General features: G+C 37.7%; 90 protein-coding genes, 1 tRNA gene, 3 rRNA genes and 3 pseudogenes (2 of these 97 running past the window's edge). 61 read left to right on the forward strand and 36 right to left on the reverse strand.

The genetic code is table 11. The features are described from left to right. Nucleotides 1–106 carry the beginning of a copper amine oxidase N-terminal domain-containing protein gene (locus tag CLO1100_RS21030; protein WP_041700196.1) on the reverse strand. 239 nt of this gene lie to the left of the window's left edge, so 106 of the gene's 345 nt are visible here — the first part of the coding sequence; it begins with the start codon at nt 104–106; the stop codon falls past the left edge of the window. Nucleotides 107–795: 689 nt separating this feature from the next. Between CLO1100_RS21030 and CLO1100_RS08960 the strand changes: the two genes are divergently transcribed. From CLO1100_RS08960 to CLO1100_RS08975, 4 genes are all read left to right on the forward strand, one after another. Beyond that, a 16S ribosomal RNA gene (locus CLO1100_RS08960) occupies nt 796–2,448 on the forward strand. Nucleotides 2,449–3,118: 670 nt separating this feature from the next. Then, nucleotides 3,119–6,171 (forward strand): 23S ribosomal RNA (locus CLO1100_RS08965). A 175-nt stretch (nt 6,172–6,346) separates the two neighbouring features. After that, nucleotides 6,347–6,463 (forward strand): 5S ribosomal RNA (rrf, locus tag CLO1100_RS08970). The 16S, 23S and 5S rRNA genes sit together here, the layout of an rRNA operon. A gap of 422 nt (nt 6,464–6,885) precedes the next feature. Next, complete coding sequence (locus tag CLO1100_RS08975; protein ID WP_014313441.1) at nt 6,886–7,578, forward strand: single-stranded DNA-binding protein; 693 nt, start codon at nt 6,886–6,888, stop codon at nt 7,576–7,578. Nucleotides 7,579–7,654: 76 nt separating this feature from the next. On the opposite strand, the gene CLO1100_RS08980 is transcribed toward CLO1100_RS08975, so the two are convergent. Then, on the reverse strand, nt 7,655–9,409 hold the full coding sequence (locus CLO1100_RS08980) for an NAD(P)/FAD-dependent oxidoreductase (protein ID WP_014313442.1): 1,755 nt from the start codon (nt 9,407–9,409) through the stop codon (nt 7,655–7,657). 122 nt (nt 9,410–9,531) lie between these two features. Between CLO1100_RS08980 and CLO1100_RS08985 the strand changes: the two genes are divergently transcribed. From CLO1100_RS08985 to CLO1100_RS21040, 34 genes are all read left to right on the forward strand, one after another. After that, complete coding sequence (locus CLO1100_RS08985; RefSeq protein WP_242836710.1) at nt 9,532–10,593, forward strand: FAD:protein FMN transferase; 1,062 nt, start codon at nt 9,532–9,534, stop codon at nt 10,591–10,593. Next, complete coding sequence (locus CLO1100_RS08990) at nt 10,577–10,984, forward strand: NusG domain II-containing protein (RefSeq protein WP_014313444.1); 408 nt, start codon at nt 10,577–10,579, stop codon at nt 10,982–10,984. The genes CLO1100_RS08985 and CLO1100_RS08990 overlap by 17 nt, the downstream gene beginning before the upstream one ends. Further along, nucleotides 10,981–11,517, forward strand: coding sequence for a Gx transporter family protein (locus CLO1100_RS08995; RefSeq protein WP_014313445.1), 537 nt, complete (start codon nt 10,981–10,983; stop codon nt 11,515–11,517). The genes CLO1100_RS08990 and CLO1100_RS08995 overlap by 4 nt, the downstream gene beginning before the upstream one ends. A gap of 9 nt (nt 11,518–11,526) precedes the next feature. Then, on the forward strand, nt 11,527–12,483 hold the full coding sequence (locus CLO1100_RS09000; protein WP_014313446.1) for a polyprenyl synthetase family protein: 957 nt from the start codon (nt 11,527–11,529) through the stop codon (nt 12,481–12,483). Between the two features lie 45 nt (nt 12,484–12,528). Beyond that, the gene (priA, locus tag CLO1100_RS09005; protein WP_014313447.1) at nt 12,529–14,985 is read left to right on the forward strand and encodes a primosomal protein N'; all 2,457 of its coding nucleotides are present in this window, start codon (nt 12,529–12,531) and stop codon (nt 14,983–14,985) included. Between the two features lie 31 nt (nt 14,986–15,016). Then, on the forward strand, nt 15,017–15,496 hold the full coding sequence (gene def, locus CLO1100_RS09010; RefSeq protein WP_014313448.1) for a peptide deformylase: 480 nt from the start codon (nt 15,017–15,019) through the stop codon (nt 15,494–15,496). 40 nt (nt 15,497–15,536) lie between these two features. Then, nucleotides 15,537–16,475: a methionyl-tRNA formyltransferase gene (fmt, locus tag CLO1100_RS09015; protein ID WP_014313449.1), complete on the forward strand. Its 939-nt coding sequence runs from the start codon at nt 15,537–15,539 to the stop codon at nt 16,473–16,475. Then, entirely contained in the window at nt 16,456–17,220 is a 765-nt protein-coding gene (locus CLO1100_RS09020) for a DUF116 domain-containing protein (protein ID WP_242836711.1), read from the forward strand. Before fmt ends, CLO1100_RS09020 begins: the two co-directional genes overlap by 20 nt. Nucleotides 17,221–17,249: 29 nt before the next feature. Beyond that, nucleotides 17,250–17,948, forward strand: coding sequence for a zinc metallopeptidase (locus tag CLO1100_RS09025; protein WP_014313451.1), 699 nt, complete (start codon nt 17,250–17,252; stop codon nt 17,946–17,948). Nucleotides 17,949–18,000: 52 nt separating this feature from the next. Then, nucleotides 18,001–19,350 (forward strand): 16S rRNA (cytosine(967)-C(5))-methyltransferase RsmB, encoded by a 1,350-nt coding sequence (rsmB, locus tag CLO1100_RS09030; protein ID WP_014313452.1) that lies wholly within the window; start codon nt 18,001–18,003, stop codon nt 19,348–19,350. Between the two features lie 10 nt (nt 19,351–19,360). Then, a complete protein-coding gene (gene rlmN, locus CLO1100_RS09035; RefSeq protein ID WP_014313453.1) occupies nt 19,361–20,410 on the forward strand; it encodes a 23S rRNA (adenine(2503)-C(2))-methyltransferase RlmN in 1,050 nt (349 codons plus the stop codon). A gap of 26 nt (nt 20,411–20,436) precedes the next feature. Beyond that, nucleotides 20,437–21,162: a Stp1/IreP family PP2C-type Ser/Thr phosphatase gene (locus CLO1100_RS09040; RefSeq protein ID WP_014313454.1), complete on the forward strand. Its 726-nt coding sequence runs from the start codon at nt 20,437–20,439 to the stop codon at nt 21,160–21,162. A gap of 13 nt (nt 21,163–21,175) precedes the next feature. Then, nucleotides 21,176–23,059 (forward strand): Stk1 family PASTA domain-containing Ser/Thr kinase, encoded by a 1,884-nt coding sequence (gene pknB, locus CLO1100_RS09045; RefSeq protein WP_014313455.1) that lies wholly within the window; start codon nt 21,176–21,178, stop codon nt 23,057–23,059. 15 nt (nt 23,060–23,074) lie between these two features. Next, entirely contained in the window at nt 23,075–23,992 is a 918-nt protein-coding gene (gene rsgA / locus CLO1100_RS09050; RefSeq protein WP_014313456.1) for a ribosome small subunit-dependent GTPase A, read from the forward strand. Beyond that, complete coding sequence (rpe, locus tag CLO1100_RS09055; protein ID WP_014313457.1) at nt 23,989–24,657, forward strand: ribulose-phosphate 3-epimerase; 669 nt, start codon at nt 23,989–23,991, stop codon at nt 24,655–24,657. The genes rsgA and rpe overlap by 4 nt, the downstream gene beginning before the upstream one ends. A gap of 21 nt (nt 24,658–24,678) precedes the next feature. Further along, nucleotides 24,679–25,314, forward strand: coding sequence for a thiamine diphosphokinase (locus CLO1100_RS09060; protein WP_014313458.1), 636 nt, complete (start codon nt 24,679–24,681; stop codon nt 25,312–25,314). A 79-nt stretch (nt 25,315–25,393) separates the two neighbouring features. Then, nucleotides 25,394–25,469: transfer RNA gene (locus CLO1100_RS09065), tRNA-Ala, on the forward strand. 106 nt (nt 25,470–25,575) lie between these two features. Then, nucleotides 25,576–25,818 (forward strand): hypothetical protein, encoded by a 243-nt coding sequence (locus CLO1100_RS09070; RefSeq protein ID WP_014313459.1) that lies wholly within the window; start codon nt 25,576–25,578, stop codon nt 25,816–25,818. Nucleotides 25,819–26,275: 457 nt separating this feature from the next. Continuing rightward, nucleotides 26,276–27,052, forward strand: a complete 777-nt coding sequence (locus CLO1100_RS09075; RefSeq protein ID WP_014313460.1) for a C1 family peptidase — start codon at nt 26,276–26,278, stop codon at nt 27,050–27,052. Between the two features lie 334 nt (nt 27,053–27,386). Beyond that, nucleotides 27,387–27,569, forward strand: a complete 183-nt coding sequence (locus tag CLO1100_RS09080; protein ID WP_014313461.1) for a hypothetical protein — start codon at nt 27,387–27,389, stop codon at nt 27,567–27,569. A 220-nt stretch (nt 27,570–27,789) separates the two neighbouring features. Beyond that, nucleotides 27,790–28,161, forward strand: coding sequence for a hypothetical protein (locus CLO1100_RS09085; protein ID WP_014313462.1), 372 nt, complete (start codon nt 27,790–27,792; stop codon nt 28,159–28,161). Between the two features lie 274 nt (nt 28,162–28,435). Further along, nucleotides 28,436–29,143 (forward strand): hypothetical protein, encoded by a 708-nt coding sequence (locus tag CLO1100_RS09090; RefSeq protein WP_014313463.1) that lies wholly within the window; start codon nt 28,436–28,438, stop codon nt 29,141–29,143. 230 nt (nt 29,144–29,373) lie between these two features. Then, nucleotides 29,374–29,517 carry a hypothetical protein gene (locus tag CLO1100_RS20775; protein ID WP_187288917.1) on the forward strand — a complete coding sequence of 48 codons (144 nt, stop codon included), beginning with the start codon at nt 29,374–29,376 and terminating at the stop codon, nt 29,515–29,517. Next, nucleotides 29,507–29,803: a GNAT family N-acetyltransferase gene (locus CLO1100_RS09095; RefSeq protein ID WP_050814139.1), complete on the forward strand. Its 297-nt coding sequence runs from the start codon at nt 29,507–29,509 to the stop codon at nt 29,801–29,803. The genes CLO1100_RS20775 and CLO1100_RS09095 overlap by 11 nt, the downstream gene beginning before the upstream one ends. Before the next feature lie 382 nt (nt 29,804–30,185). Then, nucleotides 30,186–30,425 carry a hypothetical protein gene (locus CLO1100_RS09100; RefSeq protein WP_014313464.1) on the forward strand — a complete coding sequence of 80 codons (240 nt, stop codon included), beginning with the start codon at nt 30,186–30,188 and terminating at the stop codon, nt 30,423–30,425. 87 nt (nt 30,426–30,512) lie between these two features. Then, nucleotides 30,513–30,752: a hypothetical protein gene (locus tag CLO1100_RS09105; RefSeq protein ID WP_014313465.1), complete on the forward strand. Its 240-nt coding sequence runs from the start codon at nt 30,513–30,515 to the stop codon at nt 30,750–30,752. 446 nt (nt 30,753–31,198) lie between these two features. After that, nucleotides 31,199–31,438, forward strand: coding sequence for a hypothetical protein (locus CLO1100_RS09110; protein ID WP_014313467.1), 240 nt, complete (start codon nt 31,199–31,201; stop codon nt 31,436–31,438). 225 nt (nt 31,439–31,663) lie between these two features. Then, nucleotides 31,664–32,605 carry a DNA/RNA non-specific endonuclease gene (locus tag CLO1100_RS09115; RefSeq protein WP_014313468.1) on the forward strand — a complete coding sequence of 314 codons (942 nt, stop codon included), beginning with the start codon at nt 31,664–31,666 and terminating at the stop codon, nt 32,603–32,605. 593 nt (nt 32,606–33,198) lie between these two features. Further along, a complete protein-coding gene (locus CLO1100_RS19990; RefSeq protein WP_014313469.1) occupies nt 33,199–35,076 on the forward strand; it encodes a DUF4157 domain-containing protein in 1,878 nt (625 codons plus the stop codon). 561 nt (nt 35,077–35,637) lie between these two features. Further along, nucleotides 35,638–35,880, forward strand: a complete 243-nt coding sequence (locus tag CLO1100_RS09125; protein ID WP_014313470.1) for an AbrB/MazE/SpoVT family DNA-binding domain-containing protein — start codon at nt 35,638–35,640, stop codon at nt 35,878–35,880. 636 nt (nt 35,881–36,516) lie between these two features. Beyond that, nucleotides 36,517–36,837 carry a TfoX/Sxy family protein gene (locus CLO1100_RS09130; protein ID WP_014313471.1) on the forward strand — a complete coding sequence of 107 codons (321 nt, stop codon included), beginning with the start codon at nt 36,517–36,519 and terminating at the stop codon, nt 36,835–36,837. Nucleotides 36,838–37,015: 178 nt separating this feature from the next. After that, complete coding sequence (locus CLO1100_RS09135; protein WP_014313472.1) at nt 37,016–37,432, forward strand: YjdF family protein; 417 nt, start codon at nt 37,016–37,018, stop codon at nt 37,430–37,432. Nucleotides 37,433–37,803: 371 nt separating this feature from the next. Then, on the forward strand, nt 37,804–38,079 hold the full coding sequence (locus tag CLO1100_RS21035; RefSeq protein WP_242836713.1) for a hypothetical protein: 276 nt from the start codon (nt 37,804–37,806) through the stop codon (nt 38,077–38,079). Nucleotides 38,080–38,131: 52 nt separating this feature from the next. Next, nucleotides 38,132–38,269, forward strand: coding sequence for a hypothetical protein (locus CLO1100_RS21040; RefSeq protein ID WP_242836714.1), 138 nt, complete (start codon nt 38,132–38,134; stop codon nt 38,267–38,269). 500 nt (nt 38,270–38,769) lie between these two features. On the opposite strand, the gene CLO1100_RS09145 is transcribed toward CLO1100_RS21040, so the two are convergent. Continuing rightward, nucleotides 38,770–39,594, reverse strand: a complete 825-nt coding sequence (locus tag CLO1100_RS09145; protein WP_014313474.1) for an AraC family transcriptional regulator — start codon at nt 39,592–39,594, stop codon at nt 38,770–38,772. 152 nt (nt 39,595–39,746) lie between these two features. Here CLO1100_RS09145 and CLO1100_RS09150 point away from each other — a divergent pair, with 152 nt between their 5' ends. From CLO1100_RS09150 to CLO1100_RS09175, 6 genes are all read left to right on the forward strand, one after another. Then, nucleotides 39,747–41,681, forward strand: a complete 1,935-nt coding sequence (locus CLO1100_RS09150; protein WP_014313475.1) for a right-handed parallel beta-helix repeat-containing protein — start codon at nt 39,747–39,749, stop codon at nt 41,679–41,681. Between the two features lie 152 nt (nt 41,682–41,833). Beyond that, the gene (locus CLO1100_RS09155) at nt 41,834–43,285 is read left to right on the forward strand and encodes a glycosyl hydrolase family 18 protein (protein ID WP_014313476.1); all 1,452 of its coding nucleotides are present in this window, start codon (nt 41,834–41,836) and stop codon (nt 43,283–43,285) included. A gap of 235 nt (nt 43,286–43,520) precedes the next feature. Beyond that, on the forward strand, nt 43,521–44,549 hold the full coding sequence (gene aroC / locus CLO1100_RS09160; RefSeq protein ID WP_014313477.1) for a chorismate synthase: 1,029 nt from the start codon (nt 43,521–43,523) through the stop codon (nt 44,547–44,549). 51 nt (nt 44,550–44,600) lie between these two features. Next, nucleotides 44,601–45,719: a 4Fe-4S binding protein gene (locus CLO1100_RS09165; protein ID WP_242836715.1), complete on the forward strand. Its 1,119-nt coding sequence runs from the start codon at nt 44,601–44,603 to the stop codon at nt 45,717–45,719. Further along, on the forward strand, nt 45,679–46,965 hold the full coding sequence (locus CLO1100_RS09170) for a phenylacetate--CoA ligase family protein (RefSeq protein ID WP_014313479.1): 1,287 nt from the start codon (nt 45,679–45,681) through the stop codon (nt 46,963–46,965). The genes CLO1100_RS09165 and CLO1100_RS09170 overlap by 41 nt, the downstream gene beginning before the upstream one ends. 19 nt (nt 46,966–46,984) lie before the next feature. Further along, nucleotides 46,985–47,572: a shikimate kinase gene (locus CLO1100_RS09175; RefSeq protein ID WP_014313480.1), complete on the forward strand. Its 588-nt coding sequence runs from the start codon at nt 46,985–46,987 to the stop codon at nt 47,570–47,572. A 22-nt stretch (nt 47,573–47,594) separates the two neighbouring features. Here the strand turns inward: CLO1100_RS09175 and CLO1100_RS09180 are convergent, their stop codons facing one another. Continuing rightward, entirely contained in the window at nt 47,595–49,346 is a 1,752-nt protein-coding gene (locus tag CLO1100_RS09180) for a glycosyl hydrolase (RefSeq protein ID WP_014313481.1), read from the reverse strand. Between the two features lie 297 nt (nt 49,347–49,643). On the opposite strand from CLO1100_RS09180, the gene CLO1100_RS09185 reads away from it, so the two are divergent. The 6 genes and pseudogenes from CLO1100_RS09185 to CLO1100_RS09210 all read left to right on the forward strand — a co-directional run bounded on the left by CLO1100_RS09185 (nt 49,644) and on the right by CLO1100_RS09210 (nt 53,841). Beyond that, a complete protein-coding gene (locus CLO1100_RS09185; RefSeq protein WP_014313482.1) occupies nt 49,644–50,240 on the forward strand; it encodes an HAD-IA family hydrolase in 597 nt (198 codons plus the stop codon). Nucleotides 50,241–50,446: 206 nt separating this feature from the next. Further along, nucleotides 50,447–50,923, forward strand: coding sequence for a DUF134 domain-containing protein (locus CLO1100_RS09190; protein ID WP_014313483.1), 477 nt, complete (start codon nt 50,447–50,449; stop codon nt 50,921–50,923). 526 nt (nt 50,924–51,449) lie between these two features. Next, nucleotides 51,450–51,830, forward strand: coding sequence for a hypothetical protein (locus tag CLO1100_RS19995; RefSeq protein WP_050814140.1), 381 nt, complete (start codon nt 51,450–51,452; stop codon nt 51,828–51,830). Between the two features lie 24 nt (nt 51,831–51,854). Continuing rightward, a pseudogene (locus CLO1100_RS09200) lies at nt 51,855–52,155 on the forward strand (4Fe-4S binding protein); the annotation flags it as partial. A 165-nt stretch (nt 52,156–52,320) separates the two neighbouring features. Continuing rightward, nucleotides 52,321–52,845: a DUF6125 family protein gene (locus tag CLO1100_RS09205; protein WP_014313484.1), complete on the forward strand. Its 525-nt coding sequence runs from the start codon at nt 52,321–52,323 to the stop codon at nt 52,843–52,845. A 30-nt stretch (nt 52,846–52,875) separates the two neighbouring features. Next, nucleotides 52,876–53,841: an acyltransferase domain-containing protein gene (locus tag CLO1100_RS09210; RefSeq protein WP_014313485.1), complete on the forward strand. Its 966-nt coding sequence runs from the start codon at nt 52,876–52,878 to the stop codon at nt 53,839–53,841. Between the two features lie 58 nt (nt 53,842–53,899). Here the strand turns inward: CLO1100_RS09210 and CLO1100_RS09215 are convergent, their stop codons facing one another. Next, a complete protein-coding gene (locus CLO1100_RS09215; protein ID WP_014313486.1) occupies nt 53,900–54,469 on the reverse strand; it encodes a TlpA disulfide reductase family protein in 570 nt (189 codons plus the stop codon). A gap of 25 nt (nt 54,470–54,494) precedes the next feature. Continuing rightward, a complete protein-coding gene (locus tag CLO1100_RS09220) occupies nt 54,495–55,181 on the reverse strand; it encodes a cytochrome c biogenesis CcdA family protein (RefSeq protein WP_014313487.1) in 687 nt (228 codons plus the stop codon). A 463-nt stretch (nt 55,182–55,644) separates the two neighbouring features. Here CLO1100_RS09220 and CLO1100_RS09225 point away from each other — a divergent pair, with 463 nt between their 5' ends. The 7 genes and pseudogenes from CLO1100_RS09225 (at nt 55,645) to CLO1100_RS09250 (ending at nt 62,704) form a co-directional block, all read left to right on the forward strand. Then, on the forward strand, nt 55,645–56,175 hold the full coding sequence (locus CLO1100_RS09225) for a phosphatase PAP2 family protein (RefSeq protein WP_014313488.1): 531 nt from the start codon (nt 55,645–55,647) through the stop codon (nt 56,173–56,175). A 38-nt stretch (nt 56,176–56,213) separates the two neighbouring features. After that, nucleotides 56,214–57,722, forward strand: a complete 1,509-nt coding sequence (locus tag CLO1100_RS09230) for a hypothetical protein (RefSeq protein WP_014313489.1) — start codon at nt 56,214–56,216, stop codon at nt 57,720–57,722. A 398-nt stretch (nt 57,723–58,120) separates the two neighbouring features. Then, complete coding sequence (locus CLO1100_RS09235) at nt 58,121–58,843, forward strand: ABC transporter ATP-binding protein (RefSeq protein WP_014313490.1); 723 nt, start codon at nt 58,121–58,123, stop codon at nt 58,841–58,843. Then, on the forward strand, nt 58,843–59,943 hold the full coding sequence (locus CLO1100_RS09240) for an ABC transporter permease (protein ID WP_014313491.1): 1,101 nt from the start codon (nt 58,843–58,845) through the stop codon (nt 59,941–59,943). The genes CLO1100_RS09235 and CLO1100_RS09240 overlap by 1 nt, the downstream gene beginning before the upstream one ends. Before the next feature lie 280 nt (nt 59,944–60,223). Next, a pseudogene (locus CLO1100_RS21045) lies at nt 60,224–60,454 on the forward strand (transposase domain-containing protein); the annotation flags it as partial. A gap of 335 nt (nt 60,455–60,789) precedes the next feature. Beyond that, a complete protein-coding gene (locus CLO1100_RS09245) occupies nt 60,790–61,815 on the forward strand; it encodes a DUF362 domain-containing protein (protein ID WP_014313492.1) in 1,026 nt (341 codons plus the stop codon). Then, nucleotides 61,808–62,704 (forward strand): permease, encoded by an 897-nt coding sequence (locus CLO1100_RS09250; protein WP_014313493.1) that lies wholly within the window; start codon nt 61,808–61,810, stop codon nt 62,702–62,704. The genes CLO1100_RS09245 and CLO1100_RS09250 overlap by 8 nt, the downstream gene beginning before the upstream one ends. A gap of 719 nt (nt 62,705–63,423) precedes the next feature. Here CLO1100_RS09250 and CLO1100_RS21050 read toward each other — a convergent pair. The 7 genes and pseudogenes from CLO1100_RS21050 to CLO1100_RS09280 all read right to left on the reverse strand — a co-directional run bounded on the left by CLO1100_RS21050 (nt 63,424) and on the right by CLO1100_RS09280 (nt 80,784). After that, the gene (locus CLO1100_RS21050; RefSeq protein ID WP_242836716.1) at nt 63,424–63,582 is read right to left on the reverse strand and encodes a hypothetical protein; all 159 of its coding nucleotides are present in this window, start codon (nt 63,580–63,582) and stop codon (nt 63,424–63,426) included. Nucleotides 63,583–63,644: 62 nt separating this feature from the next. Then, nucleotides 63,645–63,890, reverse strand: a complete 246-nt coding sequence (locus CLO1100_RS21055; RefSeq protein ID WP_041700199.1) for a hypothetical protein — start codon at nt 63,888–63,890, stop codon at nt 63,645–63,647. 1,020 nt (nt 63,891–64,910) lie between these two features. Next, a pseudogene (locus tag CLO1100_RS09260) lies at nt 64,911–65,324 on the reverse strand (transposase); the annotation flags it as partial. 289 nt (nt 65,325–65,613) lie between these two features. Further along, nucleotides 65,614–77,277: a non-ribosomal peptide synthetase gene (locus CLO1100_RS20000; protein WP_014313494.1), complete on the reverse strand. Its 11,664-nt coding sequence runs from the start codon at nt 77,275–77,277 to the stop codon at nt 65,614–65,616. A 133-nt stretch (nt 77,278–77,410) separates the two neighbouring features. Next, the gene (locus tag CLO1100_RS20785; RefSeq protein WP_187288918.1) at nt 77,411–77,575 is read right to left on the reverse strand and encodes a hypothetical protein; all 165 of its coding nucleotides are present in this window, start codon (nt 77,573–77,575) and stop codon (nt 77,411–77,413) included. Between the two features lie 272 nt (nt 77,576–77,847). Next, nucleotides 77,848–78,117, reverse strand: a complete 270-nt coding sequence (locus CLO1100_RS09270) for a hypothetical protein (protein ID WP_041700200.1) — start codon at nt 78,115–78,117, stop codon at nt 77,848–77,850. A 339-nt stretch (nt 78,118–78,456) separates the two neighbouring features. Then, entirely contained in the window at nt 78,457–80,784 is a 2,328-nt protein-coding gene (locus CLO1100_RS09280) for a phosphoenolpyruvate synthase (RefSeq protein ID WP_014313495.1), read from the reverse strand. A 1,238-nt stretch (nt 80,785–82,022) separates the two neighbouring features. On the opposite strand from CLO1100_RS09280, the gene CLO1100_RS09285 reads away from it, so the two are divergent. The 3 genes from CLO1100_RS09285 to CLO1100_RS09295 all read left to right on the forward strand — a co-directional run bounded on the left by CLO1100_RS09285 (nt 82,023) and on the right by CLO1100_RS09295 (nt 86,260). Further along, the gene (locus CLO1100_RS09285; RefSeq protein WP_014313496.1) at nt 82,023–83,141 is read left to right on the forward strand and encodes an amidohydrolase family protein; all 1,119 of its coding nucleotides are present in this window, start codon (nt 82,023–82,025) and stop codon (nt 83,139–83,141) included. Further along, on the forward strand, nt 83,138–84,163 hold the full coding sequence (locus CLO1100_RS09290; RefSeq protein ID WP_014313497.1) for a LacI family DNA-binding transcriptional regulator: 1,026 nt from the start codon (nt 83,138–83,140) through the stop codon (nt 84,161–84,163). Before CLO1100_RS09285 ends, CLO1100_RS09290 begins: the two co-directional genes overlap by 4 nt. Before the next feature lie 1,059 nt (nt 84,164–85,222). Then, nucleotides 85,223–86,260, forward strand: a complete 1,038-nt coding sequence (locus CLO1100_RS09295) for a hypothetical protein (RefSeq protein ID WP_014313498.1) — start codon at nt 85,223–85,225, stop codon at nt 86,258–86,260. Nucleotides 86,261–86,354: 94 nt separating this feature from the next. Here CLO1100_RS09295 and CLO1100_RS09300 read toward each other — a convergent pair whose 3' ends face one another. The 3 genes from CLO1100_RS09300 to CLO1100_RS21060 form a co-directional block, all read right to left on the reverse strand. Next, entirely contained in the window at nt 86,355–87,773 is a 1,419-nt protein-coding gene (locus CLO1100_RS09300; protein WP_014313499.1) for a dockerin type I domain-containing protein, read from the reverse strand. A gap of 391 nt (nt 87,774–88,164) precedes the next feature. Then, nucleotides 88,165–92,697 (reverse strand): family 43 glycosylhydrolase, encoded by a 4,533-nt coding sequence (locus CLO1100_RS09305; RefSeq protein WP_014313500.1) that lies wholly within the window; start codon nt 92,695–92,697, stop codon nt 88,165–88,167. Between the two features lie 87 nt (nt 92,698–92,784). Further along, nucleotides 92,785–93,705, reverse strand: coding sequence for a LamG domain-containing protein (locus CLO1100_RS21060; protein WP_014313501.1), 921 nt, complete (start codon nt 93,703–93,705; stop codon nt 92,785–92,787). Nucleotides 93,706–93,984: 279 nt separating this feature from the next. Between CLO1100_RS21060 and CLO1100_RS09310 the strand changes: the two genes are divergently transcribed. Next, a complete protein-coding gene (locus tag CLO1100_RS09310) occupies nt 93,985–94,242 on the forward strand; it encodes a hypothetical protein (RefSeq protein WP_242836717.1) in 258 nt (85 codons plus the stop codon). A gap of 29 nt (nt 94,243–94,271) precedes the next feature. On the opposite strand, the gene CLO1100_RS09315 is transcribed toward CLO1100_RS09310, so the two are convergent. The 20 genes from CLO1100_RS09315 to cysT form a co-directional block, all read right to left on the reverse strand. Beyond that, on the reverse strand, nt 94,272–95,120 hold the full coding sequence (locus CLO1100_RS09315) for a hypothetical protein (RefSeq protein WP_014313503.1): 849 nt from the start codon (nt 95,118–95,120) through the stop codon (nt 94,272–94,274). Nucleotides 95,121–95,262: 142 nt separating this feature from the next. After that, nucleotides 95,263–95,901, reverse strand: a complete 639-nt coding sequence (gene dhaL, locus CLO1100_RS09320) for a dihydroxyacetone kinase subunit DhaL (protein WP_014313504.1) — start codon at nt 95,899–95,901, stop codon at nt 95,263–95,265. Between the two features lie 32 nt (nt 95,902–95,933). Next, nucleotides 95,934–96,935, reverse strand: coding sequence for a dihydroxyacetone kinase subunit DhaK (locus tag CLO1100_RS09325; protein WP_014313505.1), 1,002 nt, complete (start codon nt 96,933–96,935; stop codon nt 95,934–95,936). 33 nt (nt 96,936–96,968) lie between these two features. Continuing rightward, nucleotides 96,969–97,427 (reverse strand): ribose 5-phosphate isomerase B, encoded by a 459-nt coding sequence (gene rpiB / locus CLO1100_RS09330; protein WP_014313506.1) that lies wholly within the window; start codon nt 97,425–97,427, stop codon nt 96,969–96,971. 37 nt (nt 97,428–97,464) lie between these two features. Beyond that, a complete protein-coding gene (locus tag CLO1100_RS09335) occupies nt 97,465–98,232 on the reverse strand; it encodes a GolD/DthD family dehydrogenase (RefSeq protein ID WP_014313507.1) in 768 nt (255 codons plus the stop codon). A gap of 101 nt (nt 98,233–98,333) precedes the next feature. Then, on the reverse strand, nt 98,334–99,332 hold the full coding sequence (locus tag CLO1100_RS09340; RefSeq protein WP_014313508.1) for a substrate-binding domain-containing protein: 999 nt from the start codon (nt 99,330–99,332) through the stop codon (nt 98,334–98,336). Nucleotides 99,333–99,390: 58 nt separating this feature from the next. After that, nucleotides 99,391–100,353: an ABC transporter permease gene (locus CLO1100_RS09345; RefSeq protein WP_014313509.1), complete on the reverse strand. Its 963-nt coding sequence runs from the start codon at nt 100,351–100,353 to the stop codon at nt 99,391–99,393. Between the two features lie 16 nt (nt 100,354–100,369). Continuing rightward, nucleotides 100,370–101,839, reverse strand: a complete 1,470-nt coding sequence (locus tag CLO1100_RS09350) for a sugar ABC transporter ATP-binding protein (protein ID WP_014313510.1) — start codon at nt 101,837–101,839, stop codon at nt 100,370–100,372. A 237-nt stretch (nt 101,840–102,076) separates the two neighbouring features. Then, nucleotides 102,077–103,657, reverse strand: coding sequence for a response regulator (locus CLO1100_RS09355; protein WP_014313511.1), 1,581 nt, complete (start codon nt 103,655–103,657; stop codon nt 102,077–102,079). Beyond that, a complete protein-coding gene (locus tag CLO1100_RS09360) occupies nt 103,650–105,485 on the reverse strand; it encodes a histidine kinase (RefSeq protein ID WP_014313512.1) in 1,836 nt (611 codons plus the stop codon). Before CLO1100_RS09360 ends, CLO1100_RS09355 begins: the two co-directional genes overlap by 8 nt. Nucleotides 105,486–105,665: 180 nt before the next feature. Beyond that, complete coding sequence (locus CLO1100_RS09365; RefSeq protein ID WP_014313513.1) at nt 105,666–106,505, reverse strand: TerC family protein; 840 nt, start codon at nt 106,503–106,505, stop codon at nt 105,666–105,668. A gap of 211 nt (nt 106,506–106,716) precedes the next feature. Next, nucleotides 106,717–107,607, reverse strand: coding sequence for an NAD(P)/FAD-dependent oxidoreductase (locus tag CLO1100_RS09370; RefSeq protein ID WP_014313514.1), 891 nt, complete (start codon nt 107,605–107,607; stop codon nt 106,717–106,719). Then, nucleotides 107,604–108,473, reverse strand: coding sequence for a 4Fe-4S binding protein (locus CLO1100_RS09375; protein WP_014313515.1), 870 nt, complete (start codon nt 108,471–108,473; stop codon nt 107,604–107,606). Before CLO1100_RS09375 ends, CLO1100_RS09370 begins: the two co-directional genes overlap by 4 nt. A gap of 23 nt (nt 108,474–108,496) precedes the next feature. Then, complete coding sequence (locus CLO1100_RS09380) at nt 108,497–110,251, reverse strand: GTP-binding protein (RefSeq protein ID WP_041700208.1); 1,755 nt, start codon at nt 110,249–110,251, stop codon at nt 108,497–108,499. A gap of 1 nt (nt 110,252) precedes the next feature. Next, on the reverse strand, nt 110,253–111,134 hold the full coding sequence (gene cysD, locus CLO1100_RS09385; RefSeq protein ID WP_014313517.1) for a sulfate adenylyltransferase subunit CysD: 882 nt from the start codon (nt 111,132–111,134) through the stop codon (nt 110,253–110,255). Between the two features lie 36 nt (nt 111,135–111,170). Next, a complete protein-coding gene (locus CLO1100_RS09390) occupies nt 111,171–111,893 on the reverse strand; it encodes a phosphoadenylyl-sulfate reductase (protein ID WP_014313518.1) in 723 nt (240 codons plus the stop codon). Between the two features lie 13 nt (nt 111,894–111,906). After that, entirely contained in the window at nt 111,907–113,115 is a 1,209-nt protein-coding gene (locus CLO1100_RS09395) for an ROK family protein (protein WP_014313519.1), read from the reverse strand. Between the two features lie 53 nt (nt 113,116–113,168). Beyond that, the gene (locus CLO1100_RS09400; RefSeq protein WP_014313520.1) at nt 113,169–114,242 is read right to left on the reverse strand and encodes a sulfate/molybdate ABC transporter ATP-binding protein; all 1,074 of its coding nucleotides are present in this window, start codon (nt 114,240–114,242) and stop codon (nt 113,169–113,171) included. A gap of 20 nt (nt 114,243–114,262) precedes the next feature. Continuing rightward, a complete protein-coding gene (gene cysW, locus CLO1100_RS09405) occupies nt 114,263–115,135 on the reverse strand; it encodes a sulfate ABC transporter permease subunit CysW (protein WP_014313521.1) in 873 nt (290 codons plus the stop codon). 11 nt (nt 115,136–115,146) lie between these two features. Further along, a protein-coding gene (gene cysT, locus CLO1100_RS09410; RefSeq protein WP_014313522.1) for a sulfate ABC transporter permease subunit CysT crosses the window boundary here: on the reverse strand, nt 115,147–115,343 show its final stretch. Its footprint extends 661 nt past the window's final position; the window shows 197 of its 858 coding nt (coding positions 662–858); its start codon lies off the right edge, out of view; its stop codon occupies nt 115,147–115,149.

The following is a 115,343-nucleotide window of genomic DNA, read 5'->3' on the forward strand; positions in this document are numbered from 1 at the left end:
AATTTTCATAAACATAGACCTTAATAGACGGGGCAGCAATAACATTCAAATTAAGTACAAAAGTAAGTGTAAAAAAAACAACAACAAAAGTTATAAACTTCTTCATATAATTTCTCCGTTTCAATAGCTATGAACTGTCTGATATACAAATTATAGAATAATTACCTGCCTATTACAAATTATGGCAAGCGTATATATTCTAAATAAAATCGGAGAAGGAGCATTTTGGTGTGACAAATAGTATCTTAATGAATAATATAGAATATAGCTGGTAAATCAAATTCAAGGCTTTTCATGGACAAAGTTGTGTGTTGATAAGGAAGTATGGCGGTGATATACTAACCAAGCTGTCTCGAACGGCGCCACAGTTTAATTCAACAAGGTATTTAAACTTACCGCAAATTGGATTAAAATTGAGTGTTGACACAAAAGTAATGACGTGTTAACATAACTAAGCTGTCTCAGATGGCAACACTTTAACAAGGTTTAAGGCAATAATAAAATTACCAAAAACTTAAAGTTAAAAAAGTGTTGACACAAAGGCAACACCGTGGTAACATGGTTAAGCTGCTTGCAAAGAGCAAACAGCAAAAACCTTACAAAGCAGTCGTAAGAAGGCTTTATGGACTTTGAAAAGTAAACAGTGATAAACATGTAAAGGAACTCGAAAAATTCCGAAATCGTAAAACGATTTCAAAATTGAGTAACTTGCGAACTTTACAACCTGGTTTTTGGAAACAAGAACTAGAAAAAAAGTCAGCAATTTTTAATGAGCTAATTAAATTTTTCAAATATTAATTTGAGAGTTTGATCCTGGCTCAGGACGAACGCTGGCGGCGTGCCTAACACATGCAAGTCGAGCGGAGTTACCTTTAGCACTGAGTATTCTTAATTATTTGATGCTGGCCGACAGCGTCATGCAAAAACAACCTTGATGAATTGTTTAATTAGAGTTTTTGCATCACGAGTTTTATCAAAGTGTCAACACATAATATAGAAGAGAATGTTCAGTGCTGAAGGTAACTTAGCGGCGGACGGGTGAGTAACGCGTGGGCAACCTGCCTGTTACAGGGGGATAACACAGGGAAACTTGTGCTAATACCGCATAATACAGCGAGAAAGCATTTTCTTGTTGTCAAAGGAGCAATCCGGTAACAGATGGGCCCGCGTCCAATTAGCTAGTTGGTGATGTAACGGACCACCAAGGCGACGATTGGTAGCCGAACTGAGAGGTTGATCGGCCACATTGGGACTGAGACACGGCCCAGACTCCTACGGGAGGCAGCAGTGGGGAATATTGCACAATGGGGGAAACCCTGATGCAGCAACGCCGCGTGAAGGATGAAGGTTTTCGGATTGTAAACTTCTTTAGTCAGGGACGAAAAAATGACGGTACCTGAAGAATAAGCCACGGCTAACTACGTGCCAGCAGCCGCGGTAATACGTAGGTGGCAAGCGTTGTCCGGAATTACTGGGTGTAAAGGGCGTGTAGGCGGGAATGTAAGTCAGATGTGAAATCCCAGAGCTTAACTCTGGAGCTGCATCTGAAACTATGTTTCTTGAGTGCCGGAGAGGAAAGCGGAATTCCTAGTGTAGCGGTGAAATGCGTAGATATTAGGAGGAACACCAGTGGCGAAGGCGGCTTTCTGGACGGTAACTGACGCTGAGGCGCGAAAGCGTGGGGAGCAAACAGGATTAGATACCCTGGTAGTCCACGCTGTAAACGATGGATACTAGGTGTAGGAGGTATCGACCCCTTCTGTGCCGGAGTTAACACAATAAGTATCCCACCTGGGGAGTACGGCCGCAAGGTTGAAACTCAAAGGAATTGACGGGGGCCCGCACAAGCAGTGGAGTATGTGGTTTAATTCGAAGCAACGCGAAGAACCTTACCAAGGCTTGACATATAGCGGAATACGGCAGAGATGTCGTAGTCCTTCGGGACTGCTATACAGGTGGTGCATGGTTGTCGTCAGCTCGTGTCGTGAGATGTTGGGTTAAGTCCCGCAACGAGCGCAACCCCTGTTGCTAGTTGATAACATTTAGTTGATCACTCTAGCGAGACTGCCGGTGATAAATCGGAGGAAGGTGGGGACGACGTCAAATCATCATGCCCCTTATGTCTTGGGCTACACACGTACTACAATGGCTATAACAGAGGGAAGCTAAGCTGTAAAGTGGAGCAAATCCCCAAAAATAGTCCCAGTTCAGATTGTGGGCTGCAACCCGCCCACATGAAGTCGGAATTGCTAGTAATGGCAGGTCAGCATACTGCCGTGAATACGTTCCCGGGCCTTGTACACACCGCCCGTCACACCATGAGAGTCTGCAACACCCGAAGTCGATAGTCTAACCGCAAGGAGGACGTCGCCGAAGGTGGGGCCGATGATTGGGGTGAAGTCGTAACAAGGTAGCCGTATCGGAAGGTGCGGCTGGATCACCTCCTTTCTAAGGAGACATGATTCATGCAGAACTAGTTTCTAAGATGAATCAAATCTTTAGGTCGAAGATAAATGACAGGAAGGCTTGAGCTAAGCTCGCCGGACTGAAAATCATTATCTTAGAGTTTCTTTACAATCACTGTTTAGTTTTCAAAGCCCATGAAAATGGACTTTGAAAGAAGAAAATACCAGTTGACATAACAATGAAAACTGATATAATAGGAACTCCGCAGTCAGTGTGGAAACACAAACAATTGCGAAGTTTGTACCTTGAGAACTGAATAATGTTATTCAAAGAATGCGTTTCAAACTATTAGTTTGAAATACGTTTTAAGAAGATGAGAAGACATAGAAATATATATGAAAGTATGTATTTCCGTAAAAGTAATAAGGGTAACATGTGAAAAGGAGAAATCCTTTGAAACACGTAAAGCAGTTTACGTTGGAAACATGCAACTCTTAGGAAACTAACTCATTGATAGGTTAAGACAATCACTTTAAATCAATTACTATGTAATTGACATTGAGAATCTGATCAATCGAAGATATTCGATAAAAATTGATAGAAGCAAGCAGTACAAGGAAGGCGACCGACGAGAAGCGGAGTTTACGGTGGTAAATGAGCATCGCAGGAGGGAAGCCTGACACAGTAATGCGAAGCTTATAGCAATTTTAGAGGTCAAGCTACTAAGAGCATAGGGTGAATGCCTTGGCACCAGAAGGCGATGAAGGACGTGACAAGCTGCGAAAAGCTACGGAGAGGCGCAAATAGCCATCGACCCGTAGATATCCGAATGGGGAAACCCGGCCGAGTTAAACACTCGGTCATCGTAACATGAATACATAGTGTTACGAAGGCAGACGTTGGGAACTGAAACATCTAAGTACCAACAGGAGTAGAAATCAAAAAGAGATTCCGTAAGTAGTGGCGAGCGAAAGCGGAAGAGCCCAAACCAAAAGATAGCAATATCTTTCGGGGTTGTGGACTAGCATAATGATCCTCAAGACATAGCAGAATGAGCAGCTGGAAAGCTGAGACCATAGAGGGTAAAAGTCCCGTAAGCGAAATGTTAAGAGGCAGGCTAGTATCCAGAGTACCACGAGGCACGTGAAACCTCGTGGGAAGCAGGGTGGACCACCATCCAAGGCTAAATACTAACTGGTGACCGATAGTGAAGCAGTACCGTGAGGGAAAGGTGAAAAGAACCCCGGGAGGGGAGTGAAAGAGAACCTGAAACCCTATGTTTACAAGCAGTTGAAGAGCGTTAAAGCTCGACAGCGTACTTTTTGTAGAACGGTCCGGCGAGTTATTGTATGCAGCAAGGTTAAGTACTTAAAGGTACGGAGCCGAAGGGAAACCGAGTGTTAAAAGCGCGTCAAGTTGCATGCTATAGACCCGAAACCGGGTGACCTACCCATGGACAGGTTGAAGCGGGAGTAAAATCTCGTGGAGGACCGAACCACATGACCGTTGAAAAGGTCTGGGATGAGCTGTGGGTGGCGGAGAAATTCCAATCGAACTCGGAGATAGCTGGTTCTCCCCGAAATAGCTTTAGGGCTAGCCTCAAGGGAAAATCATACGGAGGTAGAGCACTGAATGGGCTAGGGGCCTTACCGGGTTACCGAACCCTATCAAACTCCGAATGCCGTAATGATGTTACTTGGGAGTCAGACTATGAGAGATAAGTCCCATGGTCAAAAGGGAAACAGCCCAGACCATCAGCTAAGGTCCCAAAATCACAGTTAAGTGGAAAAGGATGTGGGCTTGCTAAGACAACTAGGATGTTGGCTTAGAAGCAGCCACTCATTCAAAGAGTGCGTAATAGCTCACTAGTCGAGTGAGCCTGCGCCGAAAATTACCGGGGCTAAACTGTGTACCGAAGCTATGGATCAGCGTACATCCAATAGTATTGCTAAATAAATTAAGAAGCGATGAGGTAATTTCACGAAATGTAACATATCAAAAATGATTCAAAACATTTCGTCAAATTCCCACAGCTAGACTTGTGCCATTAGCAGTAGTATTGGATGTACGAGGGTGGTAGGGGAGCTTACTGTTGTAGGTTGAAGCAAGATCGAAAGGACTTGTGGACGAAGCAGTAGTGAGAATGCCGGAATAAGTAGCGAGAGTAAAGTGAGAATCTTTACCGTCGAAAACCTAAGGTTTCCTGGGGAAGGTTCGTCCGCCCAGGGTAAGTCTGGACCTAAGCTGAGGCCGAAAGGCGTAAGTGATGGACAACAGGTTGAAATTCCTGTACTACCGTTAATCGATATGAGAGAGGTGGGGACGCAGGAGGATAAGTCAAGCGATCAGCTGGAAAAGATCGTGCAAGCGAGGTAGATAGTCCGGTAGGCAAATCCGCCGGATGTTTCGAAGACGTGATGCGGAGGGAAAACAAGTACCGAAGTGACAGATTCCACACTGACGAGAAAAACCACTATCCAGATTAAAGGTACCAGTACCGCAAACCGACACAGGTAGGTGAGGAGAGAATCCTAAGACGAGCGGGAGAAGCGTTGTTAAGGAACTCGGCAAATTGACCCCGTAAGTTAGCGAAAAGGGGTGCCTCAAGAGATTGAGGCCGCAGAGAATAGGCCCAAGCAACTGTTTATCAAAAACACAGGTCTCTGCTAAATCGAAAGATGAAGTATAGGGGCTGACGCCTGCCCGGTGCTGGAAGGTTACGGGAATTGCTTAGCGCAAGCGAAGGCATGAACTTAAGCCCCAGTAAACGGCGGCCGTAACTATAACGGTCCTAAGGTAGCGAAATTCCTTGTCAGGTAAGTTCTGACCCGCACGAATGGCGTAATGACTTGGGCACTGTCTCAACAACGTACCCGGCGAAATTGTAGTACTTGTGAAGATGCAAGTTACCCGCGACTAGACGGAAAGACCCCATGGAGCTTCACTGTAGCTTGATATTGGGTTTCGGTATTTTTTGTACAGGATAGGTGGGAGACTGAGAAGTGGTGGCGCCAGCCATCATGGAGTCGACGTTGGGATACCACTCTAAAAGTACTGGAACTCTAACCTGAGACCATAAGCTGGTCTAGGGACACTGTCAGGTGGGCAGTTTGACTGGGGCGGTCGCCTCCCAAAGAGTAACGGAGGCGTCCAAAGGTTACCTCAGCGCGGTTGGAAATCGCGCAACGAGTGCAAAGGCATAAGGTAGCCTGACTGCGAGAGAGACACCTCGAGCAGGTACGAAAGTAGGGCTTAGTGATCCGGTGGTATGAAAGTGGAATTGCCATCGCTCAACGGATAAAAGCTACCCTGGGGATAACAGGCTTATCTCCCCCAAGAGTCCACATCGACGGGGAGGTTTGGCACCTCGATGTCGGCTCATCGCATCCTGGAGCTGTAGCAGGTTCCAAGGGTTTGGCTGTTCGCCAATTAAAGCGGTACGCGAGCTGGGTTCAGAACGTCGTGAGACAGTTCGGTCCCTATCTGTCGCGGGCGCAGGATATTTGAGAGGATCTGTCCTTAGTACGAGAGGACCGGGATGGACGAACCTCTAGTGCACCAGTTGTCATACCAATGGCACAGCTGGGTAGCCAAGTTCGGCAGGGATAAACGCTGAAGGCATCTAAGCGTGAAACCCACCTCAAGATGAGATATCCCACTAGCAATAGGTAAGACCCCATGTAGACTACATGGTTGATAGGTCAGGAGTGTAAGCATAGTAATGTGTTAAGCTGACTGATACTAATAGGTCGAGGGTTTGACCCAAAGAAAACAGGTATTCAAAAGTAGAAGGTCTTAAAACTAGACAATGAGAGAGCTTCACATCTTCTTAAAGGATAACATTAGTCAGTTCTGAAGGTACAAAAAGTATCTTAAAAAAAGTTAATAAAATTGTCAGAAGCGAGTAGTAATACGAAGCTTATCACAATTTTTAAAATCTTCTGGTGGAAATGACGAGATGGCCACACCCGTTCCCATACCGAACACGGCAGTTAAGCATCTCAGTGCCGATAATACTTGGCTGGAAACGGCCCGGGAAAGTAGGTCTCCGCCAGATTTATATGAAAACCTCAAGCTTATAGCTTGAGGTTTTGTTGTATTTCCAGAATCTTTAAGCTGCAAGAATACCAAACATATATAAATATAGCACTTTATGTAAAATTATGATAAAATTAAACATGTCTTTAAGAATAATATAAAAATATGGAATGTCAAATGAAAGGTATGACTTCCTAATAGAAACTCAACCAAAAAACAAGGGTGATTTTTGTAGAATAAATGATTTCTTTTTGAGTTATTTTGTAATATAATATATGATGATTGTATTATTTTGGCAATAACTTTTAAGCACCTTCATTCTTATGGACAAAATTAAAAAACTAAGAAAAAATATTCTAAATCGTATTCTTTTGGAATACACATTACATTAGATAAATAAAAAAGAGAGACACAACAGCAAAAGAGAGGAGTGGGGGGTAAATGGTCGGGAATGTAATAGAAAATAACGTAGTGACCATTTCAGGAAGAGTAGTTTCAGAGGTTGAATATAGTCATGAGGTATATGGAGAAGGATTTTATTCTTTTCATTTAGATGTACCCAGATTAAGTGAAAGCAGTGATAAAATATCTGTTACATTTTCAGAACGTCTGGTTCCAAAGGAGAAGCTTGTTATTGGCTCACTGTTGGAAATAGAGGGTCAATTCAGATCATATAACAGCTATAAAAGTGAGTCAAATAAACTTGTTCTTACTGTTTTTGCAAGGGAAATCGTTTTTATTGATGAAGATAAAAGAATAAAAAATCCTAATCAGATTTATCTGAACGGTTATATATGTAAGTCACCCATATATAGAATGACCCCTTTTGGAAGGGAAATAACAGATATACTTGTGGCGGTAAACAGACCATATAATAAATCAGACTATATCCCATGCATAGCCTGGGGCAGGAATGCCAGGTATTCTCAGAACCTGTCTATCGGAGACAATATAAAGATATGGGGAAGAATCCAAAGCAGAGAGTATCAAAAAAAGCTAGAGTCAGGAGAAACTTTGACAAAAACAGCTTATGAGGTTTCAGTCTCTAAAATGGAAATATCCGAACCGTCAGACACTAAAGAAAATGATGAAAACAATGAAAATGATGATATTGAAAGTTCAACAGAAGAATAATTTTCTATAAACATAGAGACAAAAACCATCACACAGTGCTTTAGTTTTTAAAACATAGTGTGATGGTTTTTTTAGTTTATGAGCTTCGCCTAACAAGGTATCTCCATAACTTCATCAATGCTGGCATAAGGTAACTGTCAATGCCAAATACCCTTCCTGCACCTCCCAACATAGCTATCTCAGCAGGGATAAGCCACCAGCTAGTCTCATACAAGCCTGTTGAAAGAAGAAAATTTATGTTTAAAGCAATTGCCGCAAGACCTGCTATAAATGTAAATGTTCCTGAAATAAATGCAAGTCCAAGACCCACTTCAGCTAAAACTATCATTATTTGGAATAAAAGAGCATTTGGAATGACTAATCGGTTTGCTATCCATGCATACCACTCCGGTGTATGGGAGGAAACAATTCTGAATATTTTTTCTCCCGATTCCGTAATAGAAGCACTGGAAGCACCATCAACCGGTAAGCCTGCCAACATTGGTGAAGTCAGCCAGCCTTCCTTTATTTTATTGTATCCCTCTATAAGCCAGGTGTAGCCAAGAAACAGTCTTAGGGGTACAAGCCATATTGTAGCGGATCTACGGGTATAGTGGTACTCCAGAAACGATTTTCTATGTCTTTTGTTCATAAATTCATGATTCAGATACTTTATAACAAGTTCAAATCCTCCGATACCAAATAGATAATGGACGTTAACCATGTACTTCATTAGTATTGACATCCATACAGGCAGCTGCTTTCCCATTATTTCACTAACGGCAAAATTGCTCCCTATGGAAACCATGACACCATGCAGTTTAGGTGTTAATTTTACTTTCTCAGTGCCTCTGATATCAGCTAGAATATTAACAGCTGCATTTTTACCCGTTTGCACTGCCGATTCTACAAGAGGAGGAAGAATTTTATCATCATAAGTAAAAGCAGATACATCGCCTATTGCATATACATTTTTAAAAGCCGTTTTAGTGTATTCGTCAACAACAATTCTTGAAGTTCTGTTCTTTTCAGTGTCTATTTCATCAGTCAAAGAAGATGCTTTTATCCCGGCAGTCCAGATAAGTGTACGTGTATTTATTGAGCGTCCGTCTTTCAGTTCAACTTTCTCAGAATCAAGTTTTGTAATTGCACTTTCAAGAAGTACATTAACTCCCAAAGAAGAAGTAAGATAATCCATAGATTTTTTAACATTATTCTCATTTAGTATTGTAAGTATTTTGGGCAGGGCTTCTATTAGATAAAGATTTACCTGATTACGGGAAATACCGTAGTCAATGCAAAGTTTTTTAACCCATCTTCCCAATTCGCCCATCATCTCAACACCTGTAAAGCCCCCTCCGCCGACTATAAAGGTCAAAAGAGATTTTTTTCTGATTTCATCATTTTCCTGAGAAGCAAGTTCAAAGCAATCCAGTATATGCTCTTTTATCCGGATTGAATCTTTAAACGACCAAAGAGGATAGCTGAATTCCTTCATTCCGGGTATACCGTAATAGTTGGGCTCACTTCCAAAAGCTAAAACAAGATAGTCATATTCATAACGATTTTTATTCGATGAAATAATGTTACTTTCCATATCAAATTTAACAATTTCATCTTTTACTATTTTAACATCAGTGTACTGAAATATATCTCTAAGCGGTACAATAACTCCTTCTGACTCTATTCTGTTTCCGGCAGTTTCGTGGAGCTCTGTTAACAGTGTGTGATACGAATTTTTATCTATAATCGTAATCGATAAATCATCTTTCTTATTCTTTTTTCGTTGAAGGTATAAAGCAGTTTCTATTCCTGCATAACCTGCACCTACGATTACTATTTTTCTGGACATGATTATCTCTCCTGTTTTTGTTATAAAAGTAGAAATTTCAGGGAAACATTTATAAATAAATTTGTACGTTTATATAATGTATATTTTGCCTGAATTGTATTCACATTCGTAACTATATGGGGGTGAGTTGTTTGAAAAAAAATCGCATTTTAATTTTTTTATCATTTGTAATAGTTTCTTTTTATCTAAGCGGATGTTCAAAGAGTAATGCCAGTGATGATTACGTTGAAAAAGAAAGCTTTCAAATGGGTACCATAATTTCTCAAAGAATTTATGGCAGTAATGCTGAAGGTTCTGCCAACGAGATTATTCAAAGGTTAAACAGTATTGAAGAAAATATGTCTGTTAATATTAAAACAAGTACTGTTAGCCAGATTAATAGTCATTCCGGACAATCACAGGTATTTCGCATAAATAACGATATTTATAATATTTTAACTGCAGCCGACAAATTTTCCAAATTAAGTAATGGTGCCTTTGACATAACTATAGGGCCTTTAGTTAAGGAATGGGGAGTTTTTACTGATCATCCGCATGTTCCTTCCAAGAGCCGGATTGATGAACTTTTAAAACTTGTTAATTACAAATCTATTGACTTTAGCCGAGATAAAATGACTTTTAGGCTTCCTATAAAGGGCCAAATGATTGATTTTGGTGCTATTGCCAAAGGGTATGCCGCAGATGAAGCCGTTAAAATCTGTCGCAGAGACGGAATAAAATCAGCTTACATAAGCCTTGGAGGAAATGTATATGTAGTTGGGAATAAACCGGATAATACACCATGGAGAATAGGAATCCAAAATCCAAGAGCTGCAGACGGTAAATATATTGGTATTCTAAGGGTCTCGGACAAAACTGTAGTGACTTCCGGCGACTATGAAAGATTTTTTATGAAAGACGGTGTTAGATATCACCATATCATAGATCCCAGAACTGGATGCCCCAGTAATTCGGATTTGATTAGTTCAACAATTGTTACGGACAGTTCCATTAGTGCCGATGCTCTATCAACTGCAACATTTGTAATAGGGTTGAAGAAGTCTAAAGAATTATTGAAAAAAGTCGATGGTGTTGACGCTATATTCATTACTAAAGATAAAAAAGTTTATATAACTGAAGGCCTTAAAAAGGACTTTGATTTTCAAGATGAAAGTGGGGAGTTTACTTATGTTGAAAAAGGGTGACATAATTCTTTTGCTGGTAATAGTTCTTGGTATATTATCAGCAGTATTTTTTGGCAGAGAAAATGCAGTCAGTTTAAGCAATACCAGTGGAGGTCAGGTTGATAACTTAGGTATTAGGGCAATAATAAAAAAGAACGACAAAGTAATCAGAAGAATTAACCTGACAAGTCTGGAAAAAAGAGAAGTAATTAATGTATCAGGTTTGCATAAGGCAACTATTGTAGCAGAAAAAAACAGAATTTGCTTTCTTGAATCGGATTGCCCTGATAAGGTTTGTGTGAAAACCGGCTGGCTTACCCACCCGGGGGAAATAGCTGTTTGTCTTCCTAATAAAATAATCATTAAGCTGGAGCAAGACAAGAATCAAAATGTGGATGGAGTGGTAAAGTGAGATTGTATATAAAAAATAAAGTTGACATAAAGAAAATGGTGCTTCTGGCTGTTCTTGCTTCTCAGGCGTTGGTGTTGTCTGTTATTGAATCTTGGTTTCCGGTTCCTGTTGGGATTCCCGGGATAAAGCTTGGATTATCAAATATAATAACTATTGTTTCTTTAATCTTTTTTAGCCTATCAAATACTATGGCAATAGTTCTGGTGAAATGCGTTCTTTCATCCTTATTTATGGGGGGGCCGGTAATTTTTGCTTTTAGTATATGTGGAGGAATTTTGAGTACACTGATTATGTGGATAATGTTAAAATATATGGAGAGGTGGTTAAGCTTAATTGGAATTAGCATAGCCGGATCAATTGCACATAATGTCGGGCAGATATTGGTAGCGTGCTTTATAATGAGTGATTTGTCTGTTACAGGCTATTTACCTGTATTGCTTTTATCCGGAATTATTATGGGGACTTTTGTAGGTATATGCAGCTCCTTTTTTGTGAGAGCCTTGAAAAGGTTAAATATTATATCAAATTTATAAGGGGTAATTATGTTTTTTGAAAACCAAAGGTTAAACAGTGATATTGAGAAAGTCGAGGAAAATCTACGTACAAACGTTAGTTCAAAAAACCAGCTTTTGGTTCAAGCCATCGCCGATACAGTGGGTGCAGGAGGTAAGAGACTCAGGCCTGCAATGGTTATAGTTTCATCATATTTCGGTAAAATACGGCAGGACAGGCTTGTTCAGCTTGCAAGTGCCGTAGAATTACTTCATACTGCTACTCTGATACACGATGATGTTCTGGATTACTCACCCTATAGGAGAAACAGGGAAACAGTTTACAAAAAATACGGAACAGATATGGCTATCTACTGCGGTGATTTTTTGTATACCAAGGCACTTTTGATGCTTGCAGATATTGTTCCTGCAAACCAGCTGACAATAGCAGCTAAGGCAGTAAAGACAATTTGTGAGGGAGAAGTAGACCAATACAGGGATAAGTATGTAATGAACTTGTCAGTTCCTTCATATCTGAAAAGAATTTCAAGAAAAACAGCAGTACTTTTTGCGGCTTCTTGTGCTTTAGGTGCATTATGTGCAAAATGTAATCCGCGTATCACCAACAGTCTCTCAAAGCTGGGATTTTACTACGGGGTCATGTTTCAGATGATTGATGATTACCGGGATTACAAAAGCGGTGATTCAGAATGGGGAAAGCCTGTCTACAATGACCTTTCCAAGGGGATACTAACCCTTCCGGGAATATATGCCTGCAAAAATAATAAGGAAATATACGAGAAGGTAGAAACCTACTGGAGAAAAGAGGAGAAGTCAAATGAAGAACTTCATAGTATAATTTCTCAGATATGTTCTTCAGGAGGTATGGAATATACTGAAAGTTACATACAAAGATATAGTCAGAAGGCTTTTCGTGAGATAGAAAAGCTTCCAAAAAGTGAGGCAAGAGATATTCTTGCTGATTTGATAAATAAATTGCATATCTGATATAATATAGTGGTTCTTTAGAATATGTAATATGGAGTCGACATAATGAAAGTAACAACTGTATCAGTGGTGCTAAGTAATACAACCAGAGCTTTTGATAAAAAATATACGTATAGTGTACCTGAAAACTTGTCTCAACAGATTTTTCAAGGTTGCAGGGTTCTTGTTCCGTTCGGCAGCGGAGAGCAGGTAAGAGAAGGGTTTGTCATGGAAACAAACCCTTTGGTTTTTGAAGATAAACCAATTGTCTATAAAGAATTAAAAGAAATACTTGAGCCTTACCCGCTTTTGACAAATGACAGTATACAGCTCCTGGAATGGATGAAAAGAAGGTATATATGTACATACTCAGACATTATTAAATGTATGTTGCCTCCGGGGATAAGTGTAAAAACAGTTAAGAATATAAAGATTAATAATGATTTTCATAAAGATTTAAAAAAAGCAGGTTTGAAAAAGGTTCTAAGTGTTCTTGCCGATTGCGGAGGGGAATGCGAGTATGAAGAACTTAGAGGTCTTTGTACAATAAGGGGATTTAAGGCAGCTATTGAGGAACTGCGCCTATCCGGAGCAGTTTCCATGGAGGAAAGCTATGAACAAAAGGTTAATGCAAAGACGGTTAAAGCTGTCAGCCTTGCAAGACCAACCTCTGAGATAATAGATGAGCTTGAAAATAACCAGATTAAGAGGATTCAACATGTAAGAGTGCTTGAGATACTTCTTGAAAATGAAATAGTTTCGGTTAGCGATATGCAAAGGTTTGCCGGTGTCACAACTTCCGTGCTTGATACTCTTAGCAAACATGGGTACATAAGCTACAAGAGTATTGAAATTAAGAGGAATCCTCTTAAGGACAAGCATTATGAAAAGACAGAACCTCTATCTCCCACAGAGGATCAGGCACATGCCCTGACGCATTTAAAGAAACAGCTAGACTGCGGAAACTTTCAGGAGACATTGCTCCACGGTATTACGGGAAGCGGAAAGACAGAGGTATACCTTCAGCTTATTTCCCACTGCTTTTTATTAGGGAAAAAGGCTATTTTACTTGTTCCTGAAATTTCACTGACACCTCAGATGGTAGAGAGATTTGTATCAAGATTTGGAAACAGAGTTGCTGTAATACACTCAAAACTATCCCTTGGGGAAAGATTTGATCAGTGGAAACTTATAAGAGACGGCAAAGTCGATGTGGTAGTAGGAGCACGATCTGCGGTATTTGCTCCTATGGAAAATCTGGGATTGATTGTTATAGACGAAGAGCATGAAGGCTCCTACAAGTCTGAATCTATGCCAAGATATAATGCAAAGGATGTTGCCCGCAAGAGATGTGAAATTAACAACTGTCTACTTGTATACGGGTCTGCAACACCTTCTGTTGAGACATATTACAATGCTGAAACAGAGAAAATTCACCTTCTGGAAATGCAAAACAGACCCAGAACAGCAGTCCTGCCAAAAGTTGAGCTTGTTGATATGAGAGTAGAACTGGAAAACGGAAATAAGACACCTTTTAGTTCAAGATTGGTAGAAGAACTTCTAAAAAATAAAGCGAACAATCAGCAAAGTATTTTGTTTCTTAACAGAAGAGGATTTTCAACTTTTGTAATTTGCAGGAATTGTGGTTATACTATGAAATGTCCGGAGTGCAGTATAGCGTTGACATATCATTCAAAAACTAAAAGACTGATTTGCCACTATTGCGGATTCACCGTACAGAATCCTTCCGTATGCCCATCCTGTAAAAGTGAAAATATCAGGTATTTTGGTATAGGAACACAGAAAATAGAAGAGGAAGTTATAAAGCGTATTCCAGAGGCTTCGGTAATACGTATGGATATGGACACCATAGGCTACAAAAATGCACACGAGGAAATACTGAACCGGTTTAAAAATGAAAATATAAATATCATGGTAGGCACACAGATGATAGCCAAAGGGCATGATTTTCCTAATGTTACACTTGTAGGAGTGCTTGCCGCAGACGGTATGCTCAATACCGGTGATTACAGAGCCTCTGAAAGGACTTTTCAGCTTCTTACCCAGGTTTCGGGAAGGGCTGGAAGAGGAGACATCGGAGGTCGTGTAATCATACAAACATATAATACTGATGAGTACAGTATTATTGCAGCCTGCAACCATGACTTTAAATCATTTTACACACAGGAAATTTTGATTCGTAAAAGGCTTGATTATCCGCCGTTTACGAATATTGCATTAGTTACCTTTTCAGGCAAACGTGACAGAAGTGTTTTTGAGGCGGCCAAAAGTACCAAACCTCTACTCTGCGAAGAGTGTCCGGAAGACACCATGGTACTAGGACCTTCACGATGCCCGGTACCCAAGATTGCGAATAAGTACCGCTGGAGGCTTGTTATAAAGGAACGGGATATAGATTTGCTTATCGAACGGCTATCAGCCATGGGTGATAGTTTTTGGAAAAATAACAAGGACAAAGATGTTACTATGAGCATAGATATAAATCCTTATAATATGCTATAATAGAAAAGATATATATAATTGGAGGTTGGTTATGGCTTACAGGCAAATAAGGAAAGATGGGGACGAAGTATTAAGAAAGATAAGCAGACCTGTTGATACTATTGATAAAAAAATATTATCTCTTTTAGAGGATATGGCAGATACTATGTACAGAGCTGACGGGGTAGGTTTAGCCGCTCCGCAGATTGGTGTTCTCAAGAGGATGGTTGTTATAGATGTTGGGGATGGCTTATATGAGATGATTAATCCGGTTATTCTGGAACAAAGCGGAGAACAGGATGGTATGGAAGGCTGCCTGAGTATCCCCGGGATTTCGGGAAAGGTTAAGCGCCCCATGAATGTCACATTAAGATATACAGATAGAAACGGCGAGAGTATAACCATCGAAGCCAATGAATTTTTCGCAAGGGCCATATGCCATGAATTAGATCATTTGGACGGGATTTTATATAAAGATAAGGCACATAAGATGTACACTGCCAAGGAACTTGAGGAAATGCAAGAAAATTAGTATATGAAATACCACGGTTATTTAGGAGAGTGAATTAATAGTGAAGATAATTTTTATGGGTACACCTGAATTTGCAGTGCCTAGTCTTGAAATGCTTATAAATGAAGGGTATAAAGTTATTGCAGTTGTTACTCAGCCTGACAAACCAAAGGGTAGAGGGAACAAACTGGCAGCTCCGCCTGTGAAGGAGTTTGCCTTAGAACACGGTATTACAGTTCTCCAGCCTGCTAAAATAAAGACACCTGAATTTGTTGAACAAATCAGGGAATTGACTCCGGATTTACTGATTACCGCTGCATACGGAAAAATTATATCAAAGGAGATGCTGGATGTACCAACTCTTGGATGTATAAACGTACATGGTTCTCTTTTGCCTGCGTACAGGGGAGCGGCTCCTATTCAGTGGTCAATTATACATGGTGAGAAAGTAACAGGTATTACTACTATGTTCACTGATGTAGGACTAGACACAGGAGATATGCTTTTAAAGAAGGAGCTTGAAATAGGCTCCGATATGACAGCTGGAGAATTGCATGATGCAATGGCTGTTTTAGGAGCCCAAGTATTAAAAGAAACTCTTTTAGAACTTAAAAAAGGCACGCTTGTAAGAAAGCCACAGGATGATTCCTTGTCATCATATGCCCCGATTATTACAAAGGAAGTAGGGCTTATCGACTGGAATAAAACAGCTCAACAGGTACACAACCTGGTAAGAGGAACAAGTCCATGGCCTGGAGCGTACACCTTTTTGAATGAAAGTAAAATGAGGGTTTGGAAAACCTGTATTTCAAACTTGGAGAATAACCAAAATTATTGCCCCGGAGAAATTGTCAAGGTTGATGATAAAGGATTACTGGTAAAATGCTCGGATGGCTACATATTGATAAGTGAGCTGCAATTTGATTCATCAAAAAGGATGAAAGTCAGTGATTATTTGAGAGGACACAAAATTAGCATAGGTGAGAAGCTTGGAGACTAATGTTAAGGCATTTTTACGTATTTTAATTATTATATTGACGGTTTTTATATCACTGTTGATATTATTTGGAGCTGCTTACGTAAATGCTTCCATAAATGTTTATAGTGCCATACTAATTATATTGATTACAGTTGTAGGTTTTTGTATTGGTGCCTTAGCTGCTATGAGTGGAGCTATTTTTCATGCATTCAAAAGGAAAAAAGCATCAGGATTAACTTTGGCACTGACAAAACTTGGGCTACGAATTCTAATGCCTGTTGCAGTTTTATTTACAAAATCAAACAGTAAAGAAAAAAAGAGTATAAGATATTTTTATATAGAATTGAATAATATTGTGGTGGAATCCTATAATAAAAAGTATAATCCCAGAGATATCATGATTCTGTTGCCACACTGTCTTCAGAACAGTCAGTGTGGACTTAAGGTGACTTCAGACCCTGAGCTTTGTCGTCAATGCGGTAAATGCAAGATTGGAGTGCTTTTAAAATACGCAAAGGAAAATGGAATAAGCCTGTTCGTTGCAACGGGTGGTACAGTAGCGAGGAATATAGTAAAAAAAACAAAACCGGGTATTATAATATCTGTAGCATGTGAAAGAGATCTGATGAGTGGTATTTCAGATATTAAAGGTATTCCTGTAATTGGAATTATAAACAAACAGCCAAACGGCCCGTGTATAAATACTGATGTAGATGTTGAAGGACTTATTGAAAAAATAACACAGATTACCGTTTATGCAGCATAGATGCAATTATAAACAGGAGGACAAGTATTATGGGCTTTTTTTATATGGACAGATACTACTTGATACTGGTTGTTCCAGCACTGATTATATCAATGATTGCTCAGATACAGGTTAAAAGTACCTTTCATAAATATAGTAAAATTGGTAATTCCAAACATATGACAGGAGCGGAAGTTGCTCGTTATCTTCTTCAGGTAAACGGCATACAGGATGTAGAGGTCACTCAGGTAGGCGGTCAGCTGACAGACCATTATGACCCAAGAAAAAAAGTGCTTAGGTTATCTGAATCCACCTATGGAAGTACTTCAGTAGCCGCTATAGGCGTTGCAGCACATGAAACAGGACATGCAATACAACACAAAGTAAAATACGGTCCTCTTGTTTTACGAAGTACCTTGGTTCCGGTAGCCGGTTTTGGTTCTTCAGCCGGTCCATACATCGCAATATTGGGATTGTTTCTGGGCTGGCCGATAATAATTAATATCGGACTGCTTTTGTTTTTTGCAGCGATATTGTTTTATCTTGTAACCCTACCGGTAGAGTTTAACGCAAGTAAAAGGGCGATTTCTGTGTTGGGCAGCACAGGGATACTTATGAGTGAAGAACTGCATTCTGCGAAAAAAGTATTAAATGCGGCAGCGATGACCTATGTGGCATCGGCATTGGTTGCAATTGCCAGTTTTCTGCGTTTACTGCTGCTTGCAAACCAACGCAGGAACAGGGATTAGTGGTGAGAAATCAAGTTAATTAAAACACGCTATTTGGCTCATGGAGGTTAATGTGGCAGTAGATTTGGCAAGAGAAACGGCATTAAAGATTTTATACTATATTACTGAAAACCAAGCATATTCAAACATTTCAGTTAACAGGCATCTTGATAATGACAAGCTTAGAGAGATTGACAGGTCATTTGCAACAGAACTGGTTTATGGTACGGTGAAATGGCTTTTGCAGATTGATTATATTATAGGAAAATACTCCAGTATTAAGCTTAAAAAGCTGTCCCCATGGATTAAAAATATTTTAAGACTTGGTGTATACCAGCTTCTTCATACAGACAGAATACCTGTTTCGGCAGCCTGCAACACAGCGGTTGATCTTGCAAAAAGATACGGGCATCAGGCTTCGAGCAGATTTGTTAATGCAGTACTTAGAAATATTTCAAAAAACAAGGATAACATTCCTTATCCGGATAAAAGTGATATTGCAAGCTATTTAAGCATATTATACTCACATCCTGTTTGGATGGTGCAAAAATGGATAGACTTATATGGAAAAGAGTTTACGCAGGAACTGTTAAGAAGTAATAATCAGGTACCTGATTTCATTATCAGGACAAATACCTTGAAAACAGACAGGCAAACTCTGTTGGATGCACTACATAAAGAAGGAATAGATGCAGAACCGGGCAGGTACGTTGAGGAAGCAGTTATATTGAAAAACCCATCGTCAATATCCAACCTTGACTCCTTTAAAAAAGGTTATTTTCAGGTTCAGGATGAGAGTTCAATGCTGGCTGCCAAAATCCTTGATCCCAAAGAAGGTGAAACTGTAATTGATGTATGCAGTGCACCCGGTGGCAAGGCAACACATATGGCACAGCTTATGAATAACAAGGGTACTGTTATCGCAAGAGATATTTATCAGCACAAGCTCAACCTTATAGAGCAGTCATGTTGCAGATTGGGGATAGATATTATAAAAACTGAGATTCATGATGCATGCAATCTTGATGAAAACCTCATTGGAAAAGCTGACAGAGTTTTAATTGATGCACCTTGTTCGGGATTAGGGATAATCAGAAAAAAACCGGATATCAAATACGCAAGGACAGAGAATGAGCTAAAGGAGATAACCGGCCTTCAGCAGAAGATACTTAAAATTGCTTCAAAGTATTTAAAGGTCGGAGGATACATGATTTACAGTACATGTACAATACAGCCCCAAGAAAATCTGGAAATTGTGCAGGATTTCCTTGCTAAAAATCCTAATTTTAAGTTGACGGACTTTCGGGAACTTATGCCTCCAGCCCTGGATTTTTCCAGTTCAGAAGAAGGATATATTCAATTATATCCGAATATAAATCAGACAGATGGATTTTTTATAAGTAAAATAAAAAGGGAGAAATAAATTACCTAAAATGATAAATTTAATGGATATGACTTTGGAGGAACTTGAACAGATGCTGTCGGAGATGGGGCAGCAGAAATTCAGAGCAAAGCAGATTTTTAAATGGACAAACAGCGGAATCAGGTCATTTTCCGATATGACTAATATCTCAAAGCAATTAAGAGATGAATTAGAAAAAGTCACAAAAATCAGCAGATTAAAAATAGTTGATAGGCTTAAATCAAAGATTGATTCCACTGTCAAGTATTTATTTGAGCTGGAGGACGGTAATATTATTGAAAGTGTCCTCATGGAGTACAAGCATGGTTTTACAGCCTGTATATCTTCTCAGGCAGGGTGCAGAATGGGCTGCAAGTTTTGTGCATCCACAGGAGCAGGGTTTTCACGTAATCTGACTCCCGGTGAGATGCTTGATCAGGTAATGACTATGCAGGAAGACTCGGGAAACAGGATTGGCCATATAGTATTGATGGGAATCGGGGAACCGCTGGATAATTACGAAAATGTAATTAAGTTTTTAAAGATTGTAAATCATCCAGACGGATTGATGATAGGAATGCGTAATATATCTCTTTCAACCTGCGGTGTAGTGCCTAGAATGTTACAGCTTGCACAGGAGAACATTCCAATAACCCTTTCAGTCTCCCTCCATAGCGCAAAGGACGACAAAAGGTCGGCTATGATGCCAGTTAATAAGGCTTATTGTATTGACAAATTAATTTCAGCATGTAAGATATATACAGAGAGTACAAAAAGACGTATAACATTTGAATATGCAATGATTTCAGGTGAAAATGATTCTGAGCAGGATGCCAGAGAATTAGCGGGACTATTGAAAGGAATGCTTTGTCATGTAAATTTGATTCCGGTAAATACCGTTACAGGTAATGGTTATAAAAAAAGCTCAAGAATTCACATAGATAAATTTAAGAACATTTTGGAGTCTAAAGGTATTGAGACTACAGTAAGAAGGGAACTCGGCAGCGATATCAATGCGGCTTGCGGCCAGCTTAGAAAAAATAAAATTGACAGTAGTGCCAATTTACTTTATGAATCTTAAAAGTGTTTATTTCAGGAGTGATTTGTTTGAAGTATGGTATTAAAACTGATAGGGGATTGAAAAGACAGCTAAATGAGGATAATTGTAATGTTCTGGTAGGTTATCCCGGAATTCCTGTTTGTTTCGTCATAGCTGACGGAATGGGCGGTCACCAGTGCGGTGAGGTCGCAAGTAAACAGGCAGTTGACTCGGTCTGCAATCACCTTCTGAAATCTGATTGGTCGACAGAAGATATTCCTCAGTTATTAAAAAATATAATAACTACTGTGAATGAAGAAATATACAATTTTTCATTGCTCGACATTTCTACCCAGGGTATGGGGACTACACTTATTATAACTGTACTTAAAAACAGGAAACTTTATATCGGCCATGTTGGCGATAGCAGAGTTTACCTGATAAGAAATAAAACAATTGAGAAAGTAACCTGGGATCACTCATTTATAGAAGAAATGCTTAAAAACGGCTCTATAACAAAGGATGAAGCAATAAACCATCCCAAAAAAAATCTCATTACCCGTGCTGTAGGATATGAACCTGATTTGCAGGTTGATACATATGAAATAGACGTTGAAGAAAATGATGTTATACTTTTATGCACTGATGGCCTTAGCAACATGATAGCAGAAGACGAAATTTTGGACATAATTACTAATACTAAGGATCCCCAGGATGCTTGTGATACTTTAATCCAAAATGCGAATAATAAAGGCGGGGAAGACAACGTAACCGTAATCATTGGGAAAATATAAAATGAGGTGAAGTATGGAAGGTCAAATTTTAGGAAACAGGTATCTTTTATTGGAAAAGATAGGCGGCGGTGGAATGGCTGTCGTATATAAAGCAAAATGTACACTTTTAAACAGGTTTGTGGCTGTAAAGGTATTACGGACAGAATTTACAAACGATGATGAGTTTGTAAAACGGTTTAAAATAGAAGCTCAGGCTGTTGCAAGCCTTTCACACCCCAATGTCGTATCAATTTATGACGTGGGACATCAGGACGATATCCATTACATTGTTATGGAATATGTCGATGGTATGACTTTAAAGGACTATTTGAACAAGCATGGTGCGTTAAACTGGAAAGATGCAGTTAAAATAACCATCCAGATTTGTTCAGCAATTGAACATGCTCACAAGAATAACATTGTACATAGAGATATAAAGCCGCATAATATCCTACTGACCAAAGAAGGTATTGCGAAGGTTACGGATTTTGGAATAGCACGTGCAGTAACCTCTTCTACAATTACTATGGTTGGAAGTACCATCGGTTCGGTACATTATTTTTCTCCGGAGCAGGCAAGGGGTGGATTTATAGATGAAAAATCCGATCTGTACTCATTAGGAATAGCACTCTATGAAATGGTTACGGGCAAGGTTCCTTTTGATGGGGATTCACCTGTAGCTGTGGCGTTGAAGCATATTCAGGAGATGCCGTTAGAGCCTCACAAGCTTGTTCCAAGCTTGCCTTATGGTGTAAATGAAATAATAATGAAAGCTATTCAAAAAGAACAAAATATGCGTTATCAGTCTGCAACGGAAATGCTCAGCGATTTAAACACAGTTCTTGTACAGCCTCAGGGTGGGTTTATAGGTCATAATTCAGTTTCAAGTCAGTCAACAATTAGAATGAGATCGGTAAATTCAGACGATATCGACAGCACTGTGAGAGTAAGTACAAGGCCGACCAATGTAAATAATAAAAAATATGAGTCTGAAAGACAAAAAAAGAAAAACAATACTACTTACTGGCTGGCAGGGATTGCCAGTGTACTTGTTATAGGAGTATTACTATTTATAACTATAGGATTGTTAACAAAAGACGGATCTGATAATAAAGTCAATACTATGCCTGATTATCGTAACAAGAAATTTGAAGATATCAAGGAAGATTTAGTTAAGAGAGGAATTAATTATACCGAGAACTGGCAGGACAATGATGCAGTTGATAAAGGTGTAATATTTGATCAGAGTGTTGAACCAGGGACAGAGTACAGGGACGGTAGTTTTACAAATCTTGAGCTTACCATCAGTAATGGCCCTAAGAGTAAAAAAGTACCTGATGTTACAGATAAGGATTATAGAGATGCTCAAAGTCAACTTGAAAGTCAGGATATAAAATATAGGATTGAAGAAGAATTTAATGAGGATGTTAAGGAAGATTATGTAATCCGTACAGATCCAAAAGCTAATGAAGAAATTACAGAGGAAACGGTAGTAACGATTTTTGTTAGCAAGGGTGCGGAAGTTAAATTAATAAAAGTGCCGAATCTGGTAGGAAAAACCGAAAGTGTCGCTCTACAGCTTCTTAAAGAGGCAAAATTATCTCTTGGAAGCGTGCTTCCGGCAGGTACTACTAATGGAATCGTTAATAAACAAGCGCCTGAAGCATACTCTGAAGTCGCTCCGGGTGAAACGGTAACAATCTGGCTTACACCTCAGGATCAACAAGCACCTGCAAGTCCGAGCCAGAGCCAATCATCCGATACTCAGACCAGCGGTAATACGGGTGGAGATAATACAAAGGGTAATGGTAAAGGTAGTAAAGGAAATACATCCGGAGATCAGGATACCTCAGGTACACAACAGCCTGATAACGGCTCCGGAGACGGAGATAATAAAACAAACCCTGATGGAAAGTAAAATAGGAGGTTCATTTTGCCGCTTGGTATAATACTAAAGGGAATTGGTGGTTTTTACTACGTTAAGCAAGAAGAAACAGAGGATATTTATGAGTGCAAGCCCAGAGGGGTATTCAGGAAAAATTCTGTTACGCCCCTTCCTGGAGATAGGGTGGGTTTTAGCATTATTGACGAAGCAAAAAAGCTTGGAAATGTTGATGAAATACTTCCACGTATATCAGAACTTGTACGCCCGGCAGTTGCCAACGTTGACCAAATAGCCATTGTTGTAGCTGCAAAAGCACCAAACCCTGATTATATGTTGCTGGACAAGCTGCTAATTACCTCAGAAACAAAAAACATTAGAGTTATAATATGTATTAATAAAATTGACCTTGATGATGGTACTGCTAAAAATATCAGAAACGCATACTCTCTGGCCGATTATGAAGTAGTAGAAATAAGTTCTGTCCAGAATGTAGGCTACAAGCGATTAAAGGAAGAACTAAAAGGGCATATTACTGTTTTTGCTGGCCAGTCGGGGGTAGGGAAATCAACCATTTTAAATCATATTATGGATTCATGGGTTATGGAAACCGGAAGTGTAAGTAACAAGATTGAACGTGGCAAGCATACTACGCGGCATGCAGAACTTCTCGAACTTAAATACGGCGGTTATGTTGCAGATACCCCCGGTTTTAGTTCTTTTGAGATTATAGATATCCCGTATAATGAACTGGAAAGTTATTATCCCGAATTCCGGCCATATATTAATACCTGCAGGTTTAATTCCTGCAGTCATATAACAGAACCTGGATGTAGGATTATTGAAGCACTTGAACGAAGCGAGATAGACAACAACAGATATCAAAGATATATACAATTATATAAAGCCTTAAAAGATATTCCACAATATAAAGGAAAAAAGACCGAATCTAGGAGAGTGATAAAATGATTAAAATTGCACCTTCAATTTTATCAGCAGACTTTTCATGTCTTGGCAGTGAAATTGAAAAAATCGATAAAAACGGTGCGGATATTATTCATATCGATGTTATGGATGGACATTTCGTGCCAAATATAACAATCGGGCCGGGAGTTGTTAAATGTTTACGTAAATACACAAATAAACCCTTTGATGTTCATCTGATGGTATCAAACCCCGATGAATATATAGAGCAGTTTGCACAAGCAGGTGCTGATATTATAACCGTTCATGCTGAAGCTGCCAAACACCTGAACAGAACAATTCAAATAATAAAAAGTTGCGGAAAGAAAGCAGGTGTAGCTTTGAATCCGGCAACTCCGCTGACTGTACTGGATTTTGTATTGCAGGATGTGGATATGGTACTTATAATGACCGTTAATCCGGGCTTTGGAGGACAATCCTATCTACCCCACTCTACAAAAAAGATTTCAGAATTAAAAAATTTGATGATAAGAAATGCACTTGAAATAGATATTGAAGTAGATGGCGGAATTGATGCCAACAATATAAATATCGTAACAAAGGCAGGAGCCAATGTAATTGTTGCAGGTTCTGCCGTATTTAAACAGGATGATGTCGGAGAAGCGATTAGGAATTTAAAACTGAATTCCTATAACAGAAGTGCATTGTAATTCCATATGGTTGGAGGTAAAATGAAAGCTGTTTGTGTTTGTAATGGTTCAATCAGTAATTATGACAAAATAAAAGAATACATACTTGTTTCAGATTATATTATTTCTGTAGATGGTGGAGTGGGTCACCTGAGGAAAATGGGAATTAATCCGGATATTCTGATAGGTGACTTTGATTCTGCCAATTCGCAGGATTTAGACTATTATGTAAATAAAGGCATAAATGTATCCAAGTTTCCCGTTGAAAAGGATATGACTGATTCAGAGCTAGCTATTGAAAAGGCATTGGAGTTCGGAGCTGACGAGGTGGTCTTTTTAGGGGCATTGGGCACACGAATTGACCATTCCTTTGCAAACATTATGCTTCTAAAAAAAATGCTGGATATTGGCCTTAGAGGCTCTATTGTAGATGAACATAACGAAATATATATGTTCAACTCAAATTTCAGTCTTAGTAAAAAAGAGGGTCGAAATCTCTCTTTGATTCCAATAACAGAAAAAGTTACAGGTGTAAGTACAAGCGGTTTAAAATATCCACTTGTCAATGCAACTATGACTCTAGGAACTTCCTGGGGAATCAGTAATGAATTTGAGGGCGAAGTAGCTTCGGTTAGTATTGAAAGTGGGATTTTACTTGCATGCCTATCGAGAGATTGATATGCCAATAGCGCAGTAAAAATGTGGTTGCCAATAGTAAAAAATCATGTTAATATTGGATTGAACATGTAATAAGCGTGGGGCATTAGCGCAGTTGGGAGCGCATCACACTGGCAGTGTGGGGGTCAGGGGTTCAAGTCCCCTATGCTCCACCAAAAACAAAAAACTACAAGGCCAAAACCTTGTGGTTTTTTATTTTATAAAGGCAGCTAAAAAAATGAGCTGTCTTTTTTATTTTCTTAAAAAACTATTAGGAAGAGGATGGTAAATGAGAATTCTGTTTGGCAAGCTATATCCACAAAACTCATTTACAGATTAAAAATGATGGGTTATGGAGCTACATCAGTTAATACCAGCGGAAAGGAGGGTAATTGGGATACTGAAAAAATATGTGTAACCAAAGATGGCAGAGATTTGTGTGATATAAATTGTATTGAAGGTACGATTACATATCATAATGCTTCTGATCAGGAGGAAATAGATTCAATCCTTCATTCCAGTTAACGGATGTGCTTTTTTATTGTACAAAATAAGTCTATTGCGTACAAAGAAAGAAGGGATTCTATGGATTACTAAGTACCTATATGTGAATGTGGAGCAACGTTAGAACTTGAAGAAGTTTGGGCAGTACATATGAACGACAAAAGATAAAAAGAAGAGAAAAATACGAAGTGCAATTTGAATAGGAGGTAAAATCGAATGAAAACTTGTAATACGTGCAGATTTAATAAGTTAAGTGAACAAGAATAACCTTACAAAGAGTGTCTTGAGTACTTACACCAGTATAAAAAATGGAAGCCAGTTGAACAAACAAAAGTGGTAGGTAAAAATTCTTAATTTAGCGTAAAAATGTAGAATGGTTGAGGTTATCGAAAGTCGGTAGGTATAAAAAGATTAATAACATTTAGTTATGTAAACTCATATTATATAAATGAATTCATCATTTTTGGAGGCATTATATATGAATTACAAATATTCTTATAATAAAGATAAGATTGATTATAGAGATTTACTTTTTTCTAGTTCAGTATCGCCACATCCTGAAATAATACTACCTAAATTAATAGACTTAAGAGAGAAATGTCCACCTGTTTATAACCAAGGGAACTTAGGTTCGTGTACTGCAAATGCTGGTTGCACTTGTAGAGCTATGCTATTGCAAGATAAGCAAATTCAGTTATCAAGAATGTTCTTATATTATGAAGAAAGAAAATTAGAAGGAAAAACCAGCAAGGATGATGGGGCAAGTCTTAGAGATACGTGCAAATCAATCTATAAGAAAGGTGTTTGTGAAGAAAAATACATGCCCTATAATCCGGAAAATTATATGTTACCACCATCAAAACTTGCAAAAATAAATGCACGACAATACAAGATTATTGCATATAAATCATTAAGTTCCTTAGATGAAATCAAGCAAAACTTGGCTTTTAGACAGCAACCAGTATTATTAGGAATGAATGTATATGAAAGTTTTGAATCGGATGCGGTAACTAAAACGGGAATTATGCCAATGCCACGCAAGAACGAAAAGAAACTAGGAGCTCATGCTGTTTTAATAGTTGGTTATAAGGACATAGTGAAGAATCATGGTATGTCTGGTAGAAACAAACATCAACAAGGTTATCTTTTTGTGAGAAATTCATGGGGAGATAAATGGGGCGATAAAGGATATTTCTATATGCCATTTGATTATGTGATACCTGATTATACTTTTGATTATTGGATTATGGAATAAGATTTAACTTTATTTGAGTCTATTACGAGCAAATGATTCTTGAAAACTGAATAGTGCGGTAGTTATTGAAAATATAATTGATTAAGGATATATTAGATAATATTAATTTTTTTGGAGACTTTACACAAGACTAATTCCTTACAATATGGGCATTTGACATGTCTTTTGTTATATTTAACAGGAAGTCTGTATTTGAATGGTGACTTTAAAAAAGATATGAAATTAATTTGAAACTCCTAATTACACTTTTCACATCGGTAGCCGTATGTTATAGACTGCCCATTTTGGTCGCAAAATGAATAAGATGCGAACTATGAAAGGAAATTTATAAAATATGAAAGTTAAAGAGTTAATAAGTGTAATAGTTGATAAAGTGAATATATATAAAACAATTGGTGAAAACTTTGAAGATATTTATAAAGGCAACACGAATGATATCCCATCAAACATATTAGAAATGAAAGTTAGAATTATTGGAGCATCAAAAAAAGGTGTTTTAGATATACAAGTGTTTTAAGTCTTAATTTAAGAATGTGCTGTCGGTGATCCGGGAGCGGACATTGTAAGTCTATTGCGTCATAAAAAAGTTGTACATTGCTAATTGAATAGTGCGGAAAATTTAAAGAATTAATTTATATATGCCTGCGGATACCATATTTATTAATAGGAATTACATATAATACAGTAGATCGTAAATTTTGCCATAAGAACAACTTCTTAAGAATGGGGGTGAATAATTGAAAAAGATTTCTTTTTTATTTGCCATAAGTGCTTTTACACTTTTAATTACTGTAGCCTGTGGTAAAGTTGTGTTTGATGGTAGTTGTACGGGTAATAATAAACAATTTATTGTGGATTACAACGTTTTAAATTGTACTAAAACTCACCAGATGGAATTGGAAAGAGGAACAACCATTAAGGTGGTTGTTGAAAGTAAATCTGGTCGTGTTGGTATTCTTGTGGAGGATTCCAAAGGAGATGGTATATATAATAATATCAATGCCATTTCAGAAAAATTCTCACTTGAGATACCAAGAACTGATACATATAATTTTTCAGTTTCAGGTACTGACGCAAAGGGAAGTGTTAGTTTCAAAATGACTAAATAATCCTTAAAAAATCAGTGGATAAAAATAATATAGAATAAATATTACCGCACAGTTAATTTTAAATGTTGCGGTTTTTTACGCTCATATAAGTTCGCAAAATGAATAGAAAGCGGCGGATGAAAGTTGGACTTTGAAAACCGAATAGTGAGGTAGTAACAAAAGTAATTACTTGACGAAATCAAGCTCCCAATATAGTATTATTTGTAAGAAGTACCATAAAAAGAGATTTATATTACTGATACTTTTGCATGATATGAAAATTCGAGGATTTATTATGAATGGAACATTTGCTAAAAAGAATTCCCTTTCAATTAAATTAGGGTTTTGGTCAGCATTTCTTTTTACAGCTATGGGGATTGGTTATTTAATTGGACTAGGTACTACATTTTCTGTTTTCTCAATGCCATCATGGACAGATATTGATAGTTATGCTAGTTTCATAAAATCAATGCCAGGAATGTTTTATACTCTATGTCAAATAAGTGCATTTTTAGTAGGACCGCCTTTTATCTTATTGATGTGTAGTATTTATGATTTTGCACAGACAGAAAAAAAGATATTGGCTAGAATAGCGATTTGTTTTGGAATAATATTTGTTGTATTGATGAGTATGTGTTATTTTGTTCAATTAACTGTTATTCCTCAAAATGTTCATAGTGGAAATTTAGGAGGACTAGAACAATTTGTAGAGCTCAATGCAAAATCATTTATAGCTTCAATGGTTGTTCTTGGGTACAGTTTATTTTTAGGGTTTGCATCACTGTTTATTGCACCTGTTTTCTTTCAAAATAGACTGGAAAAAGCTATACGAATGACTTTTGTAATTGGTGGTGTATCTAGTATATTTGAATTAGTGGGGTGTATATTCCCTAAAATGATAATGTTAGCCATGGCATTTACAGGAGTAGCAAATATTTCGTTAATTATAGCAGGCGTTTTGCTGTGTATCCTATTTAGCAAGATTAGTAGAGAAAGTACATAATTCTTCTACATTAGAAAAGTTTTAATTATGAAAATAACGTTGCTACCGCACTTCAGTTATAAAGAAAGTGCGGTTTTTTTATGTCTTTAATTCAGACGCATAATGAATAGATAGGACACATGTTCTTTGAAAATTGAATAGTGCGGTATCGATTAAAACTTGACTAAATTAAGTTCTAGATATAGCATGTTATAAAAAAGAATTATTTTATAATCTTGGAAGGCATATCTTTGAACTATGATTTTGAAATTCATGTACCTACTAAATCAGAATGTGAATATATCGGAAATAAATTGCTTGAATATAACCTTAGTATAAAGCCGTTAGAGCAAAATGAACCTTTTATTGAAATAAAACAGATGTGTGAAGAATAGCGATGGAGAAGTTATTGGAGGTATTTTAGCAATAGCGGCATTATGGCATGTTTTACACATAGATACTATGTGGGTTAAACAAGAGTTTAGAGGAAATAGAATAGCATCTAAGCTTTTACAAGACGTTGAGGAATATTCAACAAGGTTGGGTTGCCATATATCGTATCTTGAAACCTACGACTTTCAAGCGAAAGAGTTCTATATAAATAATGGCTATAAAATATTTGGAGTATTGGAAGATTGCCACAAGGGCATAAATGTTATTGTTTGTCAAAAAGATTGTTAGCATAACATTTATTTATAAAAGTAATGGTGAGTTTTACTGTAAAGTATTGTAGGCAAAGAGTATTTTAGTTCATAAAGGATGGATGTGTAATGGCTACTGTACTAAACAAAATTGAACGTCGCAGCCGGGGTGCTTCTTCGGAGAATGAAAAGAATACGACAGAATAGGGCGAGAACATTTTAATAAATTCTGTTCACATTGTCCTACTGCTTTTGATATAAATTCTTCTTGGCACGAAGGAAATTGTACAAAATTCAATAAAAATCCATATATTAAGGGAAAGTCGTAGTTTGAATAAAGGGTGCAGCGGTGAGCTGCCGGAAAGGTAGGATATTATGGAAAATACACTGAGAATTAGGTATGAAATAATCAATAAACAAATATGGACGTTTTAGTTAAGCAAATCATATCTGAAAATACCGGAGTTGAACAAGATAAGCTATATAACGAATTTGAAGGAAAACTTGTTTTTGTATATGACGAAGAATCAGGTGGAGAATTATCATTGTGTTTTGGAGAAGATGAAACAAGCTCATTTGATGAAATTTCGTCTGACTATGTATGTGATATAATCACCATCAATGAAATTGCAAGCTCCGTTATTAACTGGAATGAAGAATAATGGTACAGAGATGAATTAAGTCTATTGTGTACTTAAAGAATATTGTATACTAGATATAAAACATATACAAATATGGAGTTAATTATAATGAAGTTTTCAACATTTTATTTCAGCGGTACCGGTAATACAGAATGGGCAGTTAGAGAGTTTAATCGTATAATTGTTGAATGTGGGCATGATGTCGACTCAATTTCAATAGACGGAATTGATGCTCAGAAGCCCTCTTTTCTTGTCGAGATATTCTTTTTGATGGAAAATATGCTGACCCAAACATATATGATCGGTATCGGGGGCCTAATGTTGTTAAAAATTAGTGTATATTATTAATAGAGTGGAACTAGAAAATCTATGGTTGTAGTAGAATTAATTGGAATTTGGTTTTAACTTGGAATGGATTTAAAATACTAAGGAGATGAGATGATGAAATCTATAAACTCAAAAGTTTTATTTTGTGTTGGTATTATTTTGTTAATCTGTTTTTTCGGAGGCTTAGCCTATCTACGCTATGATTATTATACCAATACGCTTCCTTCATATGCTTCTACACCATTGTCTGTATATAATATAATTCATGGAGTTATATTTTTGCCACCAAGTATTCTATGCTTTATAATGTCACTAATATTACGTACAAAGCCCAAAAAATAATTTAGCGTAATTACCGCATATTCAGATAATGAAAATGCGGTTTTTTACTGCCCATTTTAGGACGCAAAATGAATATGATGTGATGTAGTTGTAAAAAATAGCGATGTATTTCAAAGGAGATATTTATGATTTTAGATGGTGCAGAAGTAATTGCAATCTCAAAAAAAGATGATTTTGGTGTAATAAAGTATACGAATAATTCTATGAAACCAATTCCTGTAAAATATCTTGCTATATGCCAGTATGAGAATGATAAATCAATTTATGTCTTTCTTTGCAATGATAAGATTGAAGTTGAACAAAATAATATATTCTATACTGTGGAAGAAGCTAAACAATATGCGTTTAAAAAAACAAACATGTAATTTGGGAAGAAAGAAGCTATACAATGGACAAATGTACAAGAAAGGTAAAAAGATAGCTTATTCGCTATATGAATATTTTATGCTCTAAAGAGGTAGTCTAATATAGATAATTATTACAGATTATCTATGAAGATAAAGAATGGGTGTACAGATTACGAAGGTAGCAGTGACGAGGATGATATTTGTTACATAATAATAAATAATGCAACTTAAGGAGAAATATCTATGAGAAAGTACATAATCGCTTATTTAGTGATAATAGCATTGTTGACAGGCTGTTCGGTACAGAGTGTTCCAGAGAAGAATGAATCAACTACTAAATTAACAGAAAATAGTGTTTCTTTAAAATCCGCATTACCTAGTGAAAATCAAACGAAAATACCAAGCAAGGCCACCGCCCAGGCGACAAGTAAACCAGCTGAATTTTCTCCTTTTGAAGGAAAGTACAAGGAAATTAAAGTGGCTGGAGGGGATACGAGCGGAACTAGAAAATCTATGGTTGTAGTTGATATTGGATATGGTAGTAGAGAATACTGGGCCTATACCAATCAATATGGACAATTAATCAGGGTTACTGCTAAGAAGATTATTCTTCAGGATGCAAAAACCGAGCCGGTGCTGGAAAATGGCCGATATTATGATGAGGAAGCAAAGGTTCCCGGTACTGAGCGGGCAGATCTGGATCAGGGTCATGTCATTGCAGACTCCTTGGGTGGTGTTTCCAATGCCTACAATATAACACCGCAGGACAGTACATTAAACCGTTATGGCGACCAGGCATATATGGAAAAAAACATAAGGGATGCAGGCGGCTGTACGAATTTTGAAGCTATCATAACGTATTCCAATGCAAAGACGCAGATTCCGAAACATTATCGTTATACCTATACATTAAAGGGAAATGTTATCACTGATGATTTTGATAATGTGAATACTGATAAGGTAAATGAGTCTTTGAATGAGAACTCGGCAGAAAAGCCAAAGACTACTCCCAAACCGTCTACTACAGATAAGAATCATAACATTGATACTATAGATAAAAATCACAATGGTAAGGTGTCAATAGCTGAAGCAAAAGCAGCTGGGTTTAAGATGCCAATCACAAAGGATCACTGGTTGTATCAATATATGGATGATCGTGATGGAGATGGTATGGTTGGCGAATAAAAATTCAAGATGATAATTAAGACTTCATAACAAAATTATTTACAATACTGAATAAGTTAAACCACGCTGTGTACTTTTCTATCTCATATCATGTATTAAATAATTTCTGCCATTATTCCATACACGTTCTTATCTTGCGGGTACCTTTGTTCGCCACACCTTAGGGTAATTAGTTATTTGATGTAAATCATTGACTAAGTTATTACAATTATGGATGTTATATACCATCTAAAATTTACTTAAAAATAGAGTAGATAGCGTGACAAACAAAACATATTCAGAAAATGTTAAAGAGCAGGCTTTGAGTAAAGTAAGCAAAAATTTTAAAAAGATCCCTACTTTTCGAAAGCCTGTTGTGAAAAAGAATGTTAGAACAAGAGAATATAAAAATTTGCCTTACTGATCCAAATTCAGTTACTAATAAAGAATTTAAATTCTTTCAATACGTAATGGGATATAGACAGACGGTTAAACTATTAGAGGAGGTAATTGGATAACATCTAAAAAGACATTAAATATTTTATTATAAAATCGGATGTTAAAAACCCATAAAAATTTACATATAATTGAATAGATTTAGGGAGAGTGGTTTAATGCAGACCAAAATGTTGGTAAAAAAACCGGAGCCGGGTTGGACAAATAACCTTATGTATAATAATCAAAAGAACAAGCCTGCTGCAAATAAAAAAAATGTAAGAACAACAGATTACAAGAAATTGCTTCAGATAATGCTTAATGATCCGGACGCCATAACAAGAGAAGAATTCCTGTTTTTACAATCTATTACAGGATACCGGCAAACAGTAACATTAAGAGAGGATGCAAAAATACGCAAAAAGCAGAGAAAGCTAGAACAGACTAATGTTGCAATGAAGCCAATTTCATTAGAAAAAACAAAATCTGAAATAGAGAAGAACTCAGACAGCAAAATAGGGGCTTCAGAATTAAAGAATAATGATGAAAAAAATCCATTACAAATGAAGAAGGACAACAGCGAAACTCCTGGCTCAAGCTCTGGTATACAACATAATTTGAGAGCAGGGCTTGAAAGGTTATCAGGCATTGATCTTTCAGACTTAAGTGTACATACAAATTCAGACAAACCAAAGCAAGTAGGTGCTCTGGCATATACACAGGGAAATACTATTCACATTGCACCAGGACAGGAAAAACATCTTCCTCATGAAGGCTGGCATGCTGTACAACAGAAACAGGGAAGAGTTGTGCCTACACTACAAATAAAAACAGGTACTCTTGTAAATGATGATGCAAACCTTGAAAAGGAAGCTGATATAATGGGGAGCAAAGCGGTGCAAGTAGGTTCACAAGATAGTATGGGACAATTGAAAGAGTCTTTTCCTGTAAGTGTTGTAAAAAATAATGGATATGTTATTCAGAGAAGAAAAAAAGAAAATATCTTTACTGATTACATAAAAAAAGCTAAAGCTATCGCTGCAGAGAAAGAAAAGACTACTCCTACAAAAAAAGAAAATATCTTTACTGCTTACACAAAAAAAGCTAAAGCTATCGCTGCAGAGAAAGAAAAGACTACTCCTACAAAAAAAGAAAATATCTTTACTGCTTACACAAAAAAGGCTAAAGCTACCGCTGCAGAGAAAGAAAAGACTACTCCTACAAAAAAAGAAAATATCTTTACTGCTTACACAAAAAAAGCTAAAGCTATCGCTACAGAGAAAGAAAAGACTATTCCTACAAAAAATAAAAAAGGTACTCTATTAGAAAGTATAAAAGCCTATGTAGAAGAAGCAAATAATAAGAATGGTGATATGGAGAAGGATAATAGCAAAGATGGAAATACATTTTATGCTGAAGTAATAACGAGCCCAGGGAACCTTGTAGGAACAGTAGCTTCCTTATTGGAAACGACCATGGAAGCTGCAAAAATTTATGTTCCAAAAGAAATTTTAAAAACACCTAGGCGAAATAACATTGGGATAGGAAAATGGATCAAAGACATAAATGCTAAAGCTGCTTCAACTGCTTCAGGTTTTGGTAAAGTAGCAAAGGTAGCAAATGATATCGGAAAAGCAGCTGCAATTACATCTTTAATTGTTGATACATCATTTGGAATATATGAAAATATACAAGAAGATGCTCCAATAGATAAGATTATAATAGATGCGGAAGTAGATTCTCTTTATTCAGCAGGTGGTATTGCTGCATCTGCGGCTGCAGGATCAGTAGCTGGTTCCGTTGTACCAGGTGCAGGTACTTTAGCTGGTGCAGCAGGTGGTGCGATAGGTGGAATAGCATATATGATAGTGACTGAGGGAGTGAACATTGATGGCAAATCATTAAAGGATTTAACAAAAGATGCACTATATAAAGAAAAACATGGTCGCGCGAAACTTGGTAACCCAAATATATCTCTGAAACCCAATTCAGAAAGTATGAAAATGTTAAGGAAAAAGATTGAAGATAAAAAATCAAAAGACAGTAAAAAAAATTGAACACAGAATTCCAGTGCATCATTCAATACAAAATACCACCAAGTTCGATCTTATAAATATTAAAAACCATTATCCGTTTTTCCAACGTACGCCCCCCTCTCAGGCGGTGAAAATTGAATAATTCTAAGTAAAAGAAAGTTGGACTTTGAGAACGGAATAGTGTGGTACGAGTTACAAAAAAATACTATTGACTATTTATGGCGAATTGTGACAACATCACTTATTGCTCTATTGATATTCAAAGAGGCCATCCTCGCTTGTCTTGGTATCATTCTTTAAATTCAGAAAGCACTGTTACAGTATCAAATAAAAGGGTAAAAATATTAAGAAGGAGCTACGGCCCTGTTTCACTGGCCAACCAACTGCCAATCCTTATAAGTGAGAAATGTGGAACAAGGATGTGAAGAAAAACAGATGAAAAGCTACATATGCTGCATTCGTTTTCACGGCAACTTATATTTATTGCACAATCAAAACAGACACTATAAAAACCTTCGTTGTGAATTATTTGAGTATCAGGATGGCATTTTAAGTTATTTTATGAAAAGGAGGACTGTTAGCATGAAATCAACAGGAATAGTAAGAAGGGTTGATGAGCTCGGAAGGGTAGTAATACCTAAAGAGACCAGACAAATGCTTTCTATTAGCGAAAGAGATTCTTTAGAAATTTTTACTGATGAGGATATGATATTATTAAAAAAATACTCTCCCGGTTGCATATTTTGCAACAATGTCAAAAATCTTACGATATACAAGGGTAAGCATATATGTGAAGAGTGTAGCCAGGATTTAAAATCAAAATAATCTACCAACCAAAAGAATGTGTCTCATTGGCATGTTCTTTTGCTTTACTGGGGACAAATCAACATAAGAAGATACTAAAATATTAATAAGAATATTGGTTTTGCTGTATTATTTATAGCTGCTATTACATTAATGTGCACATTTAGTTTTGCTGAAAATAATAGAATAAACTATAATATATTGCAAGGGGATTTAATGACGGAAATAAAGAATATTCATCATCCAATTTTACTATTTTAAATTATGCTTCAGATGCAAATAGTGGTGTATGGTCAAGATTTGTATTAAGTATAGATTCAGGTAAGGAACTTTCAAAATCGTACAGGCGAATATACACTTCTTGACTTAGGAATTGATGCATGGTATTACGGAGATATCACAGCAATTACAGATGCAAGTAAATATGATGCCAACCAGATAATCAATGAAAATAGTAACTCAAATACTAGAAAATACCAAACATTTTGCAAACAATTAATTTTTTAAAGTAAACATTAATTGCACGAAAACAACAGCATGGAAACATGCTTTGTGTATTGAGTTTTTAGAAAAATATGAGTATCCGTAAGAATACTTTGATTGATTTGTACAAGATAGTGTTATTTATATTGATAGCAAATTGGAGGAGAATTGAGTATGGCATCGAGTAAAGAATACTTGACCTTTATTTTGGAGCAATTATCCCATTTGGATGGAATTACACACCGTTATATGATGGGCGAGTACATTATTTACTACCGTGAGAAAATCGCAGCATATATCTGTGATGACCGCTTTCTAGTAAAGCCCGTAAAAGCAGCTAAGGCATTAATGCTGGATGCAGTATATGAGCCTCCGTATGAAGGTGGTAAAGATATGCTGCTTGTGAACAAAGTTGATGATAAAGCATTCTTGACAGCACTATTTCAGGCTATGTATGAGGAGCTTCCAGAACCAAAGTCGAAAAAGAAAAAATGATATATGGCACTAAGTGCTTTATATAAAACAGCAAAGATAAAAACGCAACGTGAGATTATCTCACCAGAGCCGGAAGGTAGCCCGGCCGTACCATTAGGAATAATGGTGTAAGTAACCCTCCCTCCTTGGGTCGTCCATTCTTTGCTCATAACATCATTCATTTTAAGGAGGGAAAGTCATGGGCAAAATACAAGGCAAACTGACAGTGTTTTTCGAGGAGCCATTCTGGGTTGGTATTTTTGAAAGAATCGAGGATGGAAAACTATCGGCAGCTAAGGTAACTTTCGGTGCAGAGCCAAAAGATTATGAGGTTTACGATTTCATCCTGAAGCACTATTATGAGCTTCGTTTCAGCCCGGCTGTGGTTGCTGCTGTAAAGGAGAAAGCCATAAATCCGAAAAGGATGCAGAGGGATATACAGAAACAACTGTCTGATACGGGTGTTGGCACGAAGTCTCAGCAAGCATTAAAATTACAGCAGGAGCAGAACAAACAAGAGCGGAAACAAATCAGTCGTGAACAACGAGAGGCTGAAAAACAGCGAATGTTTGAACTGAAACAGCAAAAAAAGAGGGATAAGCATCGGGGTAGATAATGCCCCAGCTATCCTGATGTTTTAAATTTGGGAGAATTGTATGTGAGAAAAAATATATATCGGGTAAAATACATCTTCGGTAACCGGGAGCAGCCATTGTGCCAAAGAATAAAACTTGACATGGCAACATTCCACATGTAGGATTATTTGTTATATAATACACAAAATGGATTTAGCGAAGAGATAAAACAAACTACATTTGGTCTTTATACAAGATGAGTTTTTGCGACAACCTAGATAGTAGAATGAGGGGTGCTAGATTGAACAGAGATAGAAAGTGGACGTTTTTGTTTATTGGTGGTGCTTCAGGTATGGGTAAATCAAGTGTTGCCTATTAACTGGCTCGTTATTATAACGTGAATGTCATGGAAGTGGATGATATTTGCCAAGCTATAAAGGCAATGACAACGAGTGAGATTCTTCCGGCAATTCACTATTGGAGTAGCGGCATAAACTGGATGGATATCGGTGTAAGCGGTAATGTGAAGTGGCTTATTGACGTTAGTAAAGAAATGATTCCGGGAATAAATGCAATTGTTGAAAACCACATTGAAACTGATGTACCGGTCATTATTGAGGGTGATTTTATACACCCAGAATTTGCGGCATCTTTTGAAAATCAAAAGGTAAAATCTGTATATATATGAACCGGATAAAAACCAAATTTTGCAGAATTATTTTGCCAGAGAGGGTGGCGAATTGCAACATTTCAGAGCGGATATCAGTATCGAGTATGACGCTTGGTTAGTGGATACCTGCGGGAAATTAGGGATAAAAGTGATTGAATCAAGGCCATGGAATGCTGTTGTAGATAGGATTATAGAAAGCATACTGTAGAATCTCGTTTAAAAAAGTACCTTGCATATTCTGTTACATACCCAAATTACTTTTCCTACTTCACTTTCAACAGTAATTGTACCTTCTAAAACTGTAACTAGTGCTTTTACCACCATTTTCATATATTTTCCATTTTCCATAATGGTTATAATTACCAATATACTATCGAGTTATATATCTAAAAAGTAATGATTCTTGGGATTTATGTAAACTTATCAAATGGTTCTTAAAGCCTGTATGAGAAGATTATTTGAGAATAATATAATGACAGCTGTTATTGGCGGCTCCTATGACAAGACTATTCACCTATATGGTGAACCAATTTCATTTTTATGCTGCCTTTACAGAAGGTAAGATGAAAAAATCAGTGACAGAAGGATAATGCAAGTGCGGCAATATAATTTTCAGATATATACATGGATTAACTGCTGAAAACGATGAAAATAAATTGGTAATACTCCTTTTGGTTTAAAATTTTTAGTTAATCAAAAGGAGTATTTTTATGTAGAGATGCTTGCTGCTTCCTGTGTTTTCCTGAATTCCCTGGGACTAATATAATAAACTTTACTAAAGGCTCTGTTAAATGTACGAATACTTTGAAATCCACAGTCATACGCAATTTGTGTAATGTTTTTATTTGTATTTAAAAGCATGTTCCTTGCCCAACTTACACGAATACCATTTATATAATCGCTGAAGCTTACGTTTATTTTATCTGAAAACACTCTGGATAAATGATATTTTCCAACACCTAAAGCTTTGGACATGTCATTGAGTGATATGGGCTGCATGTAATTCTCGTTTATATAATTAATAATATCAAAAATTATATCAAAGTAATTCACATCGGTATTTGTAATGAGTTCCACCTGCTGCAGCAGCCTTGAAATAATAATCTGTATATACGCCTTACAAATAGGAGTGCAAACAGGAGGACTCTTAGCATGGTTATATTCCTCTAAGAGAGAATTTATAGCGTAGGAAACATCCTTATGAAGATTTTCTTTATTGATAAAAGGGTCTTTAGGATGAAATTTCAAAAGAGTATTTATAAAATCACCTGCAAGTGCCAAATTAAGTATGACTACAATGCAATTCATGCTTTCTTGATTCGGAGGTGTATGGTAGCTATGTACGCTGTTGGGAAAAAGAACAGAAAGCCCACCTTTTTTCATTAGGCGTGTGCAACCGTTGACTGTTATTTCAATTTCTCCATCCTCCACATAAAGCAGTTCAAGTTGAGCATGAAGATGTGGTAGGAAATCAAGACCGTTTTCTCTAAAGATAAGCAAATCTCCAGCTCTGTTTTCATAAAATGGAATCAATATTTTACCCCCACATACTGCAATATTTGGCCAAAAAATAATACTATATGTCAAGTATTATAAATTGTTCTATGCTAAAATTCAATTGTAAAAACAAAATTAACTATTCTAACCAAATTCAAAAAACACGGCATTATAAGGAGGAAGGTAAAGTGAAAAAAGAATTTCATGTTGCGGTAACCGGTTGTGATTTCGCAGAGGGTACCAAAGAGCATCCTTTCAGAACTATATCAAAAGCTGCGAAGGTAGCTGAATCAGGAGACAAAGTTATTGTTCACGAAGGCGAGTATCGTGAATGGGTAAAGCCTGAACATAGCGGATACAGCAATCTAAGCAGAATCGTATACGAAGCTGCCGAGGGTGAAAAGGTTATTATTAAGGGGTCAGAGAGAATCCAAAGCTGGGAAAAGGTTGAGGGTACAGTATGGAAAGCTGTTCTTCCAAATTCTTTTTTCGGTGATTACAATCCATACAAGGAAATTCTCAGCGGCGATTGGTTAATATATAAGCCCGGCATTAATCGTCATCCCGGTGATGTCTATTTAAACGGAGTTTCATTTTATGAAGCCGATTCCTTGGATGAAGTTAATAACCCAGTAGAGAGAACCGGGGTTATAGATATCCCGTGGACTAAAAAATTTGAAAAAATTCTGCATCCTGAACAAACAATTTACCGTTGGTTTAGCGAAGTAGATGAGGAAAAAACAACCATTTATGCTAACTTCCATGGTGTAGATCCAAATAAAGAGCTTGTTGAAATAAATGTAAGAAAATGCTGCTTCTATCCACTCAAATCAGGTCTGAATTATATTACTGTAAGAGGATTTGAGATGGCGCAGGCTGCTTGCCCATGGACGCCGCCTACAGCAGATCAACCCGGTCTGTTGGGTGCAAATTGGAGCAAGGGCTGGATTATAGAAAACAACATAATACACGATGCTAAATGCAGTGCTATCAGTATTGGTAAAGAAGCTTCAACAGGACACAACCTATGTTCCAGAAGACATCAGAAGCCAGGTTATCAGTATCAGATGGAGGCTGTTTTCCGTGCTTTACAGATAGGTTGGAGCAAGGAAAAGATAGGTTCCCATATCATCCGAAACAATGTAATTTTTGATTGCGGTCAAAACGGTATTGTAGGACATATGGGTGGAGTTTTCAGTGAAATATATAACAACCATATTTATAATATTGCAGTTAAGCATGAGTTTTTCGGTTACGAGATTGCAGGTATAAAGCTTCATGCGGCAATTGACGTAAAAATTCATCATAACCGTATTCATAACTGTTCTCTTGGTACTTGGCTTGACTGGCAGGCACAGGGTGTTCGAGTGAATAATAACCTGTATTACAACAATGACCGTGACTTGATGGTAGAGGTAAGCCATGGCCCATACTTAGTGGATAACAATATTTTTGCTTCCGATTATACCTTTGATAATTTTTCACAAGGCGGCGCATATGTAAATAATCTTTGCTGTGGTAAGCTCCATTTAACAAAGGTTCTTGACAGATCTACGCCATATCACTTCCCGCATACTACCGAGGTAGCCGGTACAGCAGTCGTTTATGGCGGAGATGATCGTTTTTACAACAATGTTTTTGTTGGCGGAGAAGGCATTGAAAACAGTGGAACAGCAGGGTATAATCCCAATACTGCTTCATATGAAGAATATGTTTCAAAAGTGCTTAGTCACGGAGTAGGTGACCTTGAGGTGTTTATGTTAACCGAACAACCTGTATATATTTCTTCAAATGCATATTTAAATGGAGCTGAAGGCTTTAACCGTGAAAATAACAGTTATATTAACAAAAAGTTTAATCCAAATGTAAAAATTGTTGAAGAAGGAAATTCAGTTTATCTGGAGATGAATGTAGAAAAAGATATGCTTGAAATACCGACTCAAATCATTTCTACTGAAACGCTCGGTACCGTACGTATTGTTGATGCTATTTTTGACGATCCTAACGGAAAGCCTATCGTAATTGACACCGACTATACTGGAACTTCAAGAAATACTACGCCTGTTGTAGGACCTATTGAAGGATTGAAATCCGGATTCAATCGCATTAAAATTTGGGGTTAATGCATAAATTAAAAGTTTATTTAAAAAGCCTGGGAATTAATTTTATTCCCAGGCTTTTTTATTACAAAAAGTCGAATATTTACTAAAAAAATACAATTATTGAATATTATGATATAATTTAAGTAAAAAAATTAAGAAAGGGGAAATGTTAATTGAACCTGAAATTAATGGCATTTTCAATAATTGTATCACTAATGCTTAGTTGCATAGGTATTTCAAGTGTTGTCGCAAATGAAACGATAAAAATCAACAATCAAACGGAACAGGCGTACAGAAATGTGGCATATTTTACTTCATGGAGCGGCTATCAGAGAGCCGCAGAGGTGGGTGATATTAATCCTTCCTTACTGACACATATTAACTTTGCATTTGCAAATTTATCTGCTAACGGAACTATTTCAGTTGGAGACCCGTGGATTGATACTCAAAAGCCATATGAAGATGGCACATGGGAAACAGAATTAAGGGGACATTTCGGACAGTTGATAAAATTGAAACAACAACATCCTCATATCAAGACAGTTATATCAGTAGGAGGATGGACGTGGTCAAAAAATTTCTCTGATGTAGCAGCTTCAGATACGCTAAGAAAGGCATGTGCCCGGTCTGCAGTAGATTTTGTTGTAAAATACGGTTTTGACGGTGTAGATCTTGACTGGGAATTTCCGGTTCAAGGCGGTGATAATATACCGCACCGTGCAAACGATGGTGACAACTACATTTTACTGCTTAAAGAGATCAGAACTGCATTAGATACGCAGGGAGAAATGGACGGAAAAGAATATATTTTAAGTATTGCAGGAGCGTCGGATGCTAAATTTATAGCAAATTGTAAAGTTGCAGAAATGATAAAGTATCTGGATTACATAAATGTTATGACTTATGATTATCATGGTACATGGGATTCAACAACTAACCACAATACTCCGCTAAACGCTGATTCAGGTAATCCCTGCGTATCAACTACCATTGAGAATTATATTGCTGCAGGAGTAGAACCGGCTGATTTAAATCTGGGTCTTGCTTTCTCCGGAAAAGGTTGGATTAACGTAACTGATCCTAATGGTTCAGGGCTGTATAAAAGCGGAGCGGCACCATCATCTGCAGGCTATGGAAGCGGTACATTTGAAGCTGCTGTATTTGATTTTTGGGATATTGCAGAAAATTATGTAGGTAAAAATAATTATGTGCGCCATTGGGACGATGTTGCAAAAGTACCTTATTTGTATAATGGAAGTACTTTTATTACATACGAAGATGAGGAATCAATCGGCTGTAAAACAGATTATATAAAGAAAATGGGTCTTGGGGGTGCCATGTTCTGGGAATTCTCTTATGACAAAAACTTAGTACTCCAGAATGTCATTGCCCAGAGTCTCAGTGTTAATAAAGTGCCGGAGGCAGTTCTTTACTATGGAGACGTTAATGAGGATGGTGTACTAGATGCTATTGACTTTGCACTATTCAAGTCTTTCCTTTTGGGTAAGGGTACTTTACAGAATATGGCCATTGCTGATGTTAATAATGATGGCAATGTTGATGCACTCGATCTTACAAATTTGAAAATGATTTTATTGGAAAAGAGTACTCCAAAGCCATTTTAAATGATTACCTTTTACATAGATTTTATAGATGGGACGGCTGATATTTTTATGCTGATCCATCTTTTTTTATGGGAGCAGCAGACTAGTATATTTAGTTCATAAATACTACGTATTTTGAGGCTACAGGAATATTTAAAATATGTAGATTTATGACATATAATAAATACATAATCTGTTAAAATTACAATTTTTATTCATTTTCGTAAAAATAATACCTTTTTTGAGGAGATATTATATGAATACTCTGGGAGAGATTTTTAGGTGTACGACTTGGGGAGAGTCACACGGAGAAGCTATCGGTTGTGTAATTGACGGGTGTCCTGCAGGCCTGGAAATAACCGAAAAAGATTTTACCTGTGAGCTTGACCGTGATATTACCGATGTCGAACTTGGTACCCCAAGAAAAGAAACGAACAATGTTAAGCTGCTTTCCGGTATTTTTGAAGGAAAGACTCTTGGAACACCTATTTGTATTGCAATACACAATGATGGTCAGAAAAGTAGGGATTACTATGAATTCAAGGATTATTACAGGCCCGGACACGCAGAATTTTCATACCATAACAGATATGGATTATATGATTACAGGGGTGGTGGAAGGTCTTCCGGCAGAGTTTATATTTCTTTGCTGGCAGCAGCTGCAATATCTAAAAAGCTCTTGAAGAAACATAATATAGCCTTTGAAAGCAAGGTGGTAGAACTTGCGGGGAGCTGCTGCGAAAGTGAAGAAGCAGAAAAAAGGGCCAAGGAAAAGTGTCTCGAAATATCTTCCACAGGAGACTCCTCCGGAGGAATTATTATACTCAGGATAAAAGGTGTACCCTCCGGGGTTGGCAGTCCTATATTTGGAAAACTGAATTCAATGATTATGTACGCTTTAAGCAGCATTGGAGGGGTGAAAGGGATTGAATGCGGTTTGGGTTTTGAATCTGCACAGATGTGTGGAAGCCAATTCAACGATTCCTTTATTATAAAGGGCGATGGAGTTTCTTTAGCAAGTAATAATTCCGGCGGTTTTCTGGGAGGAATCAGTACGGGCATGGATTTACTTTTCAGAATAGCTGTTAAGCCAACTCCTTCAATATTATGTGACCAAAATACCGTAAATTACAAAACTATGAGTGAAGAGATTATAAAGCTTAAAGGAAGGTTCGATAAGAATTTTACTCCAAGAGTAGGCCCTTTAGCCGAAGCTCTGGCTTCAATAGTTTTAGTTGATCAAATGATTCTATCAGGGCATATAAATCCTGTAAGAATTGAGTAAGGAGGAATTGATATTAAAAAAAGGTTTTTTATTATTTTGATTTGTTCCATAGTGTTAATAGCATTAGGTATTTTACAAAATGAAATGAATTTTGTATACCAAACAAATACATATGGAAATTTTGATACAACCGGGACTGAAAGCTGGGTAATGAAGCTGAAGCCCGGAATATCCGATTTAGCTTCTTCGATAAAATATGGCAGGTTCCATTCAAAACCACTTATTATAATTGGTATTCTATTTACATTAACTCTTTTATTTTCAATTTATAAATTAAAAAAGGAGCTTTTTCTTAGAAAAATAACTCAATGGTTAATATTTGCTACAGCAAGGCTTGGAGTTTTACGAGTTTCAGGTGTTTGCGGTATAAAGAGAAGTGAATTCGGCGTTTTCCCATTTTTAAATTGTCAGGCTTGCGAAATGGCCACTGGAGCATGTCCGGTAGGTATGTTGCAGTGGGGAATGATTAAGGGAAGCGGTATTTATCTGGCTCTTGGTGTAATGTGCTTTACCGGTGTTACATTAGGGAGATTCATTTGTGGTTGGCTTTGTCCTTTTGGCTTTATCTCTGACATTCTGGACAGAATATCACTGAAAAAAGTAAAGCTTCCGAAATTTTTTTATTGGGCCAGATACGTTGTTCTTATTTTAACTTTTTCAGCTTTGATTTTCAAAATACCTGTCTTTTGTGTCTATATCTGCCAAAGCGGCAGTATATACGGGCGTCTTCCATACTATTTGACCACAGGACTTCCGGGGTTGATAGATGCCTTTACTTCTTTTGGGTGGTTAAAAACTATATTGGTATATCAGCTCCTGTCATTACTTTTGCTGATAATTGGAGCAATATTGGTTAGCGGAAGATGGTTTTGCAGATACTTATGTCCTCTCGGTGCATTTTATGGCCTTTTCAACTATGTATCTCCAGTTAAGGTCGTACATGATAAAACTAAATGTAATGGTTGTAATGCTTGTTTGAAGCAATGCCCAATGGGTGCTGACTTATCAGTAAATCATTTTACGGATATAACAAGCTGTATTAAATGCGGAAAATGTACTAAACTCTGTAATGCCAGAAATTTTGAAGTACTCGGAAAGAAAATTAACTTGAAGGTTGGGAAGGTGCAGAATGATGAAACAAAAGTTATGGTCTCTAGCAATAAAAAGTAAATCAATGTCCATTTATCAAATGGCTTCTTATGCGTCACAAAACACTAGATTTTATAATAATTACTACAAAGGGTACAACACAGACGATTTTGAGTCTCTTCCAATATTAACAAAGTACAATTTGGTTGGAGTCAGTCCTTATGATCTGCTTAGCGATGAATTTAAAGACAAAGTTTATCTTTACGGCGAAACCTCAGGAAGCAGTGGAGCTCCTACGCCTTCATTCTTTACAAAAAATGATTTCGAGGGATTGATATCTCTAAGCTCTCTGACACCATACATTAAAACAATTAAGGAACATCTTAAAAAAAATCGAACTGCTGTTAACGGATTGACCTTTGGATATACGGTAGCAGGTTTTTCTTTTGGAGCCTTGCTTCAAATGCATGGAGCTATGGTTGCTCAGCTCGGTACTCGATCAACAATCGGAACACCCGTGAGAACTGCTGCTACCATAGTAAAGCTGCAACCCGGGGTAATCAGTGCAACACCTCTTGATTTTATGTCATGGGCAGAAATAATCAGATCAGACTACTATCCATTAGATTATGAAAAAACCATCGACAATATTAAAGTTTTGCTTTCCACTGCCGAGCCCTGTGCTAATTCGAGGCAACACCAGATTGAAAAATACTTTTCACTCACGCATGTTAATACATATGCTTCTGTGGATGGCTTTTTCTCATTGCCTTGTCCCTGCGGAGAAAAGCACTTAATTGACGGAATTAATTATATTGAACTTTTTGACCATAAAATGCAGCCGTTAGGTGTAAGCGGGAAGGGAAGACTGTGCTTTACAAGTCTTATGCGAAAAACTACTCCCATGGTCAGATACATGCTGGATGACCTTATTACAATCACTGATTCAAAATGCGAATACGGATTTAAAAAATCAGTTAAACCCCATGGAAGGTATGAGTTATCTTTGGAGCTTAACAATCAAACTTGGGGCAATCTGGACTTCGAGGAAATCATATATAAGTACGGTCTTTTCATGGATTACAAAGTTAACGTAAAAAACAATCATATTTCAGTTGAGCTTGAAGAATATCCAATAGCAAAGGGAGATTATGATTTGTCAGGGCTTGAAGATGAGCTGTATACAAGTACAGGCATGAAAAGTGTTATTTCTCTGCATCCACTTGGTTATCTCACCGACTGTTGGAAAGTACGGGAAGCTAAATCTATTGTTAAAGTAATTGACCAAAGATTATCATCCAGACAAACAATACCTCAGATTTTATAGCAAACCAGGAGGGCATATAGTGAGGGATAAAAATATAGTTTTAATAGGCTTTATGGGCGTTGGAAAAACAACTGTAGGTAATGTGCTTTCAAATGCCTTGAATTACAACTTTTATGACTGTGACAATATAATTAAACAACAATTTTCAATGAATATAAAGGACTTATTTGAATTATACGGAGAGGCATATTTCAGAGATGTTGAGGCTAAAGTCATAAAAGAACTCTCTAATAGCAGTAAATCTGTTATTGCAACAGGTGGGGGAATCGTTTTAAATCCCTCGAACATATATAATTTGAAAAAAAACGGAATTATCATTTTTCTTGAGGCTCTTCCAGCTACAATCCTACGTAACATTTCAAAAGACAATGTTAAAAGTACAGAAGACAGGCCATTATTAAAAGGCAATAACCCTTTGGAGACCATCACTGATATGATGTTACATAGACAGTTATTGTATAATAGATATTACGATTATAAAATAAAGACTGATTCTATGACAGTAAATATGGTAGTAGAAAAATTACTTGAAATATTAGAAAACGATGATAATAAAAGCTGCCGCATAAGAGGATGTACAACCATTTATGCGACAGCAGATAATTAATTATGCTATAATTTTATTCAACTTATTCAACCGGGAATTTATCAATCATGCCAAGAAGCTTTTGCTTCATATACGCAAAGTCCAGAGCATTTATTTGCCCATTCCCATCTACATCTGCATTTGTTAAGTTAATGGGGGTATTAAGCAATAGATATGATTTCAAAAGACCGAAATCTATAGCATCAAAATTTCCGTCTGAATTCAAATCGCCTGCAACTCCGACTGACGGTTCAGAACCGTAAATATCTGTAGGCAGTTCATCCAAGGTTACTACATACTGACTGTTGTAAATAGTATTCAGCAGTACCGGGTCATTATTTCTTGAACTTGTAATAAAATCGCCATACCATGGGCAGAAATAAAGCCACCATGCACCTTCGTTAACTATATTCTTAATGTCGGGTATAACGTCATTTTCAGTCATTGCTACCATCTTTGTATCGTTTGTATCATTTACAAGTGTCAGAAATGCTGTTGTTGCTGCACTTGTTTTCCAAGTATAAGGTGAGCCTTCGTACTTATCATAAGCAACTATATCGACATATTGGTCACCGGGATACCATTCGAGAGAATTTGCATATGTATAAAGGTTTACTTCCCATATTACATTGTGAATACCGTATTTTTCCGTCAATGTTGTATAAAGAAGCTTCCATAGCTCTTTATAAACATTTGACCCTGCGGAACCCCACCAGAACCAAGCACCGGAACCATCAGTGTTGTTATTGCCTTCGGCTTCATGGAAAGGACGTAAAAGCACGGGAACTTTAGCATCCTGAAGTATAAGGAGCTGCTTTGCCAGATCATCGATAGCCATCATCAGGTAGGCGTACTCTTTTGTTGTTTTATCAAGACAGTTGGCTGTTTTGAAGCTGGCAGTCGGTTTATAAGTACATTTTGTCCAATCCAGCTTATCACCCAGCTTATAGCTTGTGAAATCTGCCGGTACATTGATATGCCATGAGGATGTTGCAATACCACCTTTTTCTTTTACCCACTGTATCATACGATCTGTTGTACCATCTTCCCAGCCATACAGAGGGTTGTAGTTCATCAGGTCAAAACCTCTGATTGCAGGATATTTACCTGTCTTATCGTAGATATACTTGAATTCAAGTTCTGAATCTCCGTTATTACCGCCACCATAAATTTCCTGCTGGCCTGAAATAACATGGTTTCCATAGACGCTTGTTAGATACTTCATAAGAGACTTTGTTTCAGGGGTTGCCTTTGAATCGCAGGGGGTTGGGTCTATATTCAAATCAGGCATATCTGCATAGTCAAAGGATATTTTGTCATACAGTATGAAACCCCAGCTTCCGGATGTTCCAATCTCAATCTTGGCTGTTCCGGCTTCGAGATAGAAGAATCCAAAACTGTAATCCATCCAGCCGCCTTTGTTGGGAATATAGAAGTTGCCTTTGGATTCGCCGTTGATACTTACAGCCTGAAGTCTGGATTCACCCAGATTGCCCAGATACATCCAACAGCGTGTTTTAAGTTCATACATTGCACTTTTAGGAACTGTAACCTCTAAAGTTATCGTTCCTGCATTGGATGCCCATACAAAGCCGTCGCCTGAATAACCAGGATATTGAGTTCCATAGACATTTGTAGCAACTGTAGCACCGTTGCTGAGAGTGCAGGCCTCTGCTTCAACATTTACAGGTACGGAATACGCAGCCTGTACCGGAGAAGGAACGGCTGTCAGGATGGTACATGACAGTGCAACCGCTGTCAGCAGAGACATAACTCTCCCTAAAATCTTTTTCATAAAAAACACTCCTTTTAAATAAATTTTTCCCTGTTACGATTAAAAAAAGAATAGTGTTGTCGAGAAGATAAGACGAAATGATTGTAATGAAGTACATATTTAGTTAAAATATAACATATTTTTAGTTAAATATCAATTTAGATTTTACTTAAATGAAAATAAAATATTAAAAAAATACATATTTCGAGGAAAAGTTTTTAGTGTACAAATTTTATATATTTTACCAAGTAGCAGCAATCTATGGTAAAATTTTATTTGACTGCGAAATATGCGAAATAATTGAGAAAGGGGTTTTGCATGAGAGCATTAATTTTGGATATGTATGGGGTAATTATTAAAGACCCCGAGGGAGGTCTTTTACCATTTATAAATCGCACATTTCCCAATTTAAGCCGCGAGGATGTATACCTGCATTGGAATAAAGCTGATATTGGTGAATTATCTTCTTTAGAACTTTTCAGAAAGCTTGGGTTTGAAGGCGATTTGGATAAAATTGAAAAAGAATATTTAGATACAATAGAAATTGATGAAGATTTCTATGAATTTGCTCCACTCTTAAAGAAACATTACCATTTAGCTTTATTATCAAACGATTTAAGCGAATGGAGCAGGTATTTACGTGATAAATTTAATATTAATGATTATTTTGATGTCATAACAGTGAGTGGTGACGTAAAAATTAAAAAACCTGATGTGCAGATATTTAAGCTTACCCTAGATAAACTTGGGCACTCGGCATCTGATTGCATATATGTAGATGACAGAAGATTTAATTTAGCGGCTGCACAATCCCTCGGCATGGACACCGTACTATTTAATAGCAGAAATGTCCAGTATGAAGGAAAAAGCGTTTTTAGTTTTAAAGGACTTGCCAATTTGCTGATACATTTGTAATATTTATAAATTGCGGTACATTACAATAATCTTTATATCGGGGACAGGGAAGGCGTTAAGTATGCTTTGAGAACCCCTTTTAATAGTTCCAATACGCAGAAATTCTAAATACAAGACTATTTTGTTTTTGTTGACATATATCTGCGATATTTTATATACTTTCTTTGTAACGAGATACAATCTGTACTAAATGGAGTTGATAATTATTGGCAAGACCAACAAAGTGGAGGAAAATCGAAAATATTCCTACTATTCCATTTTTTATTCCATCAGAAACGGACATTGCTGAAGTTCCTGAAAATATATTGAAACTGGAAGAACTTGAAGCTTTAAGGCTTAAAGATTTGGAGGGTCTGGAACAAGGTGAATGTGCTGAGAAAATGGAGGTCTCCCGGCCTACTTTTCAAAGAATTCTTCTTTCTGCAAGAGAAAAGATTGCTGATAGCCTTATTAATGGTAAAACCATACACATTGAGGGAGGTAAATTCACCAGAAATATATGTCCTGTAAAATGCTTAGATTGTGGCGGTGAATGGATGGAAAGCTATGAGAATCTCGAATCTATAAAAAACGGTGAATACACTTGTAATATATGTGGCTCAAAGAATATTATTTGTAGTAAGAAATGTAAGCACAAGTTTTGTAGAAGAAACTGCTGGCATCAAGGTTATGATGTTGATTAAAGTACAAAAGATTCAAAATAAAAGGTCAGAAAGAATTTTTCTTTTTGGTCTTTTTTTATTTCACGAATATATTGTTGACATATGCTCATAATAATACTAAAATTTAGGTTGTGGGCATAAGCTCATAATAAAACAAACTACTCTGGAGTAATTTAAATGAAAATCCATATCCTTACGGATAACAGAACATGTAAAAGAGGTTTCTAGCTGAACACGGCTTGTCTGTTTATATTGAACATAAGCAGATAAATATATTGTTTGATACGGGACAATCCAATGTTTTTTGTAGTAATGCAGTTAATATGAATATTGATTTAAGAAAAACGGATTTTATAGTGCTGAGTCACGGGCATTATGATCACGGCGGTGGATTAGTTTACTTCCCAAAAACGAAAGAGTTCCTAAAATCTACGCTCATGAAGATTCTTTTGTAAAACGCTATTCTATTAACCATGACGGAGTAAGCTTTAGACAAATCGGGATACCATGGAACCCGGATGATCAGAAAATATTAAAAAGTAATATTGTGTTTACACGTGAAATTTATCAACTTGCCTCGGACGTATATATTTGCGGAGAAATTCCAAGTACTCATGATTTTGAAGAGATACCTGAAGGATTTTTTGTCGGTGATGTAGCCAATAAACATATAGATATGATTAAGGATGAGCAAATGCTCATTATTCGAACCAATAAGGGATTATGTATATTCTTGGGATGCAGTCATCCCGGAATCATCAATTGCTTAACCTATGTGCTAAAACAATTTCCAGGTGAGATAATCGATACTGTTGTAGGTTTATCAAAAAGATACCTTATGACAAAGATATTGGAAGGCTCAATTCCAACGGATTGGCAGCCGCACGTGAAAACGGAACATATAAGGAACTGTTTGAAAAATGCTTGACAAACTTGTAAAGGAGAATTTGCAATGAAACAACTTCTTATTCTGAGCGGAAAAGGCGGAACCGGAAAGACAACTGTAGCAAGTGCATTTATTAAACTTGGCTTTTGCTGACTGTGATGTGGACGCTCCAAATATTCATCTGGTAATGTCCCAGAATACGAAACCTGTAATAAATAATTTCTACGGTTTTCAAAAGGCATATATAGATAGTTCAAAATGTATAAGCTGCGGATTATGTGAAGAAAATTGCCATTTTGGTGCGATAAAAAAATCCATAGTTTCATTATATGAATGTGAATATGAATGTGAAGGCTGTGGGGTCTGTTGTGAGCTTTATTCGGAAAACGCCGTTTCAATGACAGAGTATGCTTTACAAGAAAGCAGTTGGCTCTTATTTGAATTTAAACTAGCCATCTGCTCTTTATTTGAACAACATGTAAATGACATAATATAATAAACGGTAAAAGTGCTTAAAAAAGGAGACTGTTTCATGTTAAAGGCAGAAAAGACAGATGATTTATCATTAGAAGAATTATTTGAACTGAACAAAATATATGCTAAAAATTGGCTTGCACATGATGGACTTTGGTTCCAAGCTATAGAGAACAAGTACGGTATTGATATGGCTATTGATATAGATAGGGAGTCATGGAGAAGGTTCACTGTAATTGAGGCAAGGCGATTGATTGAGTTTTTGGACCTAGGAAAAAATTCAGGTATTGCAGGATTAAAAAAGGCTCTTTCATTTAGACTTTATTCTTCCCTTAATGAGGATGAAATTACTGTTGAAAAAGAAAACGTACTGGTTTACCGGGTAAAAACCTGTAGAGTTCAGCATGCCAGGAGTAAGAAGGGGTTGTCATATTTCCCGTGTAAATCCGTTGGTATTGTTGAATACAGTCTTTTTGCCGAAACGATCGATGAGCGCTTTGAAACAGAAGTGGTAAGCTGTCATCCTGACATTACGGATACAGAATGTAATTGTATATGGAAATTTACTTTGAAAAATAAGTAAAAATAATTTGATAAATAGAAAAGGCATACTATGAAGAAACCAATAGTTTTTATGTTCTCCGGGCAAGGATCACAATACTATAATATGGGAAAAGAACTATTCCTCAATAATCCCCTATTCAAAGAATGGATGCTTAAACTCGATAAAATTTATTATAACTTGTGCGGCAGCTCCGTGATAGATCAAATTTATTACAGTAATAATATTAAGGAACAATTTTACAATATATTATATACACACCCTGCTATATTTATGGTAGAGTACTCACTTGCTCAAGTCCTTCTGCATAATGGTATCTACCCTGAATACGTTTTGGGGGCCAGCCTTGGTGAGTTCGCAGCTTGTGCTGTTTCAGGTGTTGTGGATTTCCCTGAGGCAATGGAATGCATATACCAACAGGCACAAATAATCAAAGAAAACTGTTGTGAAGGAAGGATGCTGGCAGTATTAAATAACTACCTTTCGTTCTATGATATTTCTGTTTTACATGATAATTCTGAATTAGCTTCCGTAAACTTTCAATCACATTTTGTAGTTTCAGGCGGTATTGAGTCAATATCTAAGATTCAAAAATATTTAAAAGAAAATAAATGCGCACATCAACTATTACCGGTAAAGTATGCTTTTCATTCTTCCTTGATTGAATCGGCAGCATCAGACTATAGACTATTTATAAAAAATAAAATCTTTAAAAACCCACAAGTTAATTATATTTCATGTATCTGCAATAAAAACAATTCGCCATGTGATATGGAATTTTTGTGGGATGTTGTACGTTATCCGATGGATATTAGGAATGCTGTTTTAAATATAATGAATAAGGAAGAATTAATTTACATAGATATTGGTCCAATGGGCACATTGGGAAATTTTATAAAGTACAATATAGGTACTAAATACAAGTCACAAATTTTCAAAATTATTACGCCGTATAGTGATGACAACAAACAATTGGAGGATAAAACATTAAAAGTTTTAAAGGACAGGGATGTTTAAAATAATTATCATATATATACCCAAGGGCAGTGATACCATCAATGCCCTTAGCTTAGTGTTATTTGGTGTTTTCCATTTTACCAATATACCCCAATATTGTTTCCTTATCCGTTTTTCCTGAAATATAGGTGAATAAAGAACCATCCTTATTAATAAAAAAGGTAGTGGGAAATCCAGAAACCCCATAGGTCTGGGAAACAGCACCGTCTGTATCCATCAGAACTTTAAGGCCAATATTATTTGAAGTGAGATATTCCTTAACAGTAGCTGCGGATTCTTGAACATCTACTGCCAGAATTACAGCATTATTGTCTTTAGCTAATTGTTTATCAAGTTCATTAAAATCAGGCATTTCAATCAAGCAATATTTACACCAGACTGCCCAAAAATTAAGTATGACAATTTTCCCTTTATAATCAGAGAGTTTAACGGTTTTTCCATCAATGTCCTTTAATGTAAAATTCGGAGCCATAATTTTACTGCTCTGGGCGGATTGGCTTTGTGGAGCGGTATCTTGTGGCGGTGTTACAAAATTCTGAGATTTATTCTTTGTGTAAAAGGTGTAAGCTGCTGCTATAATTGCAAATGCTGCTATAGTCCATATAATAGTTGTGACCTTCTTATTCATAACATTTTCCTCCGTTAGTATATTTTTATAGACCAAAGAAATTAAAATATTTAAAGCTGCCGGTAAATACTAAAATTCCTGCAATAATAAGAAGTGCTCCTGAAACAATATTTATAGTTCTGCTATGTTTCTGTATTTGCTTGAAAGCTCCTTTTACCCTCTCAAATATAATTGAAGTAATTATAAACGGAATACCGAGTCCGATGGAGAAACAGAGAAGTAAAAATACTCCTTCAAAAATGGTTTTTGAGTTACTGGCTAGTGCAAGTGCGGAGCCTAAAAAGGAACTCAGGCAGGGGGACCAACCAAAAGCAAAAACCATCCCGAATATTATTGAGGTAATAAATCCAAGACTTTTAAATTTAAAATCAATTCTTTTTTCCATGTTTATAAAACTTAATTTTAGTATACCTATAAAGTTCAGACCAAATACAATCATTACTGCACCGCTTACCTTTTCTAATAAGCCTCTGTGATTGGACAGAAAATGCCCCAAAGAAGTGGCCGTTGCACCGAGTACAGTAAATACCAATGAAAATCCAATAACAAACCCAATAGAATTTATAAGCAATCTGCTTTTGGGTTTAATATTTTGGTCATTTCCACCGGCAAGGTAAATAAAATATATAGGAAGCATGGGTAGTAGGCAGGGTGAAATAAATGTTAGAATTCCTTCTGTAAATGTAAGAAAATAATATATGGGAGACAGCAAAATCACCTTCCTCTATAAAGTTACTTTTTTATTATTAAGTTGTTAATATATACCCAATGCAGGTATATACTAAACAACTTAATTTAAATATCAGTATAATATTATTTACCATTTAACTTTTATAATTTAAAAAGTGTTTATACATACCAAATCCTATATTATTAATTACAAAATATAACATAAACTCAATAATGTGTTAATATTAACCCTTTATAATTAAAACCATTAAAGGACCTTTAAAAACTAAGGAGGCACTAGTTAATATGAAACACAGTATTTTATGTTTTTTCAAATTTGAATAATCTTGAAGTATATATTATTAATCCACCAAGAATTTGTAAAGAAGCAAATGATAATAATGATATGGCTTATACAACACCATATGGTTTAATCAAGGCTTATTTAAAATACCTATTTGGACAGGAAAATAATTGATTAAAATCAATATAAGGGAGGTTATGCTATGAGTGGAATAAAAGGAATACTATACGTTGCAGATTTAAATACACTTTTAATCTTTAACAATTCAATTCGATGTAAAGCCCTGGATATAGTAATGCCAAGGATAACTCATTTAGGTAGTGCTACAGCCACAATTTCTACTTGCATAATGATTACCATAATGGGTAATGGAGTAGTCAGAAAGATGGGGATTCAGGCATTATTTGCCTTAGCGTTGAGTCACTTATTTGTACATATATTAAAGAATAGTGTTTGCCGATTGAGACCCAAGGATGTTTTATTAAATATTAATACTTTTAATGTATCATTGGACTATTATTCATTTCCCTCGGGCCACACAACTGCGGCTTTTGCTATTGCTACAACAATTGCATTAAACCTTCCCATATTGGCAGTAATTTGTTTTCCTATCGCTCTTATAATTGCTATTTCCAGACTCTATTTAGGTGTACATTATCCTTCAGACGTACTTGCAGGGATGGCAATTGCCATATTATCTTCGGTAATTTTACAGATAATAATTAACCACTAATACAATAGAACAATTTGTATAATGAAAGGAGTTTTAAAATGGGAAAAAATAATATGAAACTCGTTACGATGACGTTAGTACTTGCATTAATTACATGTGGATTTGAAAGCTCGGTTACATTTGCTGATTCGCAGAAATTAGATGGTAAATATGTAGCAGGTGATTTTCATACACACACTTATCTGACAGATGGGAACAAGACACAAACTGAAGTAGTAGAAAAAGCATTTGAAAATTATGGACTTGATTGGATGGCCAATTCTGAACATGGTGGAACCTCATCGAGAGATCCGCTGGGTAATTCGTTTACAATTCCTAACAATACAACAGTCACTTCACTATGGAGATGGATTACATTGAAAGATTATTCTTTTCCAATCATTGAGAAATTACAGAAACACTACCCTGATAAAGTATTGATCCAAGGTTTGGAATGGAATGTCCCTACTCATGAACACGCCAGTGTTGCAATATTGGGCAATAGTGTTAACCCTATAAGCGATTTTGAATATATGTTCGACGAAAATGATAAGGACACAAGCAGGGCTGTTGAAAATATTAAAAAGGTAAACAAAACACATGCTGATGCAGTTGCAGGTGCTAAATGGCTTCAAACAAATTATAGAAACTCCAGCTATTTTATACTGAATCACCCTTCCAGAAAATTAAAATATACTATTAAAGATATTCGTGATTTTAACAATACTGCTCCAGATGTATGCTTTGGTATGGAAGGGTTTCCCGGACACCAGAAGGAAGTAGAAAGAGGGGGATACACAAGCACAGATTCTAAGGCTGAAACATATGGAGGAGCTGATTACATGACTGCAAAAGTTGGTGGACTTTGGGATGCTTTGCTTGGGGAAGGACGTAGGTTTTGGATATTTGTAAACTCAGATTTTCATGACAGTTCTGATACTGCTGATTTCTGGCCCGGCGAATATGCAAAAAGCTATACTTATGTAAAAGGAAATACAGCTCAAGGTATTGTTGATGGTATGCGCTCAGGCAATTCCTTTGCTGTTCAAGGCGATCTAATAAATAATCTTAATTTTGAAATCAGTCAAAATGTAAAAGGCAATAAAACCAATGTAGCTGAAATAGGTGGAACCTTAAAAACAATAAGAAATAATAAAGATATTACAATAACAATTAAGTTTAAAAGTCCAAATAAAAACAATAACAATGAAGCTGTGAAGGTTAATCATATCGATCTTATTGCCGGAGATGTTATGGGCAAAGCTTTTCCAGAAACGGCTGAATACACGAAAGATACAAATGAAACCACAAAGGTTATAAAGCGATTTAATAACAGTGACTGGAAAGTGGTCGACGGGTGGAATGCTATAACGTATACTGTAAAAAATGTGAATAAGGATATGTATTTCCGATTAAGAGGAACAAACATGGCAGTAAATACGCTCAATGAAACAGACGCGGATGGAAATCCGCTTGCAGATGAATTAGTAGGTGATAACAATGCTACTAAAGCTTATGCTGACCTTTGGTTCTATTCTAATCCGATTTTTGTAAGCGTGAGTAAATAAAGTTTAATTTATACTGAGGCATGTATTCAAGAAAAAATTTTGATTACGAATTGAAGGAACTTTGTGTTATTAATAACTCAGAGTTCCTTCAATTATAATATAATACTTATATATAAATACTAACTATAATAATAAAATAATTATGGTATAATTTTGATGAAACGTTTTGTCTGAGGTATTAGGGTATCGCAAACATTGTCGGCGGCTGGTGCTACCCCTAGTAATTGGTTCAATACCCAAACAAGGAGTACTCTGAATCCGGGTCGTTTAAATCGCATGATACATAATATGAGTTTTTTAACAGAGCCTTTTAATCTAAAAAGACTTTTCGTCGAAGGATTTGTAAAAGTAAATACTAATTTAGAACTTAACAAATTATTCGAAAAAGGAGACTTTGTATGGCTATAAATGTTAAGCTAGAGCAAGTCAGTAAAAGTTATGGCAAAAAAACAGTGTTGAATGACGTAGACTTGACCATAAAAGAAGGACAGATATATGGTTTAATTGGTCCATCTGGAGCTGGGAAAACCACGTTGGTCAAAACTATTGTGGGGATGGAAAAGGTTGATGTTGGTACCGTTAAAGTATTGGATACCAAAATGCCTAACTTAAAAGTACTACAAAACATAGGCTATATGGCTCAGTCAGATGCTTTATATCCAGAGCTAACAGCACAAGAAAATCTCCAATTCTTTGCATCTATTTTCAAAATTAGCAAAACAGAACGTAAGGAACGAATGCTTTATGTAGCAGATTTAGTTAATCTAAGAGAAGAACTAAATAAAAAGGTGTCTGCTTATTCTGGGGGAATGAAACGGAGGTTATCACTAGCAATAGCCTTTATTCAAAACCCCAAAGTGCTTATATTGGATGAACCTACAGTGGGAATAGACCCTGAATTAAGATTATCAATTTGGAATGAATTAATACGTCTTAAAAAGGAAGAAAAGAAAACTATCGTAGTTACAACTCATGTTATGGATGAAGCAGAAAGATGCGATTGCCTTGCTATGATTAGAGAGGGGAAAATCCTAACAAGCGGTTCTCCTAAAGAATTAAAGGATAATTATAATGTAACTAGTTTAGAAGAGGTGTTCTTAAAGGCAGGAGGTATCATATAGTGAGAATAACTGCGTTAGTTAAAAGAATTTTTCAGCAGATGCTAAGAGATAAAAGGACATTGGGGTTATTGTTTGTTGCTCCACTATTAATACTAACTCTAATGCATTTCTTATTTAACGGGAACACGGTGAATCCTAAGTTAGGGGCAATTAATATTGATAAAAGCCTTATCTCGGACCTGGAAAAGGTAAACATAGATATTAAAAAATATGATGGTATTTCGAAGGATATAATTGATAGAGACAAACTTGACGGGTTATTGGAGATGAAGAATGATAAGCTACAGCTAACTTTGGAAAACAGTCAACCTACAGTATCTAGAGTGATAGAGGCGAAAGTAAATCAAGTAGTAATCTCACAGAACATGCAGAGACATTTTGCTACTCTACAAAGTCAAATGAAGCAATTTGGGAATAGAACTACATTGCCAAATAATGTTCAAAAGGACAATGCTCAAGACAATATTAATGTTATCTATGTTTATGGTAATGAAGATACTAATTTTTTTGATATATTAAATCCAGTTTTAATAGGATTCTTTGTTTTCTTTTTTGTTTTCATTATATCTGGAATCGGTCTACTTAGGGAAAGAACTACAGGAACACTTGAAAGATTGTTAGCTACTCCAATTCAAAGAGCTGAAATAGTATTAGGGTACTTAATAGGATATGGAGCATTTGCTGTAATTCAAACTATTATTGTTGTGCTATTTTCAATTAATGTATTAAGTGTTGTTCTTGTAGGTTCTATCTGGAGCGTAATAACCATTAACTTAATATTAGCATTAGTAGCATTATCACTAGGAACTTTGTTATCAGCGTTCGCTGCCTCAGAATTTCAAATGATGCAGTTTATACCTATTATTATTGTTCCACAGATATTCTTTGCGGGGATTTTTCCTACAGAGAATATGGCTACATGGCTACAATCTGTTGCAAAAATAATGCCTATATATTATGCAGCTGATGCTTTGAAAAGTGTAATGTATAAAGGCTTTGATTTAAGTCAAGTTAGTGGAGATATATGCGCACTATCTATATTTGCAGTGATTTTTATTATACTCAATGTTTTTGCATTAAAAAAATATCGAAAAATATAAGGTTTATTATATTCAAGGCAGATTAATATACTAGGGAATTCCTATACAGTAGGCATTTTACTAGTTTTACTGTCATTTGGGCTTTATCAATAATTAGATTATCATAATGTTGATATAGAAAATTATTTCTAGTTACAAATTATTGTTATAAAGCCAGTATTCATCGGTATTATAGATATTCTATAATGTTATAGAATATTAGATAAAGTTCAATTATGAAAAAATGTATAATTATAAGAAAAAAGTCGCATTGGCGGCTTTTTTTAGTTATGTATAATTTTTTATAGTAGGACGAAAAAATTGGCTATTTTGCGATACACCTAAGGGTGCTGATGCAAGTGCAATTATTTACAGTTTGGTAGAAACAGCTAAAGCAAACAACCTCAATGTTTACTCTTATTTAAATTACCTACTTCTTTATATGCCAGGTATGGAATACAAAAAATATCCTGAGCTTATGGATGGCATGATGCCTTGGTCAGAAAGAGTGCAGAAGGAATGTAAAAAATAACTTAAGCTCGGCCTATTTGTCTTTCTTTATTCAAATTTACTTCACATCGATAGAAAGTTAATCATATCTTTATTGTCTTTAAAACCACTAAAAAGCTCTATTTATTAAGCTCTCAAACCACAACATGTTTGAAAGTTTTATTGTGCACAATTATGAAGATAGTTATAAATTACTCAAAAGGTAACATTATACAAAAATTGGAATAAATTACTTAAATCAACATAACAATCTTGACTCGGGTTAGATTTGTATGTTAGAGTAAATTTTGGGATAAATTTCACGCATTCAATATTGCTTCTGATCTATAGTATTGAAAAAGTGGGAGGATAAGAAATATGAATATTAAAAGTATGATAGGTATTGTTTTAAGCATTGTGATGATGCCTTATCTCGTAGCATGCAGTAATGCTAGGGACAGTGTTAATGAAGTTGCTGAGGTAACCTCATCGTCAACCCTATCATCAACCCCATCAGTAACCCATTCACAGAGAGAAACCCCAATCGTGTATATGACCACTGACATCAGCTCCAAGGGTTTGATAGCGGTTTATAATGCGCTGAACTGGACACCGAAAGGTGATGTTGCAGTGAAGCTCAGCACAGGTGAGCCGCCGGCTAGTCACTATCTGGATCCGAAATTGATTAAAGAACTGGTGCAGTCAGTCAAGGGTACAATTGTTGAATGTAATACAGCGTATGGAGGATCCCGAATCAGTACAGCCATGCATATGCAGGTTGCGAAGGATCATGGCTTTACGGCGATTGCAGAGGTGGATATTCTGGATGCCGACGGTTCAATGAGTCTGCCGGTAGTAGGGGGAGCCCATCTGAAAGAAGATCTTGTAGGATCACACTTTTCCAAATATAATTCTTATCTTGTATTATCTCATTTTAAAGGACATGAAATGGCAGGATTTGGAGGGGCTATTAAGAATATTTCCATAGGTCTTGGTTCGAGCGAAGGAAAATGTCTAATCCATACAGCCGGAAAATATAATTCAACCATATATGGCGAAAATCAGAATGACTTTCTGGAATCCATGGGTGATGCGGGTAAGGCAGTTTCTGACAGCCTGGGAAACGGAAAGAATATTGTTTACATCAATGTGATGAATAATCTTAGCATAGATTGTGACTGTAACGGCAATCCAGCAGAACCGGAGATTGATGATATTGGAATACTTTCATCCACTGACCCGGTAGCGTTGGACCAGGCATGTATCGATCTTGTATATGCTGCAAAAGGTAGTGAATCCCTCAGAGGAAGAATTGAAGATTTGAATGGATTACATACGTTGGAGCACGCAGAGAAAATTGGTCTTGGTTGTCGCACTTATAAATTGGTGAATATTAATGATTGATATACTGCATCGTGAGTTTATATATTTATTTTATTACTTTAGTGTTCAGCTGGAACAGATTTTTACATATTGGCTGTTAGGTATGATCATTGGGTCTGCGGTGTCGGTGTTTGGTAAGGAACGGATACATCGGCTGTTTAGCGGCTTGCAGAATAAGAGGCTTGGGGTATTAGGCATTTTCCTAGCCTGTTGTCTGGGGATAGCCTCTCCGCTTTGCATGTATGGAACGATTCCAATTGCCGCTTCCTTTTCGGAGAAGGGTATGAGAGACGACTGGCTGGCTGCTTTTATGATGTCATCGATTTTATTGAATCCTCAGCTGATTATTTACAGCGTAGCATTGGGAACTACGGCATTGATTGTACGAATTGTCGCCTGCTTACTATGTGGATTTATAGCAGGGTTGCTAATAAACATATTCTACAGGGAAAAATCATTTTTTAATTTCAGCGGTTTTTATGAAATGAAAAGTCATGATACAGATCCCAACATTCTACTACGTTTCCTCAAAAATTTAGGAAGAAATGTGAAAGCAACCGGTCTGTACTTTCTTCTGGGAATTTTATTGTCCGCGCTGTTTCAGAGATATGTACCAGCAAATGCATTTGCTAATCTATTCGGCAGTAACAAGGGATTCGGTGTACTGATGGCAGCCACCATAGGTGTTCCGCTTTACATGTGTGGAGGAGGAACGATACCGCTTTTGCGGCAGTGGCTATTTGACGGTATGAGCATGGGATCTGCAGCCGCTTTCATGATTACAGGGCCAGCCACGAAAATAACCAATTTGGGTGCTGTGAAAATTGTATTGGGTACCCGACGGTTTGTGCTGTATTTATCATATGTTATAATTTTTGCACTTTTAATTGGATTCTTATTAAATGTTTGAATTTAATAGCATCTAGAACAAACGGCGTTTTCAAAAAAACACCCAAAAAGGCTTTGATATATTCCCTCGAACGGATGTTTCCATTATATCGAATTGCTTTGTTTATGAATTCCTCAAAAAATATAAATGGATATTTAACAGAGTTATTTCTATTATTTTATTTTAATCATTTCTTTTAATTTAATAGAACATTGTAAGAAGATTTAAAGTCTGGATCAGATGTTCCTTATTTGGGTATTAAATATGAAAGTATTCCGTTCTACATAAATAATGACTTAGATGGGTTTGGTAGACTTATTCCAAGTATCACATAAATAATTAAAGCATGTATTTAAAATTTTGATAGCAAGGTATAAAGCTAAGATGTTGCATGTTTGCTTTAATTATATTGCAGGTTTAGGTTTAATCGACAGAGCCTGATAATCGTTATTGCTTATTGACCCCAATTACACGAAATTAAAATTTCGTGTAATTGGGGTGAATATAGAATGAACAGACTTCCGAGACGTTTTATACGTTCCACAAATAATGTCCAGTAAACCGAAAGCTGTAAAATAAATAAAGTAACCCTGTAAAAAGAGTTTCTTTCCAATATATTTTATACAATATCACTTTAATTTTTAAACTGAAACTTGTAAAAAGTCTGTAACAGAATATCGGTAACTGATTTTAATTATCTAGTTTAATTTCTTGGCCAAACTTTTCCTTAGCTAATACTTTTAAATAACTTCACATGTTTTGGCCATACCAATTATTTGCCATATATGTTGAGTTAACTGTTTAGTACCATAACTCTCATTCAACCCTTGAAAATATCTTTGGCCAGTATACTTTGGAGGCTTATTTTCTCTTAAATATGTTGCTATATCTTTATCCAAACAATCATATATAAAAGCATTTACATATTTACCCCAATACTTTGGCCACTTTGGCCGCTTTTTTAACTACCTTTCCATTTTGTTAATCTACCAAACTCTTGCCATAATTCATCTGCAGAAGCCGTACCTTTGTGGGCATCTATATGTCCTACAGCCTTTAACAACTCAGAATAAAGTACTTTATCTGTCACCGTGTGACTTGTAGCATTATAAATATATATATATAGGAAGTTCCTCACCAAACTTTTTACGTAGATTGTCCGAAATATACTTGATAGCTCTTGTTTTTCCGATACGAGGTCTACCATAGATAATAGCTCCGTAATTACTACGGGATACCCATTCTTCAACAGATTTCATTAAGTCCAATATTTGTTTTGTAGGTATAGTATAATTAATTGAGAATAAATATCTTTACAATTCAAGAATATCAATTTCATCTGTCATATATTAAGTAACCCTTTCTCATATGCTTCTTCAATAGACATGGAATTTATAGCTTTCATTTGTTCTTTTGTAATTATATTTTTTAATATCGGTTATTGTAGAAGGTTTACGATCACATTCACTTTGCTCTGTTAAGGTTGGAGTACCTTTTTTTTTACGTATAATTTCTGCTCTAGTTCTCGCACGTCTTCTTTCGCTTGCTTTTTCTTTGTATTCTTCTTCAAGTTTATCGAGAAAAGGAGTAAAAGGTGTATCAAAACTTTATTTTGATTCTTTCTTTTCAATGCTGCTTCTCTTGTTTTTATTGAATGTGGTCTTCTTCCCTATTCACCTGAAGTAGTTAATACTCCTAATTCCTCACCAGATATGTTGCAAGGTAAACCAAACATATTTGTGCACTTTCATTAAATTTGACCAGTGGGAATTAAATATCTTAACAATGTTATCTTTGCTAATCCACTCATCCTGTAACAAATCTAGGGCTTGCTTTAAAGCTTGGTCTTTATTTATTGAAATGATTTCTTTATCATAATCATTATCTATGTAAAGTGGACGACACCCATGATACCCTCTAATGTGTGTAAATTCATTTTTGAGATTTATTTTTGCGTACAAGTTTTTATTTATCTAAATTGTCTTCATCGAAAGTGAATACTCTTTTTTTCATAATTTACAATGCTTTTAGCATAATACTTCAATAATTAAAAAAAGGGACTGAAAATTGCTTCAATTTTAGTATATCTTATATGAATACCTCTAGTTGAGTATGGACCATTACTCCAATCTCTACGGATTTGTGCCCATTTTTTTGAGGCATCATACATTGCTAGATATGTTTTGAGAAGGCTATCGTCAGTTAGAGACACAGTTCATCCTTGAATGATAAATAGGTACACAGCTTCTAGTGGCCTTTGCTGACACTCCTTGATCTCTGGAGCTATGCGGTCGGTAATTTTACTAACCATTTCGGCGGACAGGTTAATCCCATAAAACTCACGCACTTGGTCTTCAATATCCCGCGTAGCCAGACCCCTTGCATAAAGGGCAATCACCCGTTCTTCAATACCGGATACATTCCTTTGATACTTGAGGTACGATTTTAGGCTCAAATTCAACTTTTCGGTTCCGTGGCATCTGGATGGCAACCACTCCAAACTCACTTTTCAAAGTCTTGGGACTATAACCATTGCGGCTATTGTCCACGTCCTTTTTACTGGTGTCATCTTTCGCGTAGCCAGCATTTCTTCAAGTTCTGCCTCCAGCAATTCATGGATCATGTCCTTGAAGATCTCCTTAGTGTTGACAGAAAAATCTCCTCCTAAGCATTCATTATTTCTAATTCTTGCCAAGAAGGAGTTTGTTCAGTCATCTATACACAGGATTTTTTACATCCTCCGGGGAAATGTAAGTAATTAACCAGTATCTTGTCGAATCAAAAAGGGCCGCCGCCCTTTTGATGACTGCGACCCTTCTTGTTCAGAATATTTTATTTGCTATGTAAGACCCAGGCGATTTCTTTGTTTTGCGGAACTTACTTTTGCTCCCCGGGTGCTACCCTTTTTTCTCAATTTTTTCGAGTGTTTGTTAATCTGTAGTTGGGTCAATATTGTTCAGTGCCCTTTCTACAATATTTTTATCAACCCTGATTCCTACTATTTGCGCCATCAGAATATTGTCCTGCATGTAAAACGCCATTCCCATGGTGCTCCTTCCTGTATTGAAATTTGTCGTTTCAATTTTTATCTGCATTTCATCCATGTTTTCTCTGTCTAAGCCTCCGGCAACTTGAAACAATCCTTGATAATTAATATTTGGAATCATAAAATCCATACCACTGAACCCGAATTTTTCCTGAAACAAACTAATTTTTTCTGAAAATGGTATTACTTCCGGATCAAAATATTTATCAAGCATGCACTCAATTTTAGTTTTCTTTCTAATATCGAACAAAGTAAAATTTGCATCAAGTGTTAATCCCAACATCTCAGTATTTCTGTGGTTTCTATTATGCCGCAATATAGTAAATGGTACTATTAAACTTTCTTCTGTTGTATCGTCGTATAATAAATTGGAGAAAAATTTCATGGCAGTATTAATTGGATTTACTGAAAACTCCTTGCTCTTTGTATTATCTAATTTTACACGAATGGACGTTAAGGAGTCTGGAGCTAACCTTTTAATTGACTTATATGTTGTAAAAACTAATTTAACACATTCCTCAAATGCCAATATCTCTTCTTTATTAAACACATAGTTTTTCTTAGTATTTTCAATATCGTTACAATATTGTATATATGATTGGCTGTTCTTAACCAATTGCCCTATTCTCAATTCTTCGGTAATCATTGCCCTCAACAAATCCTTTGATACTCCATCCCATATAGAATGATGTACTGCATGAAGAATTGCACAACGATCCACACCTGTTTTGAGTATCAATATCCTAGAGAGCAATCTATTGTCTGACAAGAAATTGAGTTCACGAGCGACTTGCTGAAATACATCAATGAAAGAATTCATTTCTACATTATATTTTTCAGTATCTAAAATAGGAATTATCCAGTCATCACAGTATTCATATTCTTCAAAGCGCTCTGTTACCTCATTGAACTTGACTCGCATGGCTCCTTGATGTGAAATTATAGTTCTCAATATCGAAGCAGTACCGTCTGCATCATAATGTATTTCATTTACATCAATCATTATATTCTTTATCTCTTTCAAAAAATATTGATTGACATATAACGTATTACAATCATTGTGTGAATTGCTTCGGAGGAAGTTATTCCCGTAATTCTCTATGGCATCAATAATATCGATTTTCATATTTCCAGTTTTGTCTTTTTCCGACTCGTCGGTTGTTATGCTCATGAAATCAATCATATTGATCTTTCTATCGTTTTCATTCACAGTACCGATTAACCTCGCCGTCTGCTTCTGCATTATATCTATTACTGTAAACTCATAGCCCTTTTCACGTAATTTCGAAACAGTTCGTACTGCCTTCATAGAGTCGCCTCCTAATTCGAAGAAGCTGTCATCAATGCCGATGGAAGTTAAACCCAGTATTTCCTCAAACACTTGAGTTATGGCACATTCCACATCCGTTCGCGGTGCTATGTAAGTTCGTCTAATCCCGTCCGGCTTCGGTAACGCACGCTTGTCAAGCTTACCATTTTTGTTCAATGGTAATGCTTTCAATTTTATTATAAATGTCGGGATCATATACTCCGGTAGTTTCTCCCTAAGTGCTTCACGAACGGTGAAGACATCTAGCTCCTGTGGCTCGATTCCCTGTTTAGGTACCAGATAGGCACATATGCTCTTGTCACCATCTATTTCGCGAACAATAACTACAGCATCTAATACACCGGGTTGTTTCCTTATAACGCTTTCGATTTCACCAAGCTCAATACGAAATCCTCTGATTTTGATTTGGTCGTCAACTCTGCCCAAGAATTCGATATTACCGTCACTTCGCATCCGCCCATAGTCGCCTGTTAAATAAATTTTTCCATACTCATCGTGGTTAACAAACACACGGTTGGTCTTTACGCTATCATTCACATACCCTTCTGCGACACCCTTTCCTCCAATACAAATCTGCCCGCTAATACCTACAGGACACATATGGAGTTTTTTATCAAGTACATACATCTTTTGGTTAGCTAGCGGTTTTCCGTATGGAATACTGCGCCATACATCTTTCACCTCATGTATTGGAAAATAAATGGACCATATTGAACTCTCGGTTGCCCCGCCTAGACTTGTCACCGAAGCGTTAGGAAACTTATTTCTTATTGCTCCCGTCAAATGCAACGGGATCCAATCTCCACTGAGTAATACATTCCGTAAGCTCATATTTACAAAGTTTTGGTCCACACTCTCATTGAAAATATCCATGATAGCTGGTACTGAGTTCCAGAATGTGATTTTTTGTTTGGCAAGAATCCCTTGAATCTCATTGACATTACGTTGATCTCCCACCATCACCAGTGTCGCACCAGTGCTCAGAGCTCCAAAGATATCATATACAGATAAATCAAATGCGAAAGATGATAAGCCAATGATTCTGTCTTTGGCATCAATTTGGAACTTTCTATTAATAGCTATAATCGTGTTGACAACCGCACCATGCCTGATAGCCACACCCTTGGGTGTACCAGTACTGCCTGATGTGTAGATAACATACGCTAATTCATCCGCCCCTCCTCGCACTTGGTAAATTTTATCGGAATAATGCGCTGCATCTTCCCACGTATTAGCTATGAGCGTCATCTTACAATCACTATTCGTAATGATATAGTGATTCCTTTCTTCAGGATAATCAGGACTCAACGGAACATAAGAACAACCCGAGAACAGTATGCCGAATATGTTGACGATTGTTTCAATTTTGCGCTCTCCCATCACTGCTATTTTTGCGCCCGGCTTAACACCTGATGCCAGAATAAAATTAGCCACCCGGCATGCCTTCTGATAGAGAAGGCTGTATGTAATCTGTTGGTCATTATAGATGACGGCTACATTCATTGGTGTCTTCATAACTTGTTCTATAAAGAGTCCGTGTAATGTTCCATTTTGAAAGCATATATCTGTATTATTATAGGGAATGAATACATCGTTGTTCTCCTGCTCTGTAATTCCAAGCATAATATCTTCGCATTCAATTGCCGTACTATCTGCCATCTGCGTGAGAATATGGTGAAAACGCGATAGCAATAGTTCACCATCCATTTTGCAATATTTTTTCGTATGGAAAAATACCTCTAATGTGTTATTGCCTCCTATCTTTACAATAAAGGTTAATTCATTGCTTGTTTGATCTCCGATTGATTTCGATTCTAGATCTCTGCCTTGAATGAATTCCTCATCTCTTAAGCAATCTTTTAACACAAACAGAACTCTCATTATGTTTCCGTTTTGGGCTGTCATCTCTTGAATAGAAGCCATCGTATAATGTCTATTACGTAAACTCTCGCTAGACTGCCTTGCTACATCCCTTAGAAGTTCTACCAGACTCATTTTAGATTCTGCCCTAAACCTCACTGGAATGGGGTACAAAGAATTATTAAATCTACTCTCACTATTAATAAATTCCTCGTTTTTCCCTAGTAATAATTTCCCAAACAATACATCGCTACTGCCAACATATTTCTGCAAAAGTAAGCCGAAGGCAGATTCAAAGATTGTACCTATCGATATATTTAAGTTTTTTGATGTTTCTTCAAGTTGATCCAACAATCCCTGTTCAATTTTTCGACTTACCACACCACTATACGCTTCATTAGAATCAACATCTGAAACAGACTTTATATAATAATCCCCTTCATAATCTGACAAAAGAGAGCGCCAATAAGCAAGAGAATCTGCTGTATTACGGCTTTGCAAATAATTCACGTAGCCACTATATGGATATGTTTTTCTAGCCTCGGACTCAATTAATGATTTAATATTTGAATCGCTGTTATCATGCGCAGACGTATGCCCTATATACTCAAGGTTTCCGCCAATCTGCCATCGTGCCAACTCACCACTGTGATATAATCTTCCTTCTCCATATGGATTCTTTCCAAATTTATTTTTGCTAATTTCCGTGTTGTTAAGTTGTCCGCAATCAAGTGCAGCCCCTGCTATGCAAAGCTCTCCTGCAACCCCAATCCCACACAACTTACCAGAATCAATGATGTAGATTTGTGTGCGGTCATTGATTCTTTCGTTGAAATCACCTAGGATTGTCTCCCGCTCTACGTCGCTAATCATCTCTAATTCTGCTATGCGTGCGTCCGGATTTTCAAGGATAGAGTCCAGCAACGCTTCAAAATGCAGAAGCATCGTCCGCGCCGATTCTTCCGTGAACAGATCCCGGCAATACTCAAGGAGAACCTCATATCCGCCGTTAAGTTCCGACACTTGCAGTAGTAGATCAAATTTTGCTGTCTTAGGCTCAGTTTCAAGCGGACGAAACCTCGCATCGCCCATTTGCAGTTCAGCTTTTTCGTTGTTTTGCAGGACAAACATCACATCGAACAAGGGGTTCCGTGACAAATCCCGTCTAACTTCCACATCTTCCAGAAGTTCTTCAAATGGATATTCCTGGTTCTCGTATGCGCCAAGGGCGTGCTCTTTTATCTCGGATAAAAACTCGCTAAATGTCTTTTCCCCGGTAGGATAACCGCGCATGGCCAAAGTGTTGACGAACATCCCTAACATGGACTGCGTATCTCTGTGCACCCTGCCTGAGATCGGCGTACCCACCACCACATCTTCTTGGCGGCTGTATTTGTACAGCATCACCATGAAGACCGATAGAAACGTCATAAAGTCTGTGGTTCCGCTGGCTTGATTTATCTTTTCTATCCCGTTTTTCAGCGCCTGATTCAGCAATATAGAAACGTGTCCGCCTCGAAAACTCTGGGTTTTCGGACGTGGGTAATCCGTCGGCAGATCCAGCACCGGTGCCTCGTCTTTAAATACATCCTTCCAAAATTCCCGTTGTGCGCTGAGATCTCGTCCTCGCAGCCACTCGCTGTAATCCTTGTACTGAACCTCCGGCTGCACAGGTTCTTCACCACCGGCAAGCTTAGAAAATTCCTTTATGATGATATTCATCGTCATACCATCCGAAATGATATGATGCATGTCGAACAGCAAAATGTGCCGGTTTTCCCCTATCACGTTCAAAATCTTTAAGCGGAGAAGCGGTGCTTGGCCCAAGTCGAATGGACGGGTGAATTTATCCAGTTCCTCCTCGCTATACTCATCAATCTCTTCATATTCTACTGCGGCTGCCACTTCATCTCGGATAATCTGCACTGCTTCTCCTTCAATCACGGTAAAGCTCGTGCGCAAGGCTTCGTGATGTCTTATCAAAGCCTCCAGTGTTTTTTGTATGTCGGCCAGGTGCAACTCCCCTGTCACTTCCACTGCTGCCGGCATATTGTAGGCCAAACCCGCACCGCCCATTTGGTCAATGAGGAACAACCGCTTCTGCGCCGGTGACATGGGGTAATAGTCTCGTTTTTCAGCTTTTGGTATTGGGTTGTATGCACCCGTTTCCAGCACCTGTAGCTCGGCTGCCAGTTCCCTTGGTGTCGGAGACACAAATACAGCCTTCAATGGCAGGCGTATGCCCGTGCGCTTTTCAAGGTCGTTCACCGCCACCGTCGCACGCAACGAATGCCCGCCCAACTCGAAGAAACTGTCGTCTATACCTATTGGAGATACGCCTAAGATTTCTTCATATACAGAAATAATGGCTTGTTCCATTTCGTTTCGCGGTGCAACATACTTCCGTCCCGCCAGTGCGTCCGGTTCCGGCAGTGCATGCTTGTCAAGCTTTCCGTTCCGGTTGAGCGGCAAGGCTTCCAACTGCGTCATGAATGCCGGGATCATATACTCCGGCAGTTCTGACCGCAGCACGTCACGGATAGCGGACATGTCCAACTCTTGCGGTTGTGCCTTATGTTCGGCGACCAGATAAGCGCACAGGCTCTTATCCCCATTCCTTTCGCGAACGATCACGGTTACATCTGCCACACCCGGCTGTTTCCTGATTAGACTTTCAATTTCATCAAGTTCGATACGGTACCCGCGGATTTTTACCTGCTCGTCTATACGTCCAAGATACTCTATATTCCCATCCGGCAGCCAACGCGCCAAGTCGCCGCTTCGGTATATCCTACCTTCCCCATACGGGTTCTCTATAAATTTCTCCGCCGTCAGCTCCGGACGATTTAAATATCCTCGCGCCAGCCCGTCGCCCGCAATGTACAACTCTCCCGGAACACCGATACCGCACAGTTTCCCGCCGTTTATGATGTAAATTTGCGTGTTTTCCACCGGTTTCCCAATAGGAATGGCATTGGGGATGGGGGTTCCCGCTTCGTATTCCCAACAGCTAGCTGTAACTGTAGCCTCCGTTGGCCCGTATTCATTTGTGTATGCAGACCCCAACCTGCGCGCTCGAATAACCGTTTCTACACTTGCCGCCGAACCTCCTGTGATTATCCGGCGGAGCTTAAGGTTTACCTGCGTAAAGTAATGGGGGGGCAAAAGCGCCATGGTCACATGATGGCTCTCGGCATACTCCTCAAAAAGCTTAGTGTCCAAGATGGTATCATTCGAAATGAGGCACAGCGATCCTCCAAAAAGCAACGACGAAGCAATTTCGTATGTTGCCGCATCGAACGACAAACTGGCAAACTGCAATATTGTATCTGCCTCACAAGGATTATTTCGTTGCAATCGTTTCTTTAGATTCACAACGCCCTTATGTTCTATCATAACGCCTTTGGGTTTCCCAGTTGTGCCGGATGTATAAATAATGTACACAAGATCCCGGGGACCGTTCACCTTGGACAGATTCTCCGATTGCATCCCGTAAGCATCCGGATCACTCAAATAAAGCACTGGCACACACACTTCTCCAGGTACACTCACGCCATACGCCAAAACGGCTTTGGGTGCTGTGTCCTCTATCACAAACCGAATTCTTTCCTCCGGGTACGCCGGGTCAATGGGCACATACGCACCGCCCGCTTTAATGATGCCCAGAATTCCCACTATCATCTCCACGCTGCGCTCTGCCAGCAACACGACCCTGTCGTCCGGTTTTACCCCAAGTTCCCGCAAACGATGCGCCAAGCTATTTGCTTTCCCATTCAGCTCCGCATAAGTCATTGTTTCGTTTCCAAATGTCAGCGCGATGTTATGCGGAGTCTTGGCGACTTGCTCTTCAAACAAATCCACTACGGTCGCATCTTGCGGATAGTTTGCCCGCGTGTCATTGAAAGCACCAAGGATTGTCTCACGCTCCCCGTCGCTAATCATCTCTAATTCTGCTATGCGTGCGTCCGGATTTTCAAGGATAGAGTCCAGCAACGTTTCAAAATGCAGAAGCATCATCCGCACGGATTCTTCTGCGAACAGCTCCCGGCAATACTCAAGGAGAACCTCATATCCGCCGTTAAGTTCCGACACTTGCAGCGTCAGATCAAATTTTGCTGTCTTAGGCTCAGTTTCAAGTGGGCGAAACCTCGCATCGCCCATTTGCAGTTCAGCTTTTTCGTTGTTTTGCAGGACAAACATCACATCGAACAAGGGGTTCCGTGCCAAATCCCGTCTAACTTCCACATCTTCCAGAAATTCTTCAAATGGATATTCCTGGTTCTCGTATGCGCCAAGGGCGTGCTCTTTTATCTCGGATAAAAACTCGCTAAATGTCTTTTCCCCGGTGGGATAACCGCGCATGGCCAAAGTGTTGACGAACATCCCCACCATGGACTGCGTATCTCTGTGCACCCTGCCTGAGATAGGCGTACCCACCACAACATCTTCTTGGCGGCTGTATTTGTGCAGCATCACCATGAAGACCGATAGAAACGTCATAAAGTCTGTGGTTCCGCTGGCTTGATTTATCTTTTCTATCCCGTTTTTCAGCGCCTGATTCAGCAATATAGAAACGTGTCCGCCTCGAAAACTCTGGGTTTTCGGACGTGTGTAATCCGTCGGCAGATCCAGCACCGGTGCCTCGTCTTTAAATACATCCTTCCAAAATTCCCGTTGTGCGCTGAGATCTCGTCCTCGCAGCCACTCGCTGTAATCCTTGTACTGAACCTCCGGCTGCACAGGTTCTTCGCCACCGGCAAGCTTAGAAAATTCCTTTATGATGATGTTCATCGTCATACCATCCGAAATGATATGATGCATGTCGAACAGCAAAATGTGCCGGTTTTCCCCTATCACGTTCAAAATCTTTAAGCGGAGAAGCGGTGCTTGGCCCAAGTCGAATGGACGGGTGAATTTATCCAGTTCCTCCTCGCTATACTCATCAATCTCTTCATATTCTACTGCGGCTGCCCCTTCATCCCCGATAATCTGCACTGCTTCTCCTTCAATCACGGTAAAGCTCGTGCGCAAGGCTTCGTGATGTCTTGTAAAAGCCTCCAGTGTTTTTTGTATGTCGGCCAGGTGCAACTCCCCTGTCACTTCCACTGCTGCCGGCATATTGTAGGCCAAACCCGCACCGCCCATTTGGTCAATGAGGAACAACCGCTTCTGCGCCGGTGACATGGGGTAATAGTCTCGTTTTTCAGCTTTTGGTATTGGGTTGTATGCACCCGTTTCCAGCACCTGTAGCTCGGCTGCCAGTTCCCTTGGTGTCGGAGACGCAAATACAGCCTTCAATGGCAGGCGTATGCCCGTGCGCTTTTCAAGGTCGTTCACCGCCACCGTCGCACGCAACGAATGCCCGCCCAACTCGAAGAAACTGTCGTCTATACCTATTGGAGATACGCCTAAGATTTCTTCATATACAGAAATAATGGCTTGTTCCATTTCGTTTCGAGGTGCAACATACTTCCGTCCCGCCAGTGCGTCCGGTTCCGGCAGTGCATGCTTGTCAAGCTTTCCGTTCCGGTTGAGCGGCAAGGCTTCCAACTGCGTCATGAATGCCGGGATCATATACTCCGGCAGTTCTGAACGCAGCACGTCACGAATGGCGGACATGTCCAGTTCTTGCGGTTGTGCCTTATGCTCTGCGACAAGATAAGCGCATAGGCTCTTATCCCCATTCCTTTCGCGAACGATCACAGTTGCATCTGCCACACCCGGCTGTTTCCTGATTAGACTTTCAATTTCACCAAGTTCGATGCGGTACCCGCGGATTTTTACCTGCTCGTCTATACGTCCAAGATACTCTATATTTCCATCCGGCAGCCAACGCGCCAAGTCGCCGCTTCGGTATATCCTACCTTCCCCATACGGGTTCTCTATAAATTTCTCCGCCGTCAGCTCCGGACGATTTAAATATCCTCGCGCCAGCCCGTCGCCCGCAATGTACAACTCTCCCGGAACACCGATACCGCACAGTTTCCCGCCGTTTATGATGTAAATTTGCGTGTTGTGGATGGGACATCCTATTGGTATCGTTTTTTCTCCTTTGTCACAATTGTAATATGTCACCACATTTGCTTCCGTGGGTCCATACTGGTTGGATAATAACGCCGCAGGGCTTATTCCATCCACTGGATTTAACACTTGTTTTACCAAATCAGGACTGAGCACTTCGCCGGCTGCAAAAATATATTTTAAGCTTCCCAATCCAAGCCTTAATTCCTTTTCTTTGATTTCAGCCACAAAAGCGGATAGCATGGAAGGCACAAAATTGACGGCGGTAATGCGTTCTTTGGCAATGAAACGTGCCAGCTCCTTTGGTTCTCTCTCAAGCCCATTCGGTAAGATAACCATCTTCGCCCCGACAAGACCCCACCAAAAAAGTTCACTCACTGATACATCAAATCCGTAATTAGTCTTCTGTAAGATGACATCTGTTTCATCCAATGGATATGTTTCCTGCATCCATAAAAGAAAATTTACCACGCTCATGTCCCGGAACATAACCCCCTTGGGTCGCCCCGTCGTGCCTGATGTGTAAAGACAATACATGATGCCGTTAGGATCCCGTTTTGGATTTGGCTCGTCGTCATCGAAGAGACAATGGGATGTCATTTCCACCTTTGCAACGTCTGTTTTCAAGGACAATGACTTGACGGCGTTCACAAGGGCTTTTGCGTTGCTATCTTCCAACATGAACTTAATCCTGTCCATGGGCAGAGCTGGATCGATTGGCACATATGCGCCGCCGGATTTAAGTATCCCGTAAATTCCTACGATCATCTCCATGCCGCGCTCTGCCAGTATCGCAACCCTATCATCCGTATGTACACCAAGCCTACGCAGACGCATCGCTAACTCATTCGCTTTTCTGTTCAGCTCCGCATACGTCATGATTTTATCTCCGAATTTTAACGCTACATTATCCGGGGTCCTGACTACCTGTTCTTCGAAAAGATCAACAATAGTCTTGTATCTCGGGTACGCCGCATAGGTGTCGTTGAAAGCACCTAGGATTGTCTCGCGCTCTGCGTCGCTGATCATCTCTAATTCTGCTATGCGTGCGTCTGGGTTTGCAAACAACGAATCCAGCATTGTAATAAGATGTCCGCAGAAATTAGATATATCTTCCTCCGAAAACACTTCTACCCGGTAATCAAACACAAATTGCAAACTACCCCTTGGTTCCCGGCGGGCATGGAATGCGAGGCTGTCCACTTGCGTTCCCGTAGAATACCATGTATGAGAAAATGCTTCCGATACAAATTGGCTCATGTCAAAGGAACCAAAATTCTGGTAGCTGAACGTTACATCCGACGGTGCCTGATTCTGACCTTGAATCTGATAATAATCCGCCAGGATATAATTCCAACTATACCGAAAGTGTTTGGCCGCTTTTATAAAATCCTTCGTAATTGTCTTGATGGTTTTCTCCGCCGTGTCTTCGGAATCTCTTTCAAATGCGTCGTCAAAAACGACCGGAATCGTGTTAACATACATCCCGGGCGATGCCTCTTCCACCGCTCCCTTCCGGCTCCTCATCACGGCGCACAAAATGCTAGTCGGCTTGCTGCGCACGTGCTCCGAAACGCACCTAGCAAAACATGACATGAGCACCGCAAATTCCATAACGCTGGCTCTCTTGCAGTAGCCTTTCAATCGTTCTTCAAAATCTGATGCCAACGGATACGAGAATCTCTTCGATGCAAGCGAATGCCCCGCGCACCGCGCGATTCTTGTTGGTTCGGTAATCACTGACAGTTTGTCTTGCCAAAACTCCCTGTCCTTCAGAAATTGCAGGCTGCCGTCATAGTACTTTGCTTCCTGCTCAATGAATTCCTGATAGCGGTATTCGGACTCGTCGATCTCCTTATGAGTTGCAACGGCATCGTAGTATTTTTTCACCCGTGCCAGCAATACAATCGCACTTACTCCGTCTATCAGCATGTGAGAGCCTTTGATGAGAAAACCATATTTGCTATCGTAGCTGAATGCTGTGATTTCACAAAGAGTCTCGTCCATTCTTTGTTCCGCATAGCCGGCAGCAAAGGCTGAATAAGCGACGGCGCTAGAAAACTCCCTAACACTTCCATACATGATATTAGGGTCATAGTCCCGGAAAAACTGCATGGGCACGCCATCCGCTTCCGTCACTTCGGTACGCAGGACTTGATTGTACTTGTACAATAAGCTGATGGCTTTACTGGCAGCGAACTTGTCCTGTTTTCCGTCAAATGAGACATCAACGGTCACGCTGTGGTTCATCGAGTCGGACAGTTGTTGTGTGAGCCAAATCGATTTTTGTGGCTCCGTCAATGAAAAATACGCACGTTCTTTATTTTTTTCATCCATTTCTCTTTTTCTCCTTAACTCTGAAATTTTTTATTCGCTCTTGTTTGACTTCTGGGACACATAAAAGATGTCGGTAATATGCCTCTTCTTTAACACGGTCTTCAATTCTAATCGCAAAAATCTATCTCATCTTTTAGGTAACCATATTAAACAGCATATAGTTTCTCTCAATATTTTCATCCTCTTTCAGCTCATGGTGAGATATCAGCGTAATATCATATATTTGCTGACATAATGCTTGTACCATATCCTTTTTATCATTCTTATATCTTGCATTTATTAACTTCCAGCTTCTCATTAATAAGCGCATCCTTGAAAATATCAGCTATAACGAACGAATTTGAAAAAATCAGCAAAAATTTCATATGATAGGATAGGTTGGCAGGAGTTTTTGCTACATTTGAAGTTCGTTCACTATAATAGTTGATGTTTGGTCATAAATAGGATAGTATCTTTTGTGCGGTAAAAAAACTTGCTATCACGAATGCAACCATACTCGATCAAAGAATAAACATTCTGTAAAAAGTTCCGCAAAGCATTATTACGAATATCAGGACAGCCGTGACACCTTTAAAAACCAGTCAGAAACTCCGGTAAAATATCTTTTATGTCATCAGCTACAAAACTCATTTTGATGAAGTATATTTTTTGAGCATTGACTCGAGCTTTCATACTTAGACTTTCATTTTGAAAAAAAGAAGTGGCTCCTTCAAAAAACTCGCAGTCAATTACTTTTGAATAATATTGTTGCCAAACATAAATCTGCTCGTCAATTAGTTTTTCATCGCTCCCACGCACAATAGTGGATGGGCATGAAATTTTAATGCTTGATTTTGGCATGTAAGCGGTTGCTGCAGCAAAGTCTGCCTTGGCAATGGGATAAATAAACTACATAATATATTTATTTTGAAGTAGCTCTACGTTAGCGTCGTTCATCAGGAGCAGTTCATCCATGATTTCACCGATGCTCATATTGGCGTAGTTTTTGTCGATCCTCTTTGCTGCGGGGAATTCACACGCATATAAAAAAATGATCTGGAAGTCGTAAATTGAGTTCTTGAAAAATATAACACAATTCAAGACAAACTAGAGCTCCAATCCATATGTTTTAGGGGTCTATTGGCCCGGCACCGGGCCAGGATTCATGACGTTCAGGGATGTGCTTCCAGAAAAATCTCTTTACGGTAATATCTCTACCCATCCGTCTTCACCGTTTACTCTTATCATATCACCAGTACGAATGGATTTTGTTGCGTTATCTACGCCTACCACTGCTGGCAAACCGTATTCTCTTGCAACAACACTTCCGTGAGTTACCATACCCCCGACTTCTGTAACGAGTCCAATGATCGAAAGGAAAACAGGTGTCCATGATGGGTCTGTAAATCTAGTAACTAATATTTCTCCATCTTGAATATCTTTCGCATTGAGAATATCTACTATTACTCTTGCTCTACCAATAATAGTACCTTTTGATACACCAATTCCAACAAGCGAATTATTTGGGGCTTTCGTATCATAAAAGGTTTTGATGACCTCACCATCAGAAAAAATAATTCTAGGTGGATTCAATATTTCATAATGGTTATAATCAATTTTCATTTTATCAATTTTTTTGTAATTGATTTCACCTCCACAGAAAGCACTTTTTAATTCTTTAAAGTTCATATAATAAATATCATCTATATTTCTAATTCCTAACCTTTTTGCCTCTTTTATAAGAGCCTGTTTATAAATCCAAAAGTGGCGCATCATGTAATATTTAGGGGCTTCACGTAATCCCCAGAAATTGCGATAAAATAGAATCCTTTTTTTCAAAACATTTGAATTTGCTTTCATCAATAGCTCGTCGATTACCTTTTGACTTTCTCTCAAACCTCTTTCAAATATTGTGTTAGCATGACCATTTGGTTGATTTAGGTTTGCTAGTATGATTGCAATTAAAGATTTATGATCTTCTGAATAACGCGGTTTTGTAATGTCTATCTCACCACTACAACGGCAACCATATTTATTTAAAAAAGCTGAAAATTCAGTCCCGATTTTAGTAATATCTTCGCCTCCATTTTTCAGATAATCGACAAGCTCAGGTTGTCTACGTACTATATCAGCAATCCGTCCAAGTTCTATCCCCATTTCACTTGTAATATTATTAGGGATGGATTTTCCTATTTCGCTTATAATGTCATTTTCCCCAATGTACTTTTCGCTCTTTTTTTTGATATATGAGGCTAGAACCCTTGCAACAGAAATACATCCCCATATTGGATCCTCCCGAAATGTTTTTACAAGGTTGGTTTTTATATCTCTTTCAATAAAACTCACTAATTCTCCTTCATGATGATTAACGATTTCCTTCTCGAGTTCCTTAATAGAGCTCTCCATGCGTCTAAAATACTTTTGAATTACTGAAACATCATTCTTGATATACGTCTTCCAACCCATTATAATAGTTGGAAATATATTGTTTGGTAATTTGAAGCTAAATTCTCCTTTTGGGATAGAGTGGATATATTCCTTTCTTTCTAAAACCTCTTGAACCCCATCATAAATCCTCTTGTCAAATCCTTTGAATTCCCACAATAAGAGATTTCTTCTAAATATACTTTTTAAGTGACGAGTTATATCCACATATATCCGCCCGCCACAAAATGATGGTGATTCTGTTCCCATCATACGCGATAGAAATTCACCACCGAGGGGAAGAATGGTGTTTGTCATCATTTGCAAATGTCCCATAGAGTAATAGCAGCGTTTAAAACCATCTGATGACTGAGGTTTCGGATAAAGCGTGGTTATCGGTCTGGACTGCACAATATAAAATGTATCGTCTTTTAAACACCACTCTATGTCTTGTTCACTACCAAAACTATTTTGGATATTATTCCCAATTTGAACAAGCTCATTAATTTTCTCATCCGATATTTTATTTTCTCCACTCTTTTGTATATTACCGTTCTTAACTTTATACATGGTCGGTATTTTCCGCCCGGAGACTAACTCCTCACCAAGTCCGGAAACTGCCTCAATTATTGTAGTCAACCTATCGGAACTAGAAGGATCAGCCGTGAACAAAACCCCTGAGTATTCAGGATCAACCATTTCTTGTAATACCACCGCCATGGAAAATGTATGTATTCCATTTTTTTCTCTGTAATGTATTGCTCGTTCATTATTGATGGATGCAAAACAGTTTTTGATTGCTTGTTTTATGTTTTCCAACCCGCTGACATTTAAATAAGTATCTTGCTGACCCGCAAATGAATTAGCAGGCATGTCTTCTGCGGTTGAAGAGGATCGCACCGCATATATGCCATTTAGAGAAAGGGATGAAAGCTCTGTTTCCCATTCTATTGGATAATTTTCATCAAACACTTTTGTAGTAATAACATATCCAACAGGAACATTAAACCCATGGTGAATGAGCCGTGCAAGATTTGCTCCTTTACCACCTGAAATATCCACGTTTTGTGCACTTATATCTGAAAGACTTAATATGTAATTCATTTTTATGCCTCCTTTTGGTTATTGAGCCTATTTCAGGACTATGGATTTCCTATAACGACTATGTGGAATCTTTTTGTAATCAACTTTGTATAATAATTGAATTGCTTAAGTATTCCTTCCTCTATCTTTGATTCATTTAAAGGGATTAAAGAGGATATAACATTGGCATCACTATCTTCTTTTTCTTCAACAAAGGAGGCTAAAAGAAAAAATACTTAGGTGTTTCGTACTTGGTCTTTTTTTACATAAGCCTGAAAAGTACTAGTCTTTCCCAAACTACTTATATTTTCATATATTGTATAAAATTTCTATAAAATAATTTTACATCTTCCTAATTTAAATATCAAATGTATTTTATTGTTATGTAATTTAATGTATTATATTGGATGAATAGTTAATAAAATAAAGACCTGCTAACTCAAGTCAATAGTAAAATCTACATATTTTTTTCATACCTTATATCTTCTTCGAAAATTTTTAAGGCATAAAGCCATTTCTCGCTTGGAATTAAATATCCCTAGATCATATAGATTAATTTTACTTACGTAATTCATTTAACTATAACATGTAAGATTTACAGTATTTTTGAACAAAGTGTGTTAATGGGCTTGGTAAAATTAATCCCGGTGATTTTGAATTAAATTTTACAATAAAGATTTGTTTGCTTCTAAACATGGTGGAGTGAGTCATATACAGTTATATCCCTAGTCTTGTAAATGCTATACCTTCTTTTAACAAATATATGGTCAGAATATACACATCTCCGACGATAAGTCACAACTACTTTTGCTATATTATTCATTTAATGTTAACATAAAATTTACGTATATTCTTTAATATTACATTAATAATATTGTGGCTTGCAGCCATATATTTACAAACCCAGGCAATTGAAGTAAATAAAAAACCTGTAAGTGTTATTATCGTTGTTATAAACATTATTTATTTAGATTGTCAATCAATACTATTGAAATTCATCCTTCTATTGTTCGTATAAGCATACGACATTAGTGTAGAATATATATTTCGTAAATTTAACAACATCTGTCAACTTCCTATTATAGTATTTATATATTTTACATTATTTAATATAAATTGGTATAAATACATACTAATATACAATATATATAGGAAACGTTCCCGAAAAATGTATTTACAATTTATAGATATTATGTTATTATACAAACATTAAATCGGAAACGTTTCTGAAAATATTGTTATAGGACGGTGTAATTCATATGCATAAAAATTGGATTAGAGTTGCCACTCTACTGTTGGTTGTAACTATAATCGGGCTCTTGTATGGATATCGACAAGTTATCTGGCCTCAGACCGAGAAAGATTCATTTAATCCGGAAGCTGTTGCTGAAAAAGCTGCCGAAATGCGAGCTTTAACGAACTCCCCTTCTATACTTCAATTCGTTAATACCTATCAAGATCTAGGCATTATCGACGCCCATAATCATGACGCCAGTGGTTTACGATACTCATCAATGATGAGTACCTGGGATGAGTATCACATAGAGAAGGTAGTATTGTTTGGGGATACCTCAGAGCCAAGTGCGATGAATACAGATTCAATCGCATGGGACGTCTATCAACAATATCCCGACAAATTCATCCCATATTTCTCTGGCTTTGACCTACATAGCGCTCAAAGCCTCGATGTGATCAAAAATAATCTTGAAAAGGGCTATTTTGGTCTCGGCGAAATAGTAGCAGCTTCAACATATTCACCTATGACATCGAAGGCTGCTTGGAAGGGGAAACATCCTATGGACGGTTACCTACCTCAGATCTATGATCTAATCGCAAAATATAAGGCTCCGATTCTTTTGCACATTGATCCCGCCAATGGTGAGCCTATCGACAAACTAGAACAAGCACTGGACGAACACCCGAATACCATCTTTATTTTCGGACATATTAATGCATACAACACGCCCGCCGAGGTTGAAAGGCTGATGGAAAAACATCCAAACCTTTATGCCGATTTCTTCGCAGGCTTCTCCGTTTATAGCCCAGATAGCGGCAATCATCCGGAGGAATTCATTCCAGTTATAAAGAAATACTCCGACCGTTTCATGCTGGGCACTGACTCTGGTTATGGCATAGGCGGTGGTGAAAAAAAAGCCATTCAAGCTATGTATCAGATCTTGGATCTGTTGGATGATCCGGTCGTTGCTCGGAAGGTCGCTCATACTAACCTGATGAACCTGATTCAGGCGCAGCCGGCAACACAAACACAATTGAAAGCGATCCATGAGTTGGAGCAAGTTACAGGAAAGAAGTATGATGCCAAGAGGCTTACGAAGCTTGAGGCAGGTCAAATTTTGGCAGAAGCCGGAAAAAGGTGATAACGATTAGCGCGACGATTCACGATATTGCAAAACGCGTTGGTATAGCAACGAGTACCGTATCCCGTGCTCTTAATGGTAGCTACGGAGTACATCCAAACACAATAGCTAAGGTTCAAAAAGCGGCAGCCGAGCTAGGCTATGTTCCGAATCTTGGTGCTAAACAATTGGTAACCCGTAAGAGTGGCCTAGTAGGTGTTTTTGTGCCTGAATTCGATTATGAATCGATTCGTGATGCTGACGATGTTCTTCCGTCGGTTCGGAAAGCATTACGTTTATACCATAAAGACATGTTGATTTTCTCCGTTCCCTTCTACGATTACCAGCCGAACAGTTTAAATGAATGGGTACAGATGCGTAATCTGGAGGGTTGTCTATTCCTGCAACCTTTCTCAAAGGAGCACCTGATTATGAAGGAGGCATTGAAGCTGAAGATTCCTTCGGTGAATCTCGGCTCTAGTTTAGGACCGAAATGCTCCTTGGTGGCATCTGATGATTATGAAGGCGGTAAGATGGCCGGGACTTTTCTTGCGGCACAGGGTCACTGCATCATCGGCTATGTAGACGGCCCGGTAGGATTGGACATCTGTAAGGAACGCTATAGAGGGTTTTGCGAAGGACTTCATTCTGCTGGAGTTGAACACGATGCCGCACTGGTTGAGACAGGTAATTTCAGCGGGGCCAGTGGAAGAATGGCAGCAGCAGCCTTGCTACAGAAGTCTTCTCAATTGACGGCAATATGCTGCGCAAACGATTTAATGGCTATGGGAGTTTTACTAGAGTTGTATAACAACTCGATCTCAGTGCCGGAAGATATCTCAGTAATAGGTTATGACGGTACCTTCTTCTCTGAATACACCACCCCTCCCCTCACAACGGTTCGCCACAATTACGAATCTATCGGTAATCGAGCCGCCGATCTCCTTGTCGAACTGATGAATGGCGGTTCTGGCAAGTCAGTTCGTTATATGCCGAGACTTATTATCAGAGATTCGGTAGGTAAACCAAATAGAAAGGATTAGAGGATTCATCCTTTCACGATTCACTCAGACCATTTAGGCACTTGTGTTTCTGTGTGCAAAAATCGCCCGAAGGGACTTACGAGGGAGACCAGTCTCCCCGTGAGTCCCCACTGGCTCTCCCAGCGGGGCTGACTAGCGATGCCAAATGTTTTTGGTCGGAGGTGTTAGTATTTTTGCCGGCGAGAAATGAATTATATAACAAAAAAAGCCGCAAATGAAATGCGACTTTTGTCTTATAAGTATACATTTTTTATTATATAACTTTTCTAATATTCTATAACATTATAGAATATCTATAATACCGATGAATACTGGGCTTTTAAACAATAATTTATAACTAGAAATAATTTTCTATATCTTCACTATGATAAGTTTCTCTCTATATCATAACACAAAATTGTTGTAGAAAATTCTGGATTCTAGTTTTTAAGCATTGTACAGTATTGTTATAGAAAAAGTATATTTATTCTATTTTAGACTGCTTATACTGGCAACAATTCTTAATCGCTCACTCAAATCTAACAAGCATGTAGAAGAGTTTTTGCAACAGAACCCTGTTCCATTGCTTACCGATTAGGCAAAATCTTAACCGCTTATTGATATTTTACCATCATCTTTAAGATATGGATCTGTCAATGGATCAGCAACCTTCAATTCCAAGTAATTCTCCTTCTGGACAAATAATTTTAGTATAATTTCTATCAAAACTAATATCAAAATGGCTTTTCTACGGCTTAATAATTGTATTCGGCAATACCAAATCCACATTCTGAAATCAATACTTGCATCTGCTTTGTTAAATCATACCTCGGCACAAGGATTAAAAGAATTTTAGCACTTGTACAATTAATCAAATGTATTATGAAAAAAATAAACAATAAATGTAACATATAACAAAAAATCAAGTAATTTAAATAGATAACTATAATTAACAAATATGTAATATTCTTTTTTTATGGTAAAATATTCAGTGATAGAAAACTACATTATTTTTAGACCAAATATTTGCTTATGTTCCGTTAAATTAAGTAAACAATAAAAAGGGCTAGGTGATCGAGTATGAATATTAAATCAGAGAAAAAGAAAATATTAAAAACAATTTATCCGCCAATAACATCATATCCTACTCATGCTAATATTCTTTCAACAGCATTGATAAATGATGAATCAATAATATGGTTCTATGATTATTATATACAACTATTTGCCGGTAAAGATTTATCTGAAAATTGTTATGTTGATTTCTTTGCACCTATTGCATGGAAATGCTGTCCATGGATTCATTATCAAAGAATAAACAGGGAATTTATTGAAAACAAGTGGTCCTCAATATGTGAATTTTTGGTTGACTCTATCGATTCAGGTTACTATGCCTTTCTATACTTAAATCAATTCTATATTTCTGACTTTCCGTGGGCTTACCAATCTAAGAACTTTATGCACGATACATATGTTTTTGGTTATGACGCTCAAGAAGAAGTTTTTTATACCGCTGATTTCTACAAACATAAATATGGACATGCAAAAGTGAATTTTACAGAAATGGAAAAAGCATTCTCTACAACCAACTTGAGCAATATTAATGACTTCTTGCAAGGCATTGTTTTAGTAGCACCAGTAAAATATGAAAAATATAATTTTAACATAAAGCGTACAATTTCATTCATTAATGATTTTTTGAACTCAGAAACAGGCTTAAAAAGCTACACTGATGGTTATCGACATGATGTCGAACAAAACAGTACTGAGTTTTGCTTCGGAATGGATGTTTATAAGCTATTAGAGGATTTCCTTACATTACTATCATGCGGAAATTCATGCAAGGATTACCGACCATTCAATGTTCTTGTTGATCACAAAACATTAATGCTTATGAGAATTGAGTACCTTGGTGTAAATGGCTATTTAAAAAACTGGAAAAATATTTATATGAAATATGAAGTAATACGAAAGAATACTATAACACTTCATAATATAATATTGAAAATTTTTGTATCAGGGAATATGGGAAAAATAGAGAATGCAATAAATCTTATAAGACAGATAGCTGTTGATGAGAAAGTAGCTTTAGAAATGATAATAGAAAATTCGTCATAAGGGCATTTCCTTTTCTATAAGTAAAGTTAAATGCCCTTACAAAATATGTCCAGTATTTATAGGTAACCGCAAAATAAGAATGAATCCTCACTAATTATTTTTGTGCAGGAAATTTATTAATAATTCCCAGCAAATATTGCTTGATTAATGAAAAATCCAATGCTGTTATTTGACCATCTCCATCAACATCGGCAGCCAGTTTGCCCTTTGACTCAGGAAAATCGGATATCTGGCCAAGTAGATACCGTTTATGTAATGAATAATCTAGTGCATCAATCACGCCACTTCCATCAACATCACCATACATTATAGCCGGATCGGTGGAGCTTGTTTGAACTTTTAATACCACCGCACCATGGGAAGGTACATTGGCTGTATACCCGGTGTTAAACGTGTCGCAATCCTTATGCTCCCAAAGATCACGAACAGTAGCAGGACCATCGGCAAGCTTAATATCTCTCCAATTGACTGTGATATCTGCCGAAGCGCCTCCTCGATTCAAGAGGATAACTGCCTTGGTAGTACCATCTACCCCCAGCGGTTTACACCACACTTCAAGTTCGCCTGAAGTACTTACCTTTGTACCTTGCACCCCTGCAACGTCTTGGTCAATAGCAATAACTTCTTTGTTGGTAAGAATTTCTTTGGTAGCAGGAGTCATATTCCTAATATCATTTCCTGCAATAAGTGGAGCTGCCATCATGCACCACATGCTGAAATGCGCTTTGTATTCTGTATCTGACATTTTACCATTACCAACCTCCAACATATCCGGATCATTCCAATGGCCCGGACCTGCGTAAGCGGCTGACTTGGAGTTTTCATCAATATTCTTTGTAATACTTCCCCAGTTGTCACTAATATCTCCTGTTGTTCTCCAAGAATTACCGCAATCTATTATCCATGGACCCGCAAAATACCAGCAGCATATGCTGTAGAAAATAGGTCTTCCTGTTTTCAAAAGAGCATCCCGCATTTTTTCGTAGCCTGCCTGCAGATTACTATCTGAAGCACAGTTATCATATTTCAAATAATCTACACCCCATTCAGCAAAAGTTTTAGCATCTTGTTCCTCATACCCCTGACTTCCACTCTGGGGAATATTGCAGCAGGTGGTTACTCCCCTATCACCATAAATTCCAAATTTTAACCCTTTTGAATGAATATAATCTGCCAGAGCTTTCATACCGTTAGGAAAACGTTTGGGATCCGGAATAAGTTTTCCATTAGCGTCACGAGCTGGGTTTGCCATCCAATTATCGTCAAGATTGACATACTCATAGCCTGCATCCTTCATTCCTGTTGTAACCATAGCATCTGCAATTTGTTTAATCTTATCTTCATTGATGTCACCTCCAAAGATGTTCCAACTGTTCCAACCCATGGGTGGAGTCAATCCCAGACCGTTGTTCAGGGCCAGCACTTGATTGCCATTTTGGACAGATGACGGAAATGGTGAGATAAACACCACTGTCAAAATTGCCAAGGCGATAAGGCGTTTTATTTTTTTCATTAAAATTCCCTCCTAAAATAATAATTTTCTAAAAAATTGAAAATCATCCCTTAAAGTATTTTATTGCAAATTTACCTACTGTTTGTGTTGCAGTCCAATCAAATACAAAGCCAACAGGGCACCAACTACTGGTATCATTTTTGTAAAACTAATCAAAGACTTTTCTCCGGCCTTAGTAATAACTTTTCGTCCTACTACATAACACTGGCTTCTCATTATAACAAGCCAGACTTTATCAACTTATCATATTTGCAAATAAAAAGCTTAGATATTCGGAATCTTGAACCTGACTTTTAGGTTTATAAGCATATTCGTTACCAGCATTTCGCACCAACAGTAAACCAACCGCTGGTGCGCTGCTCTGTACATGCAATTTTACCCGTAAATTATATTAATTAATATACGGTAATTTATCAAATTTCCCTAGCAAATACCCTTTCAGAATTGCTAAATCAATAGCATTTATTTCACCATCCATATTCAAATCTCCAACAAACATTTTGTCCAGTACTGGAAAACATTCTATTCTACCCAGCAAATATTGTTTTAAAAACGCAAAATCAATGGCGTCAACTGTTTTGTCTCCGTTATAATCACCTACTATTTCTACTTCAATTGGTGTTTCTGCCACTCCTTCTAACGTTGGAATTACTACCTTCATTAACCCGGTGTTGGTATCAAACTCCACTTTATCAATACAGGTCTCCCTATGATAAGCAAGTCCACTACTATATTGACCCAATGGTGTTACAAACCTGTGGTAAGAGATATAATACTCATCCTTGTTTGGAATCTTTATTATTGATTGATGTCCGGTTCCAAGAATATTGTTGTTTGGATTCTTTGATAAAACCGTGTACTGATATTGAATTGGCCCATATAAACTGTTTGAGGTACCATAGTTCACATGATAGTTTTCACTACCTGTATCATCACATGACCAAGTGAAATGATACAGACCGTTTCTCTTAATAACTGTAATTGATTCTCTGAAATCAGTAGCACCACTCAGGTTTTTCATAGACCCTGATTTAAAACTTATCATATCCTCATTCAACTGAACGATAGCAGGTAATCCATTGCCAAAAAGCAGATAAGAAGTTCCGTCATCATCTGTAAAGACTGACGGGTCTATAGTCTGACTTACTGTAACACCATTTTCCAGATTCTCAGGTGTGATTAAAGGCGATTTCTCTGCTATAAACGGCCCTGTCGGACTATCCGAGGTTGCAACTCCAATGCAGGATTTACCATCTGAACGCTTTGCACAGAAATAGAAATAATACTTTCCCTTCTTCCCTTCAATAGTTGGTGCCCAAGCACTTCCTACTGCCCAAGGAACATCCTTCCCCACTCCTGCATCCATGATAACCCCCTCATCTATCCAGTTAACCAGGTCTGATGATAAAAATGCATGGAACTGCGTTCCGCTCCATCCTGAATATCCGTCTGTTGTAGGATAGATATAAAATTTATCTCCAAATACATTGATGTCTGGGTCAGCAAATTGTCCTCCCAAAACCGGATTATTGCAGAGCACCCCTTCTACCGTCCATTCCTGTATACTCTGATCCGGCATTTTTATTTTAATCGAAACTGGCTGTGTCAAGTCTACCGGTTGCCCGATTGTTCCGTCTATTGTACAGCCACTTGATAACTCATATGTTAAAGGCACTGATGAGATTTCCTTTACAGTACTGTTACTGCGGCTGAAATATACTGTAGCCTTTTTACTTGCCGAATCACATTTAGTTGCTATAATACTGTAGCCTGCTGCAGATGCTCCTTTTATAATGTTTTCTTCTATTATTTTTGCTTTAACCTTTACCTTTGACAATACTTTTCCGTCTGCCATTGGAGCTCCGAAGTTGGGAGTACCGTCGCTATTCCAGAACAATTTCTGAACACGGGTATGCCTGCCCGCATCATATAGGGGTTCATAGCTGCTGCTGATATACTTTTCTTCCTGTCGGGCGTGGTATACAAGAATATCTTCACTACCATCCTCCGACACTGTAAATGTATTGTGCCCCGGTCCATATTGGCCTGCTGCCGTATTGAAGGTCATTACCGGATGCGGTGTCTTCACCCATGAACTCGGATTCAAAAGATCGCTTGTATCCGAGGCTGTAAGAAGTCCAAGACAATACAGAGCATCTGTACCACTAGCGGAATAAGAAATGAATATTTTGCCGTTTCTCTTAATAACGCTTGGCCCCTCATTCACCTTGTAGGCATGAATCTCCCAATCATATTGAGCTGAGGCAATCTTGACTGCATTAGTATCAATTGTATATGGATCTTTCATTCTTGCAATATATAAGTTTGAATTGGGGTCATTCTGCGCCCAGACCATATACAGATTCCCATTATGCTCGAAAACAGTTTCATCCAGAGAGAAACCATTAAAAGCCATGTCTGAAGAATTAGTCTTCTTAACAAGTCCCTTGTCCTGCCAGTTTTCCTTTACCATTGGATCCAGATTTCCCGGGCACATTAAGACATGTGGACGTATTTGCCAAACATCGGTGCTGGATATGGTAGTTGTATAGTAAATGTACCAGTTTCCGTTAATAAAGTGTATTTCCGGTGCCCAGACATGGGGGCTTTTGTTTCCACCTAGTGGAGCCTTTGTATATATTACCTTTTCCGTCCCAGTGGCAAGGCCCTGAATTGTCGCTGCTTTTCTAAGTACTATCCGGTCATATTGGTACATGCCTACATTGTTGTGTCCGTTTGAACCATCCGTATATGAAGCAGTAAAATAGTAATTTCCGTCGGTATGTTTATAGATACATGGATCTGCCCTGTTCAATATTAAAGGGTTATCGTACTCATTTTCATATACTGTTCCTTCTACTGTTGCAGTTCCATCGGTTGAATACTGAGCCTGACTGATATCGCTCCATAATACTTTTGCATTTCCAGTTGTACCATTGCTGTAATTAACTTTCACTTTAGAAGGCAATTCAGGTATTTGACCTGCCTTACTGGTAACAGTCACATCTTCTACACTTATTATTTTTACCGGCTTGTTAGCGATGCCAAATTCATCTGCAATTTCTGTTTCAGTAAATGCACGATTATAAACTTTTACATTGTCAAAATAGCCCTTGAAGTAAGGATCTGAATAGAAGGATTTACCTAAATAAGCCAGTAGGCTTGTACCCAAATCAGACATTGATATTGATACATTATTGTTTCTGCCAAGCATTAAGCCATCCTTATAAATAGCCATACTTGTAGGTGTTATTACCAACTTGATATTCATCCACTTGTTTGCTGTAGATACAGTAGTGGCTTTTACCTCCTGCTCATTCGAGTAGGAATTTATTGTAATTGCATTTCTGCTTTCAGCATCCCGTGTTCTCAAAAACATATACTTATTTGTATCTTTCCCTACAGTAAAAGTAAAGAAATCACCCGATACTGTCACAGGCTTAATATCCATTGATATTGTTACCGTATTCCTGCCATCAAAGAAACCCTGCGGGAACGCAGCAAAGGTACCTGACGTACCATCCAGATATAACACTTGAGAGTTCATTTCAGAGTCTTTTACATAAGTTGCATTTCCATTCAAGGTACCATTACGGTTATTACCTGATGTATCAACGATTGTATTGCCTGTCTTTGACTCATCGAATTTATATTCAAGTATTGGAGTTGTCTTGGGTTCTTCAACTGGTGTCGAGCCTCCCCATTTTGCCATAATTGCATTGTATTCTGCTTGTGTTATCTGCATTACTGTTCCATGGCGTGGCCCGGACGGCAATTTATACTCGGAGGACCCCAACTTTGTAAACACTCCCGAAGAAATGTCTGTAGAAACCATTGGATAGTAACCACCGCCTCCATAGTTATCTAATAGCAGACACCACTTATTTTGACCGTTAAATTTGAATATTGCCGGCCCTTCAACACCTTTCTGGCTTCCAACACTGTCTGATGCAACCGACACAAACTCCTTATTCAACAATTGGTCACATTTATCTATTATTATATTCTTGTTTACCTCGTCTTTTGAAAACCTGTAATACATACCTTCATGTTTAATCATAGTTGCATCTATTACATCAGAAGTTCTGTCTATATAAACCTTTGGCTCTGTAAAGGTATAAAAGTCTCTTGTCTTTGCAATGTATATCCTTTGCTTACTATAGTTATCTGCTTCTATTCGTGATGCCCAAAAAATCACATACTCCCCTGTCTTTACATCAAATACAATTTCAGGAGCCCAGGTACAGCCTGCATCATCTCTTGCAACCTTAACCAGTCTTTCTTTAGACCAGTTTACCAAATCATTGGATTCCCAAACAACAACCGATTTACTTCCGGCTGTTTGAGCCGCACTCCAACCGGCACCATTTGCTATTCTCAGATCGGTTGCTACCAAATAGAATTTATCCCCATCAGGAGATCTTAAAATAAATGGATCACGAACACCCTTATCTCCAACGGTTGAAGTTAGCACCGGATTGTTTCCATTGAGTTCATTCCAATGAAGTCCATCGGTACTTGAAGCAAAGTATATCTGTTCTGCATCAGATCTGGCAGTGCCATTAAAATATGTAAAGAAATATCCCTTATAATCTGATTCACTTATAGTTTTCGGTTTCGCCTTAACAATAATTGTCAAATCTGCCGTACCCGTTGCCGTTCCATTAGTCAGGTGAGCCGTTAAGGTTACCTGAGTGTCTGTATAAGGTCTTGTAACAATACCCGCAGGTGCATTGTCATATCCTGAATTCACTACTTCAATCACATTGACAATATAAGGCTTGTCCGTTGACCAGGTTACCTTAACAGTTACTCCATCAGTAACAATTGCCGTCGGCAATGTAATATTTCCACGTATATCATCTGCATTACGAATAAGAAGCTGTTTTTTTGCATTCTCAATTGCCTGATCCTGCCCTTGCAACAATGCCTTAACTGTAACTTTAAATATTTTTGTATCACTTACACTTCCTCTTGTGATAGTTGCGGTAAGTGTTGCCTGCTTATCTGTCTACGGGTATTTAGGACGAGTTACATACCCGGTTGAAGAAACAAGACTTGTGTCGGATGACACCCAGGTAATCGTACTGCCATTTACGCCTGCCGTTGGCAAGTTGATTTTAGAAGTTACCTGACTCAAATCTTCAAGGGTTAGTGCTGCTTTGTCCATTGCAACAATATCAGCTGCGCCTCCGTTACTTAATTCTACTACCTCTGTGGCGCTGAGTGCCCTGTTGTATAGACGGAAATCTGCAACCTTGCCTTTGAAGTAATTATCAGCAGTATATGGTGCTCTTCCAATAAAATTCGCTACCGTAGACTCAATATCTTTGGGAGTATATACGACATTTGTGTTTTCAGCAACCTTCACCCCATCTACATAAAGTGTACCTAAAGTCTCTTTTTGAGTATATGTAATGTACTTCCACACCCCAGTACTAAATGTCGAGTTGACCTTAGTGTTTTGTTCGTCAGTCCAGTGAGCTTTTGCTAGCATAACCCTGTATGCTCCTGATTCCAGTAGAAAACCAAAATAATGTGCATTTACATCACTTTTTGAATCTGTCGTCGTACCGAAATTAAATACCCAGGACGGGTTGACATTTGACGGATCAACAAACACCCTGGCGCTTACAGTAGTCTCTGTCAGACCTGACAGAAGGCCATTAGGCATCTTTATATACCCTGAACTTCCATCCAATGCAACTGCACCCGATCCATTCTGAGTCGTTATCCAACTGCAATTACCATTCAAAATACCATCCCTGCCGTTACCGGAGGAATCGGCAACTTTTGTTCCGGTTCCCTCGTTAAACCTGTACCAAAGCATCAAACCTGCGTCAGCATTTGCCTTATTTGCAGGTATAAATGAAAATAGTCCTGCAACAATTGAAGTAATTAGCAAACACGACAAAATACGCATTTTAATCATTTGCTTTCCTCCTAAAACTTACTGGTTAACATAAGATTTTATGGGAGCTTCTATTTCTACAAATAGATATCATCGTCGGGTTTATACAAGAACATTTTATCATAGTTATATACATATTAGTAAATATATGTATTAATAATTTTTATAGTTTTGATGGTAATATCGGCCGAAATATTATAGCCTATCAGGGTCAGAAATGACTTAAATTATTTTAGCATTGCAAGAATATTCCAATTTCATATATAATCAAAATGATTAATTTTACAACGTGGGGTTAACATGATGAAAAATGAAATTCAGAAGAATTTTCTCAGGCAAATGACTGAAGCAGAAATCCAGCTTCACGAAGATGCAGAAAAAAGAAACAAAGGAATCTTCACTAATAAACTATTTGAACTTCGATTTTATGGGTACAAATCTGAATATAAGCCACCTAGCAAGCTTTTACGTACAGTAATTTATATTGGACTGCCAATAGCGTTTTTATTATTATTTTTAACCATTATAGACTTTGTAAAATTTATAGCAAAAAATTAAAGCAGTCTGGCAGACTGCTTTTTCCCTTACTACTTATTTCTACATTCCTTTTCCTTATCCTTATATAAGCTTTGCTTATACTTTTTATAGGCTTTTTTATATTCATCCGCAGCTTTGGAATACTCCCCATTTTTATACAGCCTGAAAGCATTTAATGAAGGTTCTAAAATCTCTATTTTAGCCTTGCTTCTGAGTTTTTCAAGCCATGTATTTAGTTTATCCGATATGGAAAATTCCCTTACAAGCAGCATTTTCTTATATTCATCTTTAGGGTGGGCTGATTTCGGCATGTCCTTGTACTGTTTGGTATATTCATCGTATTTTGTGTTGAATTCGTTTTCATCAAGACTTATTCCATACTCCTTTGCAATACCCGGAACACTCTTTAACTTTAAAATATACAGTTCAACATCTTTTTTATATTCGGCTTCTGACTTATAGTCGAGGCCTTCGCTGATACTGGAACCCTCGCCACCAGCGCCTTCCAAGCTTGGCTTTACGTATTTATTGTAATAGTCATCTATTTCTTTTTGAGTCACTTTGTAACCTGATTCATTGTAAAAATAGTTATCTGCCAGTACTTTTTTGATTACTTCTTCGAGAATCAAATCATTGATTTCTTCATCGGTTTTCTGCATCAATGAAGAGTTTCCTTTGTTTCTATCAAAGAAAATATTTTTTTCATCACGAAAAACGCTGGTTTCAACAATTTTACCGTTTACTTTCAGTGCTTGCTCGCCGAATACATAGGTTGAAGGTTTTTCTGCTTTTTTAGATATGATAAATGCAGTAGTTAAAGTGGCGAGAACAATCAATAAAATTAAACTTATCAAAATTATCCGATTTCGTTTTACAGATAACTTACCTACACTTTGCATAGTATTTCATCTCCCCTTACACAAATATATAGATAATATTACAATAAATAATAAAAATTTACAATATTATAAAAAATTAAGCCAATCATCAGCTAAAGATGATTGGCTTAATTTTTTATGATATTGCATTTAAGAGGGATAATTACAATAATTCAATAATAGCTTCTGCCATTGATTTCAGGATAAGGTTACATGAAGTTGCACCTGCATCAAGAACTCCTCTTGACCTTTCCCCAAGTCTTGCCGCTCTACCTATTTTCGCCACCATATCCCGTGTAGATTCCTTACCCTTTTCAGCTTCGACCTTCATGTTCTCCAGTGCAGCTTTAAAATCCTTTCCTTCCGCCAAAGCCGCCTTGTAACCTTCAATTGCCGGAACCAGAGTATCCATTAGAGTTTTGTCACCAACCTTTGCTTTGTCAAAAGCCTGCATGCCTTTTAGTGCACCTTCTAAGGTTGCTCTGAAAGCCTCCTTGTCTATATCTTCAACATCTTTACATGCTTTGGAAAACTCCATAAAGAAGGTTCCGTAAAGAGGGCCCATAGAACCGCCAATTTCCAGTATCAATGTTTTGCCCAGTACATTAAACCCTTCCGATAAACTGACTTCCTTACCTCCAAGCTTATTTTTTGTCATGGTGAAGCCCTTGTTCATATTAACTCCATGGTCTCCGTCACCTATTAATCCGTCAACTTCACTTAAGTAAGTCCAATTATCAATAATTGTGTTTATCACATTATATACTACTGAAGATGCTCCTGAATTTTTAAAGCTGCTCATAGTTATTACCCCTTTCAGATTTTATATAACTATTATTTAAACTGCTTCATTCCAACTGTATTTACTTCTTCGTCTACCAGTTCCTTTAATTCTTCATCAACTTTCATCAGTGTTAGGGTAGCACCCATCATTTCAAGAGAAGTAAAGTAGTTGCCCACATAGGATCTGTATACTTTGATACCCTTTTCTGTAAGTATTTCTTCAACTTTGTTGTAAAGGATATATAATTCCATTATAGGAGTAGCACCTAATCCTGAAACTAGAGCCACAACCTCATCCCCGGCAACAAAAGGATAATCAGGGAGAATAATATCAAGCATTTCCTGAGCCATCTCATCAGCTGTCTTAAGTGCTGAAACTGATATTCCGGGTTCACCGTGATGACCAATGCCAACCTCCATTGTTCCCGGCTCAATCTTGAAGTTTGAATGTCCCACTGCTGGTATTGTACATGAGGTAAGACCGATACCAACACTTCTTGTATTATCTATGGCTTTTTGTGCAGCAGTTATTACTTCATCAAGAGTTCCGCCCTTAGCAGCTTTAGCTCCTCCAACCTTCCACATTAATATTTCGCCTGCAACACCACGCCTTTTTTCCTTCTCAGTTTTAGGTGCAGAAGCAACATCGTCATTAGCTACAACAGTTTTAACTGTTATTCCTTCTTCTTCCGCAAAGGCTGTAGCCATTTTGACATTCATATTGTCTCCGGCGTAGTTTCCGTAGAGACATGCCACACCATTTCCCGAATCTGCTTCTCTCATAGCATCCAGAAATGCTTTTGCTGTGGGTGATGCAAATATCTCACCTACTGCAACAGCGTCCACCATATTTTTTCCGCAATAACCGATAAATGCCGGTTTATGCCCTGACCCTCCGCCGGTAACAACACCGACTTTTCCGGGAACAGGAGCGTTTTTATATTTAATTGTTCTTGGATTGTCTGTTTTAACAACTATATCAGAGTGAGTCTTTAAAAAACCTTCCAACATATCTTCTACACAATTGAATGGATCATTAATAATTCTTTGCATATTAAAATCCCCCTCTTTTCATTTAATATGGATTTATCTGCAGCTTTTATAAAATTCATTTTCATATTCTGATATTTTATTAACTTTTGCCTCTGAACCACCGCCGTCAAATTCACATCCCAGCCATAAATTGACCAGCTGCTTTGCAAGCTCAATTCCTATTACACGTGCTCCAAGGGTCATAATCTGTGCATTGTTGCTCTTTCTGGAACGTTCAGTTGAGAAAGAATCATGACAAACGGCCGCTCTGATTCCGGGAACTTTATTGGCAGCAATGGCCATTCCTATCCCCGTTCCGCAAATCAAAATTCCTCTTTCATGTTTTCCTTCAGCTATTGACCTGGCAACGGCAACAGCAATATCAGGGTATAGAACAGGGTCGGTACTATATACTCCAAAATCTTCAACGTCCAACCCTTTTTCTATTAATAGCTTCTTTATTACTTCCTTAAATTGAAATCCTGCTTCATCACATCCTATAGCTATTGACATTTTAATCACCTCTATTTTATTTGGTTAAACTAATTTTCTATTTTATAGTAAAGCCTCCATCAATAAGCAGGTTGTGTCCCGTAATCATACCTGCTGCACCACTACAGAGAAATGCTATCGTACCGGCAATTTCATCGGGTTCTGCAAAACGTTCCGAAGGCATTTCCTTTTTAAATGCATCTCCAACGGGGCCTTCCCATGCTTTTTTACCCAAGTCGGTAAGCACTACCGTAGGTGAAACTGCGTTAACTCTGATACCGTACTTGCCCCATTCATATGCCATTACCTTTGTCATTGCAATAATTCCGCCCTTGCTGGCACAATAGGCAACATGTTTGTCAAGTGCAATAACACCTGCTTGTGATGCCATATTAACTATAGAGCCCTTTTTACCTGCATCAATCATATATTTACCAACCGCCTGAGCCATCTTGAAGGAGGCTGTCAGGTTTATGCTTATTGTCTTATCCCACATATTATCATCTAAAGTTTCAGCACTATCCAATGCTACTATTCCTGCACAGTTTACAAGAATATCAACACTTCCGAATCTCTTTACTGCTGCATCAATAACAGATTGTCTGTAATCCGCATTTGTTATATCACCGGAAACACCTATGCAATTTTCACCCAGCTCATGTGCTATTTTATCTGCTTCAGGATTTAGATCTGCTAAAACACAATTAACACCTTTTCCTGTAAAAAAGTGTGCAGTAGCCAGTCCTATTCCTGCTGCACCTCCTGTGATTATTGCTGTTTTGCCTTGCAACGAGAAATTCAAATCTGCTCCGCAGTATTCCAACATAATTAGACCCTCCATTTAGCTACATTTTATTTATCTTGTACATTTTCAGATTATAAGGAAAGGGAGCTTTACTCCCCTCCTCGTAATCCATATTAATCGTATTATTGTGCTCTTTGCTTGAATTCTGCTACGTTGTCCTTTGTTACGGGTTCAAAATCAATCCAGTATTCTTTGTCAACATTTTCGCCTTTCGCCTTAGCAACAGCAATTTCCAATGCTTTACTTCCCTGTCCTGCACCATCCTGGAATATAGATGCAATTAATGTCCCTTTTTCTACAGCATCCAAAGCATCTGTTATACCATCAACACCGATTGTAGGGATATCCAGTTTCTTAGCTTCAATTGCTTTTCTTGCTCCAAGTGCCATCTCATCATTTTCACCAACAACAGCATCTATCTTGTCAAAAGCCTGCAACCAGTTTTCCATAACTGTCATAGCTTCTGAACGTGACCAGTTAGCTGTTTTTTCTGCCAGAACCTTGATATCAGGATATTTCTTAAGTACATTTTGGATTCCCTCGCTGCGTTCCAACTGTGCTGATTGTCCGAGAGGACCGTCAAGTATAACAATGTTGCCCTTTCCACCGAGCTTATCGGCAATTGCCTGCATTTCCAATTCACCTGCATATACGTCCTTTGAGCCAACGTAGCTAGTGAGTTTTTCACTGTCAACACGGGTGTTGACTCCGATTACCGGTATATTCGCTGCTGCTGCCTTATCAACCGCAACCGCACAGGCTTTTGCATCCTGAGGGTTTAGGATAATAGCGTTCACACCGTCAGAAATCATTGTTTCAACCTGGTTTATTTGTGTGTTTGGATCATAGTTACCATCATAAATCTTGAGTTCCACTCCCAATTCTGCTGCTTTCTTCTTTGCAGCATTTGAAAGGCGGACTGTGAATTCATTTTTCAGACTGTACAGTGTCATTCCAACAACAATTTTTTTGTCAGCTGGCTTGCTTGATTGAGTTGCCGTAGTTGTGTCTGAAGACTTAGTTTCTTCAGATTTTTTACCATTGTCAGAAGAACAAGCTGCGAAAGAGATTAGCATTATTGCAGCTACTAGCATTGCTACGAGTCTTTTCATTGTTTTCATAACTATTTCTCCTTTAAATTTTAATTTAATAATAAACCGTTTTTTTAAAAAACGGATATTAATCATTAGAACTGTTCAAGCTATCCATCATAACAGCCGCAATAATTATCAAACCTTTAATAATTAACTGCCAGTAGGATGATACTGCCATCATATCCAAGCCATTATTTAAAGCTGCTATTATAAGAACTCCGACAAGAGTTCCCCATAGTCTTCCTCTACCGCCTGCCAGGCTGGTTCCGCCCATTACAACTGCCGCAATAGCGTCAGTCTCATAGTTTTGTCCTGCCATTGCCAAACCTGAAGATACACGGGAGGTCAATACTACACCTGCCAGTCCTGCCAAGACACCTGCTATCATATATGCCGACCACTTGATCTTCTTAACGTTAATACCTGATAGACGGGCAGCTTTGGCATTTCCGCCTACACCAAAAATGTATCTTCCGTATTTAGCCTTGTATATAAGAACACTGCAAATTATGAATACTACTGCAAGGATAATAACTGGGATTGGTATAATTCCAACATTTCCTCCGCCAATTTTCAGGAATCCTTCACTTAACCCCGGTACCGGCTGTGCATTGCTGGCCAGATAAGTAATTCCTCTGGCGACGCTTAACATACCCAATGTAGCAACAAAAGCGGGAACCTTAAGCCACGAGATTACTATTCCGTTCAAACTTCCTAGTATAAACCCTACACCTAATCCAACCAAAACTGCTACAAACCAGGGAATACTTTGATTTTGGGCAACCAGTGCTGCAAATATACCGGATGCACCCAATATTGAACCCACGGAGAGATCAATTCCTCCTGTTAATACTACAAAGGTCATTCCAAGGGCAAGTAAACCATTAATGGATGCCTGCCGTAACAGATTAAAAACATTGTTTACATCAAGGAATTTTGGTTTTAATAAAGCAAAAATCAATATAACCAAAAACAGTCCAATCAATGTTGCAAATTTCTCAAAAAACTGACCTGCAGTCATTTTTCTGTAATTTTTTATATTCTCCATTTTTCATACCCCATTATCACATTTTAGATACAGCAAGTCTCATAATGTTTTCCTGTACAAAATCTTCCCTCTTAAGTTCTCCGCCTAATTTGCGATTGCTTAATACAATAATCCTGTCAGCCATCCCCATTACTTCAGGCATTTCCGAAGAAATCATTATAATGGAATTCCCCTGTGCAACAAAGTCGCACATAATCTTATAGATTTCAGATTTAGCACCTACATCAATACCTCGGGTAGGCTCGTCCAATATTAACAGTTTTGGCTTTTTTATCAGCCACTTTGCAAGAACAACCTTTTGTTGGTTTCCTCCGGAAAGAGATGATACTAACTGCTCTTTTCCTTGTGTCCTAATACGGAGAGAAGAAATCTGTTTCTGAATTACTTCATCCTCGGATTTCATGTCAATCAAACAATTCTTTTCAAAGTCCTTCATAGAAGCCAGTGTAATATTGTTTCCTACACTCATATACGGTACAAGTCCTTCGCCTTTTCTGTCTTCAGTAACAAATGCCAAACCATTCTTAATTGCTTCCACTGGCTCCTTGGGATTAAGTTTTTTCCCCTCAAAGATTATTTCACCTTCATCTGCCGGGCTAAGACCGAACAGAGCCTGCATTACTTCAGTACGGCCTGCGCCAACCAATCCTGCAATACCAAGAATTTCTCCTTTTCTGACATCAAAGTTTATATCAGAAAATTTGTTTTGAAGTGTCAGATTACGGACTTCCAATACCTTTTCGCCTATAGGAACGTGGACCTTTGGATAAATGTCGCTGAGCTCTCGCCCAACCATATTTTTAATTAGGATTTCATTATTGATATCTTTAGCTTGCCAGGAATCCACATATGCTCCATCTCTAAGAACGGTAATTTCGTCAGAAATCCTGAAAACCTCATCCATTTTATGAGAAATATATATGATTCCCTTTCCTTCTTTTCGAAGGTTATCTATTATTATGAAAAGGTTATCAACTTCTTTATCTGTAATTGCCGAAGTAGGTTCATCCATAATAATAATCTCTGCATTAAAGGAAATAGCCTTTGCTATCTCCACAAGCTGCTGGTCAGCAACCTGTAGATTCTGAAGTTTTTCTTTGGGACTAATATTATTAATATGAAGCCTGTTTAATAATTCTTCTGTTTGCTTGTAAAGTGTTCGATAGTCAACAAATCCTCCTTTTCCAGGTTCACGGCCAAAATATATATTTTCAGCTACTGTCATTCCCGGAATAGGAGACAATTCCTGGTGAATCATTGCAATCCCCAGATTTTGAGAATCTGTAGGCGAATTTATTTCTACATCCTTACCATTTATACTGATGCTTCCTTTATCACTCTTTGTTACCCCAGCCAGGATTTTCATGAGTGTGGATTTGCCGGCTCCATTCTCACCCATAAGGGCATGAACTGAACCCTTTTCCAGTTTAAAATGTACATCATGCAATACATTTACTCCCGTAAAACTCTTGCTGATATCTTTCATTTCAAGTAAGCTCAATAATCACACCTCTTTTCCCATAACCTCTATGAAGTTACTCTTATATGTTTTATGTCCCCCTTGCATTTCATGTTTTAATTATATAATTGAATTAATGGTTTAACAGGTTTACTATTTTAATATTAAGTTTGATTTTTTATGATTTAAAAAGAAAAAATACATGAACCATCATTATTCATGTATTGCTTAGTGATTTTCTCTGTGATTTTCCCGTAATTTCCTTCAACGTATAGAATTTTGCCTGTAAGAAACCGGACTTACACCGAAAGTATTCTTGAAGACCACAGAAAAATATTTGGGGTTTATATATCCACAAAGACTGCTTACCTCGCCGATAGGGATGCTTGTATCGGCAAGCATCTGTTTTGCCATAGCCATACGGATACTTGTAATATATTCATTAAAGCCCATTCCGGTACCTTTTTTGAACAACGCACTCATGTATGCTGAAGTCCGATCAAATTTTTCAGCCACTATATTTAAATTAATATCACTGGCGGCATTTTCCCTGACATACTGCAATACATCTACTATTAACTTTTTATTAGGTACATCTATACCGGCTTCATTTGCTGCCTGGTGCACCTGGTTGAGATATCTGTTTATCTCCTGTTTAAGCTGTAAAAAACTCCATAATTCAAAAAACGGAAGAGGCTTAATGATACTTTCCGTTCTTGTACTGTTATACTTTACAAGCTGACGGTCAATAGTTTTAACAAGTTGTGTATAGCTCTGCTCAATACCTGACAGAGACTGTAATGAAGGTGGTAACATAATTAGTTTTTCAAAAGAGTTAATAATTTCTGCATTTTTAATATTCTCAAGGTTATGAATTAAATTACCCCAGTCACTCTGTTCATGCCTAACTGACATAGGTATTTCCGAAAATAATTGTACATTGTTGCCAGTACGATACAATTTATAATTGGTAGCCTCATTGGCAAAATTGAAGGTTTTGTGCAATAATATGGAGCCGTAGGCCACATCACCAATACCGGCAAATACATCTATCAGTAAATACTTACGGATTAAGCTGCAGATCTTATTTAGCTCCTGTTTTACCGAAAGGAGCATTGCCTCTCTTTTAAGACCTTCAAATACAGCAACAATTCGTCCTGATTCATATTGAACTGTAATTACAAAATCCTCGCCCATTTCCTGAGTCAATACTTCATCTGCTATATTTTTTACCGCAAAATCAATATAGTCCTTGTTTCCATTATTCACCTGGTATTGAATCATGGCACAGAGTAATAACTTTTCCTTAAAGCGGACACCCAAATCATAAAGCTCCGACAGACATCTCTTTGCCTCATCAGCATCCGTGGAATCCAGCAAATTCTTAAGGAGCTTTTGTTTTACATTTTCTACGACCTTCTTATTTTCACTTTCACGAACAAATTTTTCATCAATTCTCTGTTTCTCATTGGCCAAGCTTTTTACATAACCCTCAACCATAGACACAAGTTCCTGCTTTTTAATAGGCTTAAGTACATACTCTTTAACACCTAACTTTATAGCAGATTTCGCATATTCAAAATCCGCATATCCTGAAAGAATGATAAAAGTTGGGGAATACCCTGTTTCCTTGATATTCTTAATTAAACTAAGTCCGTCACAGAAAGGCATACGGATGTCGGTAATGACAAGCTGAGGTAAATGTTCTTTACAGAGTTTAAGTGCTTCTATACCATTTTCAGCCTCATAACAGCAAATATCAATATTTGGCAACTCCCTTTTGAGTATTACGATTATACCCTTTCGTATAACATCCTCATCATCTGCCACCAATATTTTAAACATTTTCTTCCCCTCCGTTTTGAACACCTGATTCAACAAAAATGGTTAAAGTAATTTTGGTTCCGACATTTTGTTCACTCTCAATGTGCATTCCGCTTCCTGCAGGACAAATCATTTCCACACGCTGATTTACGTTAATAATGCCTATTGAGTTTTTAGACTTACTTTTATTATAAATTGATTTATTTTCTGCAATACATTCATAGATTTCTTCAAGACGTTCATTTCCCATTCCTTTGCCATTATCTTCAACTGTTATGATAAGCTTGTTTTCCTCCATAGAAACATTAACAAATATATTCCATGGGGGAAGAGAATCTTTAAAGCCGTGTATAAAGCAGTTTTCAACCAGTGGCTGAAGTATCAACTTGGGAATCATAATATTTCTAAGATTTTCGGGACACTCCATTTGATAGATTAGTCTTTTATTAAATCGCATCCTCATAATTTCTATATACTGGTCAATATTATTGAGTTCTTCACTAATCTTTACCTTAGGACTTTCCCAATGTAGGCTGTAACGCATTAAATCTCCCAAATTTGCCAGTTCGTTTGCCACTACATAATACTCGTCTATTTCGCACTGCATTCTCATATTTTCCAAGGTATTATAGAGAAAATGAGGATTTATCTGTGCCTGAAGGGCGTGTATTTCCGCTTCCTTTTGTGCCTTTTCCTTTTGGACCATTGAAATAAGCAGTCCTTGAAGTCTTTCAGCCATATGATTAAAGCTCTCTGAAATTCTGGAAATTTCATTAACCCCATCAACTTTGATACGTACATCAAATCGTCCCGATTCAATATGTGTAATCATTTTATCAATTTCTTTGAGCTTTCTGAAGAAGATTCTGGCTGCAACATTAGTAAAAACTATGATAAACACAATACTGAGAATGGCAATCAATAGCAAAAGGGTATCTACTCCTGAAGTGGAGGCAAGAATTTTCTTCTTGTCCATAACTGCAACTCTGGTCAATCCCGTAATATCATCCCTGTCATATGCAATAAGGTAATCTGCATCACCCACTGTCATATCAGATGCGCCTGATTTTTTAGGGAACTTTATAGTGGCAAATTCTTTCATGCTTTTATCATCGGAAGCAAAAACCAATTTTTGGTTGCGGTCAAAAATCAGATATTTCACTTCTGAATCCTGATTCAAAAGTTCGCTTGAATTAGCAAGCTTGCTTATTGTCATATCCACTTCTATGAGCCCGATACACTCTTTCGTACGAATATCGGATATTTTTTGATAAATAGGTAATACCAATTCTTCTTTATTTTCAAGTTCTTCATAGTTTACAAGGTTTCCTAAAGATCTGTCGTATACACGCACATTTCCATATATATGCTCACTGTTGCTTTGCATAATCTCAGAATAATAATCACGGTCGTATAATCTTTCTATGTGATATGACCAATCAAAAAATTCATCAATCTGCTTATTTGAAGAATATATAACAAGTCTGTTGAATTTATTTGTGTATACATAACGTATATTTAGAAGTTCATTTTGAACACTGTAAACATAATAATTTTTTTCGTGTGTACTTAGATTATTTTCAGGATTTAAATAATACTGGAATTCCTGACTGAAAACCAATTGATTCAGTGCACTGTTCATGTCACTTATATTGGAATTTATGTTACTATCCAGCTTTTTCAAATTCTCCTGTACCTTTTTATTTGCTTCCTCCAAAAGATTATCTCTGACAATTTCAAAATATGATGTGGTTATCACTATTGCAGGAATTATCATTATGAGTGAGAAAACAATAGTAACCTGCCATACCAGACTAAGTCTTGTAAGCTTTTTTATCAGTGTTTTCATTTTGACACACATCATCCTATCTTGATTATTTGAATTTTAATAGGTTATATTTATGATTTTATGTTAATTTTTAATTAAAAGCAAGTTATGTTAGCAAATCTACCTATAAAAAAGACTGCCCCAAAACAATTTTGAAATCGTTGTTTTGTGGCAGCCTTTTTTCATCAAATATCAGGAGAATTATCCTTGTTTTACTTCTTTTTTCCTTCCGCTGAATAAAACTGATAGCACAATACTTGATGCCAGCACAAAGAATATTATTCCCAATGAAAGTTCAATAGGGATTTTAATGTCAAACATAAGCACTGACAGCTTTACACCTGTAAATACCAGAATCAGTGCCACACCGTACTTAACATACTTGAATTTTTCATGGAGATTACCAAGTACAAAATACATACTTCTAAGCCCCAATATGGCAAATATGTTTGAAGTGTAAACAATAAAAGGATCGGTTGTTACAGAAAATATAGCAGGGATTGAGTCTACAGCGAATATAATGTCTGTAAATTCTATTAAAATCAAGACAGCAAACAAAGGTGTAGCATACAGAATTTTGTTCTTTCTTACGAAGAATTTATCCCCTTCCACCTTGTCAGTAACCGGAATTATTTTTCCAAGAACCTTTATAATCTTACTATCCTTTACCGAGTTATTATCTTCATTCTTAAAAATCATTCTTATGCCGCTAATAATGAGAATAGCTCCAAATACATAAAGAATCCAGTGGAACATATTAACAATCGTAACACCAAGTAAAACGAATATAAGTCTTAGTATCAGTGCTCCGACTATACCGTAATTCAGTACTCTTCTTTGATATTCTTGCTTTATGCCAAAGCTGCTGAATACCATAATAAATAGAAAAAGATTATCGATACTTAAGCTTTTTTCTATTACATAGCCACCTAGAAATTCCAATGCCGGTTCCTTGCCCATAAATAAGTATATTCCGGCATTAAAGGCTAAAGCCAACCCTATCCAGAACATAACCCACTTTAGTGCTTTTTTTGTAGACATTTAACATCCTCCTGATTTTAAAATTATATATAAAAAAAGACTTTTAACATAATCAGTTTAAGATTATGTTAAAAGTCTCGTTAACCGTATAGGAAACTAAGCCAGATGCAGCTGCATCATGTATGTTGACTTAGTTATTTAATAACTACTCCCCTTTAACGAATTTATTATAATATACAAACCATATTTACGTCTATTAAGAGAATGTTAATTATATGTTAATTAATTCTGCTCTCCTAATAAATTCAGTAATTCTTCCGGCAGCCAATGCACCCTGGCCAACCGCCGTAGCTATCTGCTTGAAACCACCGGTGCAGTCGCCTGCTGCATACAGGCCCTCTATGTTGGTTTTCTGGTTTTCATCCACAACAATAGATGCACCCTTTGTCAATACACCAAGTCTTTTTGCAAAATCAATGCCGGAAGCAATATCATTTGCAACAAACAATCCATCCAGCTTTTCAAAGGAGCCATCGGTAAAATATATGGACTCAAGACAGTCCTTTCCGTTAAGCTTTTGTATGGATTTATTCACTATTCTGAAATTCTCATGCAATTTATTATAATCACCCTTGTATTCCAGCTCCATTCCATTTGTATATATGGTGATATCATTGGCAAAGGCTTTTAGCTCTTCAGCTTCATGTATGGCGAAATCCTTATTGCCGAGGACACCAACCTTCAACCCCCTGTAAAAAAAGCCATCGCAGGTTGTGCAGTAACTTACTCCTATTCCCTCCATTTCCTTGAGACCGTCTATTTCTAATTTTTTCTGTGGTTGACCGCTTGCCAATAATACCGTTTTTGCATAATAGCTCTTCTCATGGGTAATAACTTCAAAATTGTCTGTCTTGTTAATTCCCAAAACTTCTTCATCAGTAATATCAGCTCCGAGTCTTCGAGCCTGTAGCTCACCTGCTTTTAATAAATCACTGCCGCTGACGGCTTCGGAAAATCCAAAATAATTTTCAATTTTGGAGGCTTTAAAAAGTCCGCTGTTGCTCTGACCTATTACAAGTGTTTTGAGATTTGCCCTGACTGTATAAATGGCAGCAGATAGGCCTGCCGGTCCTTTTCCAACAATAATTACATCATATATCATTTTTGCAAAGCCCCTTCCAGTTCCTTTTCAAATAATTCCCAGCCTACCCGTTCAACAGTATACCTGAAACGCTCACCCTTTTTCCCGTGCTTTTGAAAAAATCCAAGAGTGGTATCAACAATTTCGAACAGCTCATCTTTTGAGAATACAATTGGGAGAAGCTGTTTTCCTATTGCTATTCTGTTTCCGAACAGACCTCCGAAGTAAACGATAAGGCCACTTTTTCCTTCCCACGCTTCTTTAGGACACGCTTTTACGCAGCGGTCGCAATATCTGCAGGCAGATATATCATAGGAAAAGCTTTTTGTGCCTTTATCAACAGTTATGGCCTTGTGACGGCAAACAGCTTCACATAGACCGCAATAGGTGCAATTATTCTTATTCCACCGGGGTTTGACAGCTCCCTTGACGCCAAGATCATTTTCTTCAGCTTTCAGGCAGTTATTACTACAAGCAGTGATGCCAAGCTTAAATTTGTGAGGCAATTCCTTCCCGTAATACCTCTTGCCAAACTCATTTGCAAGGTCTGTGGAATCTATAAGTCCGTTCCGACATACACCATTTCCCTGACAGGCTGTAATCGTCCTTACTCTTGGCCCACTGGCAGCTGGGTATAATTCTGCCTCAGCAAGTTCCAGCTTGACTGTTTCGATGTCCTCGAGCTTAATAAACGGGATTTCAATACTTTGCCTTGAAGTCATATGTATATAACCATGTCCATATTTCCTTGCAATTTCATATACTTTAAGCAATTGTTCTGCCTGAATCCGTCCGCCGACAATGCCTAATCTCATAGAAAAATTATTTTTTTGAATCTGCTGAATGAATCCGCCATTTTTCAATTCCTTGTAATCTACCTGTCCCATATCTCCTCAACTCCATTTTTATTTTAGTTTTTAATTAAGCCAAACAGGGAATCAACAACTTCCCCGATATCCGAATATTTGATATCTGCATCAGGCACATAGCTGTCAAATGGTGATTCTCCTATATTAACAATTATTATTTCATGAGTCTGGTTCAGCAGCTTTAGTTTTTCCGCTTCATAATCGTCAAGATTGAATACAGAGGTAATAAATATTTGCCCGGCATCAGTAAATAATCTGGCGAATGCACCAATCTGCCTTATCTGGCTGTCCCTGTCACCGGAAACAGCTGTAAGGCTTGCTATACCGAGGTAGTAGGTCGTATAATTTGATTTGAACAATTTGTACTCAAGTTCTTTTCCAATCTTGTGTATGGACTGTTCATATTCTTCATTACCTGAGGTTAAAACAACGAACTTAGCTTTGTGTCCATATGAATCTTCTCTCATATTTGAAGAGACCAATCCCTGCTCCCAGAGAAATTCACTTTGCCCTATATTCTGATGTAAAGTACTCCCTTTGTCAGAAACACCCTCCAGAATAATTCCGCCTCCTGATATTTCATAATTATCAACAATAACGAATCTACCTGTCAGTTCCATATGAGAAATAGGGTCAAAGGCGATGGGTTTTACGGTTTCAAGTATACACTCTGCCACATCATGTCTTTCAACCTGATTCTTGAAGGTATCTATATTAAGTTCTGCTGCATCAATTATATTCAAAATTTCTGCCAGCTTTACTGTAATTCTTGAAGTTCCTATCTTAAGCTTGTAATCTTTATTTTTTATTAATGGTAATTTACCTACCCAAAAAATATTTACTCTGAAACGCGAGCTTAAAACCGGCTGAATTTCATCTGCTCTGACCATCAGCTCTCCTGATTTTATGTATATCTGTGTTTTCAATGTCACGCCTATTGCCTGGCCGACGTTGGCTTTTTCCGCAGGATTTACATTAAAGCCCTCAATGCTGTTTATAACACTTTTCTTTTTCGAAGGTAGGAAGACGACCTCATCACCTGCCTTTATAGTTCCGCTGAGAATAGTACCCGCAACGATTCTTCTGTGGTCATTTTCCTCAGTAAACTTGTAAATATCCTGCACGGGCATACGGAAGGGCAGTTGGCTGTCTTCCTTCCTGTTTGCGAAGGAATCTAATTGCCTCAGGACTGTAGGGCCGTCATACCATGGTGTCTCACAGGATTTCTCAGCAACGTTGTCACCGTTAAATGCACTTATCGGAATGAAGTTTATAGGATTTATATTGATTTTGTTCAAGAATTCTGTAAACTCCTCGGTTATAGAATTAAAAACATCTCTGTCAAAGTCTACCAAATCCATTTTATTAACCAAAACCACAACCTGCTTGATTCCAAGCATTGAAACAATGTGCCCGTGACGCTTTGAGTTCTCCTTTATTCCCTCTTTGGCGTCTATTACCAGAAGTGCTGCTTCTGCCCTTGAAGCACCCGTTACCATATTTTTCAGAAATTCTATATGTCCCGGTGCATCAATTATAATATAGTCTCTTTTATTTGTTTTAAAAAAGCATCTTGCAGTATCAATGGTAATTCCCTGTGCCTGTTCGTCTTTGAGTGCATCTAAAAGAAATGCGTATTCAAAGGGTCTGGAATTCTTCCTACAGTATTCCTTAACCGATTCTAGCTTACCTTCAGGCAGTGAACCGGTGTCTGCCAGCAGCCTTCCTATCACCGTACTCTTTCCGTGATCCACATGACCTACAATTACTATGTTCATTTGCTCTCTGTTTTCCATATTACATATAACCCCCCCTGCGAAGTGTTTCGAGCCCGCCACCGTCATCCTTATCCTGTGCACGGCCTGATCTCTCTGCTACATTTGCAAATTTACCGCTCTTTAATTCTTCAATTATCTCACCTACATTTTTTGATGTGGATTCTACAGGAGATGTGCAAGGGTAGCAACCAAGGGATCTGTAACGTTTCCCGCTGCCCTGATCAAAATATAGTGATGTAATGGGAATATTCTCTCTCTCTATGTATTCCCAAATATTTAGTTCCGTCCAATCCAGAAGAGGATGGATTCTGATATGTGTCCCGGGAGCAAAATCCGTTTTAAACTGATTCCAGAATTCAGGCGGCTGGTCTCCAACATCCCAGTCGTTTTCCTTGTCTCTTGGTGAAAAGTACCTTTCTTTTGACCGGCTGCCTTCTTCATCCGCCCTCACGCCTACAATAACTCCGGTATATTTCTCTCTGTTTCCGTCCAAAACGTATTTGCCGGTTGCATGATTCATAATATATCTGTTCCATTCGCCTGATAGTGTATTTTTCAATGCTTCCGATTTAAGTTGTTGGCAGCAGGTTATGCGGTCTGCATTTCCGTCTGGGAAGGTTTTTTTCTGTGCCAGTGCTTCACTGTTTTCACCATATACCATGGTCAGTTTCCACTTTAACGCCAGATCGTCTCTGTATTTTATCATTTCAGGAATCTTATAATGTGTATCGATATGCACAAGGGGGATGGGTACATGACCAAAAAAGGCCTTCCTTGCCAGCCATAAAAGAACTGTACTATCCTTTCCTATAGACCATAGCATGCATATATTTTTAAATTCTCTGTATGCTTCCCTTAGTATGTAAACACTCTGTGCCTCCAATTTATCCAAGTGATTCATAACTAACCTCCATATAATAAATAATTTTTTACTACGCTAATACTTTATAGAATGTGCTGTTCCCAAATGGAGACCGCATTCTTTTTTATCAGGATCTTCCCACCACCATCTTCCGCTTCGTATATCTTCACCGGGCTGTACGGCTCTGGTACACGGCTGGCATCCGATACTACGGAATCCGTTCCTGTACAGATTGCTGTAAGGGATGTTATGTGCTTTTATATATTCCCATACATCTTCTTCTGACCAAAATACAATAGGGTTAATTTTGTAAATGGAATTACCGTTGTCCCATTCAAAAATTTCCATGTCCTGCCGAGTAGGCGACTGATCTCTTCTCAGTCCGCAAATCCATCCGTCTACAGTGCCAAGCACTCTTTTAAGGGGTTTGACCTTTCTGATTTCACAGCATTTTTTTCTTGAATCCACACTGTCATAGAAAAAATTTGGCCCAAACAGTGAAACTGTTTTTTCAATATCTTCGCTTTCAGGTGCATAGACTTCATAGTTAAATTTATAGGACTGCATTGTTTCTTCCATGAGGTCATAAGTTTTCTGAAAATGTCTTCCCGTATCAATGAAGAATATCCTTGCTTTAGGGTTAATATTTAAGATCATATGTGTCAGCACCTGATCCTCTATGGACAGGCTGGAAGCCAGTGCTATATTGGAAGGCCCCATTAGTTCCAGAATGTAACTGATAACATCTTTCGCACTTTTGTTTTCACTGTTTAGTGCTTTTAAATCTAGTTCTCTCATTTTCTTTCTCCCTTCAAAAATTATTACTTAAATCATTACCTAAAAACTTTTCCAGTACCATGGCACTGGCCCCAATAGCTATGGCAATTTCGTTAAATTGCCCTCCTCTGTTGAAAATAACTCCTCCGTTTTTTTGTATGTGACTTTTTCTTATAGCCATATCTGTGCAAATACCGTAAAACAGCTGAGAATTTCTGATAAGGGGACCGCTTAAAATCACAATGCCGGGGTTCAGCAGTTTTATTAGATTGGCAAGCCCTTCTCCCATAAACTCCGCTGCATGGGTTATAACGTCAAGTGCTTTGGGTTCCATGCTCTCAGCAGCCTTACAAATTTCAATATAAGAAACTTCATTTGGTATGGTTCCGGGATCAGAATTGGAATTTAATTTTTTAAATCTCTCTACCATGGAATAAATAGAGGAATAAGACTCAATACATCCATTGTTTCCGCAGGAGCATTTCACACCTTTAACATCCACAACCATATGTGCAAATGCATCTTCGGCATCGTTGATATTCCTTACAAACAGACCCGAGGTAATAATCCCCATTCTTATCCCTATACCGCAATTAATATAAATTACATTTTTAATTCCTTTTGCAATTCCGAAATAGGTTTCAGCCAGTACCGCAGCATTTGCTCCGTTATCTACTGCAACCGGGACTCCCAGTCTTTTTTCAAATATTGATTTTAGAGGTATATTCTCCCAACCGGGAGCTACAAAGTTTTCCGGATTTAGTACCAACCCTCTTTCTTTATCAATAGGGCCTACGGTACCGATGCCTACACCTATAATAGTACCGTTTTCTTTTTTCAGCTTACAACTGACATCCTTTAACCAACTGAGAATTATGCTAAGTACAAGCTTTGGAGTTGATTCTCTGTTCATATCAAACCTGTATTTTTTAATAGGCTGCATTTTAAGGTTGGTCAAAACAATCTGAGTATATGTTCTGGATATGTCAATGCCGACTATATAATAACCGGATGGATTCACATCATATAAAACCGGTTTTCTGCCTCCTGTCGATTCTCCGGTTTCTGATTTAACCAGGAGTTCCATTTCCTCAAGGGGCTGCATCATTCTGTTCAGGCTTGTGAGCTTTATATCAGATAGCTCTGAGAGAGTACCCTTGGTTAATGCCCGGTCATGAAGAATTAAACTGAATATCTTTTTTGATTCCGGGCTTAACCCGCTGAAAATATTATTGTCAATCATTAAATCACATCCTGACTTTTTACCGATTTAGGCAAAAGTATATAAAAAAATTTTCATATCATATAGTCTTCAGGGATAAATACTTTAAAATCCTTTGGCTTAACATAAACGTTCTGCCTTTCCTTGAGCATAAGTTTTTTATAAATATCTTTGCTTATTTCAGCTTCTACATATTCTCCGGTGTCGATTCGCTTCATTTCAAGGCTTACAATGGGTCCTACTGCTCTTATAAAGATAATCTCAGCTTCAACGAATTCATTTTCATTTTGTTCCAAACTTATTTCAATATCATGAGGGCGAATATAACTGATAATTTTCCTGTCAATGGCTTGCGAATGTTCTGGAGAATCCAGCTTTAAGCTGCCGAGTTCAATTTTTCCATTGTGTACTCTGCCGTGAAAAAGATTTACATTCCCCAGAAAGTTATAGACAAAGGGATTTGCAGGATTGTCGTATACTTCCTCAGGTGTACCAATCTGTTCAATTTTCCCCTGGTTAAGAATTACTATCCTATCTGCTACATCAAGTGCCTCCTCCTGATCATGTGTTACAAATACACTGGTAATGGGATATTCATCATGAAGCTTTCTAAGCCATCTTCTAAGGTCTTTTCGCACCTTTGCATCCAACGCTCCAAAGGGTTCATCCAGTAAAAGCACTCTAGGCTCAACAGCCAACGCCCTTGCAAGTGCTATTCTCTGCCGCTGTCCTCCGGATAACTGGGCAGGGTAACGCTTTGCAAGTTCCTCCATTTTTACCAAAGACAATAGCTCATGAACCTTTTTTTCTATTGCCTCCTTGCAAGGCCTCATTTTTGATGGCCTTACCTTAAGACCGAAGGCTATGTTTTCGAATACAGTCATATGTTTGAATAATGCATAATGCTGAAAAACAAAGCCGACCTTCCTATCCTGTGTACTTTTGCCGGTATTATCTTCTCCGTCAAACAAAATACTACCCTTATCCGCTGTTTCCAGCCCGGCGATAATCCTGAGAAGTGTTGTTTTACCTGATCCTGAAGGGCCCAACAAAGCCACAAGCTCTCCGGTATTGATTTTCAAATCTATATTTGATAGAGCTTTGAATGATTCAAATGTCTTTGAAATACTTGTTATTTCTATACTCATATTTTCCACTCCGATTTATGTCATTTTTGCTGTTGTTTGATTTTCCAATCTGCGATATTTTTGATTATCAAGTTAATGATTGCAATTACTGTCAAAAGTGAAGCTACTGCAAATGCAGCTGAAAACTTGTACTCGTTGTACAGGATTTCAACGTGCAGAGGAACAGTGTTTGTTAATCCTCTGATATGTCCCGACACAACAGACACTGCACCAAATTCACCTGCTGCCCTTGCTGCCGTAAGCATAACACCATAGGTCAATGCCCACTTTACATTAGGAAGTGTAATAAGTAGGAAGGTTTTAAAGCCACTTGCCCCCAATGTCAGGGCTGCTTCTTCTTCAGAGGTTCCCTGTGCTTCCATAAGAGGAATAAGCTCTCTCGCCACAAAAGGCAGCGTTACAAATAAGGTAGCAAGAATTATTCCGGGAGGTGCAAAAATAACTTTAATACCAAATTCATTTAAAACGGGAGCCAGTATACCGTGACTTGTGCTGAAAAGTAAAACAAATATAAGGCCTGCTACTACGGGAGAAATAGCAAAAGGCAAGTCTATAACTGTTATCAAAAGGTTTTTGCCTTTAAAACTGAACTTGGATACAGCCCATGCAGCTACCAGACCAAACGCAGTATTTATTGGAACCACAATAACAATTGTAAGTAATGTTAGCTTAATTGCCTCAAGTGCCATAGGGTCACTTACAGCTGCAAGATAAACCTGTGTTCCTTGCTGGAAGGCTTTGACAAATACTGATATAAGCGGAACAAAGAGCATTAGTATAAAGAAGAGTAATGCCAATACCGTTAGTATTATCCGTACAGCTCCGGAATTCTTTTCAGGTCTTTTCTGATATGTATTTTGAACCTTATGGTTCAAAGGTAGGCTTCCTGCCATGATATCCTCCTTTAATGAAGTATAGATTTGTGTCTGTTAACTGCCCACCACTGAAATAGATTTATGGCCAACAGCATTAAAAATGATATTATGAGCATAATTGCCGCAACTGCTGTTCCACCCGCATAATCATATTGTTCAAGCTTTGTTCTTATCAGAAGCGGTGTTATTTCTGTTTTCATAGGCATATTCCCTGATATAAATACTA

Source organism: Clostridium sp. BNL1100, assembly GCF_000244875.1.
In the GTDB taxonomy this organism is placed as follows: Bacteria; Bacillota; Clostridia; order Acetivibrionales; family DSM-1351; genus Ruminiclostridium.

What these genes read in the sequence shown, in the direction of transcription:
- CLO1100_RS08975 (WP_014313441.1), top strand. Translation starts at nt 6,886, where the DNA reads ATGGTCGGGAATGTAATAGAAAATAACGTAGTGACCATTTCAGGAAGA.
- CLO1100_RS08980 (WP_014313442.1), bottom strand. Translation starts at nt 9,409, where the DNA reads ATGTCCAGAAAAATAGTAATCGTAGGTGCAGGTTATGCAGGAATAGAA.
- CLO1100_RS08990 (WP_014313444.1), top strand. Translation starts at nt 10,577, where the DNA reads ATGTTGAAAAAGGGTGACATAATTCTTTTGCTGGTAATAGTTCTTGGT.
- CLO1100_RS09000 (WP_014313446.1), top strand. Translation starts at nt 11,527, where the DNA reads ATGTTTTTTGAAAACCAAAGGTTAAACAGTGATATTGAGAAAGTCGAG.
- priA (WP_014313447.1), top strand. Translation starts at nt 12,529, where the DNA reads ATGAAAGTAACAACTGTATCAGTGGTGCTAAGTAATACAACCAGAGCT.
- def (WP_014313448.1), top strand. Translation starts at nt 15,017, where the DNA reads ATGGCTTACAGGCAAATAAGGAAAGATGGGGACGAAGTATTAAGAAAG.
- CLO1100_RS09025 (WP_014313451.1), top strand. Translation starts at nt 17,250, where the DNA reads ATGGGCTTTTTTTATATGGACAGATACTACTTGATACTGGTTGTTCCA.
- rlmN (WP_014313453.1), top strand. Translation starts at nt 19,361, where the DNA reads ATGATAAATTTAATGGATATGACTTTGGAGGAACTTGAACAGATGCTG.
- pknB (WP_014313455.1), top strand. Translation starts at nt 21,176, where the DNA reads ATGGAAGGTCAAATTTTAGGAAACAGGTATCTTTTATTGGAAAAGATA.
- rpe (WP_014313457.1), top strand. Translation starts at nt 23,989, where the DNA reads ATGATTAAAATTGCACCTTCAATTTTATCAGCAGACTTTTCATGTCTT.
- CLO1100_RS09060 (WP_014313458.1), top strand. Translation starts at nt 24,679, where the DNA reads ATGAAAGCTGTTTGTGTTTGTAATGGTTCAATCAGTAATTATGACAAA.
- CLO1100_RS09070 (WP_014313459.1), top strand. Translation starts at nt 25,576, where the DNA reads ATGGTAAATGAGAATTCTGTTTGGCAAGCTATATCCACAAAACTCATT.
- CLO1100_RS09075 (WP_014313460.1), top strand. Translation starts at nt 26,276, where the DNA reads ATGAATTACAAATATTCTTATAATAAAGATAAGATTGATTATAGAGAT.
- CLO1100_RS09080 (WP_014313461.1), top strand. Translation starts at nt 27,387, where the DNA reads ATGAAAGTTAAAGAGTTAATAAGTGTAATAGTTGATAAAGTGAATATA.
- CLO1100_RS09090 (WP_014313463.1), top strand. Translation starts at nt 28,436, where the DNA reads ATGAATGGAACATTTGCTAAAAAGAATTCCCTTTCAATTAAATTAGGG.
- CLO1100_RS09100 (WP_014313464.1), top strand. Translation starts at nt 30,186, where the DNA reads ATGGACGTTTTAGTTAAGCAAATCATATCTGAAAATACCGGAGTTGAA.
- CLO1100_RS09105 (WP_014313465.1), top strand. Translation starts at nt 30,513, where the DNA reads ATGAAGTTTTCAACATTTTATTTCAGCGGTACCGGTAATACAGAATGG.
- CLO1100_RS09110 (WP_014313467.1), top strand. Translation starts at nt 31,199, where the DNA reads ATGATTTTAGATGGTGCAGAAGTAATTGCAATCTCAAAAAAAGATGAT.
- CLO1100_RS09115 (WP_014313468.1), top strand. Translation starts at nt 31,664, where the DNA reads ATGAGAAAGTACATAATCGCTTATTTAGTGATAATAGCATTGTTGACA.
- CLO1100_RS19990 (WP_014313469.1), top strand. Translation starts at nt 33,199, where the DNA reads ATGCAGACCAAAATGTTGGTAAAAAAACCGGAGCCGGGTTGGACAAAT.
- CLO1100_RS09125 (WP_014313470.1), top strand. Translation starts at nt 35,638, where the DNA reads ATGAAATCAACAGGAATAGTAAGAAGGGTTGATGAGCTCGGAAGGGTA.
- CLO1100_RS09130 (WP_014313471.1), top strand. Translation starts at nt 36,517, where the DNA reads ATGGCATCGAGTAAAGAATACTTGACCTTTATTTTGGAGCAATTATCC.
- CLO1100_RS09135 (WP_014313472.1), top strand. Translation starts at nt 37,016, where the DNA reads ATGGGCAAAATACAAGGCAAACTGACAGTGTTTTTCGAGGAGCCATTC.
- aroC (WP_014313477.1), top strand. Translation starts at nt 43,521, where the DNA reads ATGAATACTCTGGGAGAGATTTTTAGGTGTACGACTTGGGGAGAGTCA.
- CLO1100_RS09170 (WP_014313479.1), top strand. Translation starts at nt 45,679, where the DNA reads ATGATGAAACAAAAGTTATGGTCTCTAGCAATAAAAAGTAAATCAATG.
- CLO1100_RS09180 (WP_014313481.1), bottom strand. Translation starts at nt 49,346, where the DNA reads ATGAAAAAGATTTTAGGGAGAGTTATGTCTCTGCTGACAGCGGTTGCA.
- CLO1100_RS09185 (WP_014313482.1), top strand. Translation starts at nt 49,644, where the DNA reads ATGAGAGCATTAATTTTGGATATGTATGGGGTAATTATTAAAGACCCC.
- CLO1100_RS09205 (WP_014313484.1), top strand. Translation starts at nt 52,321, where the DNA reads ATGTTAAAGGCAGAAAAGACAGATGATTTATCATTAGAAGAATTATTT.
- CLO1100_RS09210 (WP_014313485.1), top strand. Translation starts at nt 52,876, where the DNA reads ATGAAGAAACCAATAGTTTTTATGTTCTCCGGGCAAGGATCACAATAC.
- CLO1100_RS09215 (WP_014313486.1), bottom strand. Translation starts at nt 54,469, where the DNA reads ATGAATAAGAAGGTCACAACTATTATATGGACTATAGCAGCATTTGCA.
- CLO1100_RS09225 (WP_014313488.1), top strand. Translation starts at nt 55,645, where the DNA reads ATGAGTGGAATAAAAGGAATACTATACGTTGCAGATTTAAATACACTT.
- CLO1100_RS09230 (WP_014313489.1), top strand. Translation starts at nt 56,214, where the DNA reads ATGGGAAAAAATAATATGAAACTCGTTACGATGACGTTAGTACTTGCA.
- CLO1100_RS09235 (WP_014313490.1), top strand. Translation starts at nt 58,121, where the DNA reads ATGGCTATAAATGTTAAGCTAGAGCAAGTCAGTAAAAGTTATGGCAAA.
- CLO1100_RS09245 (WP_014313492.1), top strand. Translation starts at nt 60,790, where the DNA reads ATGAATATTAAAAGTATGATAGGTATTGTTTTAAGCATTGTGATGATG.
- CLO1100_RS09250 (WP_014313493.1), top strand. Translation starts at nt 61,808, where the DNA reads ATGATTGATATACTGCATCGTGAGTTTATATATTTATTTTATTACTTT.
- CLO1100_RS21055 (WP_041700199.1), bottom strand. Translation starts at nt 63,890, where the DNA reads ATGGTAGACCTCGTATCGGAAAAACAAGAGCTATCAAGTATATTTCGG.
- CLO1100_RS20000 (WP_014313494.1), bottom strand. Translation starts at nt 77,277, where the DNA reads ATGGATGAAAAAAATAAAGAACGTGCGTATTTTTCATTGACGGAGCCA.
- CLO1100_RS20785 (WP_187288918.1), bottom strand. Translation starts at nt 77,575, where the DNA reads ATGAGAAGCTGGAAGTTAATAAATGCAAGATATAAGAATGATAAAAAG.
- CLO1100_RS09270 (WP_041700200.1), bottom strand. Translation starts at nt 78,117, where the DNA reads ATGCCAAAATCAAGCATTAAAATTTCATGCCCATCCACTATTGTGCGT.
- CLO1100_RS09280 (WP_014313495.1), bottom strand. Translation starts at nt 80,784, where the DNA reads ATGAATTACATATTAAGTCTTTCAGATATAAGTGCACAAAACGTGGAT.
- CLO1100_RS09285 (WP_014313496.1), top strand. Translation starts at nt 82,023, where the DNA reads ATGCATAAAAATTGGATTAGAGTTGCCACTCTACTGTTGGTTGTAACT.
- CLO1100_RS09295 (WP_014313498.1), top strand. Translation starts at nt 85,223, where the DNA reads ATGAATATTAAATCAGAGAAAAAGAAAATATTAAAAACAATTTATCCG.
- CLO1100_RS09300 (WP_014313499.1), bottom strand. Translation starts at nt 87,773, where the DNA reads ATGAAAAAAATAAAACGCCTTATCGCCTTGGCAATTTTGACAGTGGTG.
- CLO1100_RS21060 (WP_014313501.1), bottom strand. Translation starts at nt 93,705, where the DNA reads ATGATTAAAATGCGTATTTTGTCGTGTTTGCTAATTACTTCAATTGTT.
- CLO1100_RS09310 (WP_242836717.1), top strand. Translation starts at nt 93,985, where the DNA reads ATGATGAAAAATGAAATTCAGAAGAATTTTCTCAGGCAAATGACTGAA.
- CLO1100_RS09315 (WP_014313503.1), bottom strand. Translation starts at nt 95,120, where the DNA reads ATGCAAAGTGTAGGTAAGTTATCTGTAAAACGAAATCGGATAATTTTG.
- dhaL (WP_014313504.1), bottom strand. Translation starts at nt 95,901, where the DNA reads ATGAGCAGCTTTAAAAATTCAGGAGCATCTTCAGTAGTATATAATGTG.
- CLO1100_RS09325 (WP_014313505.1), bottom strand. Translation starts at nt 96,935, where the DNA reads ATGCAAAGAATTATTAATGATCCATTCAATTGTGTAGAAGATATGTTG.
- rpiB (WP_014313506.1), bottom strand. Translation starts at nt 97,427, where the DNA reads ATGTCAATAGCTATAGGATGTGATGAAGCAGGATTTCAATTTAAGGAA.
- CLO1100_RS09335 (WP_014313507.1), bottom strand. Translation starts at nt 98,232, where the DNA reads ATGTTGGAATACTGCGGAGCAGATTTGAATTTCTCGTTGCAAGGCAAA.
- CLO1100_RS09340 (WP_014313508.1), bottom strand. Translation starts at nt 99,332, where the DNA reads ATGAAAACAATGAAAAGACTCGTAGCAATGCTAGTAGCTGCAATAATG.
- CLO1100_RS09345 (WP_014313509.1), bottom strand. Translation starts at nt 100,353, where the DNA reads ATGGAGAATATAAAAAATTACAGAAAAATGACTGCAGGTCAGTTTTTT.
- CLO1100_RS09350 (WP_014313510.1), bottom strand. Translation starts at nt 101,839, where the DNA reads ATGAAAGATATCAGCAAGAGTTTTACGGGAGTAAATGTATTGCATGAT.
- CLO1100_RS09355 (WP_014313511.1), bottom strand. Translation starts at nt 103,657, where the DNA reads ATGTTTAAAATATTGGTGGCAGATGATGAGGATGTTATACGAAAGGGT.
- CLO1100_RS09360 (WP_014313512.1), bottom strand. Translation starts at nt 105,485, where the DNA reads ATGAAAACACTGATAAAAAAGCTTACAAGACTTAGTCTGGTATGGCAG.
- CLO1100_RS09365 (WP_014313513.1), bottom strand. Translation starts at nt 106,505, where the DNA reads ATGTCTACAAAAAAAGCACTAAAGTGGGTTATGTTCTGGATAGGGTTG.
- CLO1100_RS09370 (WP_014313514.1), bottom strand. Translation starts at nt 107,607, where the DNA reads ATGATATATGATGTAATTATTGTTGGAAAAGGACCGGCAGGCCTATCT.
- CLO1100_RS09375 (WP_014313515.1), bottom strand. Translation starts at nt 108,473, where the DNA reads ATGGGACAGGTAGATTACAAGGAATTGAAAAATGGCGGATTCATTCAG.
- CLO1100_RS09380 (WP_041700208.1), bottom strand. Translation starts at nt 110,251, where the DNA reads ATGGAAAACAGAGAGCAAATGAACATAGTAATTGTAGGTCATGTGGAT.
- cysD (WP_014313517.1), bottom strand. Translation starts at nt 111,134, where the DNA reads ATGAATCACTTGGATAAATTGGAGGCACAGAGTGTTTACATACTAAGG.
- CLO1100_RS09390 (WP_014313518.1), bottom strand. Translation starts at nt 111,893, where the DNA reads ATGAGAGAACTAGATTTAAAAGCACTAAACAGTGAAAACAAAAGTGCG.
- CLO1100_RS09395 (WP_014313519.1), bottom strand. Translation starts at nt 113,115, where the DNA reads ATGATTGACAATAATATTTTCAGCGGGTTAAGCCCGGAATCAAAAAAG.
- CLO1100_RS09400 (WP_014313520.1), bottom strand. Translation starts at nt 114,242, where the DNA reads ATGAGTATAGAAATAACAAGTATTTCAAAGACATTTGAATCATTCAAA.
- cysW (WP_014313521.1), bottom strand. Translation starts at nt 115,135, where the DNA reads ATGGCAGGAAGCCTACCTTTGAACCATAAGGTTCAAAATACATATCAG.